Raw genomic sequence first — 113,895 nt, 5'->3', positions numbered from 1 at the left:
CGGGATGCCCAGCTCGAAGGGGAGCAGACCGTCCAGGGCGAGGACGACGACGCGGTGCGGGCGGAAGCCGGGGTCACTGCTCATGGCCCGATCCTAACGAATGCTGTCCCCCGGGCCACTCGATGGAGTGCCTCCCCTGGCCGAAGCTTTATGGCGTGACCCAGACAACCGAAGCCGCAGCGGCCCTCCAGACCTCGAAGCCGACCCGCTCACCGCGCGTCCACCGTGCCTGGTTCGTCGCCGCCGTCACCTTTGTCACGATCATCGGCGCGGCCGCCTTCCGCTCCCTGCCCGGCCTCCTCATCGATCCCCTGAACGCGGAGTTCGGCTGGTCGCGCGGCACGATCGGGGCGGCCGTCTCCGTCAACCTGGCGCTGTACGGGCTCACCGCGCCCTTCGCGGCCGCGCTGATGGACCGCTTCGGCATCCGGCGCGTGGTGGCCGTCGCCCTGACCGTCATCGCGGTCGGCTCGGGTCTGACCGTGTGGATGACGGCGGCCTGGCAGCTGATGCTCTGCTGGGGCCTGCTGGTCGGCCTCGGCTCCGGCTCGATGGCCCTCGCCTTCGCGGCCACGGTCACCAACCGCTGGTTCACCACACGGCGCGGCCTGGTCAGCGGCATCCTCACCGCCGCCTCCGCCTCGGGCCAGCTGATCTTCCTGCCGCTGCTGTCCTGGATGGTCGAGACGTACGACTGGCGCCCGGCCGCCGTCACCGTCGCCCTCGCCGCCCTCGCGGTCGTCCCCTTCGTGTGGCTGCTGCTGCGCGACCACCCGGCCGACGTGGGCCAGAAGCCGTACGGCGCGGCCGAGTTCGTACCGAAGCCGGCGCCGGTCACCGGAGCCGCCCGCCGTGCGCTCACCGTCCTGTCCACCGCCGTCCGTACCGGGCCCTTCTGGCTGCTCGCCGGCACCTTCGCGATCTGCGGGGCCTCCACCAACGGCCTGGTGCAGACCCACTTCGTGCCCGCGGCCCACGACCACGGCCTCCCCGTCACGGCGGCGGCCTCGCTGCTCGCGGTCGTCGGTGTCTTCGACGTCGTCGGCACCATCGCCTCCGGCTGGTTCACCGACCGCTTCGAGCCGCGCCGCCTGCTCGCCGTCTACTACGCCCTGCGCGGCATCTCCCTGCTGTTCCTGCCGATGCTGCTGGGGCCGACCGTCCACCCCTCGATGATCTTCTTCATCATCTTCTACGGCCTCGACTGGGTCGCCACCGTCCCGCCCACCCTGGCCCTGTGCCGGGAGCGGTACGGCGACGACAGCGCCATCGTCTTCGGCTGGGTCCTCGCCTCCCACCAGATCGGCGCGGCCCTGGTCGCCTGGCTCGGCGGCGTCGCCCGCGACGCCTTCGGCACGTACGACATGGTCTGGTACGCCTCCGGCACCCTGTGCGCGGCGGCGGCCCTGATGGCCCTGCTGATCCGGCGGCGGCCGGTGGCCCCGGCGACCGCCCTGGCCGTCTAGGCCTCCAGGGCGCCGAACCGCCCCCGGTGGAACAGCAGCGGTCCCCCGGGGGCCTCGCCCGTCCCCAGGGCGGTCACCCGGCCCACCACGATCAGGTGGTCGCCGCCGGTGTGGACCGCGTGGACCGTGCAGTCGATCCAGGCGGCGGCGCCGGTCAGCCGGGGGGAGCCGGAGGCCGGGGCCGCGTCGTACGGGACGCCGGCGAACTTGTCCGCGCCGCTCACCGCGAACGCGCGGCACAGCTCGCCCTGGCCGGCGCCCAGGACGTTGACGCAGAAGACGCCGGTGCGGGCGATGCGCGGCCAGGTGGCCGACGTACGGCCGACCATGAAGCAGATCAGCGGCGGGTCGAGGGAGAGGGAGGAGAAGGACTGGCAGGCGAAACCGGCGGGGGAGGGCTCGCCCTCGGTGGCCGGTGCGGTGATCACCGTCACCCCGGTCGCGAAGTTCCCGAGCACGCGCCGGAACTCCGCCTGGTCGACCGGCGCCCGCTCGTCCGCGCGCACGCACCGCAACTCCGGGCGCGGCAGCGCCTCCACGGGTCCCGCTCCGGGAACCGACCTCAGATAACGGACGGCGGCCGCGGCCGCCCCTGCGTGTCCCATCACCTCTCCATTGAAAGTGACGAACCGTCAGATGGGAAGAGATGCGGCCAGGTTGTCGCCGCCGGCGGTCCGCCCGTCGCTCTCATCGGCCCTGGAAACCGGGGCTTCTGCGCTCCACGAAGGCCCGTACGCCCTCCTGGGCGTCCCGGGTCGTCATGTTGATCTCCTGGGCGGCGGCCTCGGCGGCGAAGGCGGACGCCCGGTCGCTGTCCAGGGACGCGTTGACCAGCTGCTTCGTCAGCGCGAGGGCCCGGGTCGGGCCGGCGGCCAGACGGGCCGCCCACTCGCGGGCCGTCTTCGGCAGCTCCTCGTCCGGTACGACCCGGTTGACCAGGCCCAGGCGCTCGGCCTCCGGTGCGGAGAGGGCGTCGCCGAAGAACATCAGCTCCTTGGCGCGGTGCGGGCCGATCAGGCGGGGCAGCAGGTAGGCGCCGCCCCCGTCGGGAACCAGGCCGCGCCGCACGAACACCTCGATGAACCGGGCCGATTCGGCGGCCAGGACCAGGTCACAGGCGAGCGCGAGGTGGACGCCGAGGCCGGCGGCGGTGCCGTTGACGGCCGCGATCACCGGCTTCTCGCAGTCGAGGACGGCGGCGACCAGACGCTGGGCGCCGAGCCGGATGGTGCGGGCCACGTCACCCGGCACGCGCTCGGCCGTGGCGGTGCCGCTGCCGCGGAGGTCGGCGCCCGCGCAGAAACCGCGGCCGGTGCCGGTGATGACCACCGCGCCGATCTCCGGGTCCGCCGAGGCCGCGGCGAGCAGGTGGATGACGTGGTCGCGCTGGCCGGGGGTGAGGGCGTTGAGGGCGTCGGGGCGGTCGAGGGTGAGGTGGGCGACCCGCTCCGCGGTCACGTACCGGACGGTGTCCATCAGCGGCACACCGCCAGCGCGTCCAGTGCCACCGCGCCCTGGCCCTGCTCCAGCACCATCAGCGGGTTGATGTCGAGCTCGGCGAGCTGGTCGCCCAGTTCCAGGGCCATGCGCTGGACGCGGAGGACCACTTCGACGAGCGCGTCGAGGTCGGCCGGCGGCCGGCCCCGCACCCCGTCCAGCAGGGCCCGCCCGCGCAGCTCCGCGAGCATGTCCCGGGCCTGGTCCTCGCCGAACGGCGGCACGCGTACGGCGGCGTCGTGCAGGACCTCGACCAGCACCCCGCCGAGCCCCACGGTCACGGTCGGTCCGAACAGGTCGTCATGGGTGACGCCGACGACCATCTCCACGCCCCGCTCGACCATCTGGCAGACCAGTACGCCGTCCAGGGCGACCCCCTCGTAGCGGGCGATGTCGGTCAGCTCGCGGTACGCGTCCCGGACCTGGCTGGCCGAGGTCAGGCCGATCTTCACCAGGCCCAGCTCCGTCTTGTGGGCGATCTGGCCACCGGACGCCTTCATCACCACCGGGTAGCCGACCAGCCCGGCCGCGCGCACGGCCGCCGCCGCGCTGGTCACCAGCTGTTCGCGCGGCACCCGGATGCCGTACGCGCGCAGCAGCTGCTTCGCCGCGTGCTCGCTCAGCTGCTGCCCGGGACGCATCAGCGCGAGCGCCTTGCGGTAGGAGGGGGAGGGGGTGCGCGGGGCCTCGTCGAAGGGGGAGCGGTAGTCGCTCACGAAGCGGTGGTGGTCCAGGTAGGCGCGGACGGCGGTGAGGCAGTTGCCGACGGTGCGGAAGGTGGCCACCCGGGAGGAGCCGAGGAGTACGTCGCGGTAGGCGGCCTCGGTACCGACCGGCGAGCCCCACACCACGCACACCAGCTTGTCGGTCGCCTCGGCCGCGTCGACCAGGTCCTGGACCAGCTTGTCGCTGAGTGGCGGGAAGGGGCCGGTGATCGGGCAGATCAGCACCCCGACCTCCGGGTCGGCGAGGATCGAGTCGATGATCTTACGGCCGCGCCAGTCGCCCACCGGGTGGCCGCCGTTGTCGACCGGGTTGGCCACGCTCAGGTACTCCGGTATCCACTGGTGCAGCTCGGCCTGCCGGGCCGCTGACAGCACCGGCAGCTTCAGGCCCAGGCCGGCGGCCAGGTCGGCGACGTGCGCGCCGGTGCCGCCCGAGATCGAGTAGACCACCACCCCGTCCGCGCGCGGCGCCCGTGCCCGGGCCAGCAGGGCGGCGGTGTCCTGGAGCTCGTCGAGGCCGTCGACGCGGATCACGCCGTACTGGCGCAGCGCAGCGTCGACCACGTCGTCCGCGCCGGTCAGCTTGCCGGTGTGGGAGGCGGCGGTGCGGGCGCCGGCCTCGGTGCGGCCGACCTTCACGGCGACCACGGGCACCCGGCGGCGGGCCGCGCGGTCGGCGGCGAGCAGGAAGGCGCGGCCGTCCTTGAGGCCCTCGACGTAACAGGCGATGGCGCCGACCTCGGGGCGCTCGGCGAAGTAGGAGATGAAGTCGGCGGTCTCCAGGTCGGCCTCGTTGCCGGTCGGCGCCCAGTGGGAGAGGCGGATGCCCAGCTCCTGCGCGGCGAAGACCGGTCGGCCCTGGTGGCCGGACTGGGTGATGAGGGCGATCGAGGGGCCCGCCAGGTCGTCGCGGAAGTGCTCGAAGGCGTTGAGGTTGGTGTTCGGGCCGAGCAGCCGGAGCCCCGAGCGCCGTACGGCCGCCGCGAGGCGGGTCTGGGCGGCCGCGCCCTCCTCGCCGGTCTCCGCGAACCCGGAGGCGAAGGCGACCGCGAACCTCACCTTGGCCTCGGACAGTTCCTCGATCACCGGCAGGGGGTCGGCGACCAGGAGCACGGCGAGGTCGACCTGCTCGGGCAGGTCGGCGACGGCCGGGACGCAGGCGATACCGAAGACCGACGGGCGGGTCGGATGCACCGGGTGCACCCGGGCCCCGACCCGCCCGGCCCAGTCGAGCAGCTGCCGGGTGATGCCGGTGTTGGGCCGCCCCTCGGCGTCCGAGGCGCCGATCACGGCGACGGACTCGGGGCGGAAGAACCTGTCCAGATCCGGTACGTCCGCGTACAGCGGCCGTCCGCTGACGTCCAGTGCGTCCGCGTCGCCCGTGTCGCCCGTGTCGGCCGCGCGGCCGTGGACGGCGGGACCTGGACGCTGCTCACCGCAGGCGATGACCCGGGCCCGGCGGGAGTCGGTGGTGAGGGTGCCGTGGGTTGATCCAAGCATCGTTCCGCCCGCTCCTGTGTGACAGCACAATAAACTGACGCAGTGTCAGATTACTGAACTGACACTGCGTCAGGAACTGGTCTGCACGCAAAGTTGCAGCAGGAAGTTGCGGCCCAAAGCGTCCCGTCGGCTCACCCGAGGGCGGCCAGCACCTCCTTCGCCACCCGCTCGCCCGACCGCACCGCCCCGTCCATGAACCCGGTCCAGAAGGTCGAGGTCTCCGTCCCGGCCCAGTGGATCCCGCCCACCGGCCGGCGCAGCGCGGCCCCGTACTCGGTCAGCACCCCGGGCGGCGCGTAGGCCACCGGACCGCCCCGCGAGAAGCTCTCATTGTCCCAGCGCTGCAGCACGAAGGAAGTGGGGGATTTGGCCTTGTCTCCGAAGTAGTTGGCGTAGTCGGCCAGCACGGCGGCCTTGACGTCGGCCTCGCTCGCCGCGTCGTACGCCCGCATCTCGTCGGCCTCGATGAAGCCCATCAGGGCGCCGTAGGAGCCGTCCGGCGGGGAGTTGTCGAAGGTGGAGCGGACCACTCCGGAGTCGCTGACGGCCTGCCCGTTGAGGCCGTCGGCCCGCCAGAACGGGGTGTCGTAGACGGCGATGGCCTTGCCGATCGAGCCCATCGGCATCCGCTGGGTGAGCTGGTCGCGGGCGGCCGGGAGAAGCGGGTCGTAGCTGATCCGGGCGGCCAGCGGGGGCGGCAGGGCGACCACGACCCGGGTGGCGTCGACGGTGATGCCGTCCGCCGTGACGACGTACGCGCTCCCCGACCTGGCGATCGACCGGACCGGCGCGCTCAGCACCACCCGGTCGCCGAGGGTCGCGGCGAGCTTGATCGGGACCTGCTGGGAGCCGCCGACGAAGCGGGACTCCTGGGCGCCGTTCGCGGTGTCGGTGAGGCGTTCCAGGGTGCCGGCGTCGGACTCGTCGCCGGCGGCGGCGATGTAGTAGAGGACGTAGAGCAGGGAGAGTTCGCGGGGCTGGGCCGAGAAGATCGACGTGCAGGCCAGGTCCAGCAGGAACTTGGCGGAGGGCACGATCGCGTTGGCGTTCAGCCAGCTCTCGAAGGTCTGCTTGTCCCACTCGGCGGCCTTGGCGGCGGTCCAGGGGGCGTCCACCGGGACCTGTGCGGCCATGCTGTCCAGCTCGGACTGCACGATCGCCGCGTTGGCGAGGCCGGCCGCGTCCACCGGAGGGACCGAGCCGAGCAGGCCGCTGGTGTCGTACGGGGTGCGCTTGCCGTCCTTGTAGAGGAGGTTGTTCCCCGTGTTGTAGGTGGTGAAGGTGGCCACTCCCAGGGAGTCGGCGAGGGCCTTGATGCGGTTCTGGGTGGGGCCGATGAACTCGCCGCCGCCCTCGGTGACACCCCCGTTGGCCAGCTTCAGGTTCACCACCCGGCCGCCGACCCGGTCCCGGGCCTCCAGGACGGCCACGGTCCTGCCGCCGGCCACCAGGTCGCGGGCCGCGGTGAGGCCGGCGATGCCGCCGCCGACGATAGCGACGTCGACGGTCCGGGAGGCGGCCGCCGAGGCGGTGCCGGCGGAGACCGCGGTCAGGCCCACGGCCCCGGCGGCGGCACCGCCGAGCAGGGAGCGGCGGGAGAGCTGTCTTTCGCGTGCCACGTGCGTCCTCCGTGCTGAGCGAGAGGGGTGGAGCCGGAAAGTTGAGCAGGGCTCACATTCTGGTCCCGGACGCGCGTCGGATGCTACCGCCGGTAACAAACAACTCCCGTCGCCTGCGTCACACGGGCAACGGGAGTGCTACGTAAGGAGGTTGCGGCTTTCTACGCCGTACGCTGCCGTTTGGCGACGGCCTTCGCGATCCTCTCCGCGTCGATGGCCATCTCGCGGAGGTTGCCGCTGATGGGGTTGGTGTAGCCGGTGAAGTAGAGGCCGGGGGCGTTCTTCGGGGTGCGGGGACCGTGGGCGCGGGGGCGGCCGCGGTCGTCGAGCACGCCGAGGTGGCCGACCAGGCCCTCCAGGGCGCGGACGTAGCCGGTCGCGGCGATCACCGCGTCGGGGGAGACACGGGTGCCGTCGGCGAGGAGGACCTTGCCGTCCTCGAAACCCTCGACGGTGGCCACGATCTCCACCTTCCCCTGGCGCACCGCGTCGATGAGCCCCACGTCCAGGATCGGGATGGAGCCCTGCTTCACCCGGCTGTAGAGGCCGGTGTCGGGGCGGGGCAGGCCGTGCGCGGTCAGGTCGGGGATGCTGACCTTGGCCATCGTGCGGGCCAGCCGGTCGACGAGGGCCGTCGGGAGCCGTCGTACCAGGATGGAGTTGTACTGGGCGGCCCAGCCGGCGGTGGAGCGGCGCACGATGTGGGGGACCGTGCGGACGGCCAGCCGCACCCGCGAGGCGCCGCCCTCGGTCAGGTCGACGGCTATCTCGGCGCCGGTGTTGCCGACGCCGACGACGAGGACGTCCCGCCCGGCGAAGGGCTCGGCGTTGCGGTACGACCCGGCGTGCAGGAACTCGCCGCCGAAGCCGTCCCGGCCCGGCCAGTCGGGGATGCGCGGGGTGTGGTTGAAGCCGGTGGCGACCACCACCGCGGAGCCGGTCAGCTCCCGCCCGCCGGAGGCGTGCAGCAGCCAGCCGTCGCCGTCGGCCGAGCGCTCCACACGGGAGACCTCGACGCCGGTGACGATCTCCAGTTCGTGGTGCTCGGCGTACTTCTCCAGATAGCGCACGACGTCGTCGCGGGAGACCCAGCGGCCGAAGCGGCGCGGCATGGGCAGGCCGGGGAGCGCGGACAGGCGCCGGGTGGTGTGGAGGTGGAGACGGTCGTAGTGGCGTCGCCAGGACGAGCCGACGTCGTCCGACTTCTCCAGGACCACGGCGCGGATGCCCCGGGCCCGCAGCGCGTACGCGGCGGCGAGCCCTCCGGGGCCGGCGCCGATGACGTACACGGGTGAGACGGTGGGGGAGAAGACGGCCATGAGCGCGAGCGTAATCACGCTTCACGTTGATGGGTCTCGGTCAAGACCGGAATTGGTTGCGGATTGATCACACCCGTAGGAGAAGTGCGTGGGGCTTGTGACGTAGCCCACCTCATCCGGTACGCGTTCGGCGCTCACCGGTGAGAAAGGAAAGGCCCGTGACGCCGGGCCCCGGTGCGCTGGGGCCCGACGTCACGGGTGGGCGGTGTCCTCAGACAGACGGGAAAAAGGACACCGCGTCCGTGAGGCTGTCGCGGCTTCGAGAGTGCCCTCTCGGTTGTGAGAGTTTCTTACTTCCGCGGTGCCTGTTAATTCCGCTTTCCCTTCTTGCTCTTGCCGTAGCCCGTCACCGTGGCGATCCAGGTGACGAAGTCGCCCGGGTCGGTGTTGGCGCCGTGGCCCTCGTCCCAGTAGTAGAGGTGGTTCACGTCGTCGCCGAGGTGGTCCAGGCGGGCCGCCAGGTTCGCGGAGACGACGTGCGAGGTGTCGGAGTCGCTGGTGCCGAGGCGGATCCACCAGTGCTTGGAGCGGCGGTCGTTGACCTTCTCCACCAGGTGGTACATCGGGTTCATCAGGTTCAGCTTCTCGGGGACGTCGGCGGCGACCCGCTTGGTGCTGAGTCCGGTGGAGTCATTCTTCGCGCCGTACGCCGTGAAGTGACGGGTTTCGGTGGTACCCGCTCCGAATTCATTGTTCTCGCCGGCCGACAGGTCGAAGGCGTCGAAGGCCGGGGTGTCCTTCTTGCGGGCGCCGACGTGGGTGAGGAAGTCGTCCCAGGTGAAGGTGGCCTTGCCGCCGGAGAAGGTGATGAAGGTGTTCTTCGCCAGATACGTCTCGCGGTCCGAGTCCGAGAGATCGGTGAGGTACTTGGTGGCGGACGGCTGCAGGTACTGCTCGACCAGGTAGTCGTCGTAGTTGCGGGCGGTCAGCGGGCCGAAGCCGTTCAGGCCGCGCAGCTTCAGGCCCGCCTGGTACTCGGCGAACTGGGCCTTCAGGTCCTTGGAGACGCTCTGGTCGACCTGCTTGCCGGTGGAGAGGTCGTTGGTGCCCCAGTTCCACTCGTAGGCGCCGTCGGCGTGCTCCAGGTCGGTGATCGGGCACCAGGCGCCGACCGCGAAGATCGCGTCCGAGGCGTCGGCCGCGCCGAGCTCCTTCAGGTACTTGTCGTAGATCGGGCTGTCGCCGGACGCGCCGAGCAGCGAGGACAGGGCGCCGCCGGCGCTGGTGCCAGCAGAAACGATTCGCTCGACATCGCCGGGGATCAGGCCCTTGTTTGCCTTGATGTACCGGACGGCGGCCTTGAGGTCGACGATCGCGGCCGGGGCGGTGCCGTAGTACTCGCCGTCGGAGTTCTTGAGGGTACGGCCGCGGGCGCCGGGCTCGATCACGACGTACCCCGCCGCCAGCGCGAGCAGCTGGTTGCTGGAGGTGGCGCCGCCGGTGGCGTTGGTGTTGCCGTTGGCGTTGGCGGCCGTGCTCGCGGAGGAGCTGGGTGCGGCGCCGCTCGGGGCCGCACCGCCGCCCATCGCGGAACCGCCGCCGACCTCGGTGGCGTCGGCCACGGAGGAGGGCATGTAGCCGCCGATGGAGTTGGCGAGCAGGATCGGGGCGTTCGTCGGGTCGACCGTCTTGCCGTCGATCTCGACCGGGGCGCTGACGATCAGGGACTGGTAGGTGGCGTCCACCGGGTTGGCGACATAGGTGATCGCCTTCCAGAAGTGGTATGTCACATGGTGCTCGGCGCCCTCGGTGTCCGTGATCGTCTTCGTCAGCTTCGAATAGCCGTCGGCGTCGAACTTCAAGGAGTCCGAGGACGACGACGAGCCGCTCGACGCCTGCGCGCTGAGGGTGATTCCGCCGACTGCCGCGACACCGGCCGTGGCGCCGATCCCCATGACCACGGTCCTGCGCTTCACTGCCCTGTGCTTCACCTTGCTGCCTCTCGTCTGCGGACTCCTTGGCCTTGCGGCTGCGAACGTAATCTTCGTTCGACAAAATCGTCAACAATCTGCCGGGTTCTCACGGGAGACCCACAGGGGCATGGGAAGTGCACAGGTTTTCCTCATCCGGGGCTAGGCTGCGCCTCAGGTTCTGACGTAACGTCAGATTTATGGCTGCGACGAATTCCGGCGGAACACACACCGAGGCCCGCCGCTACGACCGCCCCGAACCGGACGCCTTCACCCGCCCCTACTGGGACGCGGCGGCCGAGGGCCGGCTCCTGCTCCGCCGCTGCGGCTCCTGCGGCCGGGCCCACCACTACCCCCGGGAGTTCTGCCCGCACTGCTGGAGCGAGGACGTCACCTGGGAGCGGGCGACCGGCCGCGCGACCCTCTACACCTGGTCCGTCGTCCACCGCAACGACCTGCCGCCCTTCGGCGACCGCGTCCCCTACGTGGCCGCCGTGGTCGACCTCGCCGAGGGCCCGCGCATGATGACGGAACTGGTGGCCGCCGACCCGGAGACCCTGCGCGCCGGACTGGAACTGGAGGTCGCCTTCCGGGACGGGGCACCGGTGTTCCGCCCGGCACCGGCCCGCTGAGATCGGCCGGGCCGCGCGAAGGAGACCGCCGCAACGCTGCCCGGCGACGCGTGGGAGGCGGGACTGCCACCCGGCGGCGGACGGAAACCCGCTGGGCCCTCCCCGGTGCGCGGGTTTCAATGGATCCCATGGCCCTCACCGACGAACAGCCCGCCGACTCCGGTCCCGACGCCACCCCGCACGGTCATGGTCTGCGGCTCGACCGCTGGGACCCGGACGCCGGGGCGCAGGTCGAGGCGTGGCTGCGGGCCCGTACCGATCCGGCCTTCCGCCGCTGGAACACCCCGCTCACCGAGGTGACCGACCACGCGGGTGCCCGAGAGGTCCTGCGCAGGCAGGCGGCGGACAGCACGTGTGAGCCGTTCCGGATCACGGACGCGCGGAGCGGTACGACCCTCGGCCACATCGGCGTCAACATGATCGACCGCACCTTCCGCACGGCCCGGGTCGGCTACTGGGTCCTCCCCGAGGCGCGGGGCCGCGGGGTCGCCACCCGCGCCCTGGCCCTGGCGGCGGACTGGGCCTTCGCCGAACTGGACCTCCACCGCCTGGAGCTGGGCCATGCCCTCGGCCACGACGCGTCCTGCCGCATAGCCGGAACATGCGGTTTCGAGTACGAGGGGACACTGCGGGGCGCCATGTTCGAGGCGGGCCGGCGGGACGCCTTCCGGGACGTGCACCTGCACGCCCGCCTGGCCACGGACCCGAGCCCGGACGTGGACCCGGCCCCGTACCCGGCGCGGGATTAATTCACGTGCGGAGCAGGGCGATGCGCGGCGACCATCGACCATGGCTCCCGAACCCTCCCACTCCACCTGGCACTTCACCTCCGACGTCGACGAATTCCTGGATCGCGCCCACGACTTCCTCCACTCCCGCCCGGACCTGTACACCGTCCACCTCACGGTCACGGCGCAGCTCCGGCGGCGGGGCCCGCGGGCGTACGGCGACGAGCCCCCGGTCTTCGGTTTCCTGACCCGCGCCGACGGCACCGTGGGCGCGGCGCTGCTCCACACGCCCCCCTACGCCCTGAACGTCACCCGCCTCACGGCCGACGAGGCGGAGGCGCTGGTCGGGCGTCTTCTCGACCTCGGCCGTCCGGTGCCCGGGATCTCCGCCGAGCGTGACACGGCGGAGGCGTTCGTGGCGGAGTGGGAGCGGCGGACGGGGCTGCCGGGAAAGCTGCACGAGCTGCAACGCCTTTACCGGCTGACCGAGTTGACGGGCCCCACGCCGGCGCCGGAGGGCCGGGCGAGGGTGGCCGGCGCCTCCGACCGGGACCTGCTGATCCGCTGGTACGAGGGATTCGTGGCCGACGCCGGTGTGCCCGCCGGCCGGGACGCCGGGGAGTGGGCCGACTTCCGGCTCTCGTACGACGGCGTCACCCTCTGGGAGCTGCCCGACGGCACCCCCGTCTCCATGGCCGGCGTGACCCTGGCGGTCGCCGGCCAGGTCCGGGTCGCGCCCGTCTACACCCCGCCGGAGCTGCGCGGCCGCGGCTATGCCGGTGCGGTGACCACGGAGGTCGGCCGGGCGGCGCTGGCCGCGGGCGCCGCCGAGGTGCTGCTCTTCGCGGACCTCGCGAACCCGACGAGCAACGCCCTGTACCAGCGCATCGGCTACCGGCAGGTGGCCGACTGGGCGGTGTACGTCCTCACGGCGACGGCGCCGTGAGGGCGGCCGTTCACGGCCACAGCAGTTGCTTCCGCCATCCCCCGTCCGCCTCCGCGACGTACCGGAGCCGGACGTGGCGCCGGTCCGGGTCGCCCTGGAAGAACTCCGCCTCCTCGGGGCGCAGGCGGTAGAGGGTCCAGGTCGGGGAGGGGGCGGCCGGGTCGGTGCGGGCGCGTTCCCAGGCCGCGTCCGACTCCGCCCGCAGCTCCTCCAGGGAGGACAGGAGCCCGCTCTGGCGGCCGGTGAGCGCGGCGGCCAGGGCGCCCGTCGAGCGGGCGTGCAGGTCGGCCTGGCTCTCGGCCGAGGGGGCCGCGGTGACGGGCCCGCGAAGCCGGACCTGGCGGCCCAGCACCGGCCAGTAGAAGGCCAGGGCCGCGTACGGGCGGACGCTCAGCTGGTGTCCCTTGCGGCTGGTCACGTGGGAGGCGAAGGACCAGCCGTGCGGGTCCGCGCCGTGCAGCATCACGATCCGTACGTCGGCCCGGCCCTCCTCGTCCGACGTCGCCAGCGACACGGTGTGCGGCTCCGGCTGCCCGGCCGCCACCGCGTCCGCGAACCACGTGGTGAAGAGGGGGAGCGGGGCGTCGGGCGCCGAGCCGGGGTCGAAGGGCCGTAGCTCCGTGGTCCCGGGGGACCAGACGCGGAGCGACCTCAGGAGCGCGTGAAGATCCGTTGCTGACATGTGCCGAGTATCACTCCGTACCTCCCGCAGCCGTGTCATCAGCCGTCTCGTGCGGTCGCCCGGGGGCCCGCGGCGCCACACTGGGGGTCACAACAGCGCAAACCACTGCGAACACCTGTGCCCCGGCCGCACACTGTCCGGCATGAGGGGACCGAAGACCGTGAAAGTGGCCGTTCGCCATCTAAGCGGTGATGTCGGACGGCGCAGGACGCGGGCCGTCACCTGGGCCGCCCGCGACTTCCGGCTGGTCCGGCCGGCCGTGGGCCGCGACCGGGTCGAGCTGGAGTGTCCGGTCTGTACGGGGTCCGTCCTCGCCGAGGTCAGCGATCACGCGCGCACCCGGCGGGTGCGGAACGTCTGGGCGGCCGTGTCGGTCGTCTCCCTCCTCATGTCGGTCGTCGCCCTCGGCTACGCCCTCCACGAGGGCGGCCGGGCCCTGCCCGGGGGGCAGTCCCTGCCGGTCCTCTTCCCGGTCGGTGTGATCATCGCCTTGGCCGGGCTCGTCATGACGCCCACGGCATGGGTGCGCAGCCGCCACCACATCGGCGTCACCCTCCTCGACGCCCCGGGGCCCCGCCGTGGCCACCGGATCGTGGCGGTGCGCCAGACGCTTCGCTGAGGGGTGCAGCGACCTGCCGACAGCGGCGCCGTCGTGGCTGGTCGCTCCCCCAAGTTCTCGGCTTCGCTGCCGGACCCGCTCAGGGCGCGTTCCTTCAGTGCCGGGCGAACTGGACCCCGGTCCGCTGCACCACGTCCGGGCGCACGGCGAGGGCCGGCACGGTGAGCTGCTCGCCGTAGATGTCGGTGAGGCGGATCTCGCCGCCGCAGCCGGCGCCCTGCTCGGAGAGGAAGTAGTTGTACCCGGTGCGGGTCAGCGCCTGCCAGCCGCCGCTCGTGCGGACCTCCAGGCGGGCCAGCGGGTTGCGGTGGCCGATCGCCTGGATGCCGCACCAGTACTGGGTGGAACCGGTCTTGTAGCGGATCGAGACCGTCTCGGAGGTGGCCGGGCTCAGCAGGCTCCAGGTGATCTGGATCCGGCCCGCCGACAGCGGCGCGAGCTTCGCGAACGCCTGCCGGCTGAGGTCGAGTTGGCCGGCCGCGCAGGGGGCAGGGCACTCGTTGGTGATCCGCACGGTGATGGACGTGCCGCTTGCCGCGCGGACGGAGATGTACGCCCCGCAGGCCTTCGCCGTCTCGTAGTCCGCGGTGTTCATCGCCGCGGTCATCACGTCGGAGGTCGGCCCGTAGGAGCAGGCGCCGTCGCCGTTGCCGACGTCGTAGGAGGTGGCGACCCCCTGGTAGCTGGTGCCGGGGCGGATCCGGCCGGCCGCGGGGGCCGTGGTGGTGGCGGTGGAGACGCCGGTCGTGCTGCTCGCCGGACGCTTGGCCGGGGCGGCGGAGGGGGTCACGGACGCGGACGGGGTGGTCCGCTTGCTCGCCGTGCGGGTCGGGGTGGCCGTCGGGGACGGCTTCGGCGACGGGTTCTTCGGTGTCGCCGCCGTGCTCGGCACGGCCTGGGACGCGGATCCGGAGACCGCCCGGTCCTGTCCGGTGGCGCCGGCCGCGGCGCCGGGACGGAAGGCCACGGCCAGGGTCACGACCAGGGCGACGGCGGCGACGGCGGCCACCGCGGCCAACGGGCCGCGCACCGGGCGCCAGTCGAAGTCCCGGTCCGGCTTCGGCCGCGGACGGCGGCGATGTGAGGAGGAGGCCACGGAGGGATCCTTACGCGATTCGGCGGTGCGTGTCCTTCGAACGTCTTCTTCCGAGTCCTGGTGAACGTCGAAGCTTCCGGTACGGCAGTGGCCGCCGGGGCCGGAAAGGTTGCCGCCGTTCCGGGAAAAGTCGCCGCCGCTCGGCGAAGGGCTCACCGCCGCCCCAGCACCACCGTCCCCGACGAGCAGAACCAGCCGCCCGTCCCCGACGCCACGCCCAGCTCCGGCAGCCCCCCGTCCGCCCGCCGCACCTGCCGCCGGCCGGCCTCGCCGCGCAGTTGCCGTACCGCCTCCACGAGGAGGAACAGCCCCCGCATGCCGGGGTGCTGGGCCGACAGGCCGCCACCGTCGGTGTTCACCGGGAGTTCGCCGCCCTCGACCAGCAGCCGCCCCTTCTCCACGAACGCCCCGCCCTCGCCCTTGGCGCAGAAGCCCAGGTCCTCCAGGGTGACCAGGGTCATGTAGGTGAACGCGTCGTAGATCTCCGCGAAGTCGATGTCGGAGGGCGTGACTCCGGCCCGGCGGAAGGCCAGTTCGCCGCTCACCGCCGCCGGGGACACCGTGAAGTCCGCCCACTCCGACATGGTGGCGTGGGAGAGGCACTCACCCGTGCCCAGCACCCACACCGGGGCGGTACGGCAGTCCCGTACGTACTCCTCGGCCGCCAGCAGCACCGCCGCGCCGCCGTCCGAGCGGATGCAGCAGTGCAGTTTGGTGAAGGGGTCGGCGATCATCGGGCCGGACAGGACCTCGTCGACCGTGATCGGGGTGCGGAACATCGCGTCCGGGTTGAGCGCCGCGTTCGCCCGCGCCTGCACCGCGACCTCCGCCAACTGCTCGATCGTGGTGCCGTGTTCGATCATGTGGCGGCGGGCGGCCATCGCGTACTTGGCGATGAGGGTGTGGCCGTAGGGGACCTCGAACTGCAGGGGGCCGCGGGCGCCGAAGGACAGGTTCCCGGTGCGCCGCCCCGCCCTGATGTCGGCGCGGGCCGTCGAGCCGTACACCAGCAGGACCGCGTTGGCGTGGCCGGCGGCTATCGCGTCCGCCGCGTGGGCCGCCATGACCTCCCAGGTGGAGCCGCCGACGGCGGTGGAGTCGGCCCAGGTGGGGCGCAGGCCCAGGTACTCGGCCACCTCCACCGGGGCCAGCGTGCCGAGGCCCGCCGACGCGAAGCCGTCCACCGTCTCCCGGGCGAGGCCCGCGTCGGCCAGTGCGCGGCGGGCCGCCTGGGCGTGCAGGGCGTAGGGGGTGGCGTCGTCCACCCGGCCGCAGTCGGAGAGGGCCACGCCGACGACGGCGACCTTGCGGGGTCCAGTCATGAATCTGACGGTACATCAGATACGCTGGACTCCGCCCCTGTGCATCTGCATCCATCGCCCCTAGCATGACGGGCCGTCAGATCGTCAGGAGGTCCGGTCATGGACGCCCGCTTCACCGACGAACAGGACGAGATCCGGCGCGCCCTGCGTGAACTGCTCCACAAGCGCTGCGGTCCACAGGACGTGCGGACCGCCGTCGACAGGGCGGCGGGGTACGACCCCGGCCTGTGGAACGCCCTGGGCGAACAACTCGGCCTGCCCGGGCTCGCCCTCCCCGAGCGGTACGGAGGAGCCGGCTGCTCCCGCACCGAAGCCGCCCTCGCCGCAGAGGAGTTGGGGCGGGCCCTCGCCCCCACCCCGTTCCTCGCCACCGCCGTCCTCGCCGCCCCGCTGCTGCTCGCCCTCGGCACCGACGGCCAGCGTGCCGACCTGCTCCCGAGGATCGCCGACGGCCGCCTCACCGCAGCCCTCGCCGTCCCCGGGGCCGGCCTCGGCACCGCCCTCGCGCTCACCTGCCCCGGCGGCGCCGACTGGGCCGGCGGCGGACGGGCCGGGGGGATCCAGGCGCGGCGCGCGGCGGGCCGGTGGCGGCTGTACGGGGAGGCCGACCAGGTGCTCGACGGGCACAGCGCCGGGCTGCTCCTGGTGCCCGCGCACGCCGGGGGGTACGCCCGCTCGCGCGTTCTCCTCTTCCTGGTGGCGGGGGACGCGGCCGGGGTCGTACGGACGCGGCGGACCGGCCTGGACGCCACCCGCGGTCAGGGCCGGGTACAACTGCGGGATGTGCAGGCCGAGTTGCTCGGGGCCGACGAGGACACCGACGTCCTGGCCGCGCTCGCCGCCCTCGGTGACTTCGTGGCCGCCGTGCTCGCGGCCGAGGCCGTGGGCGCCGCCGACCGGGCGTTGGAGCGGACGGTGGAGTACGTGAAGCAGCGGGAGCAGTTCGGGCGGCCGATCGGGTCGTTCCAGGCGGTCAAGCACCGGCTGGCCGATGTGTACGTGGCGGTGCGCGCGGCCCGGTCGGCGGCCTACTACGCGGCCTGGGCGACCGGCCACGGGGAAGGGGGACGGATGGGCGGGCTGGCGCTCGCGCAGGCGCTGGAGGCGCTGCGGACCGCCGCGGGCGAGGGGATCCAGCTGCACGGCGGGATCGGGTTCACCTGGGAGCACGAGGCCCACCTGTACTTCAAGCGGGCCGCCGGGGACGAGCTGCTGTTCGGGCCGGGGCACCGGCTGCGCGCGCACGCGGCCGAGACGGCCGGGCTGTTCGCGGGACGGGAGGTGGCGGTGTGATCGGCGTACGGCTGGTGCAGAAGGTCTCCGCCACCCGGGGGTTCGCCAAGGTGGCCCCGCACGTGGTCCCGGCCCTGGACCGCGCCGTGCACCGGCTCAGCCGCGGCCGGGTGCTGCTCAGCGCCCAGATGCTGCCCGGGGTGGTCCTCACCTCCACCGGCGCGCGCAGCGGGCAGCCCCGCCGTACGCCGCTGGCGTGCATGCCCGAGGGGGACGGCTGGTTCCTCGTCGGGTCCAACTTCGGGCGCACCGGCCATCCCGCCTGGACGTACAACCTGCTGGGACATCCCGCCGCCGAGATCAGCTGGAAGGGGCAGGACATCCCGGTCACCGCCCGGCTGCTGGAGGGGGCGGAGCGGGCGGAGGCCTGGCGGCTGCTGCTGGTGTTCTGGCCGCCGTACGCCGCCTACCAGGAGCGCGTGGACCGGGAGATCCGGATCTTCCGGCTCACGCGCGGCACGTCATAGCGCGTGCTGGGCGAGCAGCAGCGCTCCGATGCCCAGCATCGCCGCTCCCGAGGTGCGGCTGACCGCGCGGGCCGCGGTCGGGCGGGCCGCCAGGAGGCGGCGGGCGAGAAGGCCGACGGTCAGGTAGACGGCGGTGCAGCAGGCCATGTGGAGGGCGCCGAGCACGGCGGTCTGGAGGGCCACCGGCGGATGGCCGCCCTGGGTGACCAGGAACTGGGGGAGCACGGAGAGGTAGAGCAGCAGCGCCTTCGGGTTGAGACCGCTGATCGCCGCGCCGCGCCAGAAGCCGTCCGCCCCGCCGTCCCCGCCGTCCGTTCCGCCGTCCGCCCCGGCGCCGGCAGCCTGCGGTACCGCCGGCCGGCGCAGCACGCTCCAGCCCAGCCACAGCAGGTATCCGGCGCCGGCCACGGTCAGCGCCGTGAGCAGCCCCGGGGAGCCCGCCACCAGCACCGAGAGCCCGGCCACCGCCAGCGCGGTGTGCAGCGCGTACCCCGCCATCAGGCCGGCCACCGCGCGGCCCACCGAGCGGCCGCGCACCCCGGCGGCGATCACGTACGCCCAGTCGGCGCCCGGCACGCAGATCAGCAGCAGGTCGAGGGCGAGGAAGGAGAACAGGGGTCCGGTGTCCATGAAGGGGACATTAGGCGCGAACGGCCCGAAGGTGTTGCCGAAATTTGCTCAGCGGAGGCGGTTCCGGGGGAGAATCTTCCCCATGGACGACGTGGACCGGAAAATCCTTGCCGAGCTCCAGCAGGACGGGCGGCTGACCGTGACCGAGCTGGCCGGGCGGGTGCGGCTGAGCGTGTCGCCGTGTCACCGGCGGCTGCGTGAGCTGGAGCGGTCGGGGGCGATCAGCGGGTACCGGGCGGTGGTGGACCCGGCCGCCGTGGGGCTGACCTTCGAGGCGCTGGTCTTCGTGTCCATGCGGCAGGAGGACCGGGACACGGTCGCCGACTTCGAGCGGGCGCTCGTGGACATCCCCCATGTGCTGGACGCGCAGCGGCTCTTCGGCGAACCCGACTACCTGCTGCGAGTGGCCACCGCCGACCTCGCCGCCTTCCAGCGGCTCTACGACGAACGGCTCGCGACCCTGCCGGGCGTGCAGCGCCTCACCTCGACGCTGGTGATGAAGCACGTGGTCCGGGACCGGCCGCTGCCGGCGTAGGACGACAGGCGGTGGTCCACCGCTGTGTGTGAACCACCGCCTGCCAGACAGGACCCAGGGCGTGGGCTACTTCGTGGGCTTCTTCCCGGTCACGCCCAGATGCACCAACAGCGCCAGGTTCGGTTTGAGTTCGGCCTGCTTCACGCCCCAGGTCTGGAAACCCTTCTGGTGCGCGGCGACCGCGGCGAGCATCGCGACCAGTGAACCGGCCACGGCCGCCGGGTTCACGTCCTTGTCGACCTTGCCCTTGGACTGCAACTCCGTGATGGAGTCGGTCAAGGAGTTGTTCACCGAGTTCAGGATCTTCATACGGATCTTGTAGAACCGTTTGTCCCCCTCGGCCGCCCCGAGGTCGACCACGCGCAGGATCGCGTCGTTCCTGCGCCAGAACTCCAGGAAACCGTCCACGAGTTCCTGCGCGGTCGCCCAGCCGGCCTTGCCGACCCAGGAGCGTCCCGCCAGGAGCTCGGTCAACTGGCCGCCCTCGGTGGCCATTTGCTCGGCGATCTCCAGGACGGCGCCTTCGACGTCCGGGAAGTACTGGTAGAAGGTCGCGGGTGAAGTGCCCGCCTTCCGGGCGACATCGATGACCTTGACGTCCCGGTAAGGGGAGGAGCTGAGCATCTCGCTGAGGCAGTCGAGCAGTTTCTGCCGGGTCGCCTGCCCACGCCGGCCGGCCACGCGGCCGTCGACGGTACGCACTTGTCCTGTCATGCCGTCAGCTTACCGAGGGGTGATCGGAGCGCGATTCGGCCGACTGCAAATGGGGTGCACGGGGGCACGGGGGTACTGCGGGGGAAGGGAAGCGGAACGGAAAGCGCCGGTCACTCCGGGCGGGTGCGGCTGGTCTGCGCGGTGCGGGCCGGGCGGTTACTTTGACGGCATGGCCGAAAACAGGGCATCCGGATACCCGGAGGGCGTCCCGTGCTGGGTGGACGCGCAGCTCCCCGACGTCGAGGCGGGCAAGCGGTTCTACGGCGGGCTCTTCGGGTGGACCTTCGAGGACGCCGGAGGAGCCGAGGGAGGGGCCGTGTGGGCCCGCCTCGGCGGCGCGGGCGTCGCCAGGCTGGCGCGGAAGAGGGACGGCCGGATGCCCACCGTCTGGACGGTGTACTTCGCGACCCCGGACGCCCGGGACCTCGCCCGCCGGATCGTCGCCGCCGGCGGGCAGATCGTCAACGACCCCGCCCCGGTGCGCGACCTCGGCACCGCCGCGCTGGCCGCCGACCCCACAGGCGCCGTCTTCGGCATCTGGCAGGCCGCGAGCCATGCCGGCTTCGGTGTCCGGCACGTCCCCGGCAGCTTCGCCTGGGCGCAGCTCTACACGACCGACACCGACGCGGCCAACGCCTTCTACGGCCACCTCTTCACCGACGCGCTCTTCGGCGCCGGCGCCGACCCGGACTTCGGCCGCGCCCCCGTGACCGAGGTGTTCGCGGCCGGGATGCCGTCCCAGTTCGTCGTCCACTTCCGCACCGGGGACGTCACGGCCGCGGTCGGGGCGGTACAGCAGTCGGGCGGCCGGGTGCAGGCGCCGCCCTTCGAGACGTCGTACGGAAAAGTCGCCGTCGTGACCGACAATCAAGGGGCGTCCTTCGCGCTGCTGGAACGCTGAGGCCGGAAAAGTACGGTTCCCGGCGGACTAATGTCTTAATTTGCCATGAGACACCCCGATTGGTCGCCGGGTTCGCAACCTGTGCCCGGGCCAGGAAGAATCGGGGTGCGTGCCGCCATGGCGGTGCGGTGGTGAGACGCTGCACGGGGTCGCGTACATATGTGGGTGGACGGGGCCCGTACGGGGAGGTGGCAGGCAAGTGGTGGATCAGCTGACGCAGCACGATCCGCGGCGGATCGGGCCGTTCGAGGTGCTGGGACGGCTGGGGGCCGGCGGCATGGGGCTGGTCTATCTCGCGCGCTCGGCGTCGGGCCGGCGCGTGGCGATCAAGACCGTCCGGACCGAGCTCGCCGAGGACCAGCTGTTCCGGGTCCGCTTCACCCGCGAGGTGGAGGCGGCCCGCGCGGTCTCCGGTTTCTACACGGCGGCCGTCGTCGACGCCGACCCGCGTGCCGCCGTGCCGTGGCTCGCGACCGCGTACGTGCCGGCGCCCTCCCTCGAAGAGATAGTGAACGACTGCGGGCCGCTCCCGGCCCAGGCGGTCCGCTGGCTCGCGGCGGGCGTCGCCGAGGCGCTCCAGTCGATCCACGGCGCCGGACTCGTCCACCGCGACCTCAAGCCCTCCAACGTCCTCGTCGTCGAGGACGGCCCCCGGGTCATCGACTTCGGTATCGCCTCCGGTGTCTCGAACACCCGGCTGACGATGACGAACGTCGCGGTCGGCACCCCCGCGTACATGTCGCCGGAGCAGGCGAAGGACTCCCGGTCCGTGACCGGCGCGAGCGACGTCTTCTCCCTCGGCTCCATGCTCGTCTTCGCCGCCACCGGCCACCCGCCCTTCCACGGCGCCAACCCGGTCGAGACCGTCTTCATGCTGCTCCGTGAAGGCCCCGACCTCGAAGGCCTGCCGGCGGAACTGCGTCCCCTCATCGAGTCCTGCATGCAGATGGAGGCCACCGCCCGGCCCAACCCGGCCGACCTCCAGGCCCAGCTCGCCCCCCACCTGTTCGGCTCCGGCTCGGACGACAGCGGGACGGCGTCCGCCTGGCTGCCCGAGAAGGCGGTCGGGCTGATCGAGTCCCGCCGCGGCGGCCGCCCCGCGGTGAAACCCTCCGCCAACCCGTCCGGCGCCCGCAGCGCCGGCCGCCTAGCGGTCCCTCCGCCGCCCTCCTACGACCCCGCGGTCCCCGCCCCCGTCCCGGTGGGCGCCCCCGACGCCGGTCCGGTCCGCCTCGCCGGCGCCCAGGTGCCGATCGGCCCCGGCCCGCGCGTCGCCGACGCCCGCGCCGCCGCCGTGAAGGCGCCCCCGCCCGAGGCCGGCCTGGTCGCCAGCTGGTCCCGCCCGCACCCCGGCGTCAACGGCGCCGACCCCGCCGGACCGCCGGTGCCCGCGCTGCCCCCGGAGACGGCGTCCGGCTGGCGGCCCTGGCGGTTCCGGATGTCCAACGACGTCTGGGGCACCCCGGCCGTCGACGGCGACCTCGTCTACGTCACCTCCTTCGAGGTGCACGCGCTCGACGTGGCCACCGGCCGCCGCCGCTTCAAGACGAGAGACGTCGCCTGGTCCATGGCGGTGGCGGACGGCCGTATCCACGCCTCCGACGGCCCCACCCTGTTCGCCCTGGAGGCCCGCGAGGGCGGCGACCTGTGGCGGCTGTCCACCGACGCCTGGGTGTACGCCCTCAAGGCCGACCGCGGCACCCTCGTCACCGGCACCCGGGGCGGCGGGGTCCAGGCCTGGGAGGCGTCCAACGGGCAGAAGCTCTGGGAGCTGTCCGGTGCCCAGACCGACTTCGAGGCCCCCGAGTCCGGCCCGTCCCTCCACGACGGCAGGGTGTACGTCTGGCAGGACGCGCGCCTGCGCGCCCTCGACGCCCGCACCGGTGACGAACGCTGGTCCTACCCCATCGGCGACGCGGCCTCCTGCGGCGGCGTCCCGGTCCGCCTCACCCACGCCGACGACGGCTTCGTGTACGCCTCCGCGGGAACCCGCGTCATCGCCCTCGACACCGCGACCGGACGCGTGCGCTGGCACTTCGAGGCCCCGGCCGTCTTCCTCTCCCCGCCCACCTTCGTCCCCGGCCCCGCCGTGACCGGCGGCGGCATCTACCTCGCCGACTACCTCGGCACCGTCTACGCCCTCGACGCCACCGACGGCCGCGACCGCTGGCGCATCGCGACGGAGGCCCGCGCCTCGATCGAGCCGGTGCTGGTCGCCGCCGGTCACGTCCACGTCGGCAGCGGCAAGGGGCTCTACACGCTGGACGCGGTCACCGGCACCCCCAAATGGCGGTTCCAGGCGGGCGGCGACGTGGTGGGCGCGCCGGCGGTGGCCGAGGGCCGCATCCACTTCGGCTCCACCGACCACCTGCTCTACACCCTGAAGGCCGACGACGGCCGCCTGCGCTGGAAGCTGGCGACGGGCGGGGAGATCACCGGCTCGCCGGTGGTGCGTGACGGGGTGGTGTACGCGTGCAGCAAGGACCGGTGCGTGTACGCCCTGGACGCCGAGAAGGGCACGGGGACGGCACGCACGGCGTGAGTGCCGCGATCTGTTGACGGGCGGCTGCGGCTGCGTGGGGGCTGATCGCGCAGTTCCCCGCGCCCCTGGGTCGGCTGTCGCCCCGTCGGCTGGGCAGGGCGCCCCTTCAGGGGCGCGGGGAACTACGCGACAAGCCACCGGCGTACCCGCAGTCGCGTGGCGGCGGCGAGTGGCACCCCTCTGGGCGGGGTCTCAGCGCATACGGGGGGCGCCGCGCCCCCGGTCGGCGAACAGCTCCGCCTGGCGCTCATCGGGCAGGTTCCCCAGCGAGATGAGGTGCGGCGCCTGCCCGAACCCCCTTTCCCGGGCCGCCTCCTTCGCCGCCCACAGTGCTCGTACGCTGCCCTGCACGCCCTCCGTCGGATACCCGGCGACGACGGTCGCGCACCGGACGGCGGCCGTCAGCGCCTCACCGGCGGGGGTCACTTCGGAGACCAGCCCCAGTTCGTACGCCCTGCGCACCCCCAGCCGCTCGGCGTTGCCCATGAGCACCATCCGGGCCACCTCCCCGTACGGCATCCGCTGCGCCATCAGCACCGACTCGTACGCGCTGACCATGCCGTAGGAGGTGTGCGGGTCGAAGAAGGCCGCGGTCTCGTCGGCGATCACGAAGTCGCACTCGCCCAGCAGGTAGAAGGCACCCCCGCAGGCCATCCCGGCCACGGCGGCGATCACCGGCTTCCACAGGTCGTTCGACTTCGGCCCGATCGCGATCAGCGGATCGTCCTGGCTGTACGGCGAGGACGGCTGTGGCACCACGGCGTCCCGGTCGAGCCCGGTACTGAAGGCGCGTCCGCCGGCCCCGGTGAGGACGACCGCCCGTACGGTGTCGTCGAAGCGCAGCGCCCGCCAGGTGGCGGAGAGTTCGGCGGCCGTCGCGAGGTCGATGGCGTTGAGCCGCGTGGGGCGGTCGAGGGTGAGGACGGCGACCCCGCTCTCCTTGTCCGTCTCCAGCCGCAGGCTCACGGCCGCTCCAGGACCCACTGCGGGAGACCGTCCGCGAAGACCGCCTGCACCCGGGCGCCGATCCGGATCCGGTCCGGGGGAAGGGAGTCGAGAGGCGCCCCCGCCCCGCTCACCACGTTCCCCACCATCCGCACCCGGGGCGCGTCGTCCAGTTCCACGACGACGACGTTGTACGGCGCCTGGGCGGCGTAGTCGGGCAGGAGCGGCGGGTGCGGGACGACGTACGACCAGATCCGGCCCCGCCCGCTCGTCGGCCGCCACTCGCTCGCGAAGGACTGGCAGTGCGGGCAGCAGGGCCGGGGCGGGAAGCGGGGTTCGCCGCAGTCGGCGCAGGCCTGGACGCGGAGTTCGCCGCGGGCCGCGTACTCCCAGAAGGGGGCGCCGTCGGTGTCGGTGGCCGGTCGCAGCATCTCAGCTCCGGTTGGTGAGGAGGAGGGCGGAGGTCGGGACGCCCTCGCCGGCGGTGACCAGGCAGGTGGCGGCGCCCGGCACCTGGGCGGTACTGGTGCCGCGCAACTGCTTGACGCCCTCGGTGATCAGGTTGAACCCGTGCACGTACGCCTCGGAGAGCCCGCCGCCCCCGGTGTTGATGGGCAGCCGCCCGCCGATCTCCAGCGCCCCCTGCTCGGTGAACGCCCCGCCCTCCCCGCGCCCGCAGAAGCCGTAGCCCTCCAGGGAGAGGGGGATCAGGGCGGTGAACGCGTCGTAGATCTGGGCGACGTCGACGTCCTCCGGAGTGAGGTCGGCGTGCTTCCACAGGTGCCGGGCGGCGGTCCAGGCGGGGCCGGTGAGGGGATCGTCGTTCCAGTAGTTGACCATGCCGTGGTGCTGGGCGGGGAGGCCCTGGGCGGCCGAGTGGACGTAGACGGGGGCCCGCCGGCAGTCCCGGGCCCGCTCGCTGCTGACCACCACGCACGCCAGCGCCCCGTCCGTCTCCAGGCAGTTGTCGAAGAGGCAGAGCGGCTCGCTGATCCACCGGGAGGTCATGTACATCTCCCGGGTGAGCGGGCGGTCGTACATGACGGCGGCCGGGTTCTGGTTGGCGCGGTTGCGGCAGGCGAGGGCGACGTTGAAGAGGTGGTCGCGGGTGGCGCCGTACTCGTGCATGTAGCGGCGGGTGAGCATGGCTATCTCGTCGGCGGGACGCAGGAGACCGAAGGGCCGGGTCCACTGGGCGGGGGTCGGGAGCTGGACGGCGGTGTTGGTCCAGGGGCGGGGCCCGGAGCCGCGCTTGCGGGACCGCCACGCCACTCCCACCGTGGCCTGCCCGCTCGCTATCGCCGCGGCGAGATGCGCGACCGTGGCACAGGAACCGCCGCCCCCGTAGCCCACCTTGCTGAAGAAGGTCAGGTCGCCGAAGCCGACCGCCTTGGCCAGCTCCACCTCGTCGGTCTCCTCCATGGTGAAGGAGGCGACGGCGTCGACCTCGCCGGGGGCGATGCCGGCGTCGTCCAGGGCGGCCACGACGGCCCGGCAGGCGAGGGTCTTCTCGTCCTCGTCGAGCCGTTTGGCGAAGGGGGTCTGCCCGATCCCGACGATGGCGGTGGCGTTCTTGACGCCCCTGAGACCGGCCATGTGCCCGCACCTCCACGGCTCTCGCGGTTTGCTGACAGGCCGTCAGGCTACCGCTAATCTGACGAACAGTCAGCTATGCGTCCGGGGAGGCCGGTTGTGCGCGGTGACATGGAGTGGGGGACCGTTCCGGGGCTGGTGCGGTCGGCGGCGAAGCGGTACGCGGACGTCGAGGCGGTGGTGGACGGCCGGACCCGGATCACCTACGCCGAACTGGGCGTCCGGGTGGAACGGGCGGCGGCCGCCTGCCTGGCCGCCGGCGTCGAGGCCGGCGACCGGGTGGGCATCTGGGCGCCGAACTCCCTGGACTGGATCGTCGCGGCGCTGGGCGCGGTGTCGGCGGGCGGGGTGCTGGTCCCGCTGAACACCCGCTTCAAGGGCACGGAGGCGGCGGACGTGCTGCGCAGGAGCGGGGCCCGGCTGCTGTTCGTGACGGGGACGTTCCTGGGCACCTCGTACGTGGCGTCGCTGCGGCGGGCGGCGGAGCAGGGGGCCGGCGCCGGCCCCCTGCCGGGGCTGCCCGCCCTGCGGGACGTGGTGGTGCTGTCGGACGACGCGCCGGTGGACTTCCGCACCTGGAAGGACTTCCTTGCGGCCGGGGAGGGCGTCGGCGCCGGAGAGGTCGCCGCCCGCTCGGCCGGGTTGGACGGCGACTGCCTCTCCGACATCGTCTTCACCTCGGGGACGACGGGCCGCCCCAAGGGCGCGATGATCACGCATGCGCAGACCCTCCGCGCCTACGAGGTCTGGGCCGACCTGGCGGGCCTGCGCACCGACGACCGCTATCTGATCGTGAACCCCTTCTTCCACACGTTCGGCTACAAGGCCGGGGTGATCGCCTGCCTGATGCGCGGCGCGACGATGATCCCGCAGCCGGTGTTCAGCGTGGAGACGGTCCTGGCGAACGTGGCGGCGGAACGCGTGTCGGTCCTCCCGGGCCCCCCGACCCTCCACCAGTCGCTCCTGGACCACCCGGCCCGCGACACCCACGACCTCTCGGCCCTGCGCCTGGTGGTGACGGGAGCGGCGGTCGTCCCGTTGGCGCTGGTGGAACGCCTGCGCGGCGAACTCCGCGTCGAGACCGTGCTCACCGCCTACGGCCTCTCCGAGGCGAGCGGGATCGTGACGATGTGCCGCCGGGGCGACGACCCGACGGTGATCGCGTCGACGTCGGGCCGGGCGATACCCGGGACCGAGGTGCGGGTGGACGAGGCCGGGGAGGTGCTGGTCCGCGGCTTCAACGTCATGCGCGGCTACTACGAGGACCCGGCGGCCACCGCCGCCACCCTGACGCCGGACGGCTGGCTGCGCACCGGCGACGTCGGCGTCCTGGACCCGGCCGGCAACCTCCGCATCACCGACCGCCTCAAGGACATGTTCATCGTCGGCGGCTTCAACGCCTACCCGGCGGAGATAGAGCAACTGCTCGGCCTGCACCCGGACGTGGCGGACGTGGCCGTCGTCGGCGTCCCGGACGGCCGCCTGGGCGAGGTCGGCAAGGCGTTCGTGGTGCGGCGCCCCGGTGCGGTGCTGACAGCCGACGACCTGATCGCCTGGGCCCGCCGCGAGATGGCCAACTACAAGGTCCCGCGGACGGTGGAGTTCGTGGCGGAACTGCCGCGCAACGCGAGCGGGAAGGTGGTGAAGGGGGAGCTGCGGGCCAGGTGAGCGCCGGGCCCGGAAGTCCCCCCGGGACCGTCCCCGGGCATGCCTCGGCCGCGACGGCTCCCCCTCCGCGCCGCCGCGGCCGATCCCCGTCTCGGTGTGGTCCGGTCAGGCCTTCTCGTCCGTCGCGTGCGTGTTGTCCGGCGTGACGGTGGTGTCCTCGGCGGCCGCGCTGAGGATGGTGGCGTTGATCGGCTCGATGGTGGCGTGGGTGTTCAGCGTGGTGATCTCGTCGCTGTCGGCGGCTGCCGCCTCGGCCTCGGCCGTCTTCGTGTCGTCGCTCATCATTCGCTCCCCTGAATGTCCTTGAGGCTGTGGGTGGAACGTCCGCCCGGCGACTCCCCCGTAGGGCCGCCGGGCGGACGCTTCCGGGCCGCTACACCTTAAGGGGCGGCCTCTGGCCGAACCGTCTGCCCCCCGACGCGACGGATCGACAGGACGAGAGTGCCGTGGGGCGATAAACGAACGATGAACGCCGCCGCCGGCTACGCGACCGCGCTCGGGTTGAGCAGGCCCCGTACCTCCTCGGCTTCGGAGGCCTTGAGCCCCTCGAAGATGGTCAGCGCCTCCTGCCAGCAGACCGTCGCCCGGCCCGAGTGCCCGATCCGGCTCAGGGCGCGGCCCAGCACCGTGAGCACGTTCGCGCGCCGCCACTCGCCGCCGATCCCGCGCAGCAGGGTCAGGGCCGACTCGGCGTTGGTCGCGGCCTGGGCCGGCCGTTCGGCAGCCAGGTCGAGTTCGGCGAGCCGGAACAGGGACATCCCCTCCCACAGCCGCATCCGGCTGTCCCGGAACACCTCCAGGGCCTCCTGGAGCCGCTCGGCGGCCTGGCCGTACTGGCCCCCCTGGGTGAGCGCGAGGCCCAGCGCGTACCGGCCGTTGGCACCCTTCAGCGCGTGCCCCATGGCGTCGTACATGCCGGTCCCCTGCTGGGCCAGGGAGATCGCGCTCGCCGTCCGGCCCATCGCCAGGTGGATCCGGGAGAGGTTGCAGAGCGCGCTGGCCTCACCGGGCCCGTCGCCGCAGGCGCGGAAGCTGTCGATCGCGCGGGTCAGGTGGGCCTCGCCGTCCTCCAGCCGGTTCTGGTACAGCGCGATGATGCCCATCATGTTGGACGCCCAGCACCCGGGCAGCGGGTCGCCCGCCGTGTCCGCGAGCCGGACGGCCTCGGTGGCCAGCTCGTTCGCCAGCTCGAAACGGCCGATCACATGGTGGCCGTTGGTCTGGGTGACCAGCGCACGGCCTTCCGTCCGCACGTCCGCCGCGGCGCGCGCCGCGTCCCGCATGGCGGCGGCCGTCGCCTCGTACTCCCGGGAGTTGGCACCGGACTCCGTCAGGTCGACGGCCGCCCACAACAGGTCCACGGCCCGCCTCAGCAGAGCGGGTGCCGTCGACTGCCGGACGCAGGCCAGCAGGGACATCGCCTCGGTGTAGAGCCAGTCCTGCGCACGGTGCCGGTCCTGGAAGGCCAGCCCCGGGTACTCGGTGGCCTCCAGGTGGTCCACCAGACGGTCGCCGGGCCGCTCGATCGCGTACACCCCCGCCGCCGTGGCCAGGTAGAAGTCCAGCAACCGGGACATCGCCGCCTCGCGCTGACCGGACGGCTGTTCATCGCGTTCCGCGCACGCACGCGCGTAGAGGCGGACGAGGTCGTGGAAGCGGTAGCGGCCGGGGGCCGCCGACTCCAGGAGCGAGGTGTCGACGAGGGACTCCAGGAGATCCTCGGTGTCCTCCTGGGAGAGGTCCAGCATCGCGGCGGCCGCCGCCAGGGAGATGTCCGGGCCGTCGGCCAGGCCGAGGAGGCGGAAGGCGCGGGCCTGGGCCGGGTCCAGGGCGCCGTAGCCCAGTTCGAAGGTCGCCTTCACCGCCAGGTCGCCGGCCTGGAGCTCGTCCAGGCGGCGGCGTTCGTCGGCGAGCTTGGCCGCGAGCACGGAGACCGTCCAGGTGCGGCGGGCCGCCAGCCGGGAGGCCGCGATGCGGAGCGCCAGCGGGAGGAAGCCGCAGGCCGCGACCACGTCCAGGGCGGCCTCGCGCTCGGCGGCCACCCGCTCCGCGCCGACGATCCTCGTGAACAGCTGCAACGCCTCGTCCGGGGACATCACGTCCAGGTCGACCAGGTGGGCACCCGCCAGGTCGACCATCCGCACCCTGGACGTCACCAGCGCCGCGCAGCCGTCCGTGCCCGGCAGCAACGGCCGTACCTGCGCCGCGTCCCGCGCGTTGTCCAGCAGGACCAGCACCCGGCGCCCGTCCAGCACGGACCGGTACAGTGCCGCCCGCTCCTCCAGGGAGTCCGGGATGGCGGAGTCGGCCGTGCCCAGGGCGCGCAGGAAGGCACCGAGCACCGTCTCCGGTTCCGCGGCCCGGGTGCCCGCGCCCTGCAGATCCACGTACAACTGCCCGTCGGGGAACGCCGAACGGGCCTGGTGGGCCACATGGACCGCGAGGGTCGTCTTGCCGACGCCTCCGATGCCCGCCAGCGCCGACACGGCCATCACCCGGCCCTCCGCCGACACCAGCACCTCGCTCAGTTCGCTGACGAAGGCGGACCGGCCCGTGAAGTCGGGGACCGTCGCCGGGAGCTGGGCGGGGCGGACGGGGGCGGGCAGGGGGGCCGGCGCGGGGGAGGAGGGTTCGGCCAGGGCCGGGTCGGCCTGGAGGATGCGCTGCTGCAGGTCGCGCAGGCCGGAACGCGGGTCCACGCCCAGCTCCTCGGCGAGCAGGCGGCGGGTGTCGGCGTACACCGCGAGGGCCTCCGCCTGGCGGCCGCTGCGGTACAGGGCGAGCATGAGGAGTTCGCGGAGGCGCTCGCGCAGGGGGTGGGCCGCGGTGAGGGCGGTCAGCTCCGACACCGCCTCCGCATGGCAGCCCTGCTCCAGGTCCATGTCCAGGCGGGTTTCGAGGAGTTGGAGCCGCCACTCCTCCAGCCGGGTCCGCTGGGTGTCGGCGTACGGGCCCGGCACTCCGGCCAGCGGTTCGCCGTCCCACACGGCGAGCGCCCGGTTCAGCGTCTCCCGGGCCTGCCCGAGCCTCCCGGCGCCGCGCGCCTTCTCGGCCGCCGCCACCAGGTCCTGCGCCGCCGCCAGGTCCAGGGCGTCCTCGCCGAGCCCGCGCACCGCGTACCCGCCGGACTCGCTCACCAGGACCCCGGGGTCCAGGACCTTGCGCAGCCGGGACGCGTACGTGCGCACCGCCGCCAGCGCCTGCGACGGCGGCTCGGGACCCCACAGCGCGTCGATCAGCTCGGCCGCGGTCGCCGTCCGGCCCTCGCGGAGCAACAGGGCGGCGAGCAGCGCGCGTTGCTGCGGAGAGCCGGTGTTGAGCGGCTCCTCCCCGCGCCAGGCGCGCACCGGACCGAGCACACTGAAGCGCAACGTCGCCGCCTCCGCCGAGGAGGAGGCGCGCCGCTGCTCCGGTACCCGCGGTCCACCGTCCATGCCCGTCCCCCTAGACATCCCGCTCCACCCCGTCAGTCTGCCTTGTCCGGGCGGGTCGCGTCAGCCGGGGGAGATGCCGATCACAGGCGGACACGCGGTGGTCCACACAGTCTTCACACGGCGGCGGTCTCCGCGAGCAGGCCCAGTTCGTGGCGGAACGACTCCGCGAGCAGGTCCGCGTCCTCGGCACCGGAGTTGGTGAACACGCTCAGGGTGTGGCCGCCGGCGCAGCCGCCCAGGGCGAAGGTGGCCGTGTCGTCCGGCGGCACCATGGGAACCAGGGTGACCCGGCGCAGCGGGCGGCCCGCCAGGGTGCGGCCGGTCTCGCGCAGGTGGACGTAGGTGCAGGCGGCGGAGGCGTAGGCGGCGGCGAACAGGCGGCCGCGGGCGAGCGCCTGGGCCGGGCCGGGGAGGGCGGTGACGGCCGACTCGAAGAGTTTCTCCGCCCGGCCGAGCGGGCGGGTGACGGTCGTGAGCAGTCCGGCGCAGGCGGCCAGCCGGTCCGCCGGGTCCGACCGGTCCACCGGTGCGGCCAGCCGGATGTTGCAGAACGCGTTGCCGAGGAAGTCGCCGCGGTCGGCGGGGCGTTGGTCGACGGGGACGGACAGCCACACCGGCCCGCCGGCGGCCTCCGCGACCGAAGCGGTCAGCAGGCAGGAGCGCAGCACACCGGAAACGGCCGCCAGGAACACGGTGTTGGTGGTCGCCCCCGGCTTCCGGCGCGCGGCCCGTACGAGTTCCGAGGGCAGACGCAGGACCGCGTACGCCGTCCGCCGCTCGCCCTTCGCGGGCAGCGGCACCGCCAGGCCCGCGGCGAGCAGGCCTGGCTGGCTGCCGGGCGCGGGCGTCCGGCGCAGCTCGCCGGGACCGGCCGCCGCGGCACCGGCGTCCACCGGGTCGCAGCCGTCCAGGAGGGCGCGCAGCAGGGTGGTCAGGGACCGGCCGTCGAGCAGGCTGTGGTGCATACGGAAGAGGAGGGTGAACTCGCCCTCGTCCGGGCCTTGGAGCAGATGGAGGTTCCAGGGCGGTTCACCGCCGGGGAACGGGCTGTGGAACCAGTCCCGTACGGCGTCCTGGAGCGTCGCCGGGCCCGTGTCGAGGACCTGCCCCGCGAGGTCGTGGCCGGCGGGCAGGTCCTCCCAGCGGTGCCGGCGCGACCATCCCGACAGCGGCCGTCGCTCGTCCCGCACCAACTGGCGGGCCAGCCGCGGCAGACCGGCCCACCGCTCCCGCACCAGCGCGTGCAGTTCGGCGAGTTGGGGAGGCGGACCCGTGAAGTCCAGCGCGATCCCGGCGTGCGGCGGCCCGAACGGCCAGCGGGCCATCCCCTCCTCCATGAAGGGCAGATACGGTCCGGGCATGAGGCGGCTCCTGTAGTGGCGGGCGGCGTTTCGCTACGCCGCCCAACGCCCGCCCACGACTCCCGGTCACGCCGGCCCACCCCCCCCCGGCTCACGCCCAGCCATGCCCTCCGGTCACGCTCGCCGACGCCCAGCCGCGACCTCCGGTCACGCTCGCCGACGCCCAGCCGCGACCTCCGGTCACGCTCGCCCACGCCCATCGGCGCCCCGGCCACAGCCGCCCACGCCCATCGGCGCCCCAGGTCACGCCCGACCGGTCAACCCGTCGCCCGGCAAGTCACCACGAAGGGGTTGTCTTCCACCTGTTGCCAGTCGCGTGAAGCGGGTCGGCGTCGTTGTACCGATGCCCGCCTCCCCACACCCACGATCTCCATGAACCGACGGGCGCCCCGACGCCGTTCAGGAACAGGAAACGCTCATCGTGCCTGGCACCAGCTCCGCCGCCCCTTCCTCCGCGCCCCCGCGCCGCCGTGCGCGCCCGGCGCACATCGCCGTGGTCAACCTGCCGATGCAGGGGCATGTGAACCCGACCCTGGGAGTGGTGGCAGAGCTGGTGCGCCGGGGCCACCGGGTCACGTACGCCATCACCGAGGACTTCACGCCCGCGGTGAAGGCGGCCGGCGCCGAACCCGTCGTCTACCCGGTGCAGAGCGACGGCTCGCCCGCGCCCGAGCGCCTCGCGGAGGGCTTCGCCCGCGCCGTCCACGCCTCGCTCGGCTCGCTCCCCGCGCTGACCAGGGCGTACGAACACGACCGCCCCGACCTGGTCCTCTACGACGTCTACGGCTTCGCGGGCCTGCTGCTCGGCGCCCAGTGGGGCGTACCGACCGTCCTGTGCTCGCCCACGCACATGGCCTACGACGGCCTGTTCCCCGAGTTCTTCGACGGCGCCGGCGGCCTCGCCGAACTCCCCGGCTACGACGCCCTCGCCGCCGCCTTCGCCGAGCGCGGCCTCGACCCCGCCCGCATCCACGAGGTGGAGCGCCCCGAGCAGGCGATCGCCTTCCTACCCCGCGCCTTCCAGCGCCGAGCGGACACGGTCGCCGCCGGCCGCGTCGCCTATGTCGGCCCCGCTCTCGGCGACCGCTCCTTCCAGGGGTCCTGGTGGCCGCCCCGCCCCGGCATGCCGGTGCTCCTCGTCTCCCTGGGCTCCCAGTTCACCCGGCGCCCGGAGTTCTACCGGGCCTGCGTGAAGGCCTTCGGCGACCTCCCGATGCACGTCGTGATGGCCGTCGGCCCGGACGTCACCCCCGGCCTGCTCGGCCCGCTCCCGGCCCACTTCGAGGTGCACGCGCACGTACCGCAGCTCGCCGTGCTCGCGCGCGCGTCCGTCTTCGTCACCCACGCCGGGATGGGCGGCACGATGGAGGCCGTCCAGCACGGGGTGCCGATGGTGGCGATCCCGCAGATGGCCGAGCAGCGCGTCAACGCCGGCCGGATCGAGGACCTCGGACTGGGCGTGCACCTGCCGCGCGAGCAGGTCACCGCACGGGCGCTCCGGGAGGCCGTGCTGCGGGTGACCGAGGACCCGGCCATGCGCGCCCGGGTCACCGCCCTGCGCACGGAGCTCGACCGGTCGGGCGGCGCCCCGGCCGCCGCGGACCTCATCGAGCACACGCTGACAGCGGCTCAGCCCGGAGCCGGACAGCCCGGAGCCGCACATGTGGATGCCGGACGGCCCGGAGCGGCTCAGCCCGCAGCCGCGCCCCTCGATGCCGGACAACTCGAAGCCGCACACCCCGGAGCCGCACACCCCGGAGCCCGCCGATGAGCCACGCGGCCCTCGCTGCCCTGTCGGCTCTGGAGGCTCTGCCGGCCCCCGCCCCGGCACCGCCGCACCACCACCGCCCGCATCTCTACAGCCGCCCGGTCCGGATGAGTGACCTGGACCCGATGAACCACGTGAACAACGTCCGTCTCCTGGAGATGATCCAGGACGCCCACGTGGACCTGTTCTACCTCCAGCACGGCGGCCCCGGCCAGGCCGTTCGCGTCCGGGTCATCTACGCCCGCCACGAACTCGACTACACCGAGGCTCTCGACCTCCGCCCGGAACCGGCGGTCATCAGCACCACCGTGAGCACGGTCCGCCGCTCCTCCTTCGAGCTGACCAGCCGGATCACCCGCGGCGACCAGGTGTTCTGCACCTGCGTGAGCACCTGCGTCGCCTACGACCCCGCCGCCCGCCGCACCCGCAGGCTGGAGGACGACGAGCTGGCCGTGCTGGCGAGGCACGCGACCTGCGACTGCCGTCCGCCAGTCTGACGTACCGTCATTCCCCTAGCTGACGGTTCGTCAGATCGGCGCTACCGTGAGCGCCATGGACACCCAGGACGGCACCTTCCCGCTGATCATCTCCGTCGACGACCACACCGTGGAGCCGCCGGACGTCTGGCAGTCCCGCCTCCCGAAGAAGTACCTGGACACCGGTCCGCGCATAGTCCGGGCCCCGCTGAGGGAGATGAGCTTCCTCGGCGGCCGCTTCAAGCCCGTCATGGGACGGCCCGGTGAGGACGGCCCCATCGGCGACTGGTGGATCTACGAGGACCTGCACCGCCCCCTCACCCGTCTCGACACCGCCGTCGGCTACTCCCGCGACGAGATCAAGCTCGAAGTGATCACGTACGAGCAGATGCGGGCCGGGTCGTACGACGTTCCGCAGCGGCTCGCGGACATGGACGTCAACCACGTCCAGTCCGCGCTCTGCTTCCCGACCTTCCCCCGCTTCTGCGGGCAGACCTTCACCGAGGCCAAGGACCGCGAGCTGGCGCTGCTCTGCGTCCAGGCCTACAACGACTGGATGGTGGAGGAGTGGTGCGGCCCGCTGGCCCAGGGCCGCCTGATACCCCTCATCCTCATCCCCCTCTGGGACGCAGAGCTGGCGGCGCGGGAGGTCCGCCGCAACGCGGCCCGGGGCGTGCGCGCCGTCGCCTTCTCCGAGATACCCCCGCACCTGGGTCTGCCCTCCGTCCACACCGACGCATGGGACCCCTTCCTCGCCGCCTGCGACGAGACCGGCACGGTCGTCGCCATGCACATCGGCTCCAGCAGCCGGATGCCCTCCACCTCCGCCGACGCGCCGCCCGCGGTCGGCTCCACCATCACCTTCGCCAACTGCTGCTTCTCGATGGTCGACTGGCTGATGAGCGGCAAGTTCGAGCGCTTCCCGAACCTGAAGGTGATGTACGCGGAGGGCCAGATCGGCTGGATCCCCTACATCCTGGAGCGCGCCGACGTGGTCTGGGAGGAGAACCGGGCCTGGGGCGGCGTCGCCGACAAGGTCACCCGCCCGCCCTCCGAACTCTTCGCCGAGCACGTGTACGGCTGCTTCTTCGACGACGCCTTCGGCCTGAAGAACCTCGACGCCATCGGCCTCGGCAACGTCCTGTACGAGACCGACTACCCGCACTCCGACTCGACCTGGCCGAAGTCGAGGGAGGTCGGCGAGGCGCAGATGGGTCATCTGGCGGCGGACGTGGTGGAGCGGATCGTACGGGGGAACGCGATCGAGCTGCTGGGGCTGAGCCCCGACGGGCTCTGGGGCGGTCCGCGGTGAGCCTCGGCCACGGCATCCAGCTCCCCGTCCAGTCCCAGTCCACCCTCTACGCCGAGGGCTGGGAGGCCGGGGCGGGCGCCGCGGACCTGGTCGAGATCGCGCGGGCCGTCGACCGGGCCGGCTTCGCCTACCTCGCGGTCTGTGACCACGTGGCGATCCCGCACCGGCTGGCCGAGGCCATGAGCACGGTCTGGTACGACCCGGTGGCCACCCTCGCCCACCTGGCCGCCGTGACCGAGCGGGTACGGCTGCTCAGCCATGTCGCCGTCGTGGGCCTGCGCCACCCCCTGCTCTCCGCCAAGCAGTACGCGACCCTCGACCATCTCTCCGGCGGCCGGCTGATCCTCGGGGTCGGGGCCGGGCACGTGCGGGAGGAGTTCGAGGTGCTGGGGGCGGACTTCGGGCGGCGGGGAGCGGTGCTGGACGAGGCGATCGACGCGTTGCGGGCGGCCCTCGGTCCGGACGAATTCCCTTCCCATCACGGCAAGTTCTACGACTTCGACGGGCTCGGGCAGCGGCCCCGCCCCGCGCAGGAACGGGTGCCGGTGTGGGTCGGCGGGTCGTCGCCCGCCGCGGTACGGCGGGCCGCGCTCAAGGGCGACGGCTGGCTGCCGCAGGGCGACCCGAGGGACCGGCTCCCGGACCAGATCGCCCGGCTGCTGCGGCTGCGCGAGGAAGCCGGCATCGAGGAGCCGGTCACCGTGGGCGCGATCACCGAACCGCTCTACGTCGGCACGCCGGACTGGGCGGTGGGCCGGCGCACGCTCAGCGGTGCCCCCGAGGCCCTCGCCGAGTCGCTGCGGGCGTACGGCGCGATGGGCGTGCACCAGATCCAGGTGCGGTTCCGCAGCCGGAGCCGGGCCGAACTCATCGACCAGATCGAGGCGTTCGGGGCGGAAGTCGCGCCCCTTCTCACCTGAGGGAGTGGCATGGGCAAGCTGGACGGGCGGGTCGTCATCGTCACCGGGGCGGCGCGCGGACAGGGCGAGCAGGAGGCGCGGCTCTTCGTCGCGGAGGGCGCGAGAGTCGTCGTGGCGGACGTGCTGGACGACCAGGGCGAGGCCCTCGCCAAGGAGATCGGGGCGGCCTACGTCCACCTGGACGTGGGGTCGGAGGCGGAGTGGCAGGCCGCCGTCGCCGCCGCGAAGAAGGCGTACGGGCGCCTCGACGGGCTGGTGAACAACGCCGGCATCCTGCGCTTCAACGCACTCGTGGACACGCCTCTCGAAGAGTTCATGCAGGTCGTGCAGGTCAACCAGGTCGGCTGCTTCCTGGGCATGAAGACGGTGGCGCCCGAACTGGACGACGGCGGGACCATCGTCAACACGGCCTCCTACACCGCGCTGACCGGGATGGCCGCGGTCGGCACCTACGCCGCCACCAAGCACGCGGTGCTCGGGCTCACCCGGGTCGCCGCGCTGGAACTGGCCGACCGGCGGATCCGCGTCAACGCGATCTGCCCCGGCGCCATCGACACCGCGATGTCCAACCCGGCCCGGCTGGACCCGGCCGCCGACCCGGCGGAGATGAGCCGCGCGCTGGACGAGCTGTACCGCAAGCTCGTGCCGCTGGGCCGGATCGGGCGGGCGGAGGAGGTGGCCAGGCTGGCGCTCTTCCTGACCTCGGACGACTCGTCGTACATCACCGGGCAGCCGTTCGTGATCGACGGGGGCTGGCTGGCGGGGGTCAATGTCATCTGACGGGGCGTCATCTATTGACGAATCTGACGCAACGTCAGAAAGTCGTAGCACTCATAAGGACAACGAGGACCACCTGGACTTGGGACGGTGAACCGCCTTGGAATTCGGGCTCTTTGTACAGGGATACGTGGGCAAGCGAGCTGAGACCGACCCGCTGGCCGAGCACAAGGCACTGATGGAGGAGACCGAGTACGTCATCCAGGCGGACAAGTCCGGCTTCAAGTACGCCTGGGCCTCCGAGCACCACTTCCTCGACGAGTACTCGCACCTGTCCGCCAACGACGTGTACCTGGGCTACCTGGCCCACGCCACCGAGCGGATCCACCTCGGCTCCGGGATCTTCAACCCCCTGGCCCAGGTCAACCACCCCGTGAAGGTCGCCGAGAAGGTCGCCATGCTCGACCATCTCACCGGCAACCGCTTCGAGTTCGGCAGCGGGCGCGGCGCCGGCTCCCACGAGATCCTCGGGTTCATCCCTGGTGTGACCGACATGAACTACACCAAGGAGATCTGGGAGGAGACCATCGCCGAGTTCCCCAAGATGTGGCTCCAGGACGAGTACGTCGGCTTCCAGGGCAAGCACTGGCAGCTGCCGCCGCGCAAGGTGCTGCCCAAGCCGTACGGCAAGTCGCACCCCGCGATGTGGTACGCGGCCGGGTCGCCGCCGTCGTACGCCATGGCGGCGAAGAAGGGGCTGGGCGTTCTGGGGTTCAGCATCCAGAAGGTCTCCGACATGGAGTGGGTGCTTGAGCAGTACAAGACGGCGATCGTGAACGCGGAACCCGTCGGGGACTTCGTCAACGACAACGTCATGGTGACGACGACGGCGATCTGCGCGCCGACGCACGACGAGGCGATCCGGATCGCCGCGTCCGGTGGGCTGCACTACCTGCCCTCGCTGGTGTTCCGGTACCACGACACCTTCCCGCGGCCCGAGGGCTTCCCGGAGTGGCCGGAGACGCTGCCGGAGTACACGCCGGAGTTCGTGGAGCTGCTGGTCGAGGAGGAGCTGCTGATCTGCGGCGACCCGGACGAGGTGCTGCGGCAGTGCAAACGGTGGGAGCAGGCCGGAGCCGACCAGTTGAGCTTCGGACTGCCGGTGGGGGTGCCGAAGGAGGAGACGCTGCAGACGATCCGGTTGATCGGGGAGCACGTGATTCCGAAGATCGACACGGATCCGGTTCACCGGACTACGCGGTTCCGGGAAGCCGCCTGAGGTCGTACGGCGGCTGCGGGTGTGTGGGGGCTGGTCACGCAGTTCCCCGCGCCCCTGAAAGCAGGTCGGTCAGCGCATTGCATGCTTGAGGAGGCAAGGTTCGTGCTCGATCACGTCATCAAGGGGGCGACGGTCGTCGACGGGACCGGCGCGCCCGCTGCCGTCGCCGACGTCGGTATCCGCGACGGCCGTATCGCCGTCGTCGGGTCCGTCACCGAGGAATCCCGCACCAGCGAGGACGCCACGGGACTCGTCCTGGCCCCCGGGTTCGTCGATCCGCACACGCACTATGACGCGCAGCTCTTCTGGGACCCGTACGCGACCCCTTCCCTGAACCACGGGGTCACGACCGTCGCCGCCGGCAACTGCGGCTTCACCCTCGCGCCGCTGAACCCCTCCCGGCCCGCCGACGCCGACTACACCCGGCGCATGATGTCCAAGGTCGAGGGCATGTCCCTGGTCGCTCTGGAGGAAGGGGCGCCCTGGAGCTGGAGTTCGTTCGGGGAGTATCTGGACGCGCTCGAAGGGCGGATCGCCGTCAACGCCGGGTTCATGGTGGGGCACTGCGCGCTGCGCCGGTACGTGATGGGTCCGGACGCGGTCGGTGGGCAGCCGAGCGAGGAGCAACTCGCGGAGATCGTACGTCTGCTGCACGAGGCCATGGACGCGGGAGCATGGGGATTCTCCACCACCCAGTCCAGCACGCACTCGGACGGGGACGGGCAGCCGGTCGCCTCGCGGCACGCCCGGCCGGCGGAGCTGCTGGCCCTCTCCAAAGCGGTCGGGGAGCACGAGGGGACGCAGATCGAGGCGATCGTCGCCGGGTGCCTGGACCAGTTCAGCGACGCCGAGATCGAGCTGTTCGCCGAGATGAGCGCGGTGGCCGGGCGGCCCCTGAACTGGAACGTGCTGACCGTGGACGCCGCCGTGCCCGAGCGGGTGCCCCGGCAGCTCCAGGCCAGTGAGCGGGCCCGGAAGGCGGGCGGCAGGGTCGTGGCGCTGACCATGCCGATCCTCACGCCCATGAACATGTCGCTCGGCACCTTCTGCGCGCTGAACCTCATCCCCGGCTGGGGGCCGGTGCTCGGGCTGCCGGTTCCGGAGCGGATCGAGAAGCTGCGCGACCCCGAGGTGCGGGCGGAGATGCTGCGGCGCGCCGAGTCGAAGGAGGCCGGGGTCTTCCGGCGGCTCGCGAACTTCGGGCGGTACGTCATCGGGGACACGTACAGCGAGGCGAACGCCGGTCTGTCCGGCCGGGTGGTACGTGACATAGCAGAGGAGCGCGGCCAGGACCCCTTCCACACCCTGGTCGAGATCTGCGCCGCCGACGACCTCCGTACCGTCCTGTGGCCGATGCCCACCGACAACGACCCGGCCTCCTGGGCGCTGCGCGCCGAGACCTGGCAGCACGAGGACGTCATGCTCGGCGGGTCGGACGCCGGGGCGCATCTGGACCGGATGTGCGGAGCTCCGTACACCACCCGCTTCCTCGGTGACTGTCTGCGCGGCCGGAAGCTGCTCGGTCTCGAACAGGCCGTGAAGATGCTGACCGACGATCCCGCCCGGCTCTTCGGACTGCGGGAGCGGGGGCGGATCGCGGAGGGCTGGCATGCGGACCTCGTGCTCTTCGACCCGGAGCGGATCGCCGCCGGCCAGGCCACCCTGGTGCACGACCTGCCGGGAGACAGTCCGCGCCTGGACGCGAAGGCGATCGGGGTGCGGGCGGTCTGGGTCAACGGCGTCGAGGCGATCCGGGACGACGTGGTGAGCGGGTCCGTACCGGGGAAGGTGCTGCGGTCCGGGCGGGACACCAGGACGGTGAGCACCCGGTGAGCGAGGCGGCGGCGGACGGGCAGCGGCTGTTCGTCGGGGGCCGGTGGGTGGCGCCCGACCACGGGTACTACGAGGTCGTCGACCCGGCGACGGAGGAGACCGTGGGCCGGGCGCCCGAGGCCTCCCGGGAGCAGGTGCTGGCCGCGTGCGCGGCCGCCCGGGACGCCTGCGACGGCTGGGCGCGGACGCCGGCGGGGGAGAGGGCGGCGGTGCTCGGCCGGGCCGCCGACATCGTCCGCGGGCGGCTGGGCGAGTACGCGGACCTCGCCCGCGCCGAGACGGGCGCGACCACCGGTACCGCCCGCGCGATGCAGGTGGGGGTGGCCGCGGCCCGGTTCCGCCGGTACGCGACCGTCGAACCGGCCGAGTGGGCGATCCCGCCGCAGATCAACGAGGCCGGGCCGATGGGGAAGGCGGGCGTGATGGGCGCGCTCGCCGTGCGCCAGCCGGTCGGGGTGGTCAGCTGCATCACCTCGTACAACAACCCGTGGGCCAACCCGGCGGGCAAGATCGCGCCGGCGCTGGCGATGGGCAACACGGTGGTGGTGAAACCCGCTCCGCAGGATCCGCTGTCCGTGTACCGGATGGCGGAGGCGCTGGAGGCGGCCGGGGCTCCGGCCGGGGTGGTGAACGTCGTCTCCGGGCGGTCCACCGGCGTCGGCGAGGCAGCCGTGTCCTCGCCCGACGTCGACATGGTGAGCTTCACCGGCTCCACGGCCGTCGGGCAGCGCATCGCCGAGGTGTGCGGGCGGGACATGAAACGGCAGTTGATGGAGCTGGGCGGCAAGGGCGCGGCGGTCGTCTTCGAGGACGCGGACGTCGGCTCGGCGGTGGCGGGCATCGGCACCACCTTCTCCTTCTACAGCGGGCAGATCTGTACGGCCCCGACGCGGGTGCTGGTGCAGCGCGGGCTGTACGACCGGCTGGTCACCGGACTCGCCGCGTACGCGGGCCGGTTGAAGGTGGGCGACCCGGCCGCGCCGGACACGGTGGTCGGCCCGTTGATCACCGCCGAGCACCGGTCGCGCGTCGAGTCGTACGTGGAACTCGGCAGGAAGGAGGGGGCGACGGTGGTGACGGGCGGCGAACGCCCCCCGCTGGAGCGGGGTTTCTACGTCACCCCCACCCTCCTCGCCGACTGCACCAACGACATGCGCGCGGCGCGGGAGGAGATCTTCGGCCCCGTCGTCTGCGTGATCCCCTTCGACGACGAGGAGGAGGGCATCGCCCTCGCCAACGACTCCGACTTCGGCCTCATCGACTACGTCTGGTCCGGGGACGTGGCCCGGGCCTTCCGGGTGGCCCGGCGGCTGCGGGCGGGCGGAGTCGGGATCAACACCGTCGGCCGGAACATGGAGGCGCCGTTCGGGGGCTTCAAGAGAAGCGGGGTCGGCCGGGACGTGGGCTCGTACGCCCTGCACGCCTACAGCGAGGTGCAGGCGATCGTCTGGCCGGGGTGAGGTGACAACCGGGGCTCTTCGCATGCCCTTTGGGGACCAGTGCGGTGTCCCGTGCGGGCAGAGATCGTGAAACCGGCTACGGACCGGCTGGCGGATCCGTAGCGTCCGGACCTGACAAGGGGGACGGCCGGTTTCCGGATCGTCGATGTCCGGCCGCTCTCCCGTCCCGGAACACGCACGACATCCTTGGAGCCCACTCCATGAAGCTCGCCAAGAGAATCGCTCTGACCAGCACGGCCGTCGCCGCCGCGGCCGTCGCCACCCTGCTGGGTACGACCGCCGTCCAGGCCTACTCCGCGCAGCCCGCCCGCCTCCCGGCCGTGCACGCCCCCGCCGCGCTCGCCGTGCCCGACGGCAACAAGCTGACCGGCGTCTACTCCGCGCACGGCGTGCAGACCTACACCTGCACCGACGGCGCCTGGAAGCTCCTGGAGCCCGCCGCCACCCTCTCCGACAAGCGGGACCGCGCCCACCGCCCGGTCGCCCTGCACTCCCGTGGCCCGGTCTGGGTCTCCACGGTCGACGGCAGCGCGGTCAACGCGTCGGCGGTCGCCACGTCCCCCAGGGACGGCGCCGTCCCCGAGCTGCTCCTGAAGGCCACGGCCACCCGTGGCGCCGGGACGTTCGAGGGCGTCACCTACGTCCAGCGCCTGGACACGGAGGGCGGCGTGGCCCCGGCGGCGGCGTGCACCGGCACGGACCAGATCTCGGTGCCGTACTCGGCGACGTACGCGTTCTACAAGGCCGCCGCCTGAACTAGTCGGTGAGATCGACCCGGATCGTCAGGAGCTGCGTCCCCAGCGCCTTCACGGCCATGCTGTTGCCCTTGGGCAGGGTGCGCAGCCGGGCGACCGGGTCGTCGTCGGGCAGCAGGTGGGCGGTGCCGTGATGCCACCGCCCGCCGATCCGCACCCGCACCCGCGGATCGGCCTGGATGTTGCGCACGTACTGCGACTTCACCCCGAACTCCGACACCAGCCAGAAACTGTCCCCGACCCGCCGCCCGCCCAGCGGCGTCCGCCGCGGCTGCCCCGAGACCCGGCCGGTGGTCTCCAGCAGGGTCTGGAAGGGCATGAGGCGGCTCAGCGGGTTGGCGATGTGCCGCTGGAACGCGGTGGTGATCCGGAATCTGCGGTCGGACATGGTTCCTCTGTTTCCGAGGTGGGCTACAGGTCGTCGGACGTCGTGCTCCCGGACGGTGGGCTTTGCGTACCGACATGACGTTCTTTGACAGAATCGGGCACGCAGGCCCGGTTCCGTACACGTTCTCCTCTTCGAATGTCGGTGCGTCACCCGCAGGATCACAGCTCCGCACAGTTTCGAGGAGAACCACCGTGTTCCGACACCCCCTCCGCCCTGTCGCGGCTGCCGCCGCCGCGCTCGCCGCCGTCGGCGGCCTGACCGCCGCGACAGCCGGTCCCGCCTCGGCCTCCCCCGCGTCCCGCTCCCGGCACGTCCTGCTGCTGTCGGTCGACGGCCTGCACCAGTCCGACCTGGCCTGGTACGTCGCCCGGCACCCGCGTTCCGCGCTCGCCCGCCTGGCCGGCGGCGGCGTGGAGTACACCCACGCGAGAACCACCGTCCCCTCCGACTCCTTCCCCGGCATGGTGGGACAGCTGACCGGCGGAGACCCGGGTGTCACGGGCGTCTACTACGACGACACCTACAGCAACGCCCTGCTCCCGGCCGGCACCACCGACTGCGCAGGCGTCAAGCCGGGCGCGGAGGTCGACCTCACCGAGGACCTCGACAAGAACCCGAACTCCATCGACGAGGGCCAGGGCCTGTCCGGCCTGCCCGGCAGCATCCTGAACATGACCGGTGACGCCGCCGGCCTCATCGACCCGGCGAAGCTGCCCGTCGACCCGAAGACCTGCAAGCCGGTCTACCCGCACTCCTACCTCAAGGTGAACACGGTCTTCGACGTCGCCCGCAAGGCGGGGCTGCGCACCGCGTGGTCGGACAAGCACGTCGCCTACGAAATCCTCGACGGGCCGTCCGGCGACGGCATCCAGGACCTGTTCGCCCCCGAGATCAACAGCCAGGCCATCGGCTACCCGGCCGGCCTGGACTGGACGAAGGACAACGCGGCCACCGAGCAGTACGACGCGTACAAGGTGAAGGCGGTCCTCAACGAGATCGACGGACACGACCACAGCGGCTCCCGCAGGACCGGCGTCCCGGCGGTCTTCGGGATGAACTTCCAGTCCGTGTCCACCGCCCAGAAGCTGCCGGTCTCCGACGGCCTGACGGGCGGTTACACCACGCCCGGCACCCCCGGCCCGCTGCTCGCGAAGAACCTCGACTTCGTCGACCAGGAGGTCGGGGCGTTCCTCGACGAGATCCACAAGCGGGGCCTCGACGGCAGCACGACCGTCATCCTGTCCTCCAAGCACGGCCAGTCGCCCACCGACCCGAAGGCACTGACCCGCATCGACGACGGACCGCTGCTCGACGGGCTCAACGCGGCCTGGAAGGCCGCCCACCCCGGCGCCGCCGACCTGGTCGCCCACGCCGTGGACGACGACGCCATGCTGCTGTGGCTCAGCGACCGTTCCCAGGCCGCCACCGAGTTCGCCAAGGCCTACCTGCTCGCCCGGTCCGGCACCGGCAACGGCATCGACGGAGCCGCCAAGCCGTTCACGGCGAGCGGCCTGAAGACCGTGTACGCCGGTGCGGAGGCCGCCCGGTACTTCCACGCCGAGCCGGGCGACTCCCGGGTGCCCGACGTGTTCGGCATCAGCCAGTACGGCGTGGTCTACACCGGCGGCAAGGGCAAGATCGCCGAGCACGGCGGAGCACACGCCGACGACCTCGACGTGCCGCTCGTCGTCTACGGCGCCGGCACCCCGCACGACGTGCGCGTCAACGCCCCGGTGCGGACCACGCAGATCGCGCCGACGATGCTGCGGCTGCTCGGCCTGAACCCGCGGGACCTGGACGCCGTGCGCATCGAGCACACCCGGTCGCTCCCGGTGCGCTGACCGCGCCCGGGGACGCCGCGCCGGCCGCCGCCGTCCGGCGGCCGGCGGGCCCACGGCCGACGGTGTGCGGCCGCCCGGCCACGCGGCCGTCGCCGCGGCCCCGCCCGACGACCGCCCGGCGCGAACCACCGTCCGTCGGACGACTTCAGCAGGTCGAGAAGACCGCGGACTGCCCCTGGTAGGGGCCTGCGCCCCCTTGCCCGTGACTCGGCGGAGGCGATCACGGTCGTGCACACGCACACACCGGGTACGGGTGTGACCGTCGTGTACTACTTCCGTGATCCACAGGTCGTGGACTGACGCCCCCCCCGGCGCTCACCACAGCCCGCAGGGCTCCCGTCCCGCCGCCCGGAGCAGGATGTGCCGGGTGGAACCCATGCCGTACTTGTCGACGTCACTGGAGAGCCCGGCCACCTCCAGCAGGAGGGGCCGGATGCCGACGCCGGCGTCCCGGGCCTGGCCGCACAGGTCGTGCAAGGTGAGCATCATGTCCCGGGGGTCGGGGACCTGGTCCTCGGCCGACATCTGCAGCAGTCGCTGCCGGAAGCCCTGGGGTGTCGGCTCGGCCGGCAGTGTCGTCGCCCAGGTGAAGGAGCGGCACCGCTCCAGGAGGGCTCGCAGGGCGGCCCGGACGTCGTCGTCGTCCTCCTCGTAGCGGGTGAGGACGTCCCGCAGCACCGCCTCTGCCTCCGGCCGGATTCCCGCCTCGTCCAGCGGATGCGGGCCCTCCCGCATCTTCCGCACCCAGTCGGGGTCGGTGAGATCCACCGGCCTCCTCGCGACGGGCTCGACACACGCGTCGATCAGCGCGACCCATTCCGCAAGCTCCGCCAGTTCCCCCATGGCGTCAGGCGAGGTGTTCCACCGGGGCCGGCCGGCGGCCCTGTGCGGAGAGGTGCAGCACGAGGGCCGCGATGTTCCAGGCGTCGTCCTCGCCCCGGTGGTGGCGGCCTTCGAGCCGCAGCCCGGCGATCTCCAGGGCCTGCGCCATGCCGGGGCGCTTGCGCAGGCCGTACGCCTCGGTGAAGGCGGCCTTGGCGTTGGTGTGGTGGCGGTTGAAGGGGTAGGGCGTCCGGGTCGCCTGGCACTGCCGGGTGAACTGACGGCGGTCGTAGTCGCCCCAGCTGACCCAGGGCCGGGTGCCCGCGCGGTGCTCGGCCGCCAGCAGCCGGCACGCCTCCGCGAAGGTGACCCCCCGGTCGACCTCGGGCTGCGTGAGGCCGGTCAGCTCCGTGCAGAACCCGCTGACCGTGGACCGGGCGGGCCGCACCAGGATCCGGTGCCGGGCCAGACGCTCGCCGACCGCCAGGTCGACGACGGTCAGCCCGACCTCGATGATCTCGCTGACCTCGCCGCGCGGCGGGGAACCGGCCCAGCAGGTCGCCTCGACGTCCACGACGTTGACGAGCCCCTCGGCCCAGGTGCTGTCCATGACGGGCAGCGTAGGGAGGCGCGGCCGGCTGTGGCACGTGGATTTCGCGGCAGTTCGCCGCGTGCCGTGGGCAGATGGCGCGGGCTGCGAAAACGAGCGGCGGCTGCCCGGGGGCCCTTGCTACGGTGACCGACATGAAGCGCGCTGCCATGACGACGACGCCGGAGAGTGTCCCGGCGCGCTGACAGACGACCTGATGCGAAGCCCCGGGGCAGGTGCCCCGGGGCTTCGTCGTAGGCCCGGTGCCCTGCCCCGCAACCAGCGAGGGAGACCGTGATGACCACCGTGCACGACCACCGCAAACTGAACGGCCCCAAGATCGACGTCCAGGTCACCGACGGGGCCGGCCGGGAGTCCACCCTGTCCACCGTCCAGGTCGACTTCCACCAGCCCGAGCAGTTCGACCTGCACTACATCGGCGCGGACGGCGCCAGACACCGCCCGGTCATGGTCCACCGCAGCGTCATCGGCAGTGTGGAGCGAGCCGTCGCCCACCTCGTCGAACAACATGGCGGGGCCTTCCCCGCCTGGCTCGCCCCCACCCAACTGGCGATCCTCCCGATCTCCGACACCGAACTGCCGAACGCCGAAGCGCTCGCCCGCCGCTGCACCGACCTCGGGCTGCGGGCCGAGATCTCGGGCCCGGAACGCGGCAGTCTGGGCGCACGCGTCCGGGCGGCCCGCCTGGTTCCCTACCGGGCCGTCATCGGTGCCAGGGAAGCCGCCGACGATCTCGTCGCGGTGCGCCTGCGTGACGGACGCCGGCTCGACCCGCAGCCGGCCGGTGACCTCCTGACCGGTGTCAGCGCCCTCGTCGACGCGCACAGCACCGACCTGTGGCATGGCGCCGGTTCATAGCGGGCAAACGCGACCAGGACGGCGCGGATGACACGATGCCCCGGTGAGCTACTTCTCGTATCACCGCATCGGCCCTGGCCATGACCGGCCGCAGCTCCCGGAGCCCAGGCCGGCCGAGCCCGGTGAGTGGCCGAAGCTGGAGGCCGCGCTCGCCGTGGTCAACCGCGACCTGACGGCGACCGTGCCGGGGCAGGAACCGCTGATACTGATGATCGATCCGCCCCGGCACCCCTTGGCGCCGGGCGAGGTCGACCGGGGGCGGGTCCACGTGGCGATGCCCGACGGCCGTTGGCAGGGCAACCAGGTGAACGCGTACGACCCCGAGGAGGACGACCCGCTGGAGCCGGACGACGAGACGACGGTGCTGAGGGTGGTCGCGGACGCGGCACAGGAGACGGTCGTGGAGCTGCTCTGGCAGGTCTGGCCGATCTGCGGGGAACACAAGCTCGGCATGCATCCGCGTCCCGCGGGGACCGACGACGACTGGTACGGGGGTGCGACGGACGCGGCCGGCCCACCGGTGTGGTGGTGCCGGGGCCGCCGGGACGGCGAATGCCACGACGTCTCCCCGGTGGGCGAGCTGGCCGCCACCCTGCCCGGAAAACAGCGGCGCGCACTGCGGCGCAGCGAGCGTAGGCGAGGTATCCGCCGGTAGCGGCGGGGCTCGCCTACGGGAATTGCCGGGGGTCACCGGGAGTGGCTCGTCACGGTGCAACCTAAGCGTGCGGACATCGCATTGGCATGGTCTTCCGGCGGAGTTAGTGTGCCTTCGAGGGAAAGGGACATGCGCTCAATCGTCTGTACGAGCACTTTGTCCCGTCCGGTGGGCGCCCACGGAATTCACAGCTTCTCACAGGAGTGCCGCATTTCCGCGCACGAACTTTCCGGTCGTTCAATTGACTTAGGAGCCTCGCTCACGTGAAGAAAACACGCCGCGGCTTTATGGGTTTTGCGTTGGGTTCAGCACTCGCCGTGCCCCTTGTGGCGGTGCCGTCGGTCGCCGTCGCGGCCCCCCGCAGAGCTTCTCGCGTCACGACGGAGACGATCGACGCGGACGGGGTCAAGGGCATCACCGACGCGTCCTACGACAGTCTCTTCAGCGGGGGGAACGCCGAGCAGGGAGTGGCGGCCCTGATCGCGGCGGGCGCGGTGAAGGTCAACGACGTGCCGGTGCCCACCGTCACGAGCAGTGGTGAGTACAGTGCGGACCGACTCGACATCAATGGTGGCAGCGCACTGTGGGAGAACGCGGACGGCACCTGGTCGTACAACGTCCAGATACTGCTGCAGGGTTCGAACGAGAGCTACGCGGACGCCGTCGTCGACTTCGTCAACGCCGTGACGCTGATGCGCGGAATCAGCTATCGGCTCACCCTCACGGACGGCGTGGTGACCGCGATAGACGCGACCGTCAAGGACGTCGCTTTCGCGAACACGGTGAGCAGGGGTCGTCATGTCACGACGTTCACCATCGTCGGGCGCGGCGACGGCAGTACCGACAAGCCGAACCCCTCCACGCTCAGCTTCCCGAACGCGAACGTCAAGGGCCGTCCGCGCAGCCAGAACGTGGTGCTGTACTGGAAAGACGCCGAAGGATGGCACCTGGAGCGCGCGGCCGGCAGGGACGTGACCCTCGGCGTGAGTGTTGATTCGTCGGGAAACGTGACGGAAACGGTTGACGGCGCGGCGTTCACGGACTCCCGCCTGACGTTGCAGTATTCGGAGCCCTGGAACAGGCCCACCCAGCCGTTCCGGGCCATGTCCTGGATGGGCGAGAACAACGTGCCCGCCATTCAGTGGTTCGCCACTCCCGGTGTCACCGTCGGCTTCTCGCGCGGAGCCGGCGGGCGACCCGCGCTCGCGGCGGCGGTCACGAAAGCGGAGATCGCACTTGACACCGTCGCGGTGTCCAGCGCCGGAGACGGTTCCGACGTGACCGCGGACAAGATGTGGGTCACCCAGGCTTACCACGACATCTTTGCCAAGGCGGTCGCGGACGCGCGGTCCGAACTCGACGACGACGGCGCGACGGACGACGAGTACGAAGGTGCGCTCTACCGTCTGGCCCAGGCCTACGGCGGTCAGACGGGAGACCGGTTCAGCTGGCTGGAGAACACCTATTTCGGCAGCGGTGACGACTACGGTTTCGGAACGCCGTTCGACACCGGATACAACGGGACCGGGTTCTGGACATACGCCCAGGCGCACCTCGGGACTGAATGACACGGCAATTCGAGCAACCCTTTCCCTGAGCGCCCGGCACTCGCTCGTGCCATGACGCCGGCATGCTCGACACGGCCCGGGGCCGGATGCGCAAGCACTCGGCCCCAGGCCCGTTCTCAGTCGCGTCCGGCGGGGTGCCCCAGGAAGATCGGGTTGGTCAGTGCCGCCAAAGCACCCGGGACGGGCCCCGCTGCCGTCTCGTGGCGGATTTCCGCGCGGACGTAGGCGGCGTACGACGGGGTCGTCCGCCACTCCACCACGCCCGAGCCGGCCACCGGGAGCGGGTCGCTGGTGAGCAGGACGCCCTCGTCGGTGATGAGGCGGACCGTGCAGCGGGGGACGCCGGAGGCCTCCAGGCGGACGGTCACCGGGGTGTCGGCGGCGACGGCCAGGCGTTCGCCGATGCCCGCCCGTTCGCCGCGGCCGCCCGTCGCCGTGAAGCTCAGCGTCACGTTCTTCGACTCGGCGATGTAGGAGCGGCCCGCGCGCAGGCCCGCCTGGACGGCCTCGCGGCTCAGGTCGTCGGCGAGGACGACGGTCTGGGGCATGCCGACGGCGTCCGGGTCCCGGTGGGCGTCGCTGTTGCCCATGCCGGGGAGCCACTGCCGGTTGTTCCGTACCGAGGCGACGAGCGTGGCGTCCCAGGCGGCGAGGGCGACCTCGTCGTCGGGCGTGTACGGCCCGTTCCAGACCTCGACCGCGTCCGCCTCCCCGAACCCGAACTTCCAGGCGCAGCCCACGCAGGTGGCGTGCGGATGCGCGGGTACGACCAGGCCGCCGGCCTTGTGGATCTGCTGGGCGAAGTGACCGAAGCGGTTGTCCCTGGCCCGGTAGCGCCAGTCGACGAAGGTGCCCGGCTCGGTGCCGAGGGCGACGACGTGGCCGTTGCGCGTCGTGACCTCCTCACCGAGCATGATCAGCAGGTCGTCGCCGGCCTGGTCCGCCCAGTGCGGGTGCGAGGAGTGCGTGTTGTGGTCCGAGGAGTTGATGAAGTCAAGGCCGGCGGCACGGGCGAGGGCCGCGATCTCGGCGGGGGTGCGGCGGCCGTCGGAGTACCAGGAGTGCAGGTGGCAGTCGCCCCGGTACCAGTCCCGGCCGCGGCCCTTGGCGCGGGAGGGCGGGTAGACCGGGCGGACGGGGGTGCCGGGTTCGCCGTACGTGAGGGTGATCGTCAGCTGGTACGACAGGCCTTGCGGGGCCACCGTGTAGGGGCCGAGGGCGATGTGCCAGGTGCCGGCGCCGACCGGGCCGGGGATGTAGCCCGGGGTCGCGTCGTCGGCGCGGACGAAGAACTCCGTGCGCGCGCCCCCGGACCAGCCCCGGAAGCCCTTGCCGCCGAGGTCGGTGCCGTGCTGGTCGAAGACGCCGATGTCGAGCGCGTTGCCCGTGGTGCCGGCCGGGACGCTCGGTCTGTCGTAGGTGTAGGCGACCTTGATCTCGCGTACCCCGGTGGGCACTTCGACCGGTACGTACACGAAGTCCGGGCAGCCGGGCGGCAGGGTGCCGCTCACAGTCCGGGTCTCCTGGTCCTGACCGTCGTCCGCCGCTGCGAAGCTCACGGGTCCCAACGTAAGGGCTGCCGCCGCGCCCGTCACGAACAGCGCGCGTCTGCCGATGCCGTGCGTCTCCTCACACATGCCGGCCACTCTCCCCTCCCGACGTGAACTCCCTTGGAAGGACAGGGAATCCACAGGCATCCGTATGTCATGTGGATAGCTGTGTGAAGGACGCGACGTACGATGCCGACCAGTCGGTATGGACATATCGAGCCACCCCCGGTACAGATGGGGCATGCGCATAGCCGTCACGATCTTCCTCACCGACGAGACCATCGCCCCCGTCCGGCTCGCCCGTGAGCTGGAGGCGCGCGGGTTCGCCGGGCTCTACCTGCCCGAGCACACGCACATCCCCGTGGAGCGGACCACCCCGTACCCGGCGGGCGGCGACCTGCCCCGCGAGTACGGCCGTACCCTCGACCCCTTCGTCGCCCTCGGTCAGGCCGCCGCCGTCACCGAGAACCTCGGCCTCGGCACCGGCATCACCCTGGTCGCCCAGCACGACCCGATCGACCTCGCCAAACAGATCGCCACCCTCGACCACCTGTCCGGCGGCCGTTTCACGCTCGGCGTGGGCTTCGGCTGGAACGTGGAGGAGGCCGCGGACCACGGGGTGCGCTGGCGCGACCGGCGTGAGCTGGGCCGGGACCGGATGGCGTTGATGCGGGCGCTGTGGGCGGACGAACCGACCGCCTACGAGGGGGAGTTCGGCAGCGTACGGGCGTCGTCCGCGTACCCCAAGCCCGTCCAGAAACCGCGCGGACCGGTCGCCGGGCCGCGCACGCTGATCGGCGGGGCCGCGGGGCCGAAGCTGTTCGCGCACATCACGGAGTACGCGGACGGGTGGCTGCCGATCGGGGGCCGTGGGCTCACCGAGTCGCTGCCGGTGCTGCGGTCGGTGTGGGCGGACGCTGGGCGCGACCCGGCGGCGCTCCAGGTGGTGCCGTACGCCGTCTTCCCGACCCCGGGCAAGCTGGCGCACTACGCCGAGCTGGGCATCGAGGAGGTCGTGGTGCAGTTGCCTCCGGCGGGGGAGGCGGAGGTGCTGGGGGCGTTGGACGCCTACGCGGAGTACCTCTGAGCGGGTGCGTCGTCGGCTGCGGGCGCGTGGGGGGTGCTCGCGCAGTTCCCCGCGCCCCCAAAAAAAAGCAAAAGAAGGGGCGCTGCAGCGAGCGCCCTCTCAGGGGCGCGGGGAACTGCGCGAAGAACCCCCACTCGCCCGCACCCGGCAACGCACCGGCAGCCCCCGAGGCCACCCCCGCCCCGGCCGAACCGGCGGAGTCCCTCCGTATGCTCAAAGAATGACGACTTCCGCGACCCCCGGAACCGGCCCCACCGACCGCCCCGGCGGAACCGGCCCCACCGAGAACTCCATGCGTCGCGCTCTCAAACGCGCCCGGGACGGCGTCGCTCTCGACGTCGCCGAGGCCGCCGTTCTGCTGCAGGCGCGCGGCGAGGCGCTCGACGACCTCGCCGCGTCCGCCGCCCGGGTACGTGACGCCGGTCTGGAAGAGGCCGGCCGCCCCGGTGTCATCACGTACTCGAAGAGCGTCTTCATCCCCCTCACCCGCCTGTGCCGTGACAAGTGCCACTACTGCACGTTCGTCACCGTCCCCGGCAAGCTCCGCCGGGCCGGGCACGGGATGTTCATGTCCCCGGACGAGGTCCTCGACGTCGCCCGCAAGGGCGCGGCCCTCGGCTGCAAGGAAGCCCTGATCACCCTCGGCGACAAGCCCGAGGACCGCTGGCCCGAGGCGCGCGAGTGGCTCGACGCGCACGGGTACGACGACACGATCGCCTATGTCCGGGCCATCTCCGTCCGGATCCTGGAGGAGACGGGCCTGCTGCCCCATCTCAACCCCGGGGTGCTGTCCTGGACCGACTTCCAGCGGCTCAAGCCGGTCGCGCCGAGCATGGGCATGATGCTGGAGACGACGGCCACCCGGCTCTGGTCCGAGCCCGGCGGCCCCCACCACGGCTCGCCCGACAAGGAGCCCGCCGTCCGGCTGCGGGTGCTGGAGGACGCGGGCCGTTCCTCCGTCCCCTTCACCTCCGGCATCCTGATCGGCATCGGTGAGACGTACGAGGAGCGCGCCGAGTCCCTCTTCGCGCTGCGGCGGGTGGCCCGGTCGTACCACGGCGTCCAGGAACTGATCATCCAGAACTTCCGCGCCAAGCCGGACACGGCGATGCGCGGCATGCCGGACGCCGAGCTGGACGAACTGGTCGCGGCCGTGGCGGTGGCCCGGCTGGTGATGGGTCCGGCGGGCAACATCCAGGCGCCGCCCAACCTTGTCGACAGCGAGTACGAGCGGCTCATCGCGGCCGGGATCGACGACTGGGGCGGGGTCTCCCCGCTCACCATCGACCACGTCAACCCCGAGCGCCCCTGGCCGCAGATCGAGGAGCTGGCGCGGAAGTCGGCCGCAGCCGGCTTCGAGCTGCGGGAACGTCTCTGCGTGTACCCGGAGTTCGTCCGCCGCGGCGAGCCCTGGCTGGACCCGCGGCTGCGCCCGCACGTGGCCGCGCTGGCCGACCCGGAGACGGGCCTCGCGGTGCCGGACGCGGTGGTCGAGGGGCACCCCTGGCAGGAGCCCGAGGAGATCTTCGTCGCCTCCGGCCGCACCGACCTGCACACCGCCATCGACACCGAGGGCCGTACGACCGACCGGCGCGACGACTTCGACGAGGTGTACGGCGACTGGGGCGCGCTGCGCGAGGCCGCCGCCCCCGGGATGGTGCCGGAGCGCATCGACACGGACGTGCGCCAGGCCCTGGCGACCGCGGCCGACGACCCCACGAAGCTGACGGACACCGAGGCCCTCGCCCTCTTCCACGCGGACGGCCCGGCGCTGGACGCGCTGACGCGGATCGCCGACGACGTACGGAAGTCGGCCGTCGGTGACGACGTCACCTACATCGTCACCCGCAACATCAACTTCACCAACGTCTGCTACACCGGCTGCCGGTTCTGCGCCTTCGCGCAACGGCGCACGGACGCGGACGCCTACACCCTCTCCCTGGACCAGGTCGCCGACCGCGCCCAGCAGGCGTGGGAGGTCGGCGCGGTCGAGGTCTGCATGCAGGGCGGCATCCACCCCGACCTGCCCGGCACGGCGTACTTCGACATCGCGAAGGCGGTGAAGGAACGCGTGCCCGGCATGCACGTGCACGCCTTCTCGCCGATGGAGGTGGTCAACGGCGCGACCCGCACCGGTCTGTCGGTCCGGGAGTGGCTCGCGGCGGCGAAGGAGGCGGGCCTTGACACCATCCCCGGCACGGCCGCCGAGATCCTGGACGACGAGGTGCGGTGGGTGCTGACGAAGGGCAAGCTGCCCGCCGCCACCTGGATCGAGGTCGTCACCACCGCCCACGAGCTGGGCATCCGCTCCTCCTCCACCATGATGTACGGCCATGTCGACCAGCCCCGCCACTGGCTGGCCCACCTGCGCACCCTGGCCTCCATCCAGCAGCGCACCGGCGGCTTCACGGAGTTCGTGACGCTTCCCTTCATCCACACCAACGCGCCCGTCTACCTGGCGGGCATCTCCCGTCCGGGCCCGACGATGCGCGACAACCGGGCGGTGACGGCGATGGCCCGTCTCCTCCTCCACCCCCACATCCCGAACATCCAGACAAGCTGGGTGAAACTGGGCACGGAAGGGGCGGCGGAGATGCTCCGCTCGGGCGCCAACGACCTGGGCGGGACGCTGATGGAGGAGACGATCTCGCGAATGGCGGGGTCGTCGTACGGCTCGTACAAGTCGGTACGCGACCTCGTGGCCGTGGCCGAGGCCGCCGGGCGCCCGGCGAAGCCGCGCACGACGCTGTACGGGCCGGTCTCCGAGGAGCGGCAGCGGGCGGCGGAGGCCTCCGACGGGCACCTGCCGGAGCTGCTGCCGGTGCTGGACTGAGCCGTCGGGCGGGCCGGGCGGCGCACAGTACGATGATCCGACCCCTGTGCGAATAGGCGGGGGGCCTCATAGCGCGCTTAGCGGAGGAGATGCGTACCCGTGGCTGCCCGACTGCCCTCCTGGGTCTGGGTCTCCGGCCTGACGGCCGGGGCGACGGTCGCCGTCGTCCTCCTCGCCGTCCAGGCCGACAAGGGACCGCACCCCACGGCCGCGGCGGTCCGCCCGTCGGCGAGCGCGTCGGCGGGCGCCCACCCCTCCGCGTCACCGACCCCGGCCAAGGCCCCCGACGTGCCGGCGGCCTCCGGCACGGGGCGCCGTATCGTCTACTCGCTCGGCGCCAAGCGGGTGTGGACGGTCGACGCGAGCGACAAGGCGACCCGCACGTTCACGGTGTGGCCGGGGACGGTCTCTCCCGATCCCGGCACCTACACGATCTCCAAGACCCTGGCGTCCACGACGGGCTCGGACGGCGTCCAGATCGAGCACATCCTGTACTTCGCCTCCAAGTCGGGGCTGTCGATCGCCTTCTCCAACGCGGTCGACGGCTCCTCCCCGCCGCCCGCCGCCGGCAAGCAGACCAGCGGCATCCGGATGCACACGGCGGACGGCGCGGCCCTGTGGACGTTCGGCACGGAGCCGGACACCAAGGTGACCGTCGTCAAGTAGCCGTCAGGAGACGGCCCGAAGGCGCTGGGGCTGCCTCTCGCCGGCCGGGAGTCAGTGCCCCTTCTCGGTCCCGGGTGAGGTGCTGCCCATGCTGGTGCGGCGCATGGCCTGATACAGGGCGGCATCCTCCGGCGGGTCCGGCAGTGGGCCGCGGGCGGGTGTCCTGAAGGACTGGATCATCCACGCGACCGGGCGGCGCCAGGCGTCGGGGGCGGCGTCGCCACCCGGACGGTGCTGCCCGCGATGCGGAAGGCCGGTGCCGGCACCCTGCTCCACACCACCGGCTCCAGGCCGCCCACGTCGGCATCGACGTGTCCATCGGCATGCCGGTCGTCCCCGGCTTCCCCACCGCCCAGCCGCTGACACCACGCCCCGCCCGCCCTTGACCGTGCCGCGGTGGAGATCGCCGCGGCACGGTCGACGAGGGCGGCAGCCCCAAGGCCTCGACGCCGGGACGGCCGGGCGGGGGAGACGGTCTCCTACCCGGCCTGGCCGTTCCTTTCCGGCAGTTGTACGACGACGAGCGCGAGCCCGGTGAGGACCAGTACCCGGGTCGCGGCGTCCAGGCCGTTCCAGGTCTTGGACTGCCACATGGAGAACCACTCGCCGCCGATCCCGATGAACCCGGCGCCGAAGAGCAGCACGAGCATCAGCAGACCGTAGGTGGACAGCCGCCGTGCGCGGTCGTTGTCGCGCCGGAACCACAGCACGGTCCCGGCGATCAGCACGAGCGCGGCCAGTGTCTCCCACACGATGATGGCGACGTAGGCGGCGTTCTCCAGTCCCTTGTCCGTGATGGCCCGCCACATCAGGTCGTCGTCCTTGAACGTGGTGTCCATGGCCAGGACATGCTGGACGAAGGCCTGGTTGGTGCCGAAGTCGGTGATGTTCCCGAAGGCGACGAGGGCGATGTAGAGAGCGACCGTGCCGGTGAGAACGGCAGCGGCGAGTGAAAGCGCACGAGGCGCGTGGGAGGTGGACATGTCACGGTCCTTCCCCGGCACGGCTTTCTGCACCCCTGCACCCCCTGTCGTGCCGCGGCGGCGAACCGGTCGCACGCGGGTACCGTGGTCGAAGTCCCGTGCGAAACGCGAAGGGGGTCTCGTGGACACGGCAGACGCCACCGGACGCGTGGACGGCGACGGAGCGGAAGACCCCGACGACTTCGCGGAGTTGCGGACGCGCGAGTTCGGCTACCTGGACGAGGGCGGACACACCTACCTCGACCACACCGGCGCCGGACTTCCCCCGCGCTCCCTCGTCATGGGCAGCGCCCGCCGGATCACCGGCGGACTGTTCGGCAACCCGCACTCCGAGAGCCCCGCCTCCCGCGCCTCCGGGCTCCTGCTGGCCGAGGCCCGGCAGGCGGTGCTCCGCCATTTCAACGCCGACCCCGGCGAATACGCCGTGATCTTCACCCCCAACGCGACCGGCGCCCTGCGGCTGGTCGGCGAGGCGTACCCCTTCACCCGCGACAGCAGACTCGTGATGTCGCTCGACAACCACAACTCGGTCAACGGCCTCAGGGAGTACGCGCGGGCACGCGGAGCCGCGACCGTGTACGTACCGGGCCTGCGCATCGACGAGCGGCGACTGACCGCCGCCCTGTCGCCGCCCGGACGGCAACAAGGCGCCGGCGGCCTGCTCGCCTATCCGGCGCAGAGCAACTTCACCGGCGTCCAGCACTCGCTGGACTGGATCGACGCCGCCCGGTCGCACGGCTACGACGTCCTCCTCGACGCGGCGGCCTTCGCACCGGCCAACGTCCTGGACCTGAGCCGCCACCATCCGGACTTCACCGCCGTCAGCTGGTACAAGGTCTTCGGGCACCCCACCGGCATCGGCAGCCTGATCGCCCGCCGCGAGGCGCTCGCCAGGCTGCGCCGCCCCTGGTTCTCGGGCGGCACCATCTACGCCGTCAGCGCCCAGGCCCAGTGGCACGTCCTCGCCGCCGACGAGGCCGCCTTCGAGGACGGCACGGTCAACTTCCTGTCCCTGCCGGACGTGACCGCCGGACTCGCCTGGATCGACGGCATCGGCATGCACCGCATACACGCCCACGTCACCCGCCTCACCGGCCGACTGCTCACCGGCCTAGGGGCGTTACGGCACAGCGACGGCTCCCCGCTGGTGCGGGTGTACGGCCCCGACCGTGCCGGCGCGGCCCGCGGCGGCACGGTCGCGCTGAACGTGCTCGGGGCGGACGGCCGGATCGTCGACGAACGCGTCGTCACCCGCGACAGCGCCGCACACGGCATATCGCTGCGCACGGGCTGCTTCTGCAATCCGGGCGCCGGGGAAGAGGCGTTCGACCTGCCCCTGACCCGGCTGCGCTCGGCGGCCGACCGGCAGGTCGGCTCGCTGGACGAGTACCTGGAGCTGCTGCAACTGCCGTCGGCCGGTGCCGTCCGGATCTCCCTGGGCGTGTCGTCCCAGCCCAGGGACGTCGAGACGTTCCTGACGTTCGTGACGGACACCTACCGGGACCGGGTACCGGAGGTGGCCGGGCTGGCCGCGCGGGAGAGCTGCTGAGCCCACGCCCCCGCACCGGCCCCCGCACCGGCACCGGTCCAGGTATCGGGGATCACCGCCCCGCCCGGCTCCGTGCCGCACCGTCCCGGCACTTGCGCACCAGGATCACCCACGTCCAGGCCAGGAACACCAGCGCGAAGGCCGCCAGGACCAGCCACCCGCGGCTCGCCGGATGCCCGAACGAGTCCCCGTACGACGCCAGCAGCGGCGGACCGAGCGGCGAGCGGCCCGCCCGCCACAACGACTCCAGCCCCACCCCGCTGCCGAGCGCCTCGAACGCCCAGCGGTTGGTCATCGCCCAGCTGATCGCCTTCCCGGCCGCCGCCATCCGGGGCACCGGCACGAAGGCGCCCGAGAAGAGCACCTGGGGGAAGCAGAGCAACGGCAGCATCAGCGTCGCCTGCCCGGGCTCCGACACGGCCGCCGACGCGAGCAGCCCCAGCGCGAGGGCGGCGGCCGAGGCCAGCACACTCGACACGAGCAGCGATCCGTACGTGTCCCAGCCCGCCGCGGGCAGCCGGTCCAGGGCGCGCAGCACGATCAGCAGCAACGCGTCCGCGACCGCGAGCACCGGCAGCATCGTCGTCAGCTTCGAGGCGACGTACGGGCCGATCCGCAGCCCCGCGAGCCATTCGCGACGCAGGACCGGCAGCTCGGTGCAGATCTGGAGCAGGCCGTACGTCAGCCCGAAGAAGAACGCGCCGAACGCGATCCAGAACATGATCATCGCCGAGGAGCCCGGATCCGGTGCCGCCGGATCGAACGCGCCGGCGCGGAACAGCACCGCGAACATCGCCACGATCATCACCGGCGAGCCCGCCAGGACGGCGACCGAGAGGCGGTTGTGCAGCATCAGCGCGGTACCGCGCCGGGTCAGCAGCGCCCACTGACGCAGGACGCCGACACGCGGTGGACGCACAGGTGCCGATGTGGCATCGGGACGCTCCACGACGTCCTCGGCCACGGCCCGTTCGACGCGTGCGCCGCCCGCCACCGCCTCGTACACCTCCTCCACGGTGCCGACCCCGAAGGCCTCGTACAGCCCGGCCGGCGCACCCGCGTACGCGACCTCGCCGCCGGCGGAGAGGAACACGACCTGATCGGCGCGGAGCAGGTCGGCGAGGACATGCGTGGTCAGCACGACGGTGGTGCCGTCCTCGGCCAGCGTCCGCAGGGTGCGCAGCAGGGCCGCGCCGGTGACCGGGTCGAGCCCGGACGTCGGCTCGTCGAGGAAGAGCACCCTCGGGCGGGTGAGCAACTCGACCGCGATACCGGCCCGTTTGCGTTCACCGCCGCTCAGGGCGCGCACGGGGGTCTCCGCCCGCTCCGCCAGGCCGAGCGTGTCCAGTACCCGGTCGACGGTCTCCCGCAGGGTCTCGGCCGCCGTACCCGGAGCCATCCGCAGCCCCGCCGCGTACACCAGCGTGCGGCGCAGCGGCAGTTCGCGGTGGATGATGTCCTCCTGCGGCACGAACCCGAAGTCGGGCCCCGGCGGCCCGGGTCGCGCCCCGTCGTGCAGCACCTGCCCCTCGGTCGGCGCGCTCAGCCCGGCCAGCGTCTGCAACAACACGGTCTTGCCCGCACCGCTGCTCCCGGCGATCACCGTGAGCTGTCCCGGCGCGACATCGACCGATATGCCGTTCAGTATCCGTCCGCCCCCACGGACGTCCCGGCTCACCCGACGCGCTTGCAGGCGCAGGCCGTTGACGGAGGGGGCAGGGGCCTCGACGGACGCGGGAGGACGCGGGGGCGGTGTCGGCATGGGGGCAGCATGGCAGGTGCGCGCCACCCATGGAGGGCAGGCCCGATGGGCTGTTCGGTGTCCTTGGGACGGCGGGTGGACGCGAACACGAGACGGACGATGCGGCGCGCTTCGCCGACCGGGTAGCGCACCCGACCGCCCGCCGTCACCTCGTACTCCACTGCGGGTACTCACGACCGCCGAGGTCGCCCGAGGCCAGTCGCCCCCGCGGCCGGTGCTGACGGCCGGGGTCCGCCCGGGACTCGGAGTCGCTCCGCGAGGCCTTGAAGCAGCGTCGTGTGTTCCCCGGTGCCTCCGCGCCCAGCTCGCCCCAGCCCTTCGGCGGGCCAGGCCCCGGGGCCTCTGCCAGACTTGGTGGGGACCGGCTGCGGGGGTGGTGCGGATGGGGTCGACACGGCCGTCGATGCAGGAGCTGATCGGGCGGCGCCGGAGGGCCGGGTTCGTCGGGCGGGTCGACGAGCGGGCCGCGTTCCGGCGGAACCTGGAACTGCCGCCGGAGGATGAGCGGCACCGGTTCCTGTTCCATGTGCATGGCGATGCGGGCGTCGGAAAGACCTTTCTGGTACGGGAGTTGGAGCAGACAGCCCGGGAGGCGGGTGCGCTGACCGCCTATGTCGACGAGGGCGCGGCCAGCGTGCCCGAGGCGATGACGGCGATGGCCCGTCAGTTCGCGGCCCAGGGACGGCGCTTCAAGGAGCTGGAGCGGATGCTGGCCGCGCACCGGGAGCGGCGGCACGAGGCGGAGGCCGCCCTGCTGATGGGCGATCCGGCGGAGCCGGACGGGCCGTCGGCGGGCAGCCTGGCGGTGGCGCGGGCGGCGCAGGTGGGGCTCGGGATGGTCCCGCTGGCCGGCGCCTTCGCCGCTGCCCTGGACGCGGACACGCTCGCCCAGAGCGCCGACCGGCTCCGGGCCCGTTTCCGCAGCCAGGAGGACGCCCAGCTGGTGCTCTCTCCCGAGCAGGTGCTGACCCCGGTGCTGCTGAGCGAGCTGGCCGGCGCGGCCGACGCCGCCCCCTGGGTCGTCATCTTCCTCGACACCTACGAGCGCACCGGCCTGTTCCTGGACCCTTGGCTGCACGACGTGATGACCACGGACCGCTACGGCAACCTCCCCGCCGACATCGTCGTGGTCACCTCCGGCCAGCATCCCTTCGGCACCGCGCGCTGGGGCGGCTTCGCGGACTTCATGACCGATGTCCCGCTCGGCCCGTTCACGGAGGCGGAGGCGCGGGGGCTGCTCGCGGACAAGGGGGTGCGGGACGAACCCGTGGTCGCGGAGGTGCTGCGGCTCACTGGCGGGCTTCCGGTGCTGGTCTCGACTCTCGCCGCGACCGGGCCCGACGATCCCGAAAGGGTCGGGGACCCCAGCGCCACCGCCGTCGAACGCTTTCTGAAGTGGGAGCGGGACCCCGTGCGCAGGGCGGCCGCGCTGGCAGGCGCGCTGCCCCGGCAGCTCGACGAAGACGTGTTCCGGACGGCCGTGGACTGCCCCGAGGACGACGCCCGATCGCTGTTCGCCTGGTTGATGAGCATGCCGTTCGTGACCGAGCGGGTGGAGCGCGTGCAGTACCACGACGTCGTACGGGCCCCGATGCTCCGCCTGCAGCGGCTGCGTTCACCGAACACGTGGCGCGAACGGCACACCCGTCTTGCCGAGGCGTTCGGTGGGTGGCGCGAGGAATGCGAGGCCGACCTGCCGCCGGACATGGTGTGGAGAGAGGAGCGCTGGCGGCAGTTCAGGCTCGCCGAGTCGTACCACCTGTTGTGCGCGAGGCCGCAGGCCGCGCTTCCCGCCGTGCTGCGGGACTTCGTGGACGCGTGCGGCGAGGGTGACCCCGTCGCGCGACGCTGGGCGCAGACCCTGGTGCAGGCGGGCGAGGACGCGGATGCGAAGAAGGCCGGTGAATGGGGGAGTGAACTGCTCGCCGGACTGGACGGCGGCGGCATTCCCGGCGCTCTGGGGACACTGCTGGCGAAGGGGGCGTTCGACGATCGGGCGCGTGCCGAGGTCCACAGACTGCGGGGAGTCGAGTTCGGCGGTTCCGGCGACCATGCCACAGCGCTGACCGAGTTCGATCGAGCCATCGAACTGGATCGGGAATCGGCCCCGGCGTACGTGGGCAGGGCGATCGCGCGAGCACACCGAGGCGATCACATCGCGGCCATCGCCGACCTGGACCGGGCCGACGCACTGGCTCCGGGCCGGGCGGCAACTCTCTCGCGGCGGGGTGACTACCACCGGCTGGCCGGGGACTACGACTCGGCCATCAGGGACCTCGACCGTGCGGTCGAACTCGATCCGACGGCAAGGGCGGCCTGGGCCGCGCGGGGAGCCACCCGCTATCTGATGGGCGACCTGGACGCGGCCCAGGCGGATCTGGACCGGTCGCTGGAGCTGGACGCGGAGTACAGCTGGGCACTGGTGCGACGCGCGCGTGTCTGGCGGTCCCGTGGTGAGCAGGAACGCCGCCTGGCAGACCTGGACCGGGCTGTCACCCTGGAACCGGACGCGCCCTGGGTGCTGTGCGAGCGAGGCGACGCGCTTGTCGCCGCCGGTCGCCACGGAGCGGCTCTCGCCGACTACGACCGGGCCCTCGAACTCAACCGCGAGTACGCGTCGGCCTACGCCAGTCGCGGGGCCTGCCGGGCCGCCATGGGGGAGCCGGCGAAGGCTCTCGCCGACCTCGACCGTGCGATCGAGCTCAAACCCGAGTACTCGTGGGCGCTCTGGCAGCGGGCGAAGACACACCTCGCCCTCGGCTCACGTCCGAGGGCGGCGGCCGATGTCGAGCGGGCCCTGGAGCTCGACCCCGACCACTGGGAGGCACAGGTCATTCGCGCTCGGATCGACGCGCGACGTCTCGTGGACGACGAGGCGTGGGACCGTCTCTCCCTGATCCGGGACCGGCTGGAGGCGTCGCTGTCCGCACCCGACGGCCTCGGCCGGCTGCCGATGACGCCGGCTGTCCCGGACGAGACGGCCGGGTCCCTCGAAGCATTCCTCGGACTTGCACCTGCCGACCGCGCGGACTTGACCCAGCGCCTGACCGAGATCCTCGCCCTCCGGGACTCCATCGGCGGAATACCGGACTGACAGGCGCTCAACGCCCGGCGAACGCCACGAAGCCGGCCCACGAGGCGTCGGCGAAGGCGAGCCGGGCGCCGTCCTTGTCCTTGGAGTCGCGGACGTGGACGGTGGTGTCGGCTGGAGCTATCGCGACCTCGACGCAATCGGGGCCCTCATTGCTGCTGTAGCTGCTCTTGAACCAGTCCAGGGCGTTCATGTCTCTTCTTCCCCCAGTACTTTCTCGATGAAGGCGAGTGACTCCCGAGGCGGGAGAGCCTGGGATCGGATGATCCCATAGCGCATCTCAAGCGGCTGCACTTCCCTGGGATCACTGACCAGGCGGTTGTAGGACTGTCCTTCCTCGTGGGCCATGGTCTTGCCGTCCCGTAGCTTCAGCAGGCGAATCGGCCCGCCCATGCCCGCGTGGTCCTCACGGTCCGTGGGCATGACCTGGATCTCAACGTGCCTCAACGCGCCCATTTGCAGGAGGTGTTCAAGCTGCCTCTGCCGGACCATTCTTCCGCCGATCGGCCGATGCAGCGTCACCTCTTCCAGGACAAACGTGAGGGCGACCAGGGGCACGCGTTCGAAGACGGCCTTCCGTGCCATGCGGGCGGCGACGTATTGATCGATCTCCTCTTCGGTGTACGAGGGGCGTCGCATCACGTATAACGCGCGTGCGTACTCGGGTGTTTGCAGCAGGCCATGGATGAAATGGCTGGCGTAGGCCCCCATCTCGACCGCCTCATCCTCCAGCCGCGCCAGATCCCGAACCTTCTTCGGATACCGAGCCCGCTCCACGTCCGCCTTCATGAACGCGAGCTTCCCGGCCGCCCCCAGTACCTCATCGGCCTTCTCCAAGAAGTCCGGCTTGGGGATCCGCCGTCCCCGCTCCACTGCCGAGACCATCTCCTCGCCGTAACCGATGGCGGCACCGAGTTCGCCCTGCCGCATCCCGGCGGCCTCCCGCCACACCTTGATCTGCCGCCCGACCGCCCGGAGTACGGCCTCGGTCTCCTCGTCCTCCACATCCGCCCCTTCCGGCGTACGACCCGTACGGCACCGACCGGCACCCGGACAGTCACGCTCTGTGCCGGGTTCGTCGCTGTTCAGAGTAGGGAGAGGCGACCACGCTGGGTGACATGACCCAGAAATCCCTCCCGGAAATCCTGGCCCTCACACGCCACTTCACCATTCAGCTGTCCGCCACTCGAAGAGGCGCTCGACTCGCACGCCTGCTCACCGAGCGCCAACTCGTCGACTGGGGGTCGCCGTTCGCGGAGAGGGCGACGCAGGTCGTGGCCGAGTTGGCGTCGAACGCGGTGCTGCACGGACGCGTGACCGGGCGGGACTTCCGGCTGGGGCTACGGCTGTACGCCGACCGCACGCTCCGTATCGAGGTGACCGACGCCCGGGGCGACCGCGTCCCGCGCGCCCACGACCCGGCTGTCACCGACGGGGAGTCGGGACGAGGCCTGCTGATCGTAGGGGCGTTCGCCGACCGCTGGGGTGTGGAGGAGGCGTCGGAGTGCTGCAAGACCGTATGGGCGGAGCTGGGGGTACCGGGTCGTGAGGACCCATGACCCGGCGTTTCCCGACGTCAAAGACCAAAGAACCGGGGAAAGAACCCAACCCGCCCCTACCGTCCCCGGCGATCACCCGCCGGAGTGAATATGCCGAACTCAACTGGCACGGCGGGGAAGTTGTGCGGCAGCGTCTGCGGCGACAAGTCCAGACATACTTCGGCCCTCGCCGGGACTGCCATCCCACTGCGAGGGCCTGATCATCAAGGAAGAAAGACCCTTCCCCATGACTGCCCAGCAGCCTAGCGCGTCCGCGCCCGCGAAGACCCGGCATTCCCACTCCGGCGTCACCCATGCGAAGGAACGCCTCGAAGGCAACTCCACCGTGATCAGCAACGAACTGCTCCAGCACCCGGAGTTGTCCTCCACGGCAAGGGGCGTCGGGAGTTACATCCAGTCGCTGCCCGAAGGCTCCCCCGGTCGGCATCAAAGCGCTCGCCGAGCAGTTGCCCGAGGGAGAGGTGAGGATCGCCTCGGCCCTGCGCGAGGTGGAGCGGCGATCGAGCGGTATCCGGAGCGCGCCGCTCGCCTGCGTGAGATCGAGCGCGTCGTGGATACGGGCGAGCTGGACCCGGCGGCGGCCATCGCGGAGATCCTGGCCCTCCGGGAGGCGGCCGAAGCGGAGGCGGGGGTCGGCACGGCTGCCCCCTTCTCCCTTCCTGACCATCCTTTCCCTGGCCTGAACCCGGTCACCCGGGACCACACAACCCACACTTCGCATACCTAACTGTCCCCTGAACGGGCCCTTCCCGGTCGATTACAGTGCTGTGCGCTCGTATGTACGGACGGTGCCCGTGAGGAGGTCGTGGTGGTGAGTGTGACGTCGGGTGCCGTCTGGGGCCGTGTCGAGCAGCAGGACTTTCGGAGCCGGGTGCGGGGGACGCTCCTCGGGACGGCCGTGGGGGACGCGCTCGGCGGGCCGGTGGACGGGCTGACGCTGGAGGAGATCCGGGGGGCCTACGGGGCCGAGGGGCTGGTCGATCTCGGGTTCGGGTACGGGCGGCGCGGGACCGTCACTCATCACACGCAGCTGACTCTCTTCACCGTGGACGGGTTGATAAGAGCGCAGGTGAGGAGGGACACGGGGGCCTGGCATCCGCCCACCGACCTGCATCGGGCCTATCTGCGGTGGGCGGCCACCCAGCGGGACTGGGGGCCGGACGAGCGGCGGACGGAGGACGGGTGGCTGGCCCGGGAGGAGTGGCTGTACGCGCGGCGGGAGCCGACCCGGTCGCTGCTGCTCGGGCTCGGGGACGACAAGATGGGGACGCTGGAATCGCCCAAGAACCCGGAGGACATGGGGCCGGAGGCGGTCGCCCGGTCCGCGCCGTTCGGGCTGCTCGTCGGCTGGGAGCCGCAGCTCGTCGTCCAGCTCGCCGTGGAGTGCGCGGCGCAGACGCACGGGCACCCGACCGCCTGTCTGTCGGCGGGCGCGTACGCCGTGATCGTGCACGGGCTGGCGCGCGGCCAGTCCCTCGACGGGTCGGTCCAGCAGGCCCTCGCTCTGCTCGCCGCCCGGCCCGGGCATCAGCCCGTCTCGGACGCGCTGCAGCACGCGCTCGGAGCCGTCCGGCAGGGGATGCCCTCCCCGGCGCGGGTCGAGGAGCTGACGGGTGACGGTGCGGCGGACGGGATGCTCGCCGCCGCGGTGTACTGCGCGCTCGTCGGCGCGGACGTACGGCACGGGCTGTGTCTCGCCGTCAACCAGGCCGGGCCCTCCGCCGTCGCCGGTGCCCTGACCGGCGGCCTCCTCGGCGCCCTGCACGGCGAGACGGCCCTCCCGCCGGCCTGGGTGGCCGAACTGGAGGGCCGTCCCACGATCCTGGAGCTGGCCGACGACTTCGCGATGGAGATGACCCAGGGGCCGGCGCTGCACAACCCGGCGGGCGCGGCTCCGGGATGGCTGGCGCGGTACCCGCGGAGCGGCTGAGCTGCGGCGGCCCGCGGAGCGGCAGCGCCTCGCAGGGGCGTGGGGCCGTATTCGATGTGCGGCTGCCGCCGTGTGGGCGCGCTCGGCGCCCACCGGCCCGCACCCTCTACTGCGCCGGCACCCCTTCCCCGGCTCCGGCGCCCGCTCCCGCAGGCACCGCGGTCGCGGACGCGCCGTCGCCGTCCGTGTTCACGCTCTCGATGATCGCCAGGCGTTCCGGGGTGTCCTCCGGCTTCAGGTAGCCGATGAGGATGTAGAGGACGAGGGAGACGGCCAGCGGGACGGACACCTGGTACTGGAGCGGGACACCGCCGTCGACGTTCCAGTTGATCGGGTAGTTGACCAGCCAGAAGGCGAGCAGGCCCGCCGCCCAGCTGGTGAGCGCGGCCGTCGGGCCGGAGCGGCGGAACGGGCGGAGCAGGCCCAGCATCATCGGGATGGCGATCGGGCCCATCAGACCGGCCACCCACTTGATGACGATGGTGATGATGTCCTTGAAGGTGGGGGAGTTGACCTGGGTGGCCACCGTCATGGACAGGCCGAGGAAGACGACCGTGGTGATGCGGGCGGCGATCAGACCCGAGCGTTCGTTCCACGCCCGCGCCCGCCGCGAGAGGACCGGCGCCACGTCACGGGTGAAGACGGCCGCGATCGCGTTGGCGTCGGAGGAGCACATCGCCATCGTGTGGGAGAAGAAGCCGACGATGACCAGGCCCAGCAGGCCGTGCGGGAGGAGCTGTTCGGTCATCAGGCCGTAGGAGTCGGAGCCGTCCGGCTTCTGGGCGTGGACCAGGAGGGGGGACATCCACATGGGGAAGAAGAGGACGACCGGCCAGACCAGCCAGAGGACGGCGGACAGGCGGGCGCCGCGCTCGGCCTCCTTCGGGCTGCCCGTCGCCATGTAGCGCTGGGCCTGGTTGAGCATGCCGCCGTTGTACTCGAAGAGTTTGATGAACAGGAACGCCAACAGGAACACCGTGCCGTACGGGCCCACCAGCCCCTTGCCGTGGCCGTGCAGGGCCGGCTGGTTCCAGGCGTCGAAGAAGCCGATGCCCTTGTCGTTCAGTTTCAGGACGACGGCGACGAACATCGAGATGCCGGCCAGCAACTGGATGACGAACTGGCCCAGTTCGGTCAGCGCGTCCGCCCACAGGCCGCCGATCGTGCAGTAGACGGCGGTGATCGCGCCGGTGATGAGGATGCCCTGGTTGAGGGTGACCCCGGTGAACACCGACAGCAGGGTGGCGATCGCGGCCCACTTCGCGGCCACGTCCACGATCTTCAGCAGCATGCCGGACCAGGCCAGCGCCTGCTGCGTGGAGAGGTTGTACCGGTTCTTCAGGTACTCCAGCGGCGACGCCACGTGCAGGCGGGAGCGGAGACGGTTGATGCGCGGGGCGAAGAGTTTCGAGCCGATCGCGACGCCGAGGGCGATCGGGAAGGACCAGGTGACGAAGGACGTCACGCCGTAGGTGTAGGCGATGCCCGCGTACCCCGTGAACAGGACCGCGCTGTAGCCCGACATGTGGTGCGAGATGCCGGACAGCCACCAGGGCATCTTGCCGCCGGCAGTGAAGAAGTCACTGACGTTGCCCACCTGTTTGTGCGACCAGACGCCGATCGCCACCATCACACCGAAGTAGCCGATGAGCACGGCCCAGTCGAGCCCGTTCATGCGCCCCCCTTCCAGGGTCCGCCTACTGAACTCCGCTCAGCTGGTTGGCACTTCGCATAAGCGGAGTGGGAACGGGGAAGGCCGCGAAGTGCCCGCTCATCGTGGGTTCCGTTACGCGGGCACGACAAGCGGGCGTAAGGTCAAGTGAAAGTAAAATCGTTCGCCTTCCTGACCTTGGTTCATGAATATGAACAACTCGACTGGCTGGGAACCGACCCCCTCAGCGCATCAGCTCCCCCGCGTTGACCAGCAGTGACTGGCCCGTGATGGCTCGCGCCCGGTCCGAGGCCAGGAACACCGCCGCGTCCGCCACGTCCGCGTCCGTCGCCAGCTCCGGCAGCGCCATCCGCCCGGTCAGCCGGCCCAGCACCTCGTCCTCCGGCACCCCTTCCGTGTGCGCGGTGAACTGCACGTACGCCTGCACCGGCGGCCCCCACATCCAGCCCGGCAGCACGGTGTTGACCCGGATCCGGTACGGCCCCAGCTCCCGCGCCAGCGAGTACATCGCACTGGTCAGCGCCCCCTTGGAGGCGGCGTACGCGGCCTGCTTCACCTGCGAGGGCGCGGCGACGGCGGACTGGGTGCCGATGAAGACGACCGAGCCGCCCCCCGCGGCCTTCATCCCCGGCAGGCACGCCCGGGTCATCCGCAGCGTCCCCAGCAGGTTCACGTCGATCACCGAGGCCCAGGTCGCGAAGTCCGCGTCCTCGACCCCGCCGAAGTAGGAGTCCCAGGCGGCGACATGGACCACCGCGTCGACCCCGCCGAACCGCTCCCGGGCCAGCTCCGCCAGTGCCTCGCACTGGGCCTCGTCGGTGATGTCGGTGGCCCGGTAAGCGGTCCGGGTGCCCTCCGGGTCGAACCCGGCCGCGCTCTTCGCGAGGTTCGCCTCGGTCCGCGCACCCAGCACCGCGTTCCCGCCGTCCCGTACGACGGCCGCCGCGACCTGGTGCCCGAGCCCGGCGCCGACTCCCGAGACGACGACGGTCTTGCCCGTGAGCAGCGACATGGAAGCCTCCTGAACCCTGGCGCTTTATCTGACGGAGCGTCAGAGTATGGGCGACCACCGGAAAGGGGAACCGCATGAGCGACGACACCCGCAGTGACGTCTACGCCGAACTCGCCGCCCTGGGGCCGTACGGCGTCCGGCCGGGCCACGCCCTCATCACCATGGTCGAACCGCACCCTGGGCACGAGTACGCGTACAACCGCTGGTACGAGGACGACCACTACTACGCGGGCGCGATGGCCATGCCCTGGATGTACGCCGGGCGCCGCTGGGTCGCCACCCGCGACCTGCAACTCCTGCGCTACCCCGAGAAGTCGGCCGTCGCCCAGCCGGTGACCGCGGGCTGCTACATCTCCACGTACTGGATCACCGACGGCCGCTACGCCGACCACATGAAGTGGACGGTCGCCATCAACAAGCGGCTGAACCGGGACGCGCGGGTCTACCAGGACCGGACCCACGTCTTCACGGCGTTCCAGGACCACGAGGCCACCGTGTACCGGGACGGCGCCGCCGGGCCGCGCGACGTCCACGCCCTCGACCATCCCTACGCGGGGCTGGTGGTGGAAGTGATCGACAGCGAGTCGCCCGAGCAGCGGGCCGACCTGGTGGAGTGGCTGCGCGGGCGGCACCTGCCGAAGAGGCTGGCGGGTTCGCCGGCCGCCATGGTGACCGTCTTCCGGCCGACCCCGCTCCCCGGCGACCGGATGACGTACGTGAAGCAGGTGGAGGGGGTCGGCACCCGGCTGACCCTGCTGTGGTTCCTGGAGGCCGACCCGAGGGGCTGCTGGGACGAGCACTTCACCGGCCTGGACGAGGACGTGGCCGGGTCGGGGCTGGGCCGGGTGGAGCTGGTGGCGCCGTTCGTGCCGACCGTGCCGGGCACCGACCGGTACGTCGCGGAACTGCGCTGAGCCGAGCGTGGCCGGTCACGTCACCCGTGCGGGCCGGTCACTTCAGCTCGTCGGGGCAGGGCGTGCCGCGCGGCAGCTGGTACGGCGCCGCCAGCCGGTACGTCCCCGCCTTCGGGGCCAGCAGCATCGTCCACTTGTCCCCCTTGGCGTCCTCCGCCGTCTCCGCCAGGCAGCCGTTGACGTTGGTGTACGTCTTCGGCGCACCGTCGGCCCGGTGCTTGGAGGCCTCGGTCTCCTGGGGTGCCTTCAGGCTCTTGCCGTCCGCGTCGACGATGCTCAGCCAGGGCGAGTACGGGATCCGGATCAGGATCCGGCCGGCCTTGCGGACCTCGATGGTCAGCTCGCCCTGCTCGGCGCTGTCCACCACCGCGTCGGGCTCGGCCAGCGGCACCGGATCGGTCACCCGGAACAGCTGCCAGTTGGCGTCGCCCCAGATCTGCTTCAGATACGGCATCCCGCGCTGCACCAGCGCCCGCTCGCGCTCACCGCCGTCGCCGTCCGGCTCGTCCTTCGGCAGGACGACGAAGTGCACGGCCCAGCGCTGCAGCCACTCGTGGTAGTTCGCGGAGTTCAGGGTGTCGTCGTAGAAGAGCGGATTGCGCTCCATGTCCGCCTGGCGGTTCCAGCCGCGGGCCAGGTTGACGTACGGCGCGAGCGCGGAGGCCTCGCGGTGCGAGCGGGCCGGGACCACCTCGACGCGGCCCTTCTCGGCGCCGACCTGCTGGAGCTGGTGGACGAGCGGGGCGAGCTCGCGGGCCCAGGACGCGGCCGGGGTGGTGTGCAGGATGTCGTCGACCGACTTGAAGCCGATCCAGCCGACGAAGCCGAGGAAGGCGAGGACCGTGACGTAGTACTTGCGCGAGCGCGGGACCGTGTACGGGAGTGCCGCGATCAGGGTCGCGCCCGCGAACAGCATCGGCAGCCGCGAGATGTTCGAGCCGATCTGCGAACTGACCAGCCACACCAGCACCACACCGAGGCTGTACACGGCCGCCGTCAGCCGGACCGTCTTCCACTCCTTCGGCACGAGGAAGAGGCAGAGCAGGCCGTACGACAGCGGCAGGATCACCGAGCCGAAGCCCATCGGCTGGGTGCCGGAGAACGGGAAGAGCCAGGCGGAGACCGCCACCACGGCCGCGGGCGCCAGGCCCAGCGCCCAGGCGCCCGGCCGCCGCTTCTGCAGGAACAGCGCGACCGCGACCAGACCGACGAAGAGCCCGGCCACCGGGGACGACATGGTGGCCAGCGCCGCGAACGGGGCCGCGACCAGCGCCTTCGCCCACCGTTTGTGGCGCCAGCGGTACGGCCAGCAGAACACCGCCCCGACCGAGGCCAGCGCGAACATCGTGCCGAGCCCGAAGGTGACCCGCCCGGAGATGGCGTTGCAGATCAGCGCGAACACCCCGGCGAGCGCGGCCCACAGGGGGTTCTTCACCGCCCGGCTGCGGATGAGGAGCAGCGCCAGCAGGCCGGCCGAGACGGTGCCGGCGAGCATCATCGTCGTACGGACGCCGATCAGCGACATCAGGTAGGGCGACACCACGCTGTACGACACCGGGTGCATGCCGCCGTACCAGGCGAGGTTGTACGCCGAGTCCGGGTGCCGGCCGACGAACTCGGCCCAGGCGTCCTGCGCCGCGAGATCGCCGCCACTGTTCGCGAACGTGAAGAACCAGATGATGTGCAGGACGCCGGAGAGGACGGTCACCGACAGGACGGGGTGCCGCAGCAGCCGCCGGCGCAGCGGCTCGGCGGCCCGTAGCAGCCGGCTGCCGGGCTTACGCTCCGTATGGTCCGCGTCTGCCGGCGGCAGGGCTATTCGCGGGCCCGCTACCGGGCCCGGATCGGCGTTGTCGGCGCGTGTCGGCTCCGCTGTGGCCACCTGAAGGCACTCCCCGTGTCCCGTCTTCTGTTCTCGGCCGTGTTCCACGGTGTTACCGGCCGCTTCCCGTCCAGTTCGCGGCCATGTCCCGGCGACCGGCGAGCTGCCCCGTTTCGTGACGCTAGCACGCACCCCGCCATGGGGCCCTGGGGTGGGCCGCCATCGGCGGGGTGCGGTGACGGAATGCCGGTTATGGGTCAGCCGAGGCGGGTCAGCTTGCTCGTGAACCCGGGTTCGGCCAGGTCCTTCTGCAGGGCGACCGGAACCTGGACGGCCGAGCCGGAGCCGTCACCCACGGTGAGGGTGCCGACCTTGGTGCCCGCCTTCGCGGTGTGCGGCACGTCGTCCGCCTGGAAGGACAGCTTCACCTTCAGCCCCGACCAGCCGACGGCGGTGACGTCCTGCGTCGCCACCACCGGGGTACGGCCACCGAGCCCGTCGTCCACGTACCCGACGACGTCGCCCTTCTTGTAGATCGTCGCCGACTTCAGCGCGCCCTGCGCGGCCCGGATCAGCTTGTCGCCGCCGTTGAGGGCGGCGGTGAGGATGCTGTTGTCCGAGGCGGCGCTGGCCGGCTGGCGCAGCACCGCGCCGATGATCGTGCGGGTCTGGCCGCCGACCGTCTTCTTCGCGGCGAAGACCAGGTTGCCGAGGGCGGAGGTGGTGGTGCCGGTCTTGATGCCGACGACGTTGTTCTGGCCGACCAGCTGGTTCCAGTTGCCGTGGTTGACACCCTTGTAGTCGTCGTACGACATCATCGCGGCGACCTCGCGGAAGCTCGGCTCGCTCGCCATGGCGGCCTTCGCCAGCCTCACCTGGTCCACGGCGGTGGACACCGTGGAGTTCGTGAGCCCCGACGGGTCCGTGTACGTCGTGTTGGTCATGCCGAGCTTCTTCGCGGTGGCGTTCATCTTCGCCACGAACGACTTCTCGGAGCCGGCGTCCCAGCGGGCCAGCAGGCGGGCCACGTTGTTGGCGGAGGCGATCAGGATGGACTCCAGGGCCTCGCGCTGGGTGATCGAGTCGCCGGCCGTCACGTCGACGGTCGACTCCTGACCGGCGTTCGCCTGGTCCTGGGCCGCCTGGTCGATCTTGATCTTCGGGCCGGCGGCGCCGCTCTTCAGGGGGTGGTCGCGCAGGATGATGTACGCGGTCATCACCTTGGCGACGCTCGCGATCGGCACCGGCTTCTGGTCGCCGGAGGAACCGAACGTGCCGATGCCCTGGACGTCGAGGGCGGCCTGGCCGTCGGCCGGCCAGGGGATGTCCACCTTGCCGCCGTCGAAGGCGTACGTGTCCTTCGCCGTGAGATCGAGGGTGGGCTGGGGGAGCGGACGCAGAGTCTGTACGACCGCAAAGACGATCACCAGGACGATGACGAGCGGCGTCCAGATCTTGACCCGGCGGAAGAGGGTTCTGACCGGGGTCTCCGGCGGCGGAGGCGTGTTGGTCAGCTCGGCGAGCAGGTCCAGCGGGGGCTTCGGGGGAAGCGGCTGCTGGGTGGTGCGCTCGGGGCCGACCTGCGGGAGGACGGTGGTCCCGGTGGTGGAGGCGGCCTCGGGCTTCGGGCCCTGCTTCATGTCCGACTTGAGCGCGACGAACTTGCTGGTGCGTTCGGCGTCGGCCTCGGGGGACCTGGGCTTCGTGCCCCCCAGCTTGAGGGTGGTGGTGGGCTGGTCGACCTGCGGGGGGCGGGGGGCCTTGAGCATGGCCGTGGGCTGGTCGACGGCCGCCTCGGCTTCGCCTCCGCCGCCGTCCGACTTCCCACCCACACCACCCGTGCGGCCATCGTTGTCAGCCGCGGGTGACCCCTTCGGCGCCTCCTCGCCACCGTCGTCGGAGCCGGCGCCCTCGTCCTTGACCGCCCACTTCGGCTTACCACCGGACTTGGCGTCCTCGGGTTCGGCGGCCGACTCCGGCTTGGCGTCCTCGGGTTCGGCGGCCGCCTTCGGCTTGGCGTCCTCGGGCTCGGTGTCCTGGGGTTCGGCGCTGGCCGCCGGTTTGTCCTCGGGCTTGGCGTCCTCGGGTTCGGCCGTTGCCTTCGGCTTGTCCGCGGGTGCGGCGTCTTCCGGTTCGTCGGTGGTCGCCGAGTCGTCCTCGGGCTCGGCCGCCTCCGGCTTGGCGTCCTCGGGCCCGGCGGTCGCCTTCGGCTTGTCCGCGGGTGCGGCGTCTTCCGGTTCGTCGGTGGTCGCCGAGTCGTCCTCGGGCTCGGCCGCCTCCGGCTTGGCGTCCTCGGGCTCGGCGGTCGCCTTCGGCTTGTCCGCGGGTGCGGCGTCTTCCGGTTCGTCGGTGGTCGCCGAGTCGTCCGCGGGCTTGGCGTCTTCGGGGTCGGCCGTTGCCTTCGGCTTGTCCGCGGGTGCGGCGTCCTCGGGCTCGTCGGCGGTCGCCGACTGACCGCCGGGCTTGGCGTCCTCGGGCTCGGTGTCCTGGGGTTCGGCGGCGGCCGGCTCGTCCTCGGGCTTGGCGTCCTCGGGTTCGGCCGTCGCGTGGGGCTCGGCGTCGGACTTGGCGTCCGCCGGTTCGTCGGCGGTCGCCGACTTGCCCTGGGATGCGGTGTCTTGGGGCTCGGCGACGGCCTTCGGTTTGTCGTCGGGCTCGGCGTCCTCGGGTTCGTCGGCCGCCGTCGGCTCGTCCTCGGGTTCGGCCGTCGCCGCGGGCTCGGCGTCCTCCGGTTCGGCGGCGGGGCCCGACTTGCCCTGGGGGGTGGCGTCTTCGGGGTCGGCGGGGGCCGCCGGTGCGTCCCCGGTCGTTGCCTCAGGCGTCGTGGCGGGCTTGGCGGGCCGCTCCTGGGTCTCCTGGGGGTCCTCGGCGTCCGCGGACGCCTCAGGGCCCTCCTCGGGCTCCGTGGCCGCCTCGGTGGCCTCCTCGGCGCCGTCGCCGGTGCGCACCCACGCCGCCACCGCGTCGCGGAGCTTCGTGTCGTCCCCCCCGGTCTCGTCGGTCTCGTCGGTCTCGTCGGTCGTCTTCAGGTCCCGTACCGAGAAGATCCGGGTCGCGGTGTCCACGCCGCCGGCGGTCTCCTTGTCGGCGGCCACCGCCAGTCGCGGGTCGCGTGTTTCGGGAACCGTTCCCGCGCTCCCCGACGTCGGTTCTGCCGACGACTCGCGCTGCTTCGACCTGTCGGGGGACTCGCCCGCCACCGATGCCTCCTCCACGCTTCGCACGTTGCCGTGCGCTGTCCGAACCATGTACCAGTGTCCTGTGTGCGGGCTTAGCCCCTGCGGTAGACGAGAACGACATACCTACCGGTTCCCTTACGAACCGGTCACGCACCCTCGACAGACCAATGTGAGAGGGGTCACCCTGTCATTCATCCACGCGGGGAGGCATGGATGGGCAGGAGCCGCAGAACACTTCCGGAGGAGCTTCTGCTGCTGGCATTGGACCCGGCCACGGGTACCACTGCACAGCCGCAGTCGCTCGACCTCGGTCTGGCCGGAGCACAGCTAGTAGAGCTGGCGCTGGCCGGACGGATAGCCCCAGACGGGGATCGTATCGCCGTGGTGCAGCCACGGCCGACTGGAGATCCGACTTTGGACTGTGCGTTGGAGTTGCTGCGAAGGCGCGGCGCTCCCGTACGGGCTGTGCACTGGATCGGCGGGCCACGTCTCGGCCTTCGCCAGATCTATCTCGCGCATCTGGAACGGTGCGGCATGGTCGCCGCCGTGGCGGGTCAGATGTGCGGGGTTCTGCCGACCACTCGCTACCAGGCGACGGACAACGCCGTCACCCGGGAGATCCGTGGCCGGCTGGATTCGGCGATCCGCACCGGCGTACCACCGGACCCGCGGACCGCTGCGCTCGCCGCCCTGGCCCACGCGGTCGGTCTGGGCAAGCACCTGTACCCGGGTAACGAGGGCCGTTCCTCGCGTTCCCGGCTGCGGGACCTGATCCGGCACGACCCGATGGGCGGGCTCGTGGCCCACGCCGTCATGGACGTGCAGAACGGCGCGGCCGCCCAGCCACGCCGCAACCCGGCCGCACCGGCCGGCCGGCAGGCCGGACCGGGCGCCAGGCCCGCCGCGCCGGAACCCGCGCGCGGTGTTCCGATGCAACCGCGCCGAGGCGCGGGCGCGATGGCGCGTGCCGTGGTGCACTGAGCCGCAGTTCCACGGCAGCAACAGCCGGCGTCAGCCGGCGACGCAGCACCCCTGAGACCCGGTTCGGGAGCCGCTGGTCCGAGCGGGGCGGCACGGCGCACGGTACGCGCCTGGCCGCCCCGCTCGGCTGTGTTCGTCCCCCTGCGCCCCGTCGCATCCGGAACGTGCCCGAACTGACGCGTACGCGCCGCATATCCGCTGTTTCCCAGCGGTAGGAAGTCCCTTGGTGGCAGTCTGCTCAACAGCAGATACGCAAAGTGGTAGTTACAGGCAGGCAGCCGGAGGTGCACGTCCCGTGGCGTCCAATGTCAATCCCACCGTCAGGCGACGCCGGCTGGGCCAGGAGCTGCGCAGGCTCCGCGAGCTCAAGGGCATGACGGCGGAGGAAGTGGCGGAGCGGTTGCTCGTTTCGCAGTCGAAGATCAGCCGGCTGGAGAACGGGCGCCGGAGCATCAGCCAGCGCGACGTCCGCGACCTGTGCGGGGTGTACGAGGTCGAGGACCAGCGGGTCGTCGAGTCCCTGATGGAGATGGCCCGGGATTCGCGCCAGCAAGGCTGGTGGCATGCGTTCGGCGACATCCCGTACAGCGTCTACATCGGTCTGGAGACGGACGCCGAGTCGCTGCGGGTGTACGAACCCCAGCTGGTCACCGGGCTGTTGCAGACCCGGGCGTACGCCGAGGCCCTGGTGCAGGGCGCGTTGCCGGAGACCTCCGCCGCCGACATCGAGAAGCGGGTCCAGGTCCGGATGCGGCGACAGGAACGTATCACCGCCGAACACAACCCCCTTCGGCTCTGGGTGGTGCTCGACGAGGCCGCGCTGCGCCGGCTCGTCGGCAGCAGGCTCGTGATGCGCGAGCAGCTGGAGTACCTCATGGAGATGTCCCAGCAGCCGCACATCACCGTCCAGGTGCTGCCCTTCGAGTGCGGCGCCCATCCCGGCCTCAACGGCCAGTACGCGATCCTGGAGTTCGCCGACGCGGCCGACTCCAGCGTCGTCTACCTGGAGGGCGTGACCAGCGACCTCTACCTGGAGAAGGCCCACGACGTGCAGAAGTACGCGGTGATGTACGAGCACCTGCGCGCCCAGTCGCTGAACGTCGAGCAGTCCCGGCAGTTCATCGCCGACGCGGCGAAGGAGTACGCCCGCTGAGCCGGCCCGGACGCCCTCCCCGACGGAGGGCGCCGGATCTTACACCGGCGTAACGCTCCCATGGAAGTCTCCTCTGGAATATGCCATCCGGACGAGTGAACGGGTACTCCAGGCGAGGAAGTTGGCTAGTAGCGTCGATCACGCCAACCGGTCAGAAAGGTTGGCGTGATTCGCACTACATCAAGCACCACAGCAACTCGCTACAGGAGTGGACATGGCACTGCTTCAGGGCGCCACGGAGACGTGGACGAAGTCCTCCTATTCCGCAGGGAACGGGGCGTGCGTCGAGGTCAAGTCGCCGACGACTGCGGGACTCGCCGTACGCGACTCCAAGGTCGAGGAGGGCCCGGTCCTCGCGTTCCCGGCCGGCGCGTGGAACACCTTCGTGGACTCGGTCAAGGCGTAGGGGGCATTCGCTGACCCACCGCTTCACGCTCCCGACGAAAACAACTGCACAAGCGTCACCCAGAGCCCTCTCGACCAGCCCGCCGTCCTTGCCGAGGGGGCTCGGCTTGTGCCCACCAACCACTTGACGGGTCGTCACCGCACGGGGAACGCGACATCGCACACCGGGTCCTCCGGCCCGGCCGCGTCCCAGTCCGCGAAGTAGACCTCCCGGCACGGGCCGTCGTACGCCAGACCCGCCCGCCCGGCGATCCACCGCTCCACCGCCTCGAAGGCCGCCAGGATCTGCGGATGCGCCACCTGCGCCTTGCTGATCCGCGTGTACGCCAGCGTGCGCGCCGGCTCGACGCGCACCGCCGTCTCCCAGGGCCGCCCGTGCCGCTCGGCCCAGGCCCGGGCCGCCGCCTCGTCCGCCACCGGCACACAGGCCTCGGCCGGCCCGTCGCTCTCCATGGACACCTCGGCGTGGTACACGACGAACGGCGCCCCGGCCACACCCCCGCACTCCCGCGCCGCCGCCTCCAGACGGCCCAGCGAGGCGCCGATCCAGGACGGCAGCTCGTCCGCCAGCGTGTGCCGCCTCTCGGTGATCACCACCTGGGCCGGCACCTCGACCGTCTCCACCGCGAACGTCTCGTACATCTGCGAACTCCCTCCGGACAGCCGTCCACGGAGGTATGCGGCGAGCGTCCGCTGCCCGGCGACCCGTGCCTCGACGTCCGCCCAGTAGCCGGCCAGCAGCCCGGCGGCCGTGTCACCGTCCGCCGCCTCCGCCGCCTCGACCACCTCGGCGATCCGGGCCAGCGGCATGTCCAGCTGGCGCAGCAGCGCCACCAGCCGGGCGCGCTCCACCTGGCCGGCGCGGTAGTAGCGGTAGCCGGTCACCTCGTCGACGTGCGCCGGGGCCAGCAGCCCAAGCCGGTCGTAGCGGCGCAGGGCCTTCGCCGAGAGCCGGGACCGCGCGGCGAAGGCGCCGATCGTGAGCAGCTCCTCTTCCACGGCGTCCTCCACGGCCACATCCTCCGTCACCGGGCGGACGTTCCGCCCGGTGACCAGGAGGCTCGTCCCTGCCCCGGGGGCAAGGTCAACCCGGGGCGACGGGAACCCGGCTCAGGCGAGGGCGGCCTCCACCGCGGCCACGACCTCCGCCGACTCCGGCTCGGTCTGCGGTGCGAACCGGGCGACGACCTGTCCGTCCCGGCCGATCAGGAACTTCTCGAAGTTCCAGCGGATGTCCCCGGTGTGCCCCTCGCCGTCGGCGAACCCGACCAGACGCTCGTAGAGCGGGTGCCGGCCCTCCCCGTTCACCTCGACCTTCTCGGTCATCGGGAAGGTCACGCCGTACGTCGCCGAGCAGAACTCGGCGATCTCCTCGGCGCTGCCGGGCTCCTGGCCCAGGAACTGGTTGCAGGGCACCCCGAGCACGGTGAAGCCCTGCGCCGCGTACCGCTCCTGGAGCTTCTCCAGGCCGTTGTACTGCGGGGTCAGACCGCACTTGGAGGCCACGTTGACAATGAGCACGGCCTTGCCGCCGTAGCCCGGCAGGTCGGCCGAGCCGCCCCGCAGCGCACCGATCTCCACGTCGAGCACGGACCCGTTGTTCTCAGTAGTCGTCATAGCCGGATGCTAACTCCGCCGGGTGACGGTCCGGGTTCCGGCCTCGACCAGCACGTCCCCGGCCGCCGTCCGCGCGTACAGCACCGACCGCCCGGCCCGCCGCCGCTCCACCAGCCCGGCATCCAGCAGCACCCGCAGATGCCGGCCGACCGACCCCAGGCCCTGCCCGGTCACCGCCGTGAGATGGGTGGTGCTCAGCGGGGCGTCCAGCAGGACCAGGACCCCGGCCCGGGCGGCCCCCAGCAGCGCCTCCAGAGCGGCCGGAACCGCCCGCTCGGCAGGGTCGGTGAGGGCCCCGGCGCACGGGTAGATCAGCGCGTACCGGTCCGGTTCCTGCCAGGAGACCCAGCCGCGCTGCGGGGTGACCGGGACGAGGAGGAGGTCGGCGCCGGAGATCTCGCGGGGCGGGTACTCGTGCATGTTCACCTGGAGCCGGTTGCCGCCGAGCCAGCGGGTCTGGCCGGGCTTCAGCGAGTCCAGCACGGCCGCCCAGCCCGCCTGGCTCGCCCGCGCGGTCCGGGCGGCCACGTCCGCCGCCAGGATCCGCCGGCGCCGGTCCCAGTCCGGTCGTACGGTCTCGGTCCAGACGTACTCCAGCAGCGCGGCCGCCCGCTCGGGCAGGTCGTCGCGGTCCAGGACGGCCGGCAGCGGCCCGGCCAGGGAGACCCGCAGATGGGCGCGGGCCTGCCGGGGATCGGTGGCGCGCACCACGGCCACCGCGTCCGCGACGGTCTGTCCCTCGCACGGGGCGGGCGACAGGAAGTCGGCGATCCAGGCCCTGCCGAGCCCGGCGCGGACCAGCCGCGCGGTCACCGGGTCGGCCGTGAGGCGCGCGCGGTAGCCCGGGAGGTGCGCGCGCAGCCAGGCCTCCTCGCCCGGGTGGGCGCCGGCCCCGGCATGCAGCAGCTTCAGGGCCGCGAAGGTCTCGGCGAACGGCGAGAGCACGAACCGGCTGCGCGCGAGGGTGTCGGCGTTGACCAGCCACCAGCCCATGAGACCGCCCCTTCCCGTGCCTGCCCCGCACGCCCGCTTCCGTGCCCGTCTCGCACGCCCGCTTCCGTGCCCGGTGCGTGCCCGCTTCCGTGTCCGGCTTGCGTGCCAGCTTCCGTGTCCGGCTTCCGTGTCCGGCTTCCGTGCCCGCTTCCGTGTCCGGTTTGCGTGCCTGCTCGCGTGCTCACTTCCGTGCCTGTTCCACGTCTGCCGGTGCGTGTGCTTTCGCGTCTGTGCGAAACATTAACGACCGCGTGCCCCGCGCTTCGAGACTCCCTGCATGCGCAGCTACCGCGAGCTCTTCCGCACCCCGGAATTCACCCCGTTCTTACTCACCTTCGCCGCCTACTCCGCGGCCCAGACGATCAGCGCCCTGGCCCTCGGCACGATGGTCTACCGGCTCACCGGCTCACCCCTGCTGTCCTCGGTGAGCATGTTCGGACCGCAGCTCGCGCAGGTCCTCGGCGCCACGTTCCTGCTCTCCGGCGCCGACCGGCTGCCGCCGCGCGCCACCCTCACCGGCATGAGCTTCGCCTACGCGGCCGTCACGGCGGCCCTGGCGCTGCCCGGCCTGCCGGTCGCCGCCGTCTTCGGCGTCGTCGTCCTCCAGGGGCTGGTCGCCTCGCTGGGCGGCGGAGTGCGCGGCGGGCTGCTCAACGAGATCCTGTCCAAGGACGGCTATGTGCTGGGCCGTTCGGTGTTCAACATGGCCAACGGACTGATGCAGGTCATCGGCTTCGCGACGGGCGGCGCCCTGCTGACAGTCCTGTCCCCGCGCTCCTGCCTGCTGCTGGCGGCCGCCCTCTACACCGCGTCGGCCCTCGGCACCCGCCTCGGCCTGACCGCCCGGCCGCCGCGCGCCGCGGGCCGCCCGTCGGTCGCGGCGACCTGGCGCACCAACGCCTTCCTGTGGTCCTCCCGGCCCCGCCGCCTCACCTACCTGGGCCTGTGGGTGCCCAACGGGCTCGTCGTCGGCTGCGAATCCCTCTACGTCGCCTACGATCCGCACGCCGCCGGTGCCCTGTTCGCCTGCGGGGCGCTGGGCATGTTCGCCGGTGACGTGGCCGTCGGCCGGTTGGTGCCGCCCGCGCTGCGGCCCCGGCTGGACATCCCGCTGCGGCTGCTGCTGGCCGCGCCGTACCTGGTGTTCGCGCTGCGTCCGCCGGTCGCGCTCGCCGCGGCCTGTATGACCCTCGCCGCGGTCGGCTTCGCCGCGAGCCTGGTCCTGCAGGAGCGGCTGATGTCCCTCACCCCGGACGAACTCAGCGGCCACGCCCTCGGATTGCACTCGGCCGGCATGCTGACCATGCAGGGCGTGGGCGCCACGCTGGCGGGTTCGGTGGCCCAACTCACCTCGCCCGCCCGCGCGATGACGCTCGTCGCGGCAGCGTCCCTCGCGGTGACGCTGTCGCTCGCTACGGCCGCTCGACGGGAGCGGCGGCTTCCGGCACCTGCTCCGGCTCCGGCGAAGCCGTGAGCTCGGCGGCCGGCCCGAACTTGTCGGCGACGGCGGCGATCTGCTCGATCCCGGCCTTCAGCCCCGCGCCCGGCTCGTCGGCCGCCTCCCGCTCGTTCTTCTCGACCTCCTGGTCGAGCCGCTTGGTCGCCCGCTCGAAGTAGCGCAGCAACTCCACCGGGAAGGGCATGACGAGCGTGGAGTTCTTCTCGGCGGCGACCTCGACGACCGTCTGCAGGAGGCGCAGCTGCATCGCCTCCGGGGTCTCCGACATGATCCGGGAGGCGTTGGCGAGCTGCTGCGCGGCCTGGAACTCACCGTCCGCCGTGATGACCCGGGCCCGCCGCTCCCGCTCGGCCTCCGCCTGCCGGGACATGGACCGCTTCAGCGACTCCGGGAGCTGTACGTCCTTGATCTCGACGCGGTCGATGTGGATGCCCCACTCCGCGGCCGGGCTGTCGATCATCAGGGCGAGCCCCTCGTGCAGCCGCTCCCGGTCGGTCAGCAGGTCGTCCAGGTCGCTCTTGCCGATGATGGAGCGGAGCGAGGACTGGGCGACCTGGCCGACGGCGAAGACGTAGTCCTGCACCTCGATGGCGGCGCGGACCGGGTCGGTGACCCGGAAGTAGACGACGGCGTCCACCTTCACCGACACGTTGTCCTTGGTGATGCCCTCCTGCGTGGGCACCGGCATGGTGACCACCTGCACGTTCACCTTGCGCATCCGGTCGGCGAAGGGGATGAGGAAGGTGATCCCCGGCCGCCGCATGTCCGGCAGCGCCCTGCCCAAGCGGAACACGACCCCACGCTCGACCTGGTTGACCACCCGCATCCCGCTGCGCAGCACGAGCAGGGCCAGCACGACCGCCAGTACGACCCCTACAACGGCGCCGTCCATGGGCACACTCCATTCTCGACGTGATCCGGACAAGAAACCGGACAAGGATGAGGACACGTCCCGGCCGTCCCGGGATGCGGTTGCCGCGTCAGGAGTGCGTAAAGAAAACCGGTGCACCGGGCGCCGGCCGCCCCACCCGCATGGGCTATGATCAATCCAGAGCTGGCCGGCCCAACCGAGGTCGTCCGGTACTGCGTTGGTGGTCCAAGGAAAGACGTCCCGCTTCCTGCGGGGAGATGCAGGTGCAAGGCCTGCCCGGCGCTCCATCCCGAGGCCCGTCCACACCGGACGGGCCTCGCGCGTCTCCGGTCACAGATCCGGCCCCCACCACTCCGGCCCCCCACCCCGCCAGTCGATCCACGGCGCCGCCGCGACATCCGCCGGGTCGATCTCCAGCCCGGCCCGGCGCAGGAACTCGGCGACGTCGGTCACGTTGTGCGCCAGCCCGAGGATCTCGCCGTCCACGCGTACCCGCCGGCCACCCGTCGGCGACGGCGGATGCACGATCACTCGTATCGGTCCGGCCATGCCTTCAGGATCATCCGGGACGTACGGTCCCGCACTCCAGCCCGTCATCCCGGACCTCCCAGTTCCCTGCCCCGTCCGACCGGCCCAGGCTCCGCAGCTCCCACCAGGCGGCGGGGGCCGGGCGCCGTTCCTGCCAGTAGGGATGGAAGAACACCTCGGCCGACAGCCGGTACAGCCGCCGGCGCAACTCGGTACGCCCGGGCCGCTCGGCGAGCTGCCGGTAGGTGGCGCTCCACTCCTGCTGCGCCCGGGCCAGGTCCGCGGGAAACGATCGCATGACCAAATTCAATCATGTGTTCGATTTTCGAGTCCATCGAAGCAGAGCCCCCGCCCGGCACCACATGAACAGGACCGGCGCGCCCGCCCCCGCCGGGGGTGGGCGCGCCGGTCCGGGCAACGGCGGCGCCCCCGAAGGGACGCGGGGCGGTATCAATATGCGGCTCCGCCGCCTGGGCGCGACCAGCCACGACGGCGCCCGCAGTCGGCAGGCGGCCTGGCGCGGCACTTCCGGCGGACGCCTAGTCGACGTCCACCGGGCCGTCGTCCGACTTGCGGCCCTTGCTGGTGGGGAGCTGGAGCAGGCTGCTGCCGTTGCTCTCGCTCTCCCCGGAGCGGCGGCCGTCGGAGTCCTGGCTGCTCAGGTTCTGCCGGACCGAGTCGAGGATCGTCAGCCCCTGGGACACCAGGCCCGCGGCGATCTCGCCGAGGCCGTCCGCGCCGTTGAGGACGTTGACGTTGGCACCGGCGAGGCCGCCGGCGGCCTCCTTGACGATCTGGGGAAGCTGGTCGATCAGCATCCGGTCGAGCGCGACGCGGTCGTACGAGGCCGCCGCCTCCGCCTGGATCTTCATCCGCTGCGCCTCGGCGGCCGCGAGGATCCTGACCCGCTCGGCCTCGGCCTCGGCGGGCTTCACGACCTCGGCCACCAGCTGCTGCTGGCGCAGCTTGGCCTGGCGCTGGGCCAGCTCCGTCTGGGCGGCGAGCACCTCCTGCTGGGCGTGCGCCTGCGCCAGCGGTCCGGCCTGCCCGGCCTGCGCCTGGGCGCGGTCGACCTCGGCCGAGTACTCGGCCTTGACGACGGCGGTCTGCCGGGCGTACTCGGCCTGCTTGCGGGCCGCCGCCTGTTCCGCCTCGGCCGAGGCCTGGGTGGCCTGCGCCTGGGCGATCTGCGCCTGCCGCTGGATGGCCGCCTTGTGGGGGGCGGACATCGCGTCGATGTAGCCGGTGTCGCCGTCGTCGATGGACTGGATCTGGAGCGAGTCGACGATCAGGCCGATCTTCGCCATCTCCGTCTTCGAGGTGTCCAGCACCTCCGCGGCGAGCTTCTGCCGCTCGGTGACGATCTCCTCGACCGTCATCGAGCCGATGATCGCGCGCAGGTGACCGGCGAAGATCCGGCCGGTGAGCACCGACATCTGCTCCTGGTCGGAGAGGAACCGCTGGCCCGCGTTGATGATGCTCTCGTGGTCGTTGCCGACCTTGAAGGCGATGACCGCGCGGACGTGCAGCGCGATGCCCTGCCTGGTCACACAGGTCTCGGTGACCTCGGACTCACACATGGACAGTGTGAGGAACCGGACCTTCCGGAAGACCGGCAGCACGAACTTCCCGTGCCCCGTGACCACTCGGAACGGCGCGCCCCCCAGTCCCCGCCTGCCCCCCGAGATCAGCATCGCCTCGTCGGGAGCGGGTACGCGGTATCCGAACATTCCTGTACTCCTCAGCCGGCCTCGGCGCTGTCGCCGAGCGCGTCCAATGGATCCACCCACTCGATGACGCCGACCTCGCGGCATCCCCGTGATTCGATCACGAGCACCGTCGCGCCGACGGGCAGGGGCTCCTCCGACCAGGCGAGGAATGTCTCCGAGCCGCCTCTGACCCGCACCAGGACCTCGCCGGGGCCGACGGAACCGCGCGTTCCGATGAGCACCTTCCCCGTGCAGCCGATCACGGCCTCGTCCTGCGGCATCACCGGCCGTCCTCCTCGTCCTGGCCTCGTGATTCCGACGATAGACCTGTTCCGTGCAGGACCCAACGGCCGAGAGGGACCGTCCTGCCCCGACACCGGGCAGGGGATCCCCGGCAAGCGGCGCGACATGAACGGCGATACGGTGCAAATGATGTCAGGACATGCGCAATTGCCCGCATGGTGAGCGCGATGTACCGCCCATGCGCGGTGGTTCGTGAGCGAGCACTGAGGGGGCAAAGCGGGTCGGAATCGGATCGGAAGCGGTTGGCGGGTGCCCGCGGAAGCGGCCGGGATGGTCTCGTGGACAGCGGTGAGGCCGGGCGAAGCGGCGCGAGACGCGGCCGGCGGGGTGGTGCCGCGAAGGGGGAACGGTCAGATGCGGAGCAGCCCGCCGGCCCGGGGGACACGTCCGGGCCTCCGCCCGGCCTCGCCTTCGCCGCCGGTGGCGCCGTCAGTCCGCCGCGCGCAGCCCGAGCACCAGGTCCTCGAAGCGCTGCTCCACCGGGGCCAGGTCGGTGCGGGCCAGCTCCTGGGGCAGGATGACGATCCGGAGCTCGGGGGTCAGGGCGGGATGGCGGCGGCAGGCGTCGATGAAGGAGTCCACGATCAGGGCGGCCAGCTGGCCCCGGTCCAGGTCGGTGATCCGGGCCAGCCCGGAGCCGATCAGCGGGACGGCGACCGGCTTGAACTGGCCGTGCACCGCCACCGAGGCCCACAGGTTCTCCAGGCTCAGCCGCAGGTCGGCGTGGTTGGACCGGGCCACCAGGTCGTTGCCCAGCCGCGAATAGGCCGTGGCGAACACCCGCCGGCCCTCGACCGGCACCATCACGGTCGTACCCACCGGATAACGGACCCGCCGGCCCAGCGGCTTGGTCCGTACGGTCTCGGTGCCCGCCGCCTTCACCGTGCGCAGCCCCGCCCGCAGCCGGTCGTCCAGCAGGCGCCGCCGCCCGGCGAACAGCCGGTCGACGAGCTGGCTCTGCAGGCTCTCCCGGCTGATCACCAGATCCTCGGCGGTCTCCGTGTCGAAGGTGTCGGCGAACCCGATCACCAGGTTGGCGTCCACCTGGTCGAACAAGTCACCGCGGACCAGCACCACATCCGCCCGCTGACCGGGCAACGGCACCCGGTGCCTGAGCAGTTCGGCACCGTGCCGGGCGCGCAGCTCCGCGCGCAGCGCGTCGAGGACACGCGCGGCCTCGACGTCGTCGGGATGCTCGTGGGTGATCAGTTCGGCGACCGGCAGGGCGAGTTCGGGCCGCCCCAGATCGGTCTGCACGCGGACCAGTTCACGACGGGCGGTGTCCAGGAGGGTGGTCAGGCGGCGTACGGAAGGCACCGCGAATCCCTCGCCGTCGACCTCGGCCAGCGGTCGGCCGCGCACCAGGGACAGCGCCTCGGCCAGCCGGTGCGCGGCGGTGGCCGGCGGTGCGAGCAGGGCCTCGCCGACGATCGCGGTGAACCGCGCGCTGTCCAGCTCCTCGGGCCGCAGCACCAGGCGGTAGGCGGTCTCCGGGCCCTGCACGGTGACCTGCTGCTCGGTACGCAGGATGTGCGTGCCCGCGCTGTCCTGGCCGGGGGCCAGCGCCCGCCGCAGCTCCAGGACCCGTTTCTGGACCTCGTTGCGGTTGCGCTGGTCCAGGTGGCGGGGCTCGTCCGCGAGGCCCCACACGTCGCGGCGCAGCTGCCGTACCGGCACCGCCTCGCCCTCGGCCGCCACCAGACGGACCAGCAGCCGCGTCGTCAGGGGTGTCAACCGGACCGGGACCCCGTCGACTTCGAGCTGGACCGGGCCCAGCACCTGCACCCGGATACGTGCTCTCCCACCGGCCATCCGCGTCGCCCCCCGGCGGTTCAGCATCACTCTGCGTCAGCCCCAGTGACTGAAAGATTATCATGATGCCTTGGGGAATCCATGAGTTCGGGTGATTCCGCCGGGCTGGACCCGATACGGCCACCCGACGCCTTCCGGCCACGTATCCTCCGTCCCCTCCGCCCCCTCCCGCGCGCCCTTCCCCGCCCGCGGCTGCCACGGGGCACCCGGCGCGTCCGGCAGGCCTTCGTGCGCGACACCATGGTGGCGTTCGGCGGGCTCTCCGCCGTCTCCCAGGTCGTGGGCCCCTTCGTGCCGCACAGCGCCTCCGGCGCGGTCGTCGGGCTGTCGGTGGGGGCCTGTCTGGGCTGGGGGCTGCTGCGCTCGCGTCCGGTGACCCGGGTGCGGCAGGTGTTCCGGCGGCCCGACATGACAGTGGTCGTCGAGACGGGCGACGTGTTCGACCAGCCGGCCCATCTGGTCGTCGGGTTCTGCGACACCTTCGACACCCTGTCGGCCGGCGGCCGGCTCATCAACGCCGGCAGCGTGCAGGCACAGCTGCTGGACCGCCGGTACGGCGGCGAGGTGCACCGGCTGGACGCGGAGCTGGCCGCGGCGCTCGCCCCGGCCGGGCCGGTCGCGCGGGAGGAGCGGGCGGACAAGCCGCTCGGCAAGCTGGACCGCTACCCGGTCGGCACGGTGGCCGTGCTGGGCACCCGGCCGCGGCTGGTGTTCGGCGTGGCCTACAGCCGGATCGGCAACGACTACGTGGCCTCCTCCGGCGTGGAGGACCTGTGGCGGGGCCTGGGCGGACTGTGGGACTCGCTGCGCGTGCACGCCCAACTGGAGCGGGTGGCCATGCCGTTGGTCGGCTCCGGGCTGGCACGGCTCGGCCACCTCGACCGGGACAGCCTGCTCCGGCTGATCCTGATGTCCTTCGTGGCCCGGTCCCGGGAGGGCGCGATCTGCCGTGAACTGCGTGTGGTCGTCCGGCCCGAGGACCTGGACGGCGTCGACATGCGCGAACTGGCCGCGTTCCTGGGCGCGTTGGCGTCGGGCCCGGAGCGGTAGCGCCCGCGCACACGTAAGGGGGCCGGAGGCCCACGGCCCCCGCCCCCTTCGTGCGGCGCCCGTCAGGCCAGTCGGCGGTAGGCCGCCAGGTTCTCGAAGTGCGAGGTGTCACGCCAGTCCGGCCGGGTGTCGTCGAGGTCGCACTCGGCACCCTTGAGCCGTTCGACGATCTTCGAGATGGCGGTCTCGGAGCCGTCGAAGCGGATCACGTTGCGGCCCCCGAGGTCCGCGGCCGGCCGCACCTGGCCGACTTCCACGATGATCGTCCGCTCCGGGTAGGCCATCAGCGCCATGCCGAGCTCGATCAGCACGTTCTGGCGGGGCTGGCCGGTCAACCGGGTCTCGTACGGGGGCTCGTTGTCGCCCAGCAGGTGCGGATGGAGCTTGGCGACGTCGTCCGGGGTGAGCAGCACGAGCGCCGCCTGCGCCTGGGACAGCGCCTTCTCGATGACCTCGCCGAGGAACGGCGCGGTCCCCCCGGTGGCCCGTACCAGCCGCTCCCACTCCAGCGGGCGCAGGTCGAGCCGGCGCAGCAGCCCGAACATCGCCGTGCGCACCTCCTCGTCGCGGCCGTGCACGACGAAGACGCTGCGCCCGCGGGCGTGCTCCGCGCGCGCCTGGGCCGCCCGCGCCGCGTCCTGCTCGTCCAGCTGCTCGGTGGACCGCTGGTCCTGCTGCGGGGTGTTGTGGACGTTGTACCCGAAGCCGCTGTTGCGGCCGCCGAAGACGTTCTGGTTGTTGTCGCCGAAGGTGTGGCCCTGGCTCATGGTCACTGCCCCGCCTTTCCGGAACCGCCGCCCGGCGGCTGGACGTTGTATCCGAAGTTGCTGTTCTCGCCGCCGAAGACGTTCTGGCTGTTGTCGCCCAGCAGGATGTTGGTCTGCGCGCGGTCGTGCTCGACGAGGTCCACGTCGTGCTCGTCGAGGAACGCGCGGATGTTCTGGAGCAGCCGGCGCTCGATGAGCTGCATGTACTTCACCGCGTCGGACTGCTGGAAGAAGTGGTGGAACGTCTCGCTGGTGGCCAGCTCCCTGACGCTCGCCAGCGCACCGCAGTTGAGTGAGCGGTTGACGTACCGGCCGAGCCGGAACTCGCTGGTGTCCTCCGTCCCGGTCGCCAGCAGCAGCGCGGCCGTGGCCCGCCGGGCCCTCCTGACCCGCCAGGGCCTGGTCCACCGGGCCGCCCACGCCGGCAGGAACCGCTCCGGGACCAGGAACAGCGGCCACATCCACAGCGCCACGTACCAGCGCACCAGGGCCGTCCACATGTCCCACGCCACCCGCACCGCCAGCCGCCGGTCGACGGCGGCGGGCAGCTGGTCCACGAGGTGGAAGTCCTCCACGAGCGGCCCGAGCACGTGGGTGTAGAACTCCGTGTGCAGGGTGTTGCCCTTGATGTCGAACCCCACGAAGATCGAGGTGACCAGCTCCTCGTTCCACGACCCGACGCGCACGCACAGGTACTCGCGGGCCGCGTCGTAGTCCTCCCGCCAGTGGATGGCGGGCAGGTTGTCCACGCTGGGCAGCTGCGACCAGCCGGCGTGCCTGGAGCGATCGTTGGTGCGGATCGCGGTGGTGTAGCGGCGCTGCTCGACGGTCAGCCCCTCGATCCGCTCGTCGGGGCGGGCCTCGTCGCGCAGGTCGGCACGGAGCCGGGCGGCGACCTGGCTGGTGATCTCGTGCACGGTGAACGGCACGACCCGCCTGCGCTCGACCGTGTCGAGGTCGGGCGGTGAACCGTCCGCGCTCTTGCGCGCCATGATCCGGGTCTTCGGGGCGCCGAGCAGCAACTGCGCGTTGGACCAGTCCCGCAGCGGCAGTCCCGCGCCGACGAAGGGCCGGTAGCCGCCGTAGAAGACCAGCCCGCTGCGGCCGGCCTGCTCGTGGTCGATCTTCCGGGCGAGTGCGTCGGTCAGCTTGGCGTGCGACGGGCAGGCGCCGTCGAAGCCGCCGTCCGGGCCGGTCTCCCGCACCCGGGTCATCAGGATGTGCAGGGTGGCGATCCGGCGCAGATAGGCCGCCGCCCACGGCACCCAGCACAGCAGGACGACCCCGAGGAACGGGTTGAGCACCCCGTTGCTCAGCAGCAGGAAGACCGCGAAGTCCACACCGGCCGCGACCCCCCACTGGATGCGGCGCAGCCGGCGCGCGGCGAGGGCGTGGGCGAGGACCGACACGGCGTCGTAGCCGTAGGAGGGCGCGACGACCCGGAAACGTCTGTGCAGCAGCTCCCGGATGACGGCGCGCCGGTAGCCGGGGTCGAGGTAGGTGCCGGCGGACAGCAGCCGGGTGGCCCTGGTCCGGGCGTACGCGCGCTGTCCCGGCGGCTCCGGTGCCGGGCCGGGCGGACGGGGATCGAGTACTTGTGTGGCCATGGTGGTTCAGCGCTCCGCTCGTGCGGGCGCACCCTGCGGGCACGCCCCGGTGGGTGTCAGCCGGTCTGGGTGGCCGTGCCGCTGGTGATCACGCCGTCCTCGACGGTGTAGGTGGCGTCGTACGACTGCGTCGTGCCGTCCGTCTGCAGGGCCTCGATGGTCACCTGCACCTCGGTGTCCGTCGCGGAGACGACGGCGATGGTGTCCTGCTGGGTGGTGGCGTAGCCCGAGACGAAGCTGTCGTAGTCGGAGTCCAGGTTCTTGCCGCCGAGGTTCCAGGCGGTCCGGTAGTCACGGGCGGAGATCGCCGCGAAGTAGGCGGTGACGACATCGCCCGGTCCGCCGCTCGCGCTCGCGTCCGGGGTGCCGGTGGCGGTGTCCGTCGGGTAGACGTAGTCGTCGGTGGCGGTCGCGGTCGGCTCGGGGGTGCCGGTGTCGCCGTACGGCCACGCGGACGCGGTCGCCGGGTCCGTGTAGTCCGGCTGGTCGGCCGTGTCACCGCTGTCCGAGCCCGTGGTGCCCGAGCCATAGAGGCCGGAGCCCGAAGACCCCGATCCCGTCGAACCGGACGACCCCGACGACCCGCCGGTCAGGACGCCGAACAGGGCCAGGAGCACGGCCAGCAGCAGGGGCGTGGCGATGACCGCGAGCCCCCAGGTGCGGGCGGGGCCGCTCGGCGGTATCAGCCCCGGGGCCTGGTAGGAGGGTGGAGCGCGGTGGGTGGACAGCGGGTCGGGACGCTCGGCGTGCGGCGTCAGCCCTGGGTCGGTCATGGGGTTCTCCAGCGGTCACGGCAGTGCACCGCGCCGCCTTCTCCCGCCGCTGGTTCGGGCGGTGAACGGCGGGACGCGGCAGGGCGGTTGACGCCTCCGATGCGACCAGCGCCGCCGCTTCCGTGGCCAGAACCGAGCTGCTTCCGATCCGCTTCCGGCCCCGCTCCAGTGCCCTTCCGGCCACCGGCTCCGCCGCCCGCGCCCCAGACATGGAAGAACTCCCCGCCCGCCGCCGCTCCCACACCGGATCCGGCCACCGGCCACCACACCGCACCGGACGCAGCCCGGGTGTTCTGCGCGGTCGGCGGGCGCCTTAACTGCGTTGCTGCTCCAGTGGAGTTGGTGTCTAGTGACCTCGCACATCACCATCGGAAAGGGAGGAAGAGAGTGATCAGACTCAGACGCCTGCTGGCGTCGATGACGGCCGCCGGAGTCGCGTGCGTACTGGGCGCGTTTCCCGGGTTCGCCGCGACGCGGAACCACGTGGCGACGCCGGACACCGCGTCGGCGATGACCGTTTCGGCACTGTCGTTCAGCACCAGGTCGGTCGATGCCACCTCGGGATCGGCCACCATCGAACTGGACTGGACGATGAACTCGTCCAGTCCGGATGCCTCCGGCTTCGGGGGCGACATCCACCTCCGCCGGATGAACCCGAAGACCGGCGCCTACATCGGCACCGAGCTCGCCGTCAATTTCGACTCCCAGGGTTCGCCGTCCGACGGCGTCACCATCAAGGACGGCGCCACCCCCGCCTCGGCCACGTACGCATGGACCATCGCCGTCCCGCAGTACGGGGCCACGACGAAGACGACCTGGGCGGTCTCGGAGCTCAAGGGCGGCGACGGCGCCGGCGACTCGCTCGACTGGACCGCGCCCCAACTGTCCGCGTTCCCGCGCAGCTTCACCGCCAGAACGACGGCTGACCAGGGCTACCCGAGCCTCGACCAGGTCGCCCTGGCGCAGGGTACGCAGGCCACCGTCTACGAAGCCCCCGGCCAGGGTGCCACCCTGCGCTACCAGCTCGACAGCCAGGAGAGCAAGTCCGGCGTGTACGGCGGAACGGTCGTGGTCACCGGTCCGGGCGGCCGTACGGCCCGTGGGTCGTTCGCCATCGGCTGGGACTGGAGCGAGGGCTACCAGGGCTGCGGCTACATCGACTGGCTGCAACGGCAGGTCCTCGACTGCGCCGTGCCCCTGTCGCTGCCCGCCGGTCTGCCGGAAGGCGACTGGAAGGTCACCGAGGTGGACCTGACCAGCAACGCCGGGGTCACCCATGCCTACACCGGGCTGTCCGAAGCCGCGGTGCACGTGACCTCCGACAGCGTGCTGTCGGCGAGCGGCTTCACGTTCACCCCGAGCCAGATCGACAGCTGGCACTCGCCGGTGCCGACCGCGCAGCTGTCCCTGCGGCCTTCCGGCGCCGTGGGCGGGATCACCTCCGTCCAGCTGACGAACTGGGGAAACAACGCCAACCAGTGCACCCAGCTGTCCACGACTCCGACGGTGCAGGCGGACGGCACCGTCACCGTGCCGGTGCGCGGGCTGCCGCGCCAGTTCAGCTGCCTGCTCACCGGTCTGATCATCACCGACGGCAACGGCGACCAGGCCGTGTACGGCTCGTCGCTGGGCGCCCCTGACATCGATGCCACCCTGAGCAACATCCCTGACACCGTGCTGCCCACGGTGGACGCGGTCACGATCGCCCCGGACACGGTCGCCGCCGACGACACCCAGACATGGATCAAGCTGACGATCGACGTGTCCGCCTCCACCGCCGGGGTGAACGGCCTCGACCTGTACCTGGTCGACGCCTCCGGGCAGACCCATTCGATCCAGTCCGGTGGTGTGTCCACCACCTTCTCGGGCCCGATCGAGGAGTACTTCACGCTGCCGCAGGGCACCGCACCCGGCTCGTACACCATCGGTTTCCGGCTCCAGGACCAGGGCTACAAGACCGTGAGCTACGGCCTGCCCGGCAGCGGCAGCCAGCCGATGCCCGGCGGACCGGTCACCCTCACGGTCACCGACCCGGCGGCCACCGGCTGACGGGCGGAACCACCTGACGAGATCGCGACCTCCACCCCCTTCCGACCCGTCGGCACGCCGAACTTCCGCCCCAAGCAGGCACGTCGGGACCGCGGCACGCCGGTGACCGGGCCGTCGTCGGCCGGCTGGGGCGCGAACCGCGAACGGAGTTCGACCGGCGGCCGCGGCCACCACGTGCGCGGCCGCGGACGGCCGGCCGTGTGGGCGGCGGCCACCCGGGCGCCGGCGCGTGCCGCCCGCGGGCACGCCGCCGGGCGCCGCGGCCCGGCGCGCTGACGCCGCGGCCCGGCGGGCTGACGTCGGCGACCCGGCGACCCGGCCCGCGGGCACGCCGCCGAGGGCCGCGGCCCGGCGCGCGGATGCCGGCGACCAGGAGGGCGGCGGCTGCCGACCGCGCCGCGAGCGGCTCCGGTGCGGCGGGGAGCGCGGCGACGGCGGACGGACGGTCGCGTGCTCCGCGACGACGTCCGTGCGCCGGCCGCGGCCGGCGGATGTATGACCCCGCGCGGTAGGGCCGGCCGGCCGTGGGGCAGCATCTGCTCAGTCGCCGCCTGCCTTGTGAGGGTTCATCATGCGTTCTGCCCGTCGTGCCGTGCCGCCTGTCCTGCTCGCCTGCCTGCTGCTGGCGGGCTGTTCCTCGCTCGGAACCCCGACGTCCACCACGACCGGGAGCCCGGCGGAGGGGGCGCCGCGATCGGCGGCGCCCACCTCCGGAAAGACGATCGCGGTGGGCGCGGGCCCGCAGCAGCACTACGCGGTCCAGCAGCAGCCGGCCGCGGGCAGCTGCCACTACCGCTACGAGCACGGGGAGCCGCTGGAGGACCCCACCTGCACACCGGGCGCGATATCCCCCGCGGTGACGCAGGCGAACCTGAAGTCGACGATATGCCGCAAGGGCGGCTACACCTCCGGCATACGCCCTTCCGCGTACGTGACGGGCAAGGAGAAGAGGCTCGACGCCACGTCGTACGGCTACACCGGCTCCATGTCGGACGCCGAGTACGACCACCTGATAAGCCTTCAGCTGGGCGGTGACCCCAACGACCCGCGCAACCTGTGGGTGGAGCCTGCCGACCCGGGCCACAAGAAGGGGGCCGGGGTGAACAACAAGAAGGACCCGGTGGAGACGAAGCTGCACACCGCGGTCTGCGCCGGCAAGGTCACTCTCGCCGCCGCCCAGCAGGCCATCGTCACCGACTGGACCACCGCCCTCACCCGCCTCGGCATCGACTGAGCGGATCGGCCGGAAACGGATCGGCCGGGCGAGCACGCCGGCCTGGTGGGCGGCACCGCCCGCCGACCGCCGCCGGCGGCACACCCGCCGGCGGCCGGAGCGCACGGCTACAGCGGTCAGGACGGCGGCTGGAGAACCGCGTCGATGACGTAGACGGTGGCGTTGGCGGCCTGGATGTTGCCGCAGACGATGTTCGCCTTGCCGTTGACCTTGAAGTCGGTGCCCGAGCCCGACGTGGTCAGTTTGCCGCCCTCCATCGTCGTGAAGGAGCCGTGGGAGAGCTCGTCCGGAGTGATCCGCTGCTCCACGACGTGGTACGTCAGCACCTTTTTCAACTGCCCCGGGTTGGCGAGGAGTGAGGCGAGCTGAGACACGGACGCCGTCTGGAAGGCCTGGTCGTCGGGGGCGAAGACGGTGATGTCGGGTCGCCCGTCGAGGGTGCCGTTCAGGTGTGCCCTGACCGCGGCGGAGACCAGGTGGCTGAGTTGTGGATACGCGGCCGCGGCCTCCACGACCTTGTCCCTGGCCGTGCCGGCCTTCTGGGAGAGCCCCGCACAGCCGGGACCGAAGGTGCCCGACGGGCTGGGAGACGCGTCCTGCGCGTGGTTCTGCGGCGCCGTACCCACCAACGCCAGGGGGACGGCGACCAGGGCTGCCGCCGTGGCCTTTGCTGTGCGCGTGCGCATGCGAGTGAACCTCATCGCGACCTTCCTCCCGTGGAGGCGTGAACACTGCAGAGGTCTGGACTGCGGAATTCTTCGTTTCCGGGGCGGGGCGGAGTGGGGCGGCCGACTGCGCCATGGCCTCGGGGCATCGTCACCCGGCCACTCAGCGAGCGTATCCAGCGGCAGCCGATGACCGCATCTCGAAGCCCGAACGCGGCGAACGCGTCCAACGCCAGGTTGCCGGTTGCCGGGTGGTGTGCGAGGTCGGAGACGGGCCGGGGACCGCGACCCGCCATACGGCGCCGCATGGCACCACCGCTGCGGACACCGCACCGCACCGGCGCCGTCGTCAGCCGGGCGGGACTCGGACGCGGCGGGCACCAACGTGTCCGTGGAGGTCACCGGCGGCTCCCTCGATTGTCGACCGAAAATGTGCCCACAGAATCGCTAGGCATATTGTTGACAATCTTGTAACGTGCGCCACGCCCCCGAGCCCGACGACGTGCCTGCCGCCGCGGCTACGACAAAGGAGTTGCCTCCATGCAGTGGTTCACCGCATCGAACAGTAGCTTTGCCCCGGTACGCCCCACGCGTGCCCGCCCCGGCCGCACCCTCGCACGCAAGCAACTGCTGAGCGGTATGGCCATCGCGGGATCCCTCGCACTGGCGGTCGCCGCGGTGCCCGCGTCGGCGGTCGCGGCCCCCGCAGCCCGCACCGCCGACGCCGAGGACGCGGCGCTGGCCTTCGATCCGGCCGACTACACGACGATCACGGTCACCGTCGACGGCGAGCCGATGAACGTCCGCTGGTACAAGGAGATCTGCTACGTCGCGCACCCCGTCGCCGCGGCTGCCCAGCAGCCCGGTCTCGGCGGCGGCGCCACCACCACGATCTCCAACACCGCGTGCGGCTACCAGAGCATGAACGTGTTCGTGCCCGAGAGCGCCTTCGACAACCAGCGGGCGCCCATCTACTTCGCGGTGAACAACGGTGGCTGGTGGGCCAGTTACATCAAGGCCAGCGTGACCAGCGGCGCCTCCTACGACAGTTCGACCAGCAATGTGGGTGCGGCCCTGAAGGCCGGCTACGTCTTCGCGGACATCGCCAACCGCAGCCGCGGCCTGGTCGGCGCCGACGGCTCGTCCCCCGGCAAGGCCCCGTCCGCGGTCGTCGACGCCAAGGCCGCCGTCCGCTACCTGCGCCTCAACGACGCCACGATGCCCGGCAGCGCCGAGCGGATCGTCGTCAACGGCACCAGCGGCGGCGGCGCGCTCTCCTCGATCCTCGGCGCCTCCGGCAACAGCCCCGCGTACGACCCCTACCTCGCCGAGATCGGCGCCGCCGGCATCGACTCCAAGGGCCGCAGCACCCTGCGCGACGACGTCTTCGCGGTCAACGCGTACTGCCCGATCACCGACCTCGGCGACGCGGACGTCGCCTACGAGTGGCTCTACAACATCCTCGGCACCCGCGACGAGACGGGCGAGAACGCCTCGGCCGACGCCGCCGCCGAGATCGCGGCCAAGTTCCCGGCCTACGAGAAGAGCCTCGGGCTGCGTAACCCCGACGGCACCAGGCTCACCGCCGCGACCATGCTGAAGACCATCAAGCAGGAGGTCATCCGCTCCGCGGAGACCTACATGAAGGCGGACTCCGCCCACACCATCCCGGCGCTCGGCGGGACCTTCGACATCACGTCCGGCTTCCCCGGTGGCGGCACGACCACGAAGTCGTACGTCAACGACTGGATCGACGTCGACAACGCCACCGACAAGGTGATCTCGCTCGACATGGACAAGTACCTCGCGTTCGTCGCCACCCAGGCCACCCTCAAGACGACGCCCGCCTTCGACGCCGTGGGCGTCTTCGGGAACACCACCAGCGGAACCGAGACCAACCTCTTCGGCCCGTCCACCCAGAAGTACATGAACTACACCGAGTACAGCTGGGACCACAACGACGTGGCCGGCGACGGCAGCGGCCTCGACGACACCGGCCTCACCTGGGACCAGTACCTGAAGAAGTCGACCACGACCGTCGACGACCAGCTCCGCCTGATCAACCCGATGGACTTCGTCGGCACGAACGCCGACACCGCGCCGAACTGGTACGTGCGCAACGGCACCCGTGACCGGGACACCTCGTTCATCATCTCGATCAACCTCGACCGGGCGCTCGCGGCGGACAAGGACGTCAAGGACGTCGACTACCAGATGGCCTGGAACCAGCCGCACGCCGGCAACTACGACGTGCCCGAGGCCATGGCCTGGATCGCGAAGGTGGTCGCCAGGGCGGGCGACCCCCTGGCCACCGGCCACCGGGGGCAGGGCCAGGGCAAGTGAAGTCAGCGGCGTAGGGCAGTAGGGAACGGTTCCGCGTTCGCCGGCGTCGTCTCTCTCCGGGGCAGGGCGGCTGTGCCCCGGAGAGAGGAGACCGGGTGCATACGAGCGGCTTCGCCAAGTGGACAAAGCGGTTCGAGGACGAGCGCGAGCGCAGGCGCGCCCAGGGCGATCCGGACTGGGAGCGGAACGCGACGCTGCATCCGGCGGTGTGGGCCGGCATCCAGCGTTTCCAGGTCGGCGAGAACGGTGACGGCGCCAACCTGGTTGGCAAAGCGGATGAGGCCGGCGACGCCGACTACGGGCAGGCGGTCCGGCTCTTCGTCGCCGAGGAGCAGAACCACGCCCGTCTCCTCGCCCGGCTGTTGGCCGCGGGAGGCGTACCGACGCTGACCGGCCACTGGAGCGACACCGTCTTCGTGCGGCTGCGGCGGCTCATGGGACTGCGCATGGAACTGCTGGTGCTGATGATCGCCGAAGTGGTGGCACTGCGCTATTACCGGGCCCTGCGCGACGGCACCGACGACTCGCTCACTTCGGACGTGGCGGCACGGATCCTCTCCGACGAGCAGCGCCACGTCCCGTTCCACTGCGAACGACTCCACGCCTCCCTGGCGGAGCTGCCCCGCGCGACGCGTCGCCCGGTGATGGTCCTGTGGCAGCTTCTTCTGCTGGTGGTCTCCCTCGTCGTCGCCGCCGACCACGGTCCGGCACTGCGCCGGCTCGACACCGGACGCCTGCGCTTCGTGGCCGACGTCGCGGCCTCGTCCGGAGCGGTGGTCTCCGCCGTGCTGTCACCGCGCCCCGACGCGTGGACGAGCGCGGACTGACCCCCGCCGGCCCGGTCGTCCTCCTGCTGGCCAGGGGCTTCCCACGCGAGGTCGATCTGCTGTCCGGGCGACAACGTGGGGACGCCGGTCGCCTGGATGTCGGCGGGGTGGCCGAAGCAGCCGCCAGGGTGTCGGGGGAGTCTGGACGGAATCTTCCGGCTTCCTCCGCGCTCACGCGCCGGGCGGGCGGAAGGCGACCTGCCGGCGGGCGGCCTCGTCGATCTCGTCGAGGGTGAGCAGGGGAGTGGCCCGGGTGCGGAGCGCGCCGCTGGCCTTGACGCTGAGGCTGACGGCGGCCATGGAGACCGCGTCGGGGAAGTCGAGGATGCACACGAAGTCGTCCTCCCCGAAGGCGAAGTACATCGCCTCGACCGTCCCCCCGAGGCCGGCGACGACGTGCTCGACGGCGGCACGCCGCCCGCTCGCGCCTTCCTTGAGCAGACCCTTCGTCCCCTCGGGCGTGTAGGTGGCCTGGATGAGGAACTTCGGCATGGGGCGCTCCCTGCCCGTGAGGTGTCCGGTCCGGTACGCACCATGGCCTTCCCGCCGTCACCCCGCAGGCCGATCACCGAACGGCCGGATTCACCCGTAAGGCGCATCGGCATGAGCATGCGAAGCATGACCACGCTGCCCGTGGAGCTGTCATTGCTGCTTCTCGCAGATCTCCGCCGGGAAGGGGGCCGCGACCTTGGCGACACCGGCGAGCACCTCCCCGTCCCGGTGGGTTAAACGGTGCCCCCGGCAGGATTCGGCCCGGGCAGTTCGCCGGAGCCGCGGGCCAGGTAGCGCGTGGTCAGCACGCGGTGGCGGGCGGGTCCGGGCTCGCCGTCGAGCCGGTCGAAGAGCAGGGCCGCGGCCTGACGGCCGATGGCCACGGGGTCCTGGGCGATCACCGAGATGCCGGGGTCGAGCAGGTCGGCGAAGGGCAGGTCGTCGAAGCCGATCAGTGCCACATCGTGCTGCAGACGGAGTTCCTGGAGGGCCTTGCGCGCGCCGACGGTCACCAGGTTCTGGGCGGAGACGAGCGCGGTGGGCGGCCGGGGAAGGGCGAGGAGTTCTCGGGTGGCCTCCTGTGCGGCCTCGACGCCGTGCACTCCGCGCCGTACCAACGCGGGGCGCAGGACGCATCCCGCCTCCGCCAGTCCCTCCACGAATCCGGCGTACCGCTCTTCGGCGGTCCAGATCGCGGGGAGGTCGCCGAGGAAGGCGATGTGCCGGTGTCCTGCCGCAGACAGCCTCTTCACCGCCGCGCGCACGCCCGCGCGGTTGTCCACCGTCACGGTGTCCACCTGCCGCACGGCCGTGGGACGGTCCACACACACCACAGGTGTACCTCCGTCACGGGCCGCGTCGAGATCCGTGTCGGTGAGGCCGGTGGGAACGACGATGAGGCCGTCGACCCGGCGCGCGGTGAAGGTTCTCACCAGGCCGCGTTCCCTGACCGGGTCCTCGTCGGTGGAACCGGCCAGGACCAGCACGCCACGCTCGGCGGCGGTGTCCTCCACCGCGCGGTGCAGGGCCGCGGAGAAGGGGTTGGCGGCGTCCTCCAGGATCAGCCCGAGGGTGTGGGTGCGGCGGTCGGCCCTGCGCAGGCTGCTGGCCGTCAGATCGTGCCGGTACCCGAGCAACTCGGCGGCCCGCGTCACCTTTTCCGCCAGGTCCGGAGTGACCCCCGGCTTGCCGTTGACGACCCGGGACACGGTGGCGATGCCGACCCCGGCCATGGTCGCGACGTCACGCATCGTCGCCGACCGCCGACCGGCGTCGTTCTCCGAGTCTGGCAACGTTTTCACCTCCGGCCAGCGGCATCCTGCAGCCGTAACTCATCTTCACATGTCCGCGAGTTGCTGCACAGAGTCTGGACTTGCCCGTACGGCGGTCGTACGTTGCGGCGAAACGTTTCCAGGCGCTGGCTGGAAGCTCTCGATGCCGCGCTCCCCTGACGGGTGGGTTCGCCTGTGGCCTTGGACGAGGCCGGGCGGACCCCTGCCCGCACCGCCTGTAAGGAGCACCATGTCCAGAACGACTCGTCCGCGCCGCCGACTGCTCACCGCGCTGGCAGCCCTGTCCGGGCTCGGCCTGCTTGTCGCGTCCCCGGCCTCGGCCGCCACGCTCTACCAGGAGACCTACCGGCCCCAGTTCCACTTCACCCCCGCCCAGAACTGGATGAACGACCCCAACGGCCTGATCTGGTACCAGGGTCAGTACCACCTGTTCTTCCAGTACAACCCGTCCGGCGACACCTGGGGCAACATGTCCTGGGGCCACGCGGTCAGCACCGACCTGGTGCACTGGAAGGAACTCCCGGTCGCCATCCCGCAGGACGACGACGAGATGGTGTTCTCCGGCAGCGTGGTGCTGGACAAGGACAACACCTCCGGCCTCGGAAGCACGCAGAACCCGCCGCTGGTCGCCGTCTACACCAGCCTGGTGAAGGCCACCGGCGTCCAGCGGCAGTCCCTGGCCTACAGCACCGACGGCGGCACCACCTGGACCAGGTATTCCGGCAACCCGGTCCTCGACCTCGGCTCGACCGGCTTCCGCGACCCGAAGGTGTTCTGGTACGCGCCCACCCACAGCTGGCTGATGGCCGTCGCCCTCTCCGACCAGCACAAGATCTCCTTCTACGGCTCCGCCGACCTCAAGCACTGGAACCACCTGAGCGACTTCGGCCCGGCCGGCGCGACCGGCGGGGTGTGGGAGTGCCCGGACCTGTTCCCGCTGCCGGTGGACGGCGACGCGAAGAAGACCAAGTGGGTGCTGGCGGTCAACCTCAACCCCGGTGCCATCGCCGGCGGCTCGGGCGCCCAGTACTTCGTCGGAGACTTCGACGGCACGAAGTTCACCGCCGACGACAGCGGGCCGTACACCGCCCCGAGCGGCACGGCCGTGCAGGACTTCGAGTCCGGCTCGTTCGGGGACTGGACGGCCTCCGGCGGCGCGTTCGGCGGCGCCCCGGCGACGGGGGCCGTGGACGGTCAGAGCGCGGTGACCGGCTTCGACGGCCAGGCCTTCGCCGACAGCTACCACGGCGGTGACGCCTCCACCGGCACACTGACCTCCCCCGCGTTCACCGTCACCGGCGACTACATCAACTTCAAGGTCGGCGGCGGCAACCACCCCTACCGGCCCGGCTCCGTCCTGGGCGACGAACCCACGCCGGCCGGCGAGACCCTCGCCGACTTCGAGGGCGGCACCTACTCCAGCCCCATCGGCGACTGGACCACCACCGGCGACGCGTTCGGCACCGGACCGGCCCAGGGCACCCTGCCCGACCAGCAGCAGGTCTCCGGCTACCTCGGCCATGGACTGGTCAACAGCTACCTGCACGGCGACGCCTCTACCGGCACCCTCACCTCACCGGCCTTCACGATCGACAAGAAGTACCTGGACTTCCTCATCGGCGGCGGCTACCACGGCGTCAGCTCCGGCGCCCCCACGGCCGTCGAGCTCGTCGTCGACGGCCAGGTGGTCCGCTCCGCCACCGGCGCCAACGCCGAGGCCCTGGACTGGGCCTCGTGGGACCTGTCCGACCTGCAGGGCAAGCAGGCCCAGATCAAGGTCGTGGACGCCGGCACCGGGGGCTGGGGCCACATCAACCTCGACCAGGTGGTCCTCTCCGACACCCAGGCCCAGCCGCGCTCCGCCGAGACCGGCGTCAACCTGCTCGTCGACGGCAAGATCGTGCAGAGCGCCACGGGGTCCGACTCCGAGAACCTCGACTGGGCCTCCTTCAACACCACCGCATACCAGGGCAAGAAGGTCCAGATCCAGATCGTCGACGCCAACACCGGCGGCTGGGGACACGTCCTCGCCGACGACTTCACCGTCGCCGACGAGCCCGCCCTGTCCGTCCTCCAGCGCGCCCACTGGCTCGACCACGGTCAGGACTTCTACGCCGCCAACACCTACAACGACGCTCCGGGCGGCCGGCGCGTCATGATCGCCTGGATGAACAACTGGAACTACGGGCAGGCCATCCCGACCAGCCCGTGGCGCAGCGCCGACACCTTCCCGCGGCAGCTCGCCCTGCAGACCGTCAACGGCAAGGCCCAGCTGGTCCAGCAGCCGGTCACGGAACTGAAGACACTCCGCGGGACCGCCACCGGCGTCCCCGCCACGACCGTCACCGACGGCACCGAGCCGCTCGGCGTGAGCGGCAGCACCCTGGAACTCCAGGCCGAGCTCACCGCGGGCACCGCGGAGCGCTTCGGTCTCGACGTCCGTACCGGCGGTGTCCAGCGCACCCGGATCGGCTACGACACCACCACCGGCGAGGTCTACCTGGACCGCACCGCCTCCGGCACGACCGACTTCGACCCGTCCTTCTCCAGTGCCGAGCGCGCCCCCCTGGCCCTGGACGGCAAGCCCCTGAGCCTGCACGTCCTCGTCGACGCGTCGTCGGTCGAGGTCTACGCCGAGAACGCCTCCGGTGAACAGGTCGTCCTCACCGACCAGGTGTTCCCCGATCCTTCCAGCACCGGCGTCGACGTCTTCGCCGACAACGGCACCGCGAAGCTCGGCCAACTGAAGGCGTGGCAACTGGCGTCCATCTGGAAGTGACCCCCCGGGAAGGCTCGCGTCCGACCCCGTCAGCTTCCGGTCGGCTGCATCGGCCGCGGCGCCGGACCGTCCGTGCCCCTACGGCGGTTGCCGTCGGGGAACGTCAGGTCCGTCACCTCCAGGGGCGCCCGGGCGGGCGACGCGGGGCGGGGCAGGGCGGTGGGCGGGTCGGCGCCCAGGCGTTCGCAGGTCAGCGCCGAGACGAGGATCGCGTCGTCCACGGCGATCCTCAGCACGCCCGGGTCGGCCGCGGCCAGCGTCCGCGGGCTGTGCAGTCCGTGGCGGGTCAGCGCGCCGAGCAGCCCCGCGGTGAACGCGTCGCCCGCGCCGACGGTGTCCACCACCGCGACCTTCCGTCCGGGACGGCTCAGGCTCCCCGCACCGGCGTGGAAGACATGGGCGCCGTCCGGGCCGTCGGTGACGACGAGGAGGAGTGCGCCGAGCTCCAGCCAGTGGGCGGCGATCTTCTCGATCGGCGTGCCGGGGTAGAGCCACTCGACGTCCTCGCGGCTGGCCTTGACGAGGTGGGCGGTGCCGACGCTCCGTTCGACCGCCTGCCTGCCGCGCTCCGGGTCGCCGAGGAGTGCGGGGCGGACGTTGGGGTCGTAGCTGATCAGCGTCGTGCCCCCGGCGCGCAGGCGCCGGGCCACGGAGTGGATGTGCCGGTCGGCCGGAGACGTCCAGGAGGCGACCGAACCGAAGTGCAGTACGGCCGTGTCCCGGGGGACGAGGGCTGTCTCCGTCTCGGTCCACTGCCAGTCCGCGGTGCCGTCCAGGTAGAAGTCGTAACTCGCCCGCCCTTCCGCGTCCATGGAGACCACGGCGAGCGTGGTGGGTTCGGCGGCCGCCGGTGCGCAGGTCAGGTCGACGCCCTCGGCGGCGGCATGCGCGCGCAGCAACCGGCCGAAGGTGTTGTCGGCCAGCCGTGCCATGAGCGCGGTGCGGTGGCCGAGCCGGGCGAGGCCGATGGCGACGTTGAACGGGCTGCCGCCGGGCCGGGCGCGGTAGTCGCCGGGGGTGTCGAGCTGCACCAGATCGATGAGGGCTTCGCCGATCACGGTCACGGCCGGGGGCTGAACTGCGGGTCGTACGGCTTCAGTCATGGCGGGGTCCTTCGGCTGGGATCTCGCCGGAGCCCCGCTCGATCAGGCGGGTCGGCACGGTGACGGTGCGGGTGGGCGACTCGTCGCCGTCCAGGCGGCGGAAGAGTATCTCCGCGGCGGTTCTGCCCACCTCCTCGACGTTCTGGGCGATGACGGAGATGCCCGGGTCGAGGATGTCGGCCAACGGGAAGTCGTCGAAGCCCACGTGGGCGACGGTGTCCTGCAGCCCGAGACCGCGCAGGGCCCGCAGGGCGCCTATGGTGACCAGGTTCTGGCTGGTGAACAGTGCCGTGGGCGGATCCGCCAGCTCCAGCAGCCCCTTGGTGGCGGCCACGGCGGCCTCCTCACTGGCCGGCACGTGCTCCACGATCTCGTCGTCGTACGTGAGGTGCGCGACCTCCAGCGCGTGCCGGTAGCCGTCGAAGCGCTGGGCGGCGGTCGGGATGGAGGCGCGGTCGCCGAGGTAGGCGATCCGGCGGTGACCGGCCTTGAGCAGGTGGTTGACGGCGGTGACGGCGCCCTGCCGGTTGTCGGAGACGACCGCGTCCGCGTCCAGGAGACCGGCCTCTCGGTCGACGAAGACCATGCGGGTGCCGGAGCGCTGTTCGCTGATCAGGTAGCTCTGGTCGCGTCCCGCCGGGACGATGACCAGCCCGTCCACCCGGCGGTCGACGAGCGCCTGGGCCAGCTCCCGTTCACGCGCCGGGTCCTCGTCCACACTGCCCACCAGCACCAGGACTCCGCGTTCCCGGGCCACGTTCTCCACGGTGCGGGTCAGGGCGGCCGAGAAGGGGTTCGCGGCGTCCTCGACGAGCATGCCGATGGTGGCGGTACGGCCGTCGCCGCGGCGCAGACTGCTCGCGGTGAGGTTGGGACGGTAGCCCAGTTGGTCGGCGGCCTCGCGGACCCTGGCGACGATCGCGGGATCGACGGTGGGGACGCCGTTGAACACGCGCGAGACCGTCTTGATGGCGACTCCGGCCAGCGCCGCGACCTCACGCATGGTGGGGCGGCTGCGGGTGGACCGGGGCGGTGCTTCGCCCTGAGTCATCGTTGTCTCCAACCGGATTCGCGTTACCTACTCGTTGCCGACGCATGTCTATCAGCGCCTTGACGCGCTCGTCCATACGGGCCCAGTATCTCGCCCAGTCAACGTTGTCTCAGCGTCGGCCAAGGGACGGATCCGAAAGGGATCGAGCCATGAACTTCTCCACCAGTCACCTGTCGAGCCGCTCCGGCCGGCGTACCCGGGCGGCGGCGATCGGCGTCACGGTCTGCCTCGGCGCGACGCTCGCGGCCTGCGGCTCCTCGAACGGAAGCTCCTCCTCGTCCGCCTCGGGTGGCGGTGGCAAGGTGGGTGTGTCGCTGATCCTGAAGACGCTCACCAACCCCTACTTCGTGAGCATGGAGAAGGACGCCAAGACCCAGGCCGCCAAGGACAACGTGAGTCTCACGGTGGCGGCGGGCACCACGGACGGCGACACCCAGACCCAGATCACCGCCATCGACAACGCCATATCGCGCGGCGACAAGGGCATCCTCATCACCACCAACGGTGACGCCGTGAACGCCGCCCTCGGCCGGGCCAAGCAGGCCGGCCTGTTCGTGATCGCCCTGGACACCGCGCCGAACCCGGCCAGCACCGCGGACATCACCTACGCCACCGACAACGAGCAGGCCGGCAAGCTCATCGGCCAGTACGCGGCGGCGGCCCTCGGCGGCAAGCCGGCCGTCATCGCCATGCTCGACCTGTTCAACAACCAGGTCGTCTCGGTCGACATCAACCGCGACCACGGCTTCCTGGAGGGCCTGGGCATCGACCCGGGCAGCAAGACCGAGAACGGCAAGGAAGCCAAGTCCGGCAAGTACACCGGCGGCAAGGGCGGCACGTACAAGGTCGTCTGTCACCAGCCCACGCAGGGCGCCATCGACGGCGGCCGCACCGCGATGGAGAACTGCCTGTCGGCCAACCCGGACATCAACGTCGTCTACGCGATCAACGAGCCCGCGGGTGAGGGCGCGTACAACGCGCTGAAGGCGGCCGGCAAGGAGAAGCAGGCCGCGATCTACGCGATCGACGGCAGCTGCTCCGGCCTGAAGAACGTCACCAGCGGTGAGTTCGCCGCCGACGCGGTGCAGTACCCGGGCAAGATGGCCGCCCTCGGCGTCACCTCGATCGCCAAGCTGGCCCGCGGCGGCAGCAAGCCCAGCGTGACCAACGGCAAGTCCTTCTACGACACCGGTACCGCCCTCGTCGCCGCCAAGGCCCTGGACGGCCTGACCGTGCAGTCCCCGTCGCAGGCCGCCTCCGCCTGCTGGGGCAGCTGACACCCCGTCGGGTGCGGCGCCGGAGACCGTCGTGACGGCACCGGCGTCGCACCCGTACTCCACGAGCCCATGAGCCCGTACCAGGGAAAACACCGGAAGGACCCCCTGTGACCACCCACGTGGACAAAGCCACACCGGCACCGGCGGAGGAGTTCCTCAACAGGCCCGCCACCCCCAGCCAGCGCATCCACTCGGTGCTGCACCGCCAGCCGGCCCTCAGCCCGGCGATCGTCCTGGTGCTCGCCGCCGTCGTGTTCTCCCTGGTGAACGAGCGTTTCTACGCGCTGCAGAACCTCTCGCTGGTCGCCCAGCAGGTGGCCGTCATCGGTTCGCTCGCCGTCGGCCAGACGGTCATCATCCTCACCGCCGGCATCGACCTGTCGATCGGCGCGGTGATGGTGCTCTCCTCACTGCTCATGTCGAAGCTCGTCGCGGACAACCACTGGCCCGGCGTGTTCGCCCTGCTGGCCGGAGCGGTCGTCGCGATAGCCGCCCAGGCCGTCAACGGCCTGCTGGTGACCAAGATCAAGCTGCCGCCGTTCATCGTCACCCTCGGCACCCTCAGCGTCTTCACCGCCATCACCCTCATCTACGCCAAGGGCCAGACCGTCGCCCTGCAGCCGGGCAACATCCTGCTGTGGAGCGGCCAGACCGTCTCCCTCGGACAGCTGAACCTCACGTACGGCGTCCTCCTCATGATCGCCCTGTACGCGGTGATCGGCTACGCCCTGCGCTACACCGCCTGGGGCCGCCACCTCTACGCCGTCGGCGACGACGTCGAGGCCGCCCGGCTGGCCGGCATCTCCGTCAATCGGGTACTGCTCAGCGCCTACATGGTGGGCGGTTTCGCCATCGCCGTGGGCGCCTGGATCCTGGTCGGCCGGGTCGGCGGCGGTGACCCCAACAGCGGTCTCAACGCCAACCTGCAGTCCATCACCGCCGTGGTGATCGGCGGCACCAGCCTGTTCGGCGGACGCGGGGTGGTCTTCGGGTCGCTGATCGGCGCGCTCATCGTCCAGGTCTTCGTCAACGGCCTCGCGCTGGCCGGCATCGACCCCAACTACCAAGTCCTCGCAGTCGGCATCCTGGTGATCGCGGCTGTCTCCGTCGACCAGTGGATCCGGAGTGTGAAGTCGTGACGACCGCCACCGCCCCCGTTCTCGAAGCCAAGGGCCTGGTCAAGCTCTTCGGCAGGGTCGTCGGCCTGAACAGCGTCGATCTCACCCTCAACCCCGGCGAGGTCCTCGCCGTCATCGGCGACAACGGCGCCGGCAAGTCCACCCTGATCAAGTGCCTGTCCGGTGCCCTCGTCCCCGACCAGGGCAGCATCCTGGTCGACGGCAAGGAGGTCCACTTCAAACGCCCCCAGGACGCCCGCGACGCCGGCATCGAGACCGTCTACCAGACCCTCGCCGTGGCCCCCGCCCTGGACATCGCCAGCAACCTCTTCCTCGCCCGCGAGATCCGCCGCAAGGGCGTCCTCGGCTCGGTGTTCCGCATGCTCGACACCGGCGAGATGAAGAAGCAGGCCGCCGACCACATCAAACGGCTCGGCATCGGCACCCTGCAGAACATCAACCAGGCCGTGGAGACCCTCTCCGGCGGCCAGCGCCAGTCCGTGGCCGTCGCCCGCACCGCGGCCTTCGGCGGCCGGGTGGTGATCCTCGACGAACCCACCGCCGCGCTCGGCGTCCGCGAGACCGGGCAGGTCCTGAAGCTCGTCCGCGACCTGCGCGACCAGGGTCTCGGTGTCATCCTCATCAGCCACAACATGCCGAACGTCTTCGAGGTCGCCGACCGCATCCACATCCAGCGCCTCGGCGCCTGCGCCGGCGTCATCACCCCCGAGTCGCACTCCATGGAGGACGCGGTGGCCATCATGACGGGCGCGAAGAAGCTCGCCCCCGGGGCGAGCTGAAGAGGACGGCACGGGAATGACCGCCGAGTACCGGATCACCGAGAGCCGCCTCGGCGGCGAACCCACCCTCGTCGTCTCCGCACCGGACGACTCGGCACGCGCCGTCCTCGCCCTGCGCGGTGCGACGCTGCTGAGCTGGCAGGTCGGCAGCGAAGCGACCGGCCACCCGAAGGAGTTGACGGACGGCTACCGCGACGAGAAGGAACTCCTGTCACAGGACGGCGTACGCGCCGGCCTGCTGGCCCCCTTCCCCAACCGCGTGGCCGACGCCCGCTACCACCACGACGGCCACGACCACGACCTGCTCCCGGGCGCCCACGGCGACCGGCTGATCTACCACGGCTTCGCCCGCGAGACCCCCTTCGAACTCGCCCACGCCACCACGGCACCCGACTCCGCCCGCCTGCTCCTGCGCACCACGAGCATCCGGCCGGGCACGCACCCCGGCTACCCCTTCGCCCTCGACCTCACGGCCGAATACACGCTCAGCGCCGACGAGTTGAGCATCACCATCGGCGCGACGAACGTGGGCGACACCACCGCCCCCTACGCGGCGGGCTGGCACCCCTACTTCACCCTGTCCCGTCCCATCGACGACCTGACCCTGCACATCCCCGCACACACCCTGATCCGCACCGACGCATCCCTCGTCCCGCTGCCCGGCGAGGACGCCCGGCTCCCCCTGGACCACCGCCCCACCATGGACTTCCGCACGCCACGACGGCTGGGCGACGCGGTCATCGACGCCTGCTACGCGGACCTCACCCCCGGCCCCGCCGGCCGGATCGAGACGGTCCTGACCGACCCGGCGACCGGCGAGGAACTGCGCGTCTGGCAGTACAACGGCTACATGCACGTCTTCACCGGCGACACCCTGGCCCGCGACCCCCGCGCCTCCATCGCCCTCGAACCCGTCGAGACGATGACCAACGCCTTCAACCGCCCGGAACACGCGGCCGCCCTCGCCCTCGAACCCGGCCGCACCCGCACCTTCGCCTTCGGCGTCAGGTACGCGTCCTCGGAAACCCCCACAGCCCACGAGGCCCCGTAGAAGCAAACCGGCGCTCCCGCCCTCGGCCGCAGAGCGCTCCGCATCATGGCGCACGCACGCGGCCCTGGTTCCGGGGACGCAACCGGAATGCGCGGCTCGGCGAGCGTCACTCGGTTCACTCACCGAGGTCAGGACCTGGTGGACGCACAGATCGGTGACGAGGTGGCCGGCGGAGCCGCTCGCCGGCCGGGTACCGAGGCGGAGCGCGTCGCACGCGCAGCTCAGAGGCCGCCGGTGTTGAGCAGCCGGTTGGGTGTGTCGGAGCGGACGCCGCGCAGGACACCGCGGGTGGCCGTGTGGTCGAGCCAGACGTGGACCTGGTGGGCCGTGGCGTGGGGGTGTGCCGACAGGTACAGCGCGATCACGCCGGTCGCGTGCGGCGCGGCCCAGGAGGTGGCGCCGTCGTTCTCCGTGGTCGTACCGCCGCCGGCGAGGGCGGCGGTCACCTTCTGGCCGGGCGCGTACAGGTCCACGCACCGCCCGTACCCCGATCCGTACGAGCCGCTGTCGCTCCATGGGCGGTCGCCGGGGGTGGAGGCCGCGACGACGATCGTGCCGGGGACACCGGCCGGGGAGTGCTTGCAGGCGTCGTCATGGAAGTTGCCGGCCGACACCACCGTCGGGATCCCCGCGTCGACCATCTGCCTCACGGCGGACTCCAGCGCCGCCGACCGGTGGCCGAGGTTGAGCGACATGTTCACCACCGCGGGCTTCTGCGCGTGCGCGGTGACCCACTTGACCGACTTCACCAGGGCCGCCTCGGCCGCTGCCGGGGAGCCGCCGCCCTCGCTCTCGCACAGGATGCCCTGGACCCGTACGAGCTCCGCCTGGGGCGCCACCCCGTACTTCGCCCCGCCGATGATGCCCGCGACGAACGTGCCGTGGCCGACACCCGCCTCGCTGAAGCAGTCACCGGAGTCCTTCGGGCCCACGAAGTCGGCGCCGAGACGGGCGCGTCCGCCGAACTCCTTGTGACCGACGTCCAACCCGGTGTCGATCACATAGACGTGCACGCCCTTGCCCGTGGCGGTGGTGGTGAACTTCCCGTTCAGAGGCCGCGACCGCTGGTCCAGAACATCCAGGTTCCACGGCACGTTCCGGGTGACGGGCGACGCCGCGGACTGCGCGACCGCGGCCGACGTCCCCACAGTGCCGGTGGATGTGGGCGCCGAGCCTGACGACGCCCCGTCCCCGGGGAGCGCCGCGGACTGCCTCGTCCCCTGCGCGGGGAGCGTCCTGCCACTGCCACCGGTGGCAGCGCCGGCTTCCCCGCCACAGGCCGAGGCCCCGAGCACCGTCGCCATGGCCACCACCACGAGACCGGCCTTCGTCACGTTCCGCGTCACAACGTCCCCCGCCGTCCTGCTGCGTACACAGTCAGCGCACAAGACGACCACAGGGGGCGGGCGGTTCCGGCGAAACGGACGGCGGCCGGTCACCACCGCCTCAACGCCCCTGCTCGGACTGCTGACCGTAATCGGTTCGATCCATTCGCCGTCCGCCTACGCGCCGGCCTTCGCCCTCGGCACCACCACCGCGGTCAGCCTGAACTGCTCCCGGTTCAATCTGGCCCGCATCCCGGGTCCCGCCCTGGCGGCCCTCTCCGCACCGACACGCTCACAAAGGTCGTCAACACGGATGTCTTCCTCAGAAGCCCCTGAACGGGCTGAGGCACACAAGATGGCCGGGGATGATCGTCTTGACGATCAGCACACGGCCGTCCACAAACCGGATGATCCGGACCGCCACGTGGCGGTGCACGAAGAAGCAGAACCGGTGGTGCCGGTCCAGAGGGAAGTGATCGTGGTTGCGGTCACCGAACCCGTGGCCCGGCCGGACGTCACCGGAGCCGAACCCGTTCCCTGGGCCGTGACCTACCCGCGCCCCGTCGTCGGATCCCGAAGCCGTTCCTGGCTGCGGCATGGTGCCGGTGGTGGGCGGAGCCGGGCCGGGTTGCGGATCCGCCATGGCGGGCGCCGCCCCGGAGAAGGCCACCCCGGCCACCAGGAGGGGCGCGATCGCAGTTGTTGAGAGACGCATGGTACGTGACCTCCTAGCTACTTTGCCCCGTATGTTCTCTATGTGTACGTATCTGGCGCCCCCGGAGATTGCGAGGTGGCGGACGCGTCCTGCCGGTGCGGCGTCCCGAGTCCTCGGCCACCGGAACCAGGCCGGCGGCGGAGGCCCGGGTTGCCACCGGCCCCCGCGTCATCCGGCTGCACGACGCCCGCCACGGCGACGGGGGTCGCGCCCCGCGTCGTGACGGAGAACCTGGGCCACTCCCGGATCAGCATCACCATGGACGTGTCCACGCACGTCGTGCAGGACACCCGGCGTGACGCCATGAGCCACATGGACCGGCTCCTCAGGAGCAAGCGCCCCGGTCGCCGTTGACCGTGCCGAGAGCGTCCGCCTGGCCCCCCGGCAGAAGCGCCCGGTCCAGCCAGGAACCGGGCGGGCCGGCGGTCCGTTCCTCTGCCGTCCTGCCGGTCACTCGGTGTCCGAGGACAAGAAGACCGAGTGACCTCCGATGAACGCAACCGGACGGGCCGGCTCGCGGACCTGGTCCGGGTCCGGGCAGGTTCCTGGCGGATGTTCGACGGCGACCTCACCACCGCCACCACCTCGGGGAACGGCTGGGTGACCGTCAGCCCGACCGACGGGTCCTCGCTGACACTCGACGCGGTGCCGGCGGCGGCCAGACGTGGAAAACCCTCGTGGCGATCAGCAACATGACCAGCGACCAGGACTGGTACACCTTCAAACTGCCCGGACATACGACGACCCCGTCACTCCGGATCTACGACGGCCACGGCGGCTTCACCAACCTCGCGGAGGTCCGGCTGCTGGCACTTCGGTAACGCGACGACGAAGAGGAAGCGGAAGAGGAAGAAGAAGGGGCATGCGATGGGTCACGTGCTCCCGGCGAACCGGGGGCACGTGACGTGAGCCGGTCTCGTCCGTCGTGAGGTTGACCATGACAGACCGGGCGGAGCGGCTCCGCCGTCAGCGGTTGCTCGTGGTGCCGATGTCGACGATGTGGTTGTACCGCTCCACCAGCACGAAAAGCTTGATCTTCTGCGTCGTCTCCCCGCTGCCGAAGGTCAGGGTGACGATGACCTCATGGCCGTTGCCCACGGCGCCGTTGTCGGTCACCGTCCACTTCCGCGGGACGTTTTGGGCACGCAGGACACCGTCCGCCCCGTGCTTCTTCTCCCAGGCCGCCAGTCGCTTGGCGAAGTCGGGTGTCAGGTAGTGCTTGCGGAGCACCGTTTCCAGCTTGGCGTCCGGGTCGTAGTCGCCGATCGCGTCGATGTACGCGCCGTAGAAGTCGGCGACCCGGGTCACCACTTGGCCGCTCGTGCCGCTGACCGACCGCGGTGCGGCGGTGGACGACCTTGCGGGGGCATGGACGGACGCCTGAGCCGACACCTGTGTCGACACACCGAGTCCGACAGCCAGGACGAGGCCGGCGGCGACGGCCGCGCGGCGGCCCGGCCGACGGTGTGCGGGGGACTTCCTGTTCATGTGCATCTTCCTTTTCTGGTCCATATGTGGTTGCTCCCGGCCCGGTGTCTTCGTGCCGGGGCCGTCGTGTGGCTCTCGCCTTTTCGGGTCGGCGGGCGCCGCCCCAGAGTCATGAACATCTGCTGCCGCGCGGCCCCGTTCCGCTCCCTGCGCCGCGGCTCGGGGCGCGATCGGTGACACCAAGTCCTGCTGAATCGCGCCGAATGACCCCGTCAGTGGCCGATTGGCCGCCCTCCCCACCCCCGTGGCGGAGGGCGGCCCCGGTCATGCGGTCAGCGGAGCTTGTCCACGGCCCGTGACGGCCGTCTTCCTGAAGGCCTTCACCGGCGGCGCATGCCCGAAGTCGCCAGACGGGTGTCGAAGACGCCCCAGGGGACCACCGTGTGCGGGCCGTAGCCGTGCCCGCCCTCCTCGAACAGGCAGCGTGCCGTAGTCCTTCAGCGTGGCCTCGGTCTCCGGGGCCGCCTTGTCGATGCGTGCGCACAGGACTTGACGTCTTTGCTCAGCCGCGAGAAGCGCCCCCGCCACGAGGAAGCGACGCCTTGGCCGCGACGTTGTGCAGCGAGTGCGAGGAGCGGGCCTGCTCGGGTGCGCTTGGGCATGGGTGTCCCCCGTGGATGAGTGCATGAGTGTCATTTGTCGCCCACCGCCGGCTGGTCGGTCCGGTCCTGGTCGGTGCGACACCAAGAGCATCAGCCGTCACGGCGGCGCGGCGCAACGCCGGACGCCCGTCCGGCTACGGTGGAACCATCCCAGCCCATCTGACGTGCAGGTGTATGGACCGCCTGGGATACGGGGACACGTGGGGGGACGGGGGAACGGTGTCGAACGGGGACGACGTCGAGCAGTTCGCGGCGCTGCTGCGCCGGCTGAAGGACCGCACGGGCCGGAGCTACGGCTCCCTGGCCCGCCGTCTCACCATGAACACCTCCACGCTGCACCGCTACTGCGCGGGCGAGGCGGTCCCGCAGGACTACGCCCCGGTGGAGCGCCTGGCCGCCTTCTGCGGGGCGACACCGGAGGAACGCCTAGATCTGCACCGCCTGTGGCTGCTCGCGGTGACGGCACGACAGCGGTCGAGGGCGGGTGAGGAGGCAGCGGAGCCGACAGGGACCGAAGGGGCACTGGAGCCGACAGGGGACGCGCGGGCTTCGGGTCCGGACAGCCGGACGGCGGGGCGTGCGGGTGGCAGCGCGCGCAGTGCGGGTGACGGCGCCGACGGCATCGGTGGTGACGGGAGCGG

The 113,895-nt window shown here is 71.9% G+C and carries 100 protein-coding genes and 2 pseudogenes (2 of these 102 cut by a window edge); 51 read left to right on the top strand and 51 right to left on the bottom strand.

Features of this window, described 5'->3' with window-relative positions:
• Positions 1–84: the beginning of a GlxA family transcriptional regulator gene (locus OHB00_RS22930; RefSeq protein ID WP_406437075.1), read on the bottom strand. The gene continues 945 nt to the left of window position 1, outside the view; 84 of the gene's 1,029 nt are visible here — the first part of the coding sequence; the start codon lies at positions 82–84; its stop codon lies beyond the left edge, outside the window.
• A 71-nt stretch (positions 85–155) separates the two neighbouring features.
• On the opposite strand from OHB00_RS22930, the gene OHB00_RS22925 reads away from it, so the two are divergent.
• On the top strand, positions 156–1,466 hold the full coding sequence (locus tag OHB00_RS22925; RefSeq protein WP_406437074.1) for an MFS transporter: 1,311 nt from the start codon (positions 156–158) through the stop codon (positions 1,464–1,466).
• On the opposite strand, the gene OHB00_RS22920 is transcribed toward OHB00_RS22925, so the two are convergent.
• The 6 genes from OHB00_RS22920 to OHB00_RS22895 all read right to left on the bottom strand — a co-directional run bounded on the left by OHB00_RS22920 (position 1,463) and on the right by OHB00_RS22895 (position 10,021).
• Positions 1,463–2,071: a flavin reductase family protein gene (locus OHB00_RS22920; protein ID WP_406437072.1), complete on the bottom strand. Its 609-nt coding sequence runs from the start codon at positions 2,069–2,071 to the stop codon at positions 1,463–1,465. The genes OHB00_RS22925 and OHB00_RS22920 overlap by 4 nt on opposite strands.
• Positions 2,072–2,153: 82 nt before the next feature.
• A complete protein-coding gene (locus OHB00_RS22915) occupies positions 2,154–2,942 on the bottom strand; it encodes an enoyl-CoA hydratase/isomerase family protein (protein ID WP_406437070.1) in 789 nt (262 codons plus the stop codon).
• Complete coding sequence (locus OHB00_RS22910; RefSeq protein WP_406437068.1) at positions 2,942–5,188, bottom strand: acetate--CoA ligase family protein; 2,247 nt, start codon at positions 5,186–5,188, stop codon at positions 2,942–2,944. Before OHB00_RS22910 ends, OHB00_RS22915 begins: the two co-directional genes overlap by 1 nt.
• A gap of 131 nt (positions 5,189–5,319) precedes the next feature.
• Positions 5,320–6,807, bottom strand: coding sequence for a flavin monoamine oxidase family protein (locus tag OHB00_RS22905; RefSeq protein ID WP_406437066.1), 1,488 nt, complete (start codon positions 6,805–6,807; stop codon positions 5,320–5,322).
• Between the two features lie 161 nt (positions 6,808–6,968).
• Positions 6,969–8,126: a flavin-containing monooxygenase gene (locus OHB00_RS22900; protein ID WP_406437064.1), complete on the bottom strand. Its 1,158-nt coding sequence runs from the start codon at positions 8,124–8,126 to the stop codon at positions 6,969–6,971.
• 308 nt (positions 8,127–8,434) lie between these two features.
• Positions 8,435–10,021, bottom strand: coding sequence for a subtype B tannase (locus tag OHB00_RS22895; RefSeq protein ID WP_406445951.1), 1,587 nt, complete (start codon positions 10,019–10,021; stop codon positions 8,435–8,437).
• A 215-nt stretch (positions 10,022–10,236) separates the two neighbouring features.
• On the opposite strand from OHB00_RS22895, the gene OHB00_RS22890 reads away from it, so the two are divergent.
• The 3 genes from OHB00_RS22890 (at position 10,237) to OHB00_RS22880 (ending at position 12,342) form a co-directional block, all read left to right on the top strand.
• On the top strand, positions 10,237–10,668 hold the full coding sequence (locus tag OHB00_RS22890) for a Zn-ribbon domain-containing OB-fold protein (RefSeq protein WP_406437062.1): 432 nt from the start codon (positions 10,237–10,239) through the stop codon (positions 10,666–10,668).
• Between the two features lie 128 nt (positions 10,669–10,796).
• Positions 10,797–11,417, top strand: a complete 621-nt coding sequence (locus OHB00_RS22885) for a GNAT family N-acetyltransferase (protein WP_406437060.1) — start codon at positions 10,797–10,799, stop codon at positions 11,415–11,417.
• 40 nt (positions 11,418–11,457) lie between these two features.
• Positions 11,458–12,342, top strand: a complete 885-nt coding sequence (locus OHB00_RS22880; RefSeq protein ID WP_406437058.1) for a GNAT family N-acetyltransferase — start codon at positions 11,458–11,460, stop codon at positions 12,340–12,342.
• A 10-nt stretch (positions 12,343–12,352) separates the two neighbouring features.
• Here the strand turns inward: OHB00_RS22880 and OHB00_RS22875 are convergent, their stop codons facing one another.
• Complete coding sequence (locus OHB00_RS22875) at positions 12,353–13,024, bottom strand: pyridoxal 5'-phosphate synthase (RefSeq protein ID WP_406437056.1); 672 nt, start codon at positions 13,022–13,024, stop codon at positions 12,353–12,355.
• A 142-nt stretch (positions 13,025–13,166) separates the two neighbouring features.
• Here OHB00_RS22875 and OHB00_RS22870 point away from each other — a divergent pair, with 142 nt between their 5' ends.
• A complete protein-coding gene (locus OHB00_RS22870) occupies positions 13,167–13,643 on the top strand; it encodes a hypothetical protein (protein WP_406437054.1) in 477 nt (158 codons plus the stop codon).
• Between the two features lie 94 nt (positions 13,644–13,737).
• On the opposite strand, the gene OHB00_RS22865 is transcribed toward OHB00_RS22870, so the two are convergent.
• Both OHB00_RS22865 and OHB00_RS22860 read right to left on the bottom strand, forming a co-directional pair.
• Entirely contained in the window at positions 13,738–14,739 is a 1,002-nt protein-coding gene (locus OHB00_RS22865) for an expansin EXLX1 family cellulose-binding protein (RefSeq protein ID WP_406437052.1), read from the bottom strand.
• A gap of 152 nt (positions 14,740–14,891) precedes the next feature.
• Positions 14,892–16,061: a thiolase C-terminal domain-containing protein gene (locus tag OHB00_RS22860; RefSeq protein WP_406437050.1), complete on the bottom strand. Its 1,170-nt coding sequence runs from the start codon at positions 16,059–16,061 to the stop codon at positions 14,892–14,894.
• Between the two features lie 99 nt (positions 16,062–16,160).
• Here OHB00_RS22860 and OHB00_RS22855 point away from each other — a divergent pair, with 99 nt between their 5' ends.
• Positions 16,161–17,354: an acyl-CoA dehydrogenase family protein gene (locus tag OHB00_RS22855; protein WP_406437049.1), complete on the top strand. Its 1,194-nt coding sequence runs from the start codon at positions 16,161–16,163 to the stop codon at positions 17,352–17,354.
• Positions 17,351–17,821: a nitroreductase/quinone reductase family protein gene (locus OHB00_RS22850; protein ID WP_406437047.1), complete on the top strand. Its 471-nt coding sequence runs from the start codon at positions 17,351–17,353 to the stop codon at positions 17,819–17,821. The genes OHB00_RS22855 and OHB00_RS22850 overlap by 4 nt, the downstream gene beginning before the upstream one ends.
• Here OHB00_RS22850 and OHB00_RS22845 read toward each other — a convergent pair.
• Complete coding sequence (locus OHB00_RS22845; protein WP_406437045.1) at positions 17,816–18,451, bottom strand: LysE family translocator; 636 nt, start codon at positions 18,449–18,451, stop codon at positions 17,816–17,818. The two genes, OHB00_RS22850 and OHB00_RS22845, sit on opposite strands and share 6 nt — an antisense overlap.
• Before the next feature lie 82 nt (positions 18,452–18,533).
• On the opposite strand from OHB00_RS22845, the gene OHB00_RS22840 reads away from it, so the two are divergent.
• Positions 18,534–18,986, top strand: coding sequence for an Lrp/AsnC family transcriptional regulator (locus OHB00_RS22840; RefSeq protein ID WP_406437043.1), 453 nt, complete (start codon positions 18,534–18,536; stop codon positions 18,984–18,986).
• Between the two features lie 66 nt (positions 18,987–19,052).
• Here the strand turns inward: OHB00_RS22840 and OHB00_RS22835 are convergent, their stop codons facing one another.
• Positions 19,053–19,700, bottom strand: coding sequence for a TetR family transcriptional regulator (locus OHB00_RS22835; protein WP_406437041.1), 648 nt, complete (start codon positions 19,698–19,700; stop codon positions 19,053–19,055).
• A gap of 169 nt (positions 19,701–19,869) precedes the next feature.
• Here OHB00_RS22835 and OHB00_RS22830 point away from each other — a divergent pair, with 169 nt between their 5' ends.
• Together OHB00_RS22830 and OHB00_RS22825 are read left to right on the top strand one after the other, a co-directional pair.
• Positions 19,870–20,601, top strand: a complete 732-nt coding sequence (locus tag OHB00_RS22830) for a VOC family protein (RefSeq protein WP_406437039.1) — start codon at positions 19,870–19,872, stop codon at positions 20,599–20,601.
• A 199-nt stretch (positions 20,602–20,800) separates the two neighbouring features.
• On the top strand, positions 20,801–23,143 hold the full coding sequence (locus tag OHB00_RS22825) for a PQQ-binding-like beta-propeller repeat protein (protein WP_406437037.1): 2,343 nt from the start codon (positions 20,801–20,803) through the stop codon (positions 23,141–23,143).
• Positions 23,144–23,335: 192 nt separating this feature from the next.
• On the opposite strand, the gene OHB00_RS22820 is transcribed toward OHB00_RS22825, so the two are convergent.
• Genes OHB00_RS22820 through OHB00_RS22810 form a run of 3 tightly spaced genes read right to left on the bottom strand, consistent with a single transcriptional unit; the run spans position 23,336 to position 25,684 of the window.
• The gene (locus OHB00_RS22820) at positions 23,336–24,109 is read right to left on the bottom strand and encodes an enoyl-CoA hydratase/isomerase family protein (protein ID WP_406437035.1); all 774 of its coding nucleotides are present in this window, start codon (positions 24,107–24,109) and stop codon (positions 23,336–23,338) included.
• The gene (locus tag OHB00_RS22815) at positions 24,106–24,519 is read right to left on the bottom strand and encodes a Zn-ribbon domain-containing OB-fold protein (RefSeq protein WP_181805591.1); all 414 of its coding nucleotides are present in this window, start codon (positions 24,517–24,519) and stop codon (positions 24,106–24,108) included. Before OHB00_RS22815 ends, OHB00_RS22820 begins: the two co-directional genes overlap by 4 nt.
• Before the next feature lies 1 nt (position 24,520).
• On the bottom strand, positions 24,521–25,684 hold the full coding sequence (locus OHB00_RS22810; RefSeq protein WP_406437033.1) for a lipid-transfer protein: 1,164 nt from the start codon (positions 25,682–25,684) through the stop codon (positions 24,521–24,523).
• 108 nt (positions 25,685–25,792) lie between these two features.
• Here OHB00_RS22810 and OHB00_RS22805 point away from each other — a divergent pair, with 108 nt between their 5' ends.
• On the top strand, positions 25,793–27,349 hold the full coding sequence (locus OHB00_RS22805) for a FadD3 family acyl-CoA ligase (RefSeq protein ID WP_406445949.1): 1,557 nt from the start codon (positions 25,793–25,795) through the stop codon (positions 27,347–27,349).
• A 105-nt stretch (positions 27,350–27,454) separates the two neighbouring features.
• Here the strand turns inward: OHB00_RS22805 and OHB00_RS22800 are convergent, their stop codons facing one another.
• The 3 genes from OHB00_RS22800 to OHB00_RS22790 all read right to left on the bottom strand — a co-directional run bounded on the left by OHB00_RS22800 (position 27,455) and on the right by OHB00_RS22790 (position 32,144).
• A complete protein-coding gene (locus OHB00_RS22800; RefSeq protein ID WP_406437031.1) occupies positions 27,455–27,631 on the bottom strand; it encodes a hypothetical protein in 177 nt (58 codons plus the stop codon).
• A gap of 200 nt (positions 27,632–27,831) precedes the next feature.
• Positions 27,832–30,783 (bottom strand): BTAD domain-containing putative transcriptional regulator, encoded by a 2,952-nt coding sequence (locus tag OHB00_RS22795; RefSeq protein WP_406437029.1) that lies wholly within the window; start codon positions 30,781–30,783, stop codon positions 27,832–27,834.
• A gap of 113 nt (positions 30,784–30,896) precedes the next feature.
• Complete coding sequence (locus OHB00_RS22790; RefSeq protein WP_406437027.1) at positions 30,897–32,144, bottom strand: wax ester/triacylglycerol synthase domain-containing protein; 1,248 nt, start codon at positions 32,142–32,144, stop codon at positions 30,897–30,899.
• A gap of 421 nt (positions 32,145–32,565) precedes the next feature.
• Here OHB00_RS22790 and OHB00_RS22785 point away from each other — a divergent pair, with 421 nt between their 5' ends.
• From OHB00_RS22785 to OHB00_RS22745, 9 genes are all read left to right on the top strand, one after another.
• Entirely contained in the window at positions 32,566–33,915 is a 1,350-nt protein-coding gene (locus OHB00_RS22785; RefSeq protein WP_406437025.1) for a macrolide family glycosyltransferase, read from the top strand.
• A complete protein-coding gene (locus OHB00_RS22780; RefSeq protein ID WP_406437023.1) occupies positions 33,912–34,409 on the top strand; it encodes an acyl-CoA thioesterase in 498 nt (165 codons plus the stop codon). The genes OHB00_RS22785 and OHB00_RS22780 overlap by 4 nt, the downstream gene beginning before the upstream one ends.
• A 55-nt stretch (positions 34,410–34,464) precedes the next feature.
• The gene (locus OHB00_RS22775; RefSeq protein WP_406437021.1) at positions 34,465–35,700 is read left to right on the top strand and encodes an amidohydrolase family protein; all 1,236 of its coding nucleotides are present in this window, start codon (positions 34,465–34,467) and stop codon (positions 35,698–35,700) included.
• Positions 35,697–36,620 (top strand): LLM class F420-dependent oxidoreductase, encoded by a 924-nt coding sequence (locus tag OHB00_RS22770; RefSeq protein WP_406437019.1) that lies wholly within the window; start codon positions 35,697–35,699, stop codon positions 36,618–36,620. Before OHB00_RS22775 ends, OHB00_RS22770 begins: the two co-directional genes overlap by 4 nt.
• Positions 36,621–36,629: 9 nt before the next feature.
• Positions 36,630–37,400, top strand: coding sequence for an SDR family NAD(P)-dependent oxidoreductase (locus OHB00_RS22765; RefSeq protein WP_406437017.1), 771 nt, complete (start codon positions 36,630–36,632; stop codon positions 37,398–37,400).
• Between the two features lie 97 nt (positions 37,401–37,497).
• A complete protein-coding gene (locus OHB00_RS22760) occupies positions 37,498–38,616 on the top strand; it encodes an LLM class flavin-dependent oxidoreductase (RefSeq protein ID WP_406437016.1) in 1,119 nt (372 codons plus the stop codon).
• 102 nt (positions 38,617–38,718) lie between these two features.
• Positions 38,719–40,449 carry an amidohydrolase family protein gene (locus OHB00_RS22755; protein ID WP_406437014.1) on the top strand — a complete coding sequence of 577 codons (1,731 nt, stop codon included), beginning with the start codon at positions 38,719–38,721 and terminating at the stop codon, positions 40,447–40,449.
• Entirely contained in the window at positions 40,446–41,909 is a 1,464-nt protein-coding gene (locus OHB00_RS22750; protein ID WP_406437012.1) for an aldehyde dehydrogenase family protein, read from the top strand. Before OHB00_RS22755 ends, OHB00_RS22750 begins: the two co-directional genes overlap by 4 nt.
• A gap of 200 nt (positions 41,910–42,109) precedes the next feature.
• Positions 42,110–42,664 carry a DUF3455 domain-containing protein gene (locus tag OHB00_RS22745; protein WP_406437010.1) on the top strand — a complete coding sequence of 185 codons (555 nt, stop codon included), beginning with the start codon at positions 42,110–42,112 and terminating at the stop codon, positions 42,662–42,664.
• 1 nt (position 42,665) lies between these two features.
• Here the strand turns inward: OHB00_RS22745 and OHB00_RS22740 are convergent, their stop codons facing one another.
• Positions 42,666–43,052, bottom strand: a complete 387-nt coding sequence (locus tag OHB00_RS22740; RefSeq protein ID WP_406437008.1) for a nitroreductase/quinone reductase family protein — start codon at positions 43,050–43,052, stop codon at positions 42,666–42,668.
• A 191-nt stretch (positions 43,053–43,243) separates the two neighbouring features.
• Here OHB00_RS22740 and OHB00_RS22735 point away from each other — a divergent pair, with 191 nt between their 5' ends.
• Positions 43,244–44,893, top strand: a complete 1,650-nt coding sequence (locus OHB00_RS22735) for an alkaline phosphatase family protein (protein ID WP_406437006.1) — start codon at positions 43,244–43,246, stop codon at positions 44,891–44,893.
• 315 nt (positions 44,894–45,208) lie between these two features.
• On the opposite strand, the gene OHB00_RS22730 is transcribed toward OHB00_RS22735, so the two are convergent.
• Together OHB00_RS22730 and OHB00_RS22725 are read right to left on the bottom strand one after the other, a co-directional pair.
• The gene (locus tag OHB00_RS22730; RefSeq protein WP_406437005.1) at positions 45,209–45,736 is read right to left on the bottom strand and encodes a hypothetical protein; all 528 of its coding nucleotides are present in this window, start codon (positions 45,734–45,736) and stop codon (positions 45,209–45,211) included.
• Between the two features lie 4 nt (positions 45,737–45,740).
• Positions 45,741–46,325, bottom strand: a complete 585-nt coding sequence (locus OHB00_RS22725) for an exonuclease domain-containing protein (protein WP_406437003.1) — start codon at positions 46,323–46,325, stop codon at positions 45,741–45,743.
• Between the two features lie 306 nt (positions 46,326–46,631).
• Here OHB00_RS22725 and OHB00_RS22720 point away from each other — a divergent pair.
• From OHB00_RS22720 to OHB00_RS22710, 3 genes and pseudogenes are all read left to right on the top strand, one after another.
• Positions 46,632–47,183: pseudogene (locus OHB00_RS22720) on the top strand (aminoacyl--tRNA ligase-related protein); the annotation flags it as partial.
• A gap of 43 nt (positions 47,184–47,226) precedes the next feature.
• Positions 47,227–47,838, top strand: a complete 612-nt coding sequence (locus OHB00_RS22715; protein ID WP_406437001.1) for a hypothetical protein — start codon at positions 47,227–47,229, stop codon at positions 47,836–47,838.
• Positions 47,839–48,155: 317 nt separating this feature from the next.
• Entirely contained in the window at positions 48,156–49,406 is a 1,251-nt protein-coding gene (locus OHB00_RS22710) for a hypothetical protein (protein WP_406436999.1), read from the top strand.
• Positions 49,407–49,522: 116 nt separating this feature from the next.
• Here OHB00_RS22710 and OHB00_RS22705 read toward each other — a convergent pair whose 3' ends face one another.
• Positions 49,523–51,043 carry a CehA/McbA family metallohydrolase gene (locus tag OHB00_RS22705; RefSeq protein ID WP_406436997.1) on the bottom strand — a complete coding sequence of 507 codons (1,521 nt, stop codon included), beginning with the start codon at positions 51,041–51,043 and terminating at the stop codon, positions 49,523–49,525.
• A 154-nt stretch (positions 51,044–51,197) separates the two neighbouring features.
• On the opposite strand from OHB00_RS22705, the gene OHB00_RS22700 reads away from it, so the two are divergent.
• From OHB00_RS22700 to OHB00_RS22690, 3 genes are all read left to right on the top strand, one after another.
• Positions 51,198–52,043, top strand: coding sequence for an LLM class F420-dependent oxidoreductase (locus OHB00_RS22700; protein ID WP_406436995.1), 846 nt, complete (start codon positions 51,198–51,200; stop codon positions 52,041–52,043).
• A 220-nt stretch (positions 52,044–52,263) separates the two neighbouring features.
• Positions 52,264–54,876, top strand: a complete 2,613-nt coding sequence (locus tag OHB00_RS22695; RefSeq protein ID WP_406436993.1) for a bifunctional FO biosynthesis protein CofGH — start codon at positions 52,264–52,266, stop codon at positions 54,874–54,876.
• Between the two features lie 99 nt (positions 54,877–54,975).
• Entirely contained in the window at positions 54,976–55,542 is a 567-nt protein-coding gene (locus OHB00_RS22690) for a hypothetical protein (RefSeq protein ID WP_406436991.1), read from the top strand.
• A 51-nt stretch (positions 55,543–55,593) separates the two neighbouring features.
• On the opposite strand, the gene OHB00_RS22685 is transcribed toward OHB00_RS22690, so the two are convergent.
• Both OHB00_RS22685 and OHB00_RS22680 read right to left on the bottom strand, forming a co-directional pair.
• Complete coding sequence (locus OHB00_RS22685; RefSeq protein ID WP_406436989.1) at positions 55,594–55,818, bottom strand: hypothetical protein; 225 nt, start codon at positions 55,816–55,818, stop codon at positions 55,594–55,596.
• Between the two features lie 203 nt (positions 55,819–56,021).
• Complete coding sequence (locus OHB00_RS22680; protein WP_406436987.1) at positions 56,022–56,525, bottom strand: DUF2165 domain-containing protein; 504 nt, start codon at positions 56,523–56,525, stop codon at positions 56,022–56,024.
• Positions 56,526–56,646: 121 nt separating this feature from the next.
• On the opposite strand from OHB00_RS22680, the gene OHB00_RS22675 reads away from it, so the two are divergent.
• Positions 56,647–58,074, top strand: coding sequence for an aminotransferase class V-fold PLP-dependent enzyme (locus tag OHB00_RS22675; RefSeq protein WP_406436985.1), 1,428 nt, complete (start codon positions 56,647–56,649; stop codon positions 58,072–58,074).
• A gap of 52 nt (positions 58,075–58,126) precedes the next feature.
• Here the strand turns inward: OHB00_RS22675 and OHB00_RS22670 are convergent, their stop codons facing one another.
• On the bottom strand, positions 58,127–59,836 hold the full coding sequence (locus OHB00_RS22670; RefSeq protein ID WP_406436983.1) for an ATP-binding cassette domain-containing protein: 1,710 nt from the start codon (positions 59,834–59,836) through the stop codon (positions 58,127–58,129).
• A gap of 382 nt (positions 59,837–60,218) precedes the next feature.
• On the opposite strand from OHB00_RS22670, the gene OHB00_RS22665 reads away from it, so the two are divergent.
• Positions 60,219–62,930: a tetratricopeptide repeat protein gene (locus OHB00_RS22665; protein WP_406436981.1), complete on the top strand. Its 2,712-nt coding sequence runs from the start codon at positions 60,219–60,221 to the stop codon at positions 62,928–62,930.
• A 7-nt stretch (positions 62,931–62,937) separates the two neighbouring features.
• Here OHB00_RS22665 and OHB00_RS22660 read toward each other — a convergent pair whose 3' ends face one another.
• Together OHB00_RS22660 and OHB00_RS22655 are read right to left on the bottom strand one after the other, a co-directional pair.
• Positions 62,938–63,120: a DUF397 domain-containing protein gene (locus tag OHB00_RS22660; protein WP_406436979.1), complete on the bottom strand. Its 183-nt coding sequence runs from the start codon at positions 63,118–63,120 to the stop codon at positions 62,938–62,940.
• On the bottom strand, positions 63,117–63,932 hold the full coding sequence (locus OHB00_RS22655; protein WP_406436977.1) for a helix-turn-helix transcriptional regulator: 816 nt from the start codon (positions 63,930–63,932) through the stop codon (positions 63,117–63,119). The genes OHB00_RS22660 and OHB00_RS22655 overlap by 4 nt, the downstream gene beginning before the upstream one ends.
• A 113-nt stretch (positions 63,933–64,045) precedes the next feature.
• On the opposite strand from OHB00_RS22655, the gene OHB00_RS22650 reads away from it, so the two are divergent.
• From OHB00_RS22650 to OHB00_RS22640, 3 genes are all read left to right on the top strand, one after another.
• Positions 64,046–64,486 (top strand): ATP-binding protein, encoded by a 441-nt coding sequence (locus OHB00_RS22650; protein ID WP_406436975.1) that lies wholly within the window; start codon positions 64,046–64,048, stop codon positions 64,484–64,486.
• A gap of 226 nt (positions 64,487–64,712) precedes the next feature.
• Positions 64,713–65,213: a hypothetical protein gene (locus OHB00_RS22645; RefSeq protein ID WP_406436973.1), complete on the top strand. Its 501-nt coding sequence runs from the start codon at positions 64,713–64,715 to the stop codon at positions 65,211–65,213.
• An 84-nt stretch (positions 65,214–65,297) separates the two neighbouring features.
• On the top strand, positions 65,298–66,416 hold the full coding sequence (locus OHB00_RS22640; protein WP_406436971.1) for an ADP-ribosylglycohydrolase family protein: 1,119 nt from the start codon (positions 65,298–65,300) through the stop codon (positions 66,414–66,416).
• 106 nt (positions 66,417–66,522) lie between these two features.
• On the opposite strand, the gene OHB00_RS22635 is transcribed toward OHB00_RS22640, so the two are convergent.
• Both OHB00_RS22635 and OHB00_RS22630 read right to left on the bottom strand, forming a co-directional pair.
• A complete protein-coding gene (locus OHB00_RS22635; RefSeq protein WP_406436969.1) occupies positions 66,523–68,091 on the bottom strand; it encodes a sodium:solute symporter family protein in 1,569 nt (522 codons plus the stop codon).
• Positions 68,092–68,311: 220 nt separating this feature from the next.
• Positions 68,312–69,100: an SDR family oxidoreductase gene (locus OHB00_RS22630; protein WP_406436967.1), complete on the bottom strand. Its 789-nt coding sequence runs from the start codon at positions 69,098–69,100 to the stop codon at positions 68,312–68,314.
• A 74-nt stretch (positions 69,101–69,174) separates the two neighbouring features.
• On the opposite strand from OHB00_RS22630, the gene OHB00_RS22625 reads away from it, so the two are divergent.
• Positions 69,175–70,014 (top strand): hypothetical protein, encoded by an 840-nt coding sequence (locus OHB00_RS22625; RefSeq protein WP_406436965.1) that lies wholly within the window; start codon positions 69,175–69,177, stop codon positions 70,012–70,014.
• 37 nt (positions 70,015–70,051) lie between these two features.
• On the opposite strand, the gene OHB00_RS22620 is transcribed toward OHB00_RS22625, so the two are convergent.
• Together OHB00_RS22620 and OHB00_RS22615 are read right to left on the bottom strand one after the other, a co-directional pair.
• A complete protein-coding gene (locus OHB00_RS22620) occupies positions 70,052–71,896 on the bottom strand; it encodes an MFS transporter (RefSeq protein WP_406436963.1) in 1,845 nt (614 codons plus the stop codon).
• Between the two features lie 197 nt (positions 71,897–72,093).
• The gene (locus OHB00_RS22615; RefSeq protein ID WP_406436961.1) at positions 72,094–75,051 is read right to left on the bottom strand and encodes a serine hydrolase; all 2,958 of its coding nucleotides are present in this window, start codon (positions 75,049–75,051) and stop codon (positions 72,094–72,096) included.
• A gap of 177 nt (positions 75,052–75,228) precedes the next feature.
• Between OHB00_RS22615 and OHB00_RS22610 the strand changes: the two genes are divergently transcribed.
• From OHB00_RS22610 to OHB00_RS22600, 3 genes are all read left to right on the top strand, one after another.
• Positions 75,229–75,996 carry a GPP34 family phosphoprotein gene (locus tag OHB00_RS22610; RefSeq protein WP_406436959.1) on the top strand — a complete coding sequence of 256 codons (768 nt, stop codon included), beginning with the start codon at positions 75,229–75,231 and terminating at the stop codon, positions 75,994–75,996.
• A gap of 295 nt (positions 75,997–76,291) precedes the next feature.
• Positions 76,292–77,149 carry a helix-turn-helix domain-containing protein gene (locus OHB00_RS22605; RefSeq protein WP_406436957.1) on the top strand — a complete coding sequence of 286 codons (858 nt, stop codon included), beginning with the start codon at positions 76,292–76,294 and terminating at the stop codon, positions 77,147–77,149.
• Positions 77,150–77,363: 214 nt separating this feature from the next.
• On the top strand, positions 77,364–77,555 hold the full coding sequence (locus OHB00_RS22600; protein WP_406436955.1) for a DUF397 domain-containing protein: 192 nt from the start codon (positions 77,364–77,366) through the stop codon (positions 77,553–77,555).
• Between the two features lie 134 nt (positions 77,556–77,689).
• On the opposite strand, the gene OHB00_RS22595 is transcribed toward OHB00_RS22600, so the two are convergent.
• The 3 genes from OHB00_RS22595 to OHB00_RS22585 all read right to left on the bottom strand — a co-directional run bounded on the left by OHB00_RS22595 (position 77,690) and on the right by OHB00_RS22585 (position 80,164).
• Positions 77,690–78,583, bottom strand: a complete 894-nt coding sequence (locus tag OHB00_RS22595) for a MerR family transcriptional regulator (RefSeq protein WP_406436953.1) — start codon at positions 78,581–78,583, stop codon at positions 77,690–77,692.
• An 81-nt stretch (positions 78,584–78,664) separates the two neighbouring features.
• Entirely contained in the window at positions 78,665–79,171 is a 507-nt protein-coding gene (locus OHB00_RS22590; RefSeq protein ID WP_406436951.1) for a glutathione peroxidase, read from the bottom strand.
• Between the two features lie 9 nt (positions 79,172–79,180).
• Positions 79,181–80,164 carry an ArsR/SmtB family transcription factor gene (locus tag OHB00_RS22585; RefSeq protein WP_406436949.1) on the bottom strand — a complete coding sequence of 328 codons (984 nt, stop codon included), beginning with the start codon at positions 80,162–80,164 and terminating at the stop codon, positions 79,181–79,183.
• A 277-nt stretch (positions 80,165–80,441) separates the two neighbouring features.
• On the opposite strand from OHB00_RS22585, the gene OHB00_RS22580 reads away from it, so the two are divergent.
• The gene (locus OHB00_RS22580) at positions 80,442–81,638 is read left to right on the top strand and encodes an MFS transporter (protein ID WP_406436947.1); all 1,197 of its coding nucleotides are present in this window, start codon (positions 80,442–80,444) and stop codon (positions 81,636–81,638) included.
• Here OHB00_RS22580 and OHB00_RS22575 read toward each other — a convergent pair.
• The 6 genes from OHB00_RS22575 to OHB00_RS22550 form a co-directional block, all read right to left on the bottom strand.
• A complete protein-coding gene (locus OHB00_RS22575) occupies positions 81,577–82,515 on the bottom strand; it encodes an SPFH domain-containing protein (protein WP_406436945.1) in 939 nt (312 codons plus the stop codon). The genes OHB00_RS22580 and OHB00_RS22575 overlap by 62 nt on opposite strands.
• 309 nt (positions 82,516–82,824) lie before the next feature.
• The gene (locus OHB00_RS22570; RefSeq protein ID WP_406436943.1) at positions 82,825–83,043 is read right to left on the bottom strand and encodes a hypothetical protein; all 219 of its coding nucleotides are present in this window, start codon (positions 83,041–83,043) and stop codon (positions 82,825–82,827) included.
• Positions 83,044–83,053: 10 nt separating this feature from the next.
• The gene (locus tag OHB00_RS22565) at positions 83,054–83,320 is read right to left on the bottom strand and encodes a hypothetical protein (protein ID WP_406436941.1); all 267 of its coding nucleotides are present in this window, start codon (positions 83,318–83,320) and stop codon (positions 83,054–83,056) included.
• Positions 83,321–83,561: 241 nt separating this feature from the next.
• Positions 83,562–84,752 carry a flotillin family protein gene (locus OHB00_RS22560; protein WP_406436939.1) on the bottom strand — a complete coding sequence of 397 codons (1,191 nt, stop codon included), beginning with the start codon at positions 84,750–84,752 and terminating at the stop codon, positions 83,562–83,564.
• A gap of 11 nt (positions 84,753–84,763) precedes the next feature.
• The gene (locus OHB00_RS22555) at positions 84,764–85,012 is read right to left on the bottom strand and encodes a hypothetical protein (protein ID WP_406436937.1); all 249 of its coding nucleotides are present in this window, start codon (positions 85,010–85,012) and stop codon (positions 84,764–84,766) included.
• A gap of 451 nt (positions 85,013–85,463) precedes the next feature.
• The gene (locus tag OHB00_RS22550) at positions 85,464–86,846 is read right to left on the bottom strand and encodes a macro domain-containing protein (protein WP_406436935.1); all 1,383 of its coding nucleotides are present in this window, start codon (positions 86,844–86,846) and stop codon (positions 85,464–85,466) included.
• 228 nt (positions 86,847–87,074) lie between these two features.
• Between OHB00_RS22550 and OHB00_RS22545 the strand changes: the two genes are divergently transcribed.
• A complete protein-coding gene (locus tag OHB00_RS22545) occupies positions 87,075–87,896 on the top strand; it encodes a macro domain-containing protein (protein WP_406436933.1) in 822 nt (273 codons plus the stop codon).
• Positions 87,897–87,958: 62 nt separating this feature from the next.
• On the opposite strand, the gene OHB00_RS22540 is transcribed toward OHB00_RS22545, so the two are convergent.
• The 3 genes from OHB00_RS22540 to OHB00_RS22530 are packed head-to-tail and all read right to left on the bottom strand — an operon-like array spanning position 87,959 to position 91,043.
• Positions 87,959–88,663 carry a TIR domain-containing protein gene (locus tag OHB00_RS22540; RefSeq protein WP_406445947.1) on the bottom strand — a complete coding sequence of 235 codons (705 nt, stop codon included), beginning with the start codon at positions 88,661–88,663 and terminating at the stop codon, positions 87,959–87,961.
• A 2-nt stretch (positions 88,664–88,665) separates the two neighbouring features.
• Positions 88,666–90,270: a hypothetical protein gene (locus tag OHB00_RS22535; protein ID WP_406436931.1), complete on the bottom strand. Its 1,605-nt coding sequence runs from the start codon at positions 90,268–90,270 to the stop codon at positions 88,666–88,668.
• A 56-nt stretch (positions 90,271–90,326) separates the two neighbouring features.
• The gene (locus OHB00_RS22530; RefSeq protein ID WP_406436929.1) at positions 90,327–91,043 is read right to left on the bottom strand and encodes a hypothetical protein; all 717 of its coding nucleotides are present in this window, start codon (positions 91,041–91,043) and stop codon (positions 90,327–90,329) included.
• Between the two features lie 387 nt (positions 91,044–91,430).
• On the opposite strand from OHB00_RS22530, the gene OHB00_RS22525 reads away from it, so the two are divergent.
• Together OHB00_RS22525 and OHB00_RS22520 are read left to right on the top strand one after the other, a co-directional pair.
• On the top strand, positions 91,431–93,092 hold the full coding sequence (locus OHB00_RS22525; RefSeq protein ID WP_406436927.1) for a hypothetical protein: 1,662 nt from the start codon (positions 91,431–91,433) through the stop codon (positions 93,090–93,092).
• A 571-nt stretch (positions 93,093–93,663) separates the two neighbouring features.
• Positions 93,664–94,326, top strand: a complete 663-nt coding sequence (locus OHB00_RS22520) for a hypothetical protein (RefSeq protein ID WP_406436925.1) — start codon at positions 93,664–93,666, stop codon at positions 94,324–94,326.
• A gap of 116 nt (positions 94,327–94,442) precedes the next feature.
• Here OHB00_RS22520 and OHB00_RS22515 read toward each other — a convergent pair whose 3' ends face one another.
• The gene (locus OHB00_RS22515; RefSeq protein ID WP_406436923.1) at positions 94,443–95,012 is read right to left on the bottom strand and encodes a fasciclin domain-containing protein; all 570 of its coding nucleotides are present in this window, start codon (positions 95,010–95,012) and stop codon (positions 94,443–94,445) included.
• A gap of 519 nt (positions 95,013–95,531) precedes the next feature.
• Here OHB00_RS22515 and OHB00_RS22510 point away from each other — a divergent pair.
• Together OHB00_RS22510 and OHB00_RS22505 are read left to right on the top strand one after the other, a co-directional pair.
• Positions 95,532–97,334, top strand: a complete 1,803-nt coding sequence (locus OHB00_RS22510) for a subtype B tannase (RefSeq protein ID WP_406436921.1) — start codon at positions 95,532–95,534, stop codon at positions 97,332–97,334.
• A 95-nt stretch (positions 97,335–97,429) separates the two neighbouring features.
• Positions 97,430–98,161 carry a ferritin-like domain-containing protein gene (locus tag OHB00_RS22505; RefSeq protein WP_406436919.1) on the top strand — a complete coding sequence of 244 codons (732 nt, stop codon included), beginning with the start codon at positions 97,430–97,432 and terminating at the stop codon, positions 98,159–98,161.
• 171 nt (positions 98,162–98,332) lie between these two features.
• Here the strand turns inward: OHB00_RS22505 and OHB00_RS22500 are convergent, their stop codons facing one another.
• A complete protein-coding gene (locus OHB00_RS22500) occupies positions 98,333–98,653 on the bottom strand; it encodes a GYD domain-containing protein (RefSeq protein WP_406436917.1) in 321 nt (106 codons plus the stop codon).
• A gap of 233 nt (positions 98,654–98,886) precedes the next feature.
• On the bottom strand, positions 98,887–99,945 hold the full coding sequence (locus OHB00_RS22495) for a LacI family DNA-binding transcriptional regulator (protein WP_406436915.1): 1,059 nt from the start codon (positions 99,943–99,945) through the stop codon (positions 98,887–98,889).
• Between the two features lie 229 nt (positions 99,946–100,174).
• On the opposite strand from OHB00_RS22495, the gene OHB00_RS22490 reads away from it, so the two are divergent.
• Positions 100,175–102,724 (top strand): GH32 C-terminal domain-containing protein, encoded by a 2,550-nt coding sequence (locus OHB00_RS22490; protein WP_406436913.1) that lies wholly within the window; start codon positions 100,175–100,177, stop codon positions 102,722–102,724.
• 29 nt (positions 102,725–102,753) lie between these two features.
• Here OHB00_RS22490 and OHB00_RS22485 read toward each other — a convergent pair whose 3' ends face one another.
• Both OHB00_RS22485 and OHB00_RS22480 read right to left on the bottom strand, forming a co-directional pair.
• Positions 102,754–103,827, bottom strand: a complete 1,074-nt coding sequence (locus OHB00_RS22485; protein WP_406436911.1) for a carbohydrate kinase — start codon at positions 103,825–103,827, stop codon at positions 102,754–102,756.
• The gene (locus OHB00_RS22480) at positions 103,820–104,878 is read right to left on the bottom strand and encodes a LacI family DNA-binding transcriptional regulator (protein ID WP_406436909.1); all 1,059 of its coding nucleotides are present in this window, start codon (positions 104,876–104,878) and stop codon (positions 103,820–103,822) included. Before OHB00_RS22480 ends, OHB00_RS22485 begins: the two co-directional genes overlap by 8 nt.
• 149 nt (positions 104,879–105,027) lie before the next feature.
• Here OHB00_RS22480 and OHB00_RS22475 point away from each other — a divergent pair, with 149 nt between their 5' ends.
• The 4 genes from OHB00_RS22475 to OHB00_RS22460 all read left to right on the top strand — a co-directional run bounded on the left by OHB00_RS22475 (position 105,028) and on the right by OHB00_RS22460 (position 109,124).
• The gene (locus OHB00_RS22475; protein WP_406436907.1) at positions 105,028–106,155 is read left to right on the top strand and encodes a substrate-binding domain-containing protein; all 1,128 of its coding nucleotides are present in this window, start codon (positions 105,028–105,030) and stop codon (positions 106,153–106,155) included.
• Between the two features lie 107 nt (positions 106,156–106,262).
• Positions 106,263–107,294 (top strand): ABC transporter permease, encoded by a 1,032-nt coding sequence (locus OHB00_RS22470; protein ID WP_406436905.1) that lies wholly within the window; start codon positions 106,263–106,265, stop codon positions 107,292–107,294.
• On the top strand, positions 107,291–108,073 hold the full coding sequence (locus OHB00_RS22465; RefSeq protein ID WP_406436903.1) for an ATP-binding cassette domain-containing protein: 783 nt from the start codon (positions 107,291–107,293) through the stop codon (positions 108,071–108,073). Before OHB00_RS22470 ends, OHB00_RS22465 begins: the two co-directional genes overlap by 4 nt.
• Before the next feature lie 16 nt (positions 108,074–108,089).
• Positions 108,090–109,124: an aldose 1-epimerase gene (locus OHB00_RS22460; protein ID WP_406436901.1), complete on the top strand. Its 1,035-nt coding sequence runs from the start codon at positions 108,090–108,092 to the stop codon at positions 109,122–109,124.
• A gap of 221 nt (positions 109,125–109,345) precedes the next feature.
• Here OHB00_RS22460 and OHB00_RS22455 read toward each other — a convergent pair whose 3' ends face one another.
• Positions 109,346–110,458: a S8 family peptidase gene (locus OHB00_RS22455; protein WP_406436899.1), complete on the bottom strand. Its 1,113-nt coding sequence runs from the start codon at positions 110,456–110,458 to the stop codon at positions 109,346–109,348.
• A gap of 313 nt (positions 110,459–110,771) precedes the next feature.
• Positions 110,772–111,164: a hypothetical protein gene (locus tag OHB00_RS22450; protein ID WP_406436897.1), complete on the bottom strand. Its 393-nt coding sequence runs from the start codon at positions 111,162–111,164 to the stop codon at positions 110,772–110,774.
• Between the two features lie 152 nt (positions 111,165–111,316).
• Between OHB00_RS22450 and OHB00_RS22445 the strand changes: the two are divergent.
• The 3 genes and pseudogenes from OHB00_RS22445 to OHB00_RS22435 form a co-directional block, all read left to right on the top strand.
• A pseudogene (locus tag OHB00_RS22445) lies at positions 111,317–111,518 on the top strand (site-specific integrase); the annotation flags it as partial.
• Positions 111,519–111,644: 126 nt separating this feature from the next.
• The gene (locus OHB00_RS22440; RefSeq protein ID WP_406436895.1) at positions 111,645–111,860 is read left to right on the top strand and encodes a hypothetical protein; all 216 of its coding nucleotides are present in this window, start codon (positions 111,645–111,647) and stop codon (positions 111,858–111,860) included.
• Positions 111,842–111,985, top strand: a complete 144-nt coding sequence (locus OHB00_RS22435; protein WP_406436893.1) for a hypothetical protein — start codon at positions 111,842–111,844, stop codon at positions 111,983–111,985. Before OHB00_RS22440 ends, OHB00_RS22435 begins: the two co-directional genes overlap by 19 nt.
• A gap of 145 nt (positions 111,986–112,130) precedes the next feature.
• Here OHB00_RS22435 and OHB00_RS22430 read toward each other — a convergent pair whose 3' ends face one another.
• Positions 112,131–112,652 (bottom strand): hypothetical protein, encoded by a 522-nt coding sequence (locus OHB00_RS22430; protein WP_406436891.1) that lies wholly within the window; start codon positions 112,650–112,652, stop codon positions 112,131–112,133.
• A gap of 776 nt (positions 112,653–113,428) precedes the next feature.
• On the opposite strand from OHB00_RS22430, the gene OHB00_RS22425 reads away from it, so the two are divergent.
• Positions 113,429–113,895: the start of a helix-turn-helix domain-containing protein gene (locus tag OHB00_RS22425; protein WP_406436889.1), read on the top strand. 1,021 nt of this gene lie beyond the right edge of the window; 467 of the gene's 1,488 nt are visible here — the first part of the coding sequence; the start codon lies at positions 113,429–113,431; the stop codon falls past the right edge of the window.

Source organism: Streptomyces sp. NBC_00631, assembly GCF_045206895.1.
In the GTDB taxonomy this organism is placed as follows: Bacteria; Actinomycetota; Actinomycetes; order Streptomycetales; family Streptomycetaceae; genus Streptomyces.
The sequence above is the reverse complement of the archived record's forward strand: the minus strand, read 5'-3'. Positions and strand labels throughout refer to the sequence as shown.

Coding starts and splice junctions, on each gene's coding strand:
- OHB00_RS22765 (WP_406437017.1), top strand. CDS start 36,630: ATGGGCAAGCTGGACGGGCGGGTCGTCATCGTCACCGGGGCGGCGCGC.
- OHB00_RS22730 (WP_406437005.1), bottom strand. CDS start 45,736: ATGGGGGAACTGGCGGAGCTTGCGGAATGGGTCGCGCTGATCGACGCG.
- OHB00_RS22915 (WP_406437070.1), bottom strand. CDS start 2,942: ATGGACACCGTCCGGTACGTGACCGCGGAGCGGGTCGCCCACCTCACC.
- OHB00_RS22790 (WP_406437027.1), bottom strand. CDS start 32,144: ATGCCCGGACCGTATCTGCCCTTCATGGAGGAGGGGATGGCCCGCTGG.
- OHB00_RS22520 (WP_406436925.1), top strand. CDS start 93,664: ATGCGTTCTGCCCGTCGTGCCGTGCCGCCTGTCCTGCTCGCCTGCCTG.
- OHB00_RS22775 (WP_406437021.1), top strand. CDS start 34,465: ATGGACACCCAGGACGGCACCTTCCCGCTGATCATCTCCGTCGACGAC.
- OHB00_RS22490 (WP_406436913.1), top strand. CDS start 100,175: ATGTCCAGAACGACTCGTCCGCGCCGCCGACTGCTCACCGCGCTGGCA.
- OHB00_RS22815 (WP_181805591.1), bottom strand. CDS start 24,519: ATGCTGCGACCGGCCACCGACACCGACGGCGCCCCCTTCTGGGAGTAC.
- OHB00_RS22725 (WP_406437003.1), bottom strand. CDS start 46,325: ATGGACAGCACCTGGGCCGAGGGGCTCGTCAACGTCGTGGACGTCGAG.
- OHB00_RS22590 (WP_406436951.1), bottom strand. CDS start 79,171: ATGACGACTACTGAGAACAACGGGTCCGTGCTCGACGTGGAGATCGGT.
- OHB00_RS22855 (WP_406437049.1), top strand. CDS start 16,161: ATGGACGCCCGCTTCACCGACGAACAGGACGAGATCCGGCGCGCCCTG.
- OHB00_RS22795 (WP_406437029.1), bottom strand. CDS start 30,783: ATGGACGGTGGACCGCGGGTACCGGAGCAGCGGCGCGCCTCCTCCTCG.
- OHB00_RS22910 (WP_406437068.1), bottom strand. CDS start 5,188: ATGCTTGGATCAACCCACGGCACCCTCACCACCGACTCCCGCCGGGCC.
- OHB00_RS22560 (WP_406436939.1), bottom strand. CDS start 84,752: ATGTTCGGATACCGCGTACCCGCTCCCGACGAGGCGATGCTGATCTCG.
- OHB00_RS22485 (WP_406436911.1), bottom strand. CDS start 103,827: ATGACTGAAGCCGTACGACCCGCAGTTCAGCCCCCGGCCGTGACCGTG.
- OHB00_RS22800 (WP_406437031.1), bottom strand. CDS start 27,631: ATGAGCGACGACACGAAGACGGCCGAGGCCGAGGCGGCAGCCGCCGAC.
- OHB00_RS22680 (WP_406436987.1), bottom strand. CDS start 56,525: ATGTCCACCTCCCACGCGCCTCGTGCGCTTTCACTCGCCGCTGCCGTT.
- OHB00_RS22745 (WP_406437010.1), top strand. CDS start 42,110: ATGAAGCTCGCCAAGAGAATCGCTCTGACCAGCACGGCCGTCGCCGCC.
- OHB00_RS22845 (WP_406437045.1), bottom strand. CDS start 18,451: ATGGACACCGGACCCCTGTTCTCCTTCCTCGCCCTCGACCTGCTGCTG.
- OHB00_RS22700 (WP_406436995.1), top strand. CDS start 51,198: ATGCGCATAGCCGTCACGATCTTCCTCACCGACGAGACCATCGCCCCC.
- OHB00_RS22600 (WP_406436955.1), top strand. CDS start 77,364: ATGGCACTGCTTCAGGGCGCCACGGAGACGTGGACGAAGTCCTCCTAT.
- OHB00_RS22635 (WP_406436969.1), bottom strand. CDS start 68,091: ATGAACGGGCTCGACTGGGCCGTGCTCATCGGCTACTTCGGTGTGATG.
- OHB00_RS22515 (WP_406436923.1), bottom strand. CDS start 95,012: ATGCGCACGCGCACAGCAAAGGCCACGGCGGCAGCCCTGGTCGCCGTC.
- OHB00_RS22805 (WP_406445949.1), top strand. CDS start 25,793: ATGGAGTGGGGGACCGTTCCGGGGCTGGTGCGGTCGGCGGCGAAGCGG.
- OHB00_RS22555 (WP_406436937.1), bottom strand. CDS start 85,012: ATGCCGCAGGACGAGGCCGTGATCGGCTGCACGGGGAAGGTGCTCATC.
- OHB00_RS22530 (WP_406436929.1), bottom strand. CDS start 91,043: ATGACCGACCCAGGGCTGACGCCGCACGCCGAGCGTCCCGACCCGCTG.
- OHB00_RS22740 (WP_406437008.1), bottom strand. CDS start 43,052: ATGTCCGACCGCAGATTCCGGATCACCACCGCGTTCCAGCGGCACATC.
- OHB00_RS22835 (WP_406437041.1), bottom strand. CDS start 19,700: ATGACAGGACAAGTGCGTACCGTCGACGGCCGCGTGGCCGGCCGGCGT.
- OHB00_RS22630 (WP_406436967.1), bottom strand. CDS start 69,100: ATGTCGCTGCTCACGGGCAAGACCGTCGTCGTCTCGGGAGTCGGCGCC.
- OHB00_RS22430 (WP_406436891.1), bottom strand. CDS start 112,652: ATGAACAGGAAGTCCCCCGCACACCGTCGGCCGGGCCGCCGCGCGGCC.
- OHB00_RS22645 (WP_406436973.1), top strand. CDS start 64,713: ATGACTGCCCAGCAGCCTAGCGCGTCCGCGCCCGCGAAGACCCGGCAT.
- OHB00_RS22875 (WP_406437056.1), bottom strand. CDS start 13,024: ATGTCAGCAACGGATCTTCACGCGCTCCTGAGGTCGCTCCGCGTCTGG.
- OHB00_RS22580 (WP_406436947.1), top strand. CDS start 80,442: ATGCGCAGCTACCGCGAGCTCTTCCGCACCCCGGAATTCACCCCGTTC.
- OHB00_RS22880 (WP_406437058.1), top strand. CDS start 11,458: ATGGCTCCCGAACCCTCCCACTCCACCTGGCACTTCACCTCCGACGTC.
- OHB00_RS22565 (WP_406436941.1), bottom strand. CDS start 83,320: ATGCGATCGTTTCCCGCGGACCTGGCCCGGGCGCAGCAGGAGTGGAGC.
- OHB00_RS22665 (WP_406436981.1), top strand. CDS start 60,219: ATGGGGTCGACACGGCCGTCGATGCAGGAGCTGATCGGGCGGCGCCGG.
- OHB00_RS22650 (WP_406436975.1), top strand. CDS start 64,046: ATGACCCAGAAATCCCTCCCGGAAATCCTGGCCCTCACACGCCACTTC.
- OHB00_RS22860 (WP_406437050.1), bottom strand. CDS start 16,061: ATGACTGGACCCCGCAAGGTCGCCGTCGTCGGCGTGGCCCTCTCCGAC.
- OHB00_RS22705 (WP_406436997.1), bottom strand. CDS start 51,043: ATGTGTGAGGAGACGCACGGCATCGGCAGACGCGCGCTGTTCGTGACG.
- OHB00_RS22920 (WP_406437072.1), bottom strand. CDS start 2,071: ATGGGACACGCAGGGGCGGCCGCGGCCGCCGTCCGTTATCTGAGGTCG.
- OHB00_RS22695 (WP_406436993.1), top strand. CDS start 52,264: ATGACGACTTCCGCGACCCCCGGAACCGGCCCCACCGACCGCCCCGGC.
- OHB00_RS22830 (WP_406437039.1), top strand. CDS start 19,870: ATGGCCGAAAACAGGGCATCCGGATACCCGGAGGGCGTCCCGTGCTGG.
- OHB00_RS22660 (WP_406436979.1), bottom strand. CDS start 63,120: ATGAACGCCCTGGACTGGTTCAAGAGCAGCTACAGCAGCAATGAGGGC.
- OHB00_RS22780 (WP_406437023.1), top strand. CDS start 33,912: ATGAGCCACGCGGCCCTCGCTGCCCTGTCGGCTCTGGAGGCTCTGCCG.
- OHB00_RS22475 (WP_406436907.1), top strand. CDS start 105,028: ATGAACTTCTCCACCAGTCACCTGTCGAGCCGCTCCGGCCGGCGTACC.
- OHB00_RS22535 (WP_406436931.1), bottom strand. CDS start 90,270: ATGGCCACACAAGTACTCGATCCCCGTCCGCCCGGCCCGGCACCGGAG.
- OHB00_RS22900 (WP_406437064.1), bottom strand. CDS start 8,126: ATGGCCGTCTTCTCCCCCACCGTCTCACCCGTGTACGTCATCGGCGCC.
- OHB00_RS22460 (WP_406436901.1), top strand. CDS start 108,090: ATGACCGCCGAGTACCGGATCACCGAGAGCCGCCTCGGCGGCGAACCC.
- OHB00_RS22585 (WP_406436949.1), bottom strand. CDS start 80,164: ATGGGCTGGTGGCTGGTCAACGCCGACACCCTCGCGCGCAGCCGGTTC.
- OHB00_RS22895 (WP_406445951.1), bottom strand. CDS start 10,021: ATGGGGATCGGCGCCACGGCCGGTGTCGCGGCAGTCGGCGGAATCACC.
- OHB00_RS22550 (WP_406436935.1), bottom strand. CDS start 86,846: ATGGCCGGTGGGAGAGCACGTATCCGGGTGCAGGTGCTGGGCCCGGTC.
- OHB00_RS22870 (WP_406437054.1), top strand. CDS start 13,167: ATGAGGGGACCGAAGACCGTGAAAGTGGCCGTTCGCCATCTAAGCGGT.
- OHB00_RS22480 (WP_406436909.1), bottom strand. CDS start 104,878: ATGACTCAGGGCGAAGCACCGCCCCGGTCCACCCGCAGCCGCCCCACC.
- OHB00_RS22840 (WP_406437043.1), top strand. CDS start 18,534: ATGGACGACGTGGACCGGAAAATCCTTGCCGAGCTCCAGCAGGACGGG.
- OHB00_RS22625 (WP_406436965.1), top strand. CDS start 69,175: ATGAGCGACGACACCCGCAGTGACGTCTACGCCGAACTCGCCGCCCTG.
- OHB00_RS22670 (WP_406436983.1), bottom strand. CDS start 59,836: ATGCCGACACCGCCCCCGCGTCCTCCCGCGTCCGTCGAGGCCCCTGCC.
- OHB00_RS22575 (WP_406436945.1), bottom strand. CDS start 82,515: ATGGACGGCGCCGTTGTAGGGGTCGTACTGGCGGTCGTGCTGGCCCTG.
- OHB00_RS22890 (WP_406437062.1), top strand. CDS start 10,237: ATGGCTGCGACGAATTCCGGCGGAACACACACCGAGGCCCGCCGCTAC.
- OHB00_RS22570 (WP_406436943.1), bottom strand. CDS start 83,043: ATGGCCGGACCGATACGAGTGATCGTGCATCCGCCGTCGCCGACGGGT.
- OHB00_RS22450 (WP_406436897.1), bottom strand. CDS start 111,164: ATGCGTCTCTCAACAACTGCGATCGCGCCCCTCCTGGTGGCCGGGGTG.
- OHB00_RS22510 (WP_406436921.1), top strand. CDS start 95,532: ATGCAGTGGTTCACCGCATCGAACAGTAGCTTTGCCCCGGTACGCCCC.
- OHB00_RS22540 (WP_406445947.1), bottom strand. CDS start 88,663: ATGAGCCAGGGCCACACCTTCGGCGACAACAACCAGAACGTCTTCGGC.
- OHB00_RS22610 (WP_406436959.1), top strand. CDS start 75,229: ATGGGCAGGAGCCGCAGAACACTTCCGGAGGAGCTTCTGCTGCTGGCA.
- OHB00_RS22500 (WP_406436917.1), bottom strand. CDS start 98,653: ATGCCGAAGTTCCTCATCCAGGCCACCTACACGCCCGAGGGGACGAAG.
- OHB00_RS22885 (WP_406437060.1), top strand. CDS start 10,797: ATGGCCCTCACCGACGAACAGCCCGCCGACTCCGGTCCCGACGCCACC.
- OHB00_RS22810 (WP_406437033.1), bottom strand. CDS start 25,684: ATGGCCGGTCTCAGGGGCGTCAAGAACGCCACCGCCATCGTCGGGATC.